Annotated in this window: 85 protein-coding genes and 1 pseudogene (1 of these 86 only partly in view); 51 read left to right on the forward strand and 35 right to left on the reverse strand. The window is 54.8% G+C overall.

Annotated elements, in window-relative coordinates; genetic code table 11:
- Positions 1–101 precede the first annotated feature (101 nt).
- Positions 102–1,115, forward strand: coding sequence for a GntR family transcriptional regulator (locus ABD931_RS01270; protein WP_345263131.1), 1,014 nt, complete (start codon positions 102–104; stop codon positions 1,113–1,115).
- Positions 1,116–1,169: 54 nt separating this feature from the next.
- Here ABD931_RS01270 and ABD931_RS01275 read toward each other — a convergent pair whose 3' ends face one another.
- The 6 genes from ABD931_RS01275 to ABD931_RS01300 all read right to left on the reverse strand — a co-directional run bounded on the left by ABD931_RS01275 (position 1,170) and on the right by ABD931_RS01300 (position 8,302).
- Entirely contained in the window at positions 1,170–2,738 is a 1,569-nt protein-coding gene (locus ABD931_RS01275) for an ABC transporter permease/substrate-binding protein (protein ID WP_345263132.1), read from the reverse strand.
- Positions 2,739–2,759: 21 nt separating this feature from the next.
- Positions 2,760–3,713: an ABC transporter ATP-binding protein gene (locus ABD931_RS01280; RefSeq protein ID WP_345263134.1), complete on the reverse strand. Its 954-nt coding sequence runs from the start codon at positions 3,711–3,713 to the stop codon at positions 2,760–2,762.
- Positions 3,714–3,716: 3 nt separating this feature from the next.
- A complete protein-coding gene (locus ABD931_RS01285) occupies positions 3,717–3,860 on the reverse strand; it encodes a DUF427 domain-containing protein (RefSeq protein ID WP_345263136.1) in 144 nt (47 codons plus the stop codon).
- A gap of 61 nt (positions 3,861–3,921) precedes the next feature.
- Positions 3,922–4,788, reverse strand: a complete 867-nt coding sequence (locus ABD931_RS01290; RefSeq protein WP_345263138.1) for an N-acetylmuramoyl-L-alanine amidase-like domain-containing protein — start codon at positions 4,786–4,788, stop codon at positions 3,922–3,924.
- A 120-nt stretch (positions 4,789–4,908) separates the two neighbouring features.
- Positions 4,909–6,483 carry an MFS transporter gene (locus ABD931_RS01295; protein ID WP_345263140.1) on the reverse strand — a complete coding sequence of 525 codons (1,575 nt, stop codon included), beginning with the start codon at positions 6,481–6,483 and terminating at the stop codon, positions 4,909–4,911.
- Positions 6,484–6,577: 94 nt separating this feature from the next.
- Positions 6,578–8,302 (reverse strand): alpha-amylase family protein, encoded by a 1,725-nt coding sequence (locus ABD931_RS01300; RefSeq protein ID WP_345263142.1) that lies wholly within the window; start codon positions 8,300–8,302, stop codon positions 6,578–6,580.
- Positions 8,303–8,598: 296 nt separating this feature from the next.
- On the opposite strand from ABD931_RS01300, the gene ABD931_RS01305 reads away from it, so the two are divergent.
- The 11 genes from ABD931_RS01305 to ABD931_RS01355 all read left to right on the forward strand — a co-directional run bounded on the left by ABD931_RS01305 (position 8,599) and on the right by ABD931_RS01355 (position 23,654).
- Positions 8,599–10,473, forward strand: a complete 1,875-nt coding sequence (locus ABD931_RS01305; protein WP_345263144.1) for a glycoside hydrolase family 13 protein — start codon at positions 8,599–8,601, stop codon at positions 10,471–10,473.
- Positions 10,474–10,561: 88 nt separating this feature from the next.
- Positions 10,562–11,428 carry a PIG-L family deacetylase gene (locus ABD931_RS01310; protein ID WP_345263146.1) on the forward strand — a complete coding sequence of 289 codons (867 nt, stop codon included), beginning with the start codon at positions 10,562–10,564 and terminating at the stop codon, positions 11,426–11,428.
- Between the two features lie 80 nt (positions 11,429–11,508).
- The gene (gene pgmB, locus ABD931_RS01315; RefSeq protein WP_345263148.1) at positions 11,509–12,186 is read left to right on the forward strand and encodes a beta-phosphoglucomutase; all 678 of its coding nucleotides are present in this window, start codon (positions 11,509–11,511) and stop codon (positions 12,184–12,186) included.
- Positions 12,187–12,281: 95 nt separating this feature from the next.
- Positions 12,282–12,857 carry a DinB family protein gene (locus tag ABD931_RS01320; RefSeq protein WP_345263150.1) on the forward strand — a complete coding sequence of 192 codons (576 nt, stop codon included), beginning with the start codon at positions 12,282–12,284 and terminating at the stop codon, positions 12,855–12,857.
- 74 nt (positions 12,858–12,931) lie between these two features.
- Positions 12,932–15,253, forward strand: a complete 2,322-nt coding sequence (locus ABD931_RS01325; RefSeq protein WP_345263152.1) for a glycoside hydrolase family 65 protein — start codon at positions 12,932–12,934, stop codon at positions 15,251–15,253.
- A 188-nt stretch (positions 15,254–15,441) separates the two neighbouring features.
- Positions 15,442–15,885, forward strand: a complete 444-nt coding sequence (locus ABD931_RS01330) for a hypothetical protein (RefSeq protein ID WP_345263154.1) — start codon at positions 15,442–15,444, stop codon at positions 15,883–15,885.
- A gap of 87 nt (positions 15,886–15,972) precedes the next feature.
- Complete coding sequence (locus ABD931_RS01335) at positions 15,973–18,075, forward strand: BACON domain-containing protein (RefSeq protein WP_345263156.1); 2,103 nt, start codon at positions 15,973–15,975, stop codon at positions 18,073–18,075.
- 71 nt (positions 18,076–18,146) lie between these two features.
- Positions 18,147–18,542, forward strand: coding sequence for a YybH family protein (locus ABD931_RS01340; protein WP_345263158.1), 396 nt, complete (start codon positions 18,147–18,149; stop codon positions 18,540–18,542).
- Positions 18,543–18,658: 116 nt separating this feature from the next.
- Complete coding sequence (locus ABD931_RS01345; protein WP_345263160.1) at positions 18,659–19,303, forward strand: class I SAM-dependent methyltransferase; 645 nt, start codon at positions 18,659–18,661, stop codon at positions 19,301–19,303.
- A gap of 114 nt (positions 19,304–19,417) precedes the next feature.
- Entirely contained in the window at positions 19,418–20,524 is a 1,107-nt protein-coding gene (locus ABD931_RS01350; protein ID WP_345263162.1) for an efflux RND transporter periplasmic adaptor subunit, read from the forward strand.
- A 1-nt stretch (position 20,525) separates the two neighbouring features.
- Complete coding sequence (locus ABD931_RS01355; RefSeq protein ID WP_345263164.1) at positions 20,526–23,654, forward strand: efflux RND transporter permease subunit; 3,129 nt, start codon at positions 20,526–20,528, stop codon at positions 23,652–23,654.
- A gap of 14 nt (positions 23,655–23,668) precedes the next feature.
- On the opposite strand, the gene ABD931_RS01360 is transcribed toward ABD931_RS01355, so the two are convergent.
- From ABD931_RS01360 to ABD931_RS01375, 4 genes are all read right to left on the reverse strand, one after another.
- Positions 23,669–25,213 carry a glucuronyl esterase domain-containing protein gene (locus ABD931_RS01360; protein ID WP_345263166.1) on the reverse strand — a complete coding sequence of 515 codons (1,545 nt, stop codon included), beginning with the start codon at positions 25,211–25,213 and terminating at the stop codon, positions 23,669–23,671.
- A gap of 14 nt (positions 25,214–25,227) precedes the next feature.
- A complete protein-coding gene (locus tag ABD931_RS01365) occupies positions 25,228–27,744 on the reverse strand; it encodes a glycosyl hydrolase 115 family protein (RefSeq protein WP_345263168.1) in 2,517 nt (838 codons plus the stop codon).
- 184 nt (positions 27,745–27,928) lie between these two features.
- Positions 27,929–29,743, reverse strand: coding sequence for a RagB/SusD family nutrient uptake outer membrane protein (locus ABD931_RS01370; protein WP_345263170.1), 1,815 nt, complete (start codon positions 29,741–29,743; stop codon positions 27,929–27,931).
- A 14-nt stretch (positions 29,744–29,757) separates the two neighbouring features.
- Complete coding sequence (locus ABD931_RS01375) at positions 29,758–32,865, reverse strand: SusC/RagA family TonB-linked outer membrane protein (RefSeq protein WP_345263172.1); 3,108 nt, start codon at positions 32,863–32,865, stop codon at positions 29,758–29,760.
- A 529-nt stretch (positions 32,866–33,394) separates the two neighbouring features.
- Between ABD931_RS01375 and ABD931_RS01380 the strand changes: the two genes are divergently transcribed.
- Entirely contained in the window at positions 33,395–34,435 is a 1,041-nt protein-coding gene (locus ABD931_RS01380; RefSeq protein ID WP_345263174.1) for a LacI family DNA-binding transcriptional regulator, read from the forward strand.
- Positions 34,436–34,511: 76 nt separating this feature from the next.
- Here ABD931_RS01380 and ABD931_RS01385 read toward each other — a convergent pair whose 3' ends face one another.
- Entirely contained in the window at positions 34,512–37,238 is a 2,727-nt protein-coding gene (locus ABD931_RS01385) for an ABC transporter permease (protein WP_345263176.1), read from the reverse strand.
- Position 37,239: 1 nt separating this feature from the next.
- Positions 37,240–37,572 carry a PadR family transcriptional regulator gene (locus tag ABD931_RS01390; protein ID WP_345263178.1) on the reverse strand — a complete coding sequence of 111 codons (333 nt, stop codon included), beginning with the start codon at positions 37,570–37,572 and terminating at the stop codon, positions 37,240–37,242.
- Positions 37,573–37,855: 283 nt separating this feature from the next.
- Here ABD931_RS01390 and ABD931_RS01395 point away from each other — a divergent pair, with 283 nt between their 5' ends.
- Entirely contained in the window at positions 37,856–39,136 is a 1,281-nt protein-coding gene (locus tag ABD931_RS01395; protein WP_345263180.1) for a sugar isomerase, read from the forward strand.
- Between the two features lie 91 nt (positions 39,137–39,227).
- Positions 39,228–40,601 carry an FGGY-family carbohydrate kinase gene (locus ABD931_RS01400; protein ID WP_345263182.1) on the forward strand — a complete coding sequence of 458 codons (1,374 nt, stop codon included), beginning with the start codon at positions 39,228–39,230 and terminating at the stop codon, positions 40,599–40,601.
- On the opposite strand, the gene ABD931_RS01405 is transcribed toward ABD931_RS01400, so the two are convergent.
- Together ABD931_RS01405 and ABD931_RS01410 are read right to left on the reverse strand one after the other, a co-directional pair.
- On the reverse strand, positions 40,585–41,325 hold the full coding sequence (locus ABD931_RS01405; RefSeq protein ID WP_345263184.1) for a hypothetical protein: 741 nt from the start codon (positions 41,323–41,325) through the stop codon (positions 40,585–40,587). The two genes, ABD931_RS01400 and ABD931_RS01405, sit on opposite strands and share 17 nt — an antisense overlap.
- Complete coding sequence (locus ABD931_RS01410) at positions 41,325–42,359, reverse strand: AMP-binding protein (RefSeq protein ID WP_345263186.1); 1,035 nt, start codon at positions 42,357–42,359, stop codon at positions 41,325–41,327. Before ABD931_RS01410 ends, ABD931_RS01405 begins: the two co-directional genes overlap by 1 nt.
- A gap of 231 nt (positions 42,360–42,590) precedes the next feature.
- On the opposite strand from ABD931_RS01410, the gene ABD931_RS01415 reads away from it, so the two are divergent.
- Positions 42,591–43,073, forward strand: coding sequence for a DUF2452 domain-containing protein (locus ABD931_RS01415; protein ID WP_345263188.1), 483 nt, complete (start codon positions 42,591–42,593; stop codon positions 43,071–43,073).
- A gap of 62 nt (positions 43,074–43,135) precedes the next feature.
- On the forward strand, positions 43,136–43,960 hold the full coding sequence (gene menB, locus ABD931_RS01420; RefSeq protein WP_345263190.1) for a 1,4-dihydroxy-2-naphthoyl-CoA synthase: 825 nt from the start codon (positions 43,136–43,138) through the stop codon (positions 43,958–43,960).
- A gap of 91 nt (positions 43,961–44,051) precedes the next feature.
- Here the strand turns inward: menB and ABD931_RS01425 are convergent, their stop codons facing one another.
- The 4 genes from ABD931_RS01425 to ABD931_RS01440 form a co-directional block, all read right to left on the reverse strand.
- A complete protein-coding gene (locus tag ABD931_RS01425) occupies positions 44,052–45,116 on the reverse strand; it encodes a peptidoglycan DD-metalloendopeptidase family protein (protein ID WP_345263192.1) in 1,065 nt (354 codons plus the stop codon).
- A gap of 112 nt (positions 45,117–45,228) precedes the next feature.
- The gene (gene trxB, locus ABD931_RS01430) at positions 45,229–46,206 is read right to left on the reverse strand and encodes a thioredoxin-disulfide reductase (protein WP_345263194.1); all 978 of its coding nucleotides are present in this window, start codon (positions 46,204–46,206) and stop codon (positions 45,229–45,231) included.
- A gap of 190 nt (positions 46,207–46,396) precedes the next feature.
- Positions 46,397–48,301, reverse strand: coding sequence for an OmpA family protein (locus tag ABD931_RS01435; protein ID WP_440590437.1), 1,905 nt, complete (start codon positions 48,299–48,301; stop codon positions 46,397–46,399).
- A gap of 23 nt (positions 48,302–48,324) precedes the next feature.
- Positions 48,325–48,957 (reverse strand): 7-carboxy-7-deazaguanine synthase QueE, encoded by a 633-nt coding sequence (locus tag ABD931_RS01440; protein ID WP_345263198.1) that lies wholly within the window; start codon positions 48,955–48,957, stop codon positions 48,325–48,327.
- A 171-nt stretch (positions 48,958–49,128) separates the two neighbouring features.
- On the opposite strand from ABD931_RS01440, the gene ABD931_RS01445 reads away from it, so the two are divergent.
- From ABD931_RS01445 to ABD931_RS01470, 6 genes are all read left to right on the forward strand, one after another.
- Positions 49,129–49,506: a hypothetical protein gene (locus tag ABD931_RS01445; protein WP_345263200.1), complete on the forward strand. Its 378-nt coding sequence runs from the start codon at positions 49,129–49,131 to the stop codon at positions 49,504–49,506.
- 35 nt (positions 49,507–49,541) lie between these two features.
- Positions 49,542–51,170, forward strand: a complete 1,629-nt coding sequence (locus ABD931_RS01450) for an FAD-binding protein (protein WP_345263202.1) — start codon at positions 49,542–49,544, stop codon at positions 51,168–51,170.
- Positions 51,171–51,268: 98 nt separating this feature from the next.
- A complete protein-coding gene (locus ABD931_RS01455; RefSeq protein ID WP_345263204.1) occupies positions 51,269–51,844 on the forward strand; it encodes an RNA polymerase sigma factor in 576 nt (191 codons plus the stop codon).
- A gap of 84 nt (positions 51,845–51,928) precedes the next feature.
- The gene (locus ABD931_RS01460; protein WP_345263206.1) at positions 51,929–52,966 is read left to right on the forward strand and encodes a FecR family protein; all 1,038 of its coding nucleotides are present in this window, start codon (positions 51,929–51,931) and stop codon (positions 52,964–52,966) included.
- A gap of 240 nt (positions 52,967–53,206) precedes the next feature.
- Positions 53,207–56,719 carry a TonB-dependent receptor gene (locus ABD931_RS01465; RefSeq protein WP_345263208.1) on the forward strand — a complete coding sequence of 1,171 codons (3,513 nt, stop codon included), beginning with the start codon at positions 53,207–53,209 and terminating at the stop codon, positions 56,717–56,719.
- A gap of 19 nt (positions 56,720–56,738) precedes the next feature.
- Positions 56,739–58,487 (forward strand): RagB/SusD family nutrient uptake outer membrane protein, encoded by a 1,749-nt coding sequence (locus ABD931_RS01470; RefSeq protein WP_345263210.1) that lies wholly within the window; start codon positions 56,739–56,741, stop codon positions 58,485–58,487.
- A 173-nt stretch (positions 58,488–58,660) separates the two neighbouring features.
- Here the strand turns inward: ABD931_RS01470 and ABD931_RS01475 are convergent, their stop codons facing one another.
- On the reverse strand, positions 58,661–60,490 hold the full coding sequence (locus tag ABD931_RS01475) for an alpha-amylase family protein (protein WP_345263212.1): 1,830 nt from the start codon (positions 60,488–60,490) through the stop codon (positions 58,661–58,663).
- Between the two features lie 107 nt (positions 60,491–60,597).
- The gene (locus tag ABD931_RS01480) at positions 60,598–61,857 is read right to left on the reverse strand and encodes an MFS transporter (protein ID WP_345263214.1); all 1,260 of its coding nucleotides are present in this window, start codon (positions 61,855–61,857) and stop codon (positions 60,598–60,600) included.
- Positions 61,858–62,090: 233 nt separating this feature from the next.
- On the opposite strand from ABD931_RS01480, the gene ABD931_RS01485 reads away from it, so the two are divergent.
- The 7 genes from ABD931_RS01485 (at position 62,091) to ABD931_RS01515 (ending at position 70,196) form a co-directional block, all read left to right on the forward strand.
- Positions 62,091–64,181: a TonB-dependent receptor gene (locus ABD931_RS01485; RefSeq protein ID WP_345263216.1), complete on the forward strand. Its 2,091-nt coding sequence runs from the start codon at positions 62,091–62,093 to the stop codon at positions 64,179–64,181.
- 173 nt (positions 64,182–64,354) lie between these two features.
- Positions 64,355–66,004: a DUF4139 domain-containing protein gene (locus ABD931_RS01490; protein ID WP_345263218.1), complete on the forward strand. Its 1,650-nt coding sequence runs from the start codon at positions 64,355–64,357 to the stop codon at positions 66,002–66,004.
- Between the two features lie 21 nt (positions 66,005–66,025).
- Positions 66,026–66,586, forward strand: coding sequence for a DUF502 domain-containing protein (locus tag ABD931_RS01495; protein ID WP_345263220.1), 561 nt, complete (start codon positions 66,026–66,028; stop codon positions 66,584–66,586).
- 93 nt (positions 66,587–66,679) lie between these two features.
- On the forward strand, positions 66,680–67,282 hold the full coding sequence (locus ABD931_RS01500; protein WP_345263222.1) for a hypothetical protein: 603 nt from the start codon (positions 66,680–66,682) through the stop codon (positions 67,280–67,282).
- 103 nt (positions 67,283–67,385) lie between these two features.
- Positions 67,386–68,633: a 3-phosphoshikimate 1-carboxyvinyltransferase gene (locus tag ABD931_RS01505; protein ID WP_345263224.1), complete on the forward strand. Its 1,248-nt coding sequence runs from the start codon at positions 67,386–67,388 to the stop codon at positions 68,631–68,633.
- A gap of 157 nt (positions 68,634–68,790) precedes the next feature.
- Positions 68,791–69,138, forward strand: coding sequence for a DUF4260 domain-containing protein (locus ABD931_RS01510; RefSeq protein ID WP_345263226.1), 348 nt, complete (start codon positions 68,791–68,793; stop codon positions 69,136–69,138).
- Positions 69,139–69,152: 14 nt separating this feature from the next.
- On the forward strand, positions 69,153–70,196 hold the full coding sequence (locus ABD931_RS01515; RefSeq protein ID WP_345263228.1) for an NAD-dependent epimerase/dehydratase family protein: 1,044 nt from the start codon (positions 69,153–69,155) through the stop codon (positions 70,194–70,196).
- On the opposite strand, the gene ABD931_RS01520 is transcribed toward ABD931_RS01515, so the two are convergent.
- Together ABD931_RS01520 and ABD931_RS01525 are read right to left on the reverse strand one after the other, a co-directional pair.
- Positions 70,132–71,154, reverse strand: coding sequence for an AraC family transcriptional regulator (locus ABD931_RS01520; RefSeq protein ID WP_345263230.1), 1,023 nt, complete (start codon positions 71,152–71,154; stop codon positions 70,132–70,134). The genes ABD931_RS01515 and ABD931_RS01520 overlap by 65 nt on opposite strands.
- 21 nt (positions 71,155–71,175) lie before the next feature.
- Positions 71,176–71,934, reverse strand: coding sequence for an ABC transporter substrate-binding protein (locus ABD931_RS01525; RefSeq protein WP_345263232.1), 759 nt, complete (start codon positions 71,932–71,934; stop codon positions 71,176–71,178).
- 57 nt (positions 71,935–71,991) lie between these two features.
- On the opposite strand from ABD931_RS01525, the gene ABD931_RS01530 reads away from it, so the two are divergent.
- Together ABD931_RS01530 and ABD931_RS01535 are read left to right on the forward strand one after the other, a co-directional pair.
- Complete coding sequence (locus ABD931_RS01530) at positions 71,992–72,699, forward strand: hypothetical protein (RefSeq protein ID WP_345263234.1); 708 nt, start codon at positions 71,992–71,994, stop codon at positions 72,697–72,699.
- A gap of 412 nt (positions 72,700–73,111) precedes the next feature.
- Complete coding sequence (locus ABD931_RS01535; RefSeq protein WP_345263236.1) at positions 73,112–73,717, forward strand: hypothetical protein; 606 nt, start codon at positions 73,112–73,114, stop codon at positions 73,715–73,717.
- Positions 73,718–73,765: 48 nt separating this feature from the next.
- Here ABD931_RS01535 and ABD931_RS01540 read toward each other — a convergent pair whose 3' ends face one another.
- The 3 genes from ABD931_RS01540 to ABD931_RS01550 form a co-directional block, all read right to left on the reverse strand.
- Positions 73,766–74,017, reverse strand: a complete 252-nt coding sequence (locus ABD931_RS01540) for a hypothetical protein (RefSeq protein ID WP_345263238.1) — start codon at positions 74,015–74,017, stop codon at positions 73,766–73,768.
- A 134-nt stretch (positions 74,018–74,151) separates the two neighbouring features.
- A complete protein-coding gene (locus ABD931_RS01545; protein WP_345263240.1) occupies positions 74,152–74,829 on the reverse strand; it encodes a response regulator transcription factor in 678 nt (225 codons plus the stop codon).
- A gap of 4 nt (positions 74,830–74,833) precedes the next feature.
- Positions 74,834–76,381, reverse strand: coding sequence for a sensor histidine kinase (locus ABD931_RS01550; RefSeq protein WP_345263242.1), 1,548 nt, complete (start codon positions 76,379–76,381; stop codon positions 74,834–74,836).
- A 152-nt stretch (positions 76,382–76,533) separates the two neighbouring features.
- On the opposite strand from ABD931_RS01550, the gene ABD931_RS01555 reads away from it, so the two are divergent.
- From ABD931_RS01555 to ABD931_RS01565, 3 genes are all read left to right on the forward strand, one after another.
- Positions 76,534–77,328: a GLPGLI family protein gene (locus ABD931_RS01555; RefSeq protein WP_345263244.1), complete on the forward strand. Its 795-nt coding sequence runs from the start codon at positions 76,534–76,536 to the stop codon at positions 77,326–77,328.
- A gap of 42 nt (positions 77,329–77,370) precedes the next feature.
- Positions 77,371–80,190, forward strand: a complete 2,820-nt coding sequence (locus ABD931_RS01560) for an outer membrane beta-barrel protein (protein WP_345263246.1) — start codon at positions 77,371–77,373, stop codon at positions 80,188–80,190.
- A 159-nt stretch (positions 80,191–80,349) separates the two neighbouring features.
- The gene (locus ABD931_RS01565; protein WP_345263248.1) at positions 80,350–80,850 is read left to right on the forward strand and encodes a hypothetical protein; all 501 of its coding nucleotides are present in this window, start codon (positions 80,350–80,352) and stop codon (positions 80,848–80,850) included.
- 60 nt (positions 80,851–80,910) lie between these two features.
- Here the strand turns inward: ABD931_RS01565 and ABD931_RS01570 are convergent, their stop codons facing one another.
- The 7 genes from ABD931_RS01570 to ABD931_RS01600 form a co-directional block, all read right to left on the reverse strand.
- Positions 80,911–81,981 (reverse strand): M20/M25/M40 family metallo-hydrolase, encoded by a 1,071-nt coding sequence (locus ABD931_RS01570; RefSeq protein WP_345263250.1) that lies wholly within the window; start codon positions 81,979–81,981, stop codon positions 80,911–80,913.
- Positions 81,982–82,195: 214 nt separating this feature from the next.
- Positions 82,196–84,559: a carboxypeptidase regulatory-like domain-containing protein gene (locus ABD931_RS01575; RefSeq protein WP_345263252.1), complete on the reverse strand. Its 2,364-nt coding sequence runs from the start codon at positions 84,557–84,559 to the stop codon at positions 82,196–82,198.
- A gap of 144 nt (positions 84,560–84,703) precedes the next feature.
- Positions 84,704–86,662: an STN and carboxypeptidase regulatory-like domain-containing protein gene (locus ABD931_RS01580; RefSeq protein WP_345263254.1), complete on the reverse strand. Its 1,959-nt coding sequence runs from the start codon at positions 86,660–86,662 to the stop codon at positions 84,704–84,706.
- 67 nt (positions 86,663–86,729) lie between these two features.
- On the reverse strand, positions 86,730–87,848 hold the full coding sequence (locus tag ABD931_RS01585; RefSeq protein WP_345263256.1) for a FecR domain-containing protein: 1,119 nt from the start codon (positions 87,846–87,848) through the stop codon (positions 86,730–86,732).
- 159 nt (positions 87,849–88,007) lie between these two features.
- Complete coding sequence (locus ABD931_RS01590; RefSeq protein ID WP_345263258.1) at positions 88,008–88,592, reverse strand: RNA polymerase sigma-70 factor; 585 nt, start codon at positions 88,590–88,592, stop codon at positions 88,008–88,010.
- A 157-nt stretch (positions 88,593–88,749) separates the two neighbouring features.
- Positions 88,750–89,082 carry a CPBP family glutamic-type intramembrane protease gene (locus ABD931_RS01595; protein ID WP_345263260.1) on the reverse strand — a complete coding sequence of 111 codons (333 nt, stop codon included), beginning with the start codon at positions 89,080–89,082 and terminating at the stop codon, positions 88,750–88,752.
- Between the two features lie 380 nt (positions 89,083–89,462).
- Positions 89,463–91,019, reverse strand: a complete 1,557-nt coding sequence (locus tag ABD931_RS01600; protein ID WP_345263262.1) for an acyl-CoA carboxylase subunit beta — start codon at positions 91,017–91,019, stop codon at positions 89,463–89,465.
- 250 nt (positions 91,020–91,269) lie between these two features.
- Here ABD931_RS01600 and ABD931_RS01605 point away from each other — a divergent pair, with 250 nt between their 5' ends.
- From ABD931_RS01605 to ABD931_RS01620, 4 genes and pseudogenes are all read left to right on the forward strand, one after another.
- On the forward strand, positions 91,270–91,608 hold the full coding sequence (locus ABD931_RS01605) for a PadR family transcriptional regulator (protein ID WP_345263264.1): 339 nt from the start codon (positions 91,270–91,272) through the stop codon (positions 91,606–91,608).
- Entirely contained in the window at positions 91,605–91,874 is a 270-nt protein-coding gene (locus ABD931_RS01610) for a permease prefix domain 2-containing transporter (protein ID WP_345263266.1), read from the forward strand. Before ABD931_RS01605 ends, ABD931_RS01610 begins: the two co-directional genes overlap by 4 nt.
- A pseudogene (locus ABD931_RS01615) lies at positions 91,850–92,080 on the forward strand (ABC transporter permease); the annotation flags it as partial. The gene ABD931_RS01610 and the pseudogene ABD931_RS01615, both read left to right, overlap by 25 nt.
- A gap of 138 nt (positions 92,081–92,218) precedes the next feature.
- Positions 92,219–92,614: a VOC family protein gene (locus ABD931_RS01620; protein ID WP_345263268.1), complete on the forward strand. Its 396-nt coding sequence runs from the start codon at positions 92,219–92,221 to the stop codon at positions 92,612–92,614.
- A 55-nt stretch (positions 92,615–92,669) separates the two neighbouring features.
- Here the strand turns inward: ABD931_RS01620 and ABD931_RS01625 are convergent, their stop codons facing one another.
- Positions 92,670–93,302, reverse strand: a complete 633-nt coding sequence (locus ABD931_RS01625; protein WP_345263270.1) for a dioxygenase family protein — start codon at positions 93,300–93,302, stop codon at positions 92,670–92,672.
- 201 nt (positions 93,303–93,503) lie between these two features.
- On the opposite strand from ABD931_RS01625, the gene ABD931_RS01630 reads away from it, so the two are divergent.
- The 6 genes from ABD931_RS01630 (at position 93,504) to ABD931_RS01655 (ending at position 102,106) form a co-directional block, all read left to right on the forward strand.
- Positions 93,504–94,571: a sensor histidine kinase gene (locus ABD931_RS01630; RefSeq protein WP_345263272.1), complete on the forward strand. Its 1,068-nt coding sequence runs from the start codon at positions 93,504–93,506 to the stop codon at positions 94,569–94,571.
- Between the two features lie 30 nt (positions 94,572–94,601).
- A complete protein-coding gene (locus ABD931_RS01635) occupies positions 94,602–95,075 on the forward strand; it encodes a hypothetical protein (protein ID WP_345263274.1) in 474 nt (157 codons plus the stop codon).
- Between the two features lie 338 nt (positions 95,076–95,413).
- Positions 95,414–95,917, forward strand: a complete 504-nt coding sequence (locus ABD931_RS01640) for a hypothetical protein (protein ID WP_345263275.1) — start codon at positions 95,414–95,416, stop codon at positions 95,915–95,917.
- A gap of 24 nt (positions 95,918–95,941) precedes the next feature.
- Positions 95,942–96,694, forward strand: coding sequence for a LytR/AlgR family response regulator transcription factor (locus ABD931_RS01645; protein WP_345263277.1), 753 nt, complete (start codon positions 95,942–95,944; stop codon positions 96,692–96,694).
- A gap of 137 nt (positions 96,695–96,831) precedes the next feature.
- On the forward strand, positions 96,832–99,360 hold the full coding sequence (locus ABD931_RS01650) for a phosphocholine-specific phospholipase C (RefSeq protein ID WP_345263279.1): 2,529 nt from the start codon (positions 96,832–96,834) through the stop codon (positions 99,358–99,360).
- Between the two features lie 58 nt (positions 99,361–99,418).
- Positions 99,419–102,106, forward strand: coding sequence for a PQQ-dependent sugar dehydrogenase (locus ABD931_RS01655; protein WP_345263281.1), 2,688 nt, complete (start codon positions 99,419–99,421; stop codon positions 102,104–102,106).
- A gap of 259 nt (positions 102,107–102,365) precedes the next feature.
- On the opposite strand, the gene ABD931_RS01660 is transcribed toward ABD931_RS01655, so the two are convergent.
- Complete coding sequence (locus ABD931_RS01660; RefSeq protein ID WP_345263283.1) at positions 102,366–104,441, reverse strand: glycoside hydrolase family 97 protein; 2,076 nt, start codon at positions 104,439–104,441, stop codon at positions 102,366–102,368.
- A gap of 312 nt (positions 104,442–104,753) precedes the next feature.
- Between ABD931_RS01660 and ABD931_RS01665 the strand changes: the two genes are divergently transcribed.
- From ABD931_RS01665 to hslU, 4 genes are all read left to right on the forward strand, one after another.
- Complete coding sequence (locus tag ABD931_RS01665; protein WP_345263285.1) at positions 104,754–105,299, forward strand: LVIVD repeat-containing protein; 546 nt, start codon at positions 104,754–104,756, stop codon at positions 105,297–105,299.
- A gap of 14 nt (positions 105,300–105,313) precedes the next feature.
- Positions 105,314–106,063, forward strand: coding sequence for an LVIVD repeat-containing protein (locus ABD931_RS01670; protein WP_345263287.1), 750 nt, complete (start codon positions 105,314–105,316; stop codon positions 106,061–106,063).
- A 10-nt stretch (positions 106,064–106,073) separates the two neighbouring features.
- Entirely contained in the window at positions 106,074–106,814 is a 741-nt protein-coding gene (locus ABD931_RS01675; protein ID WP_345263289.1) for a hypothetical protein, read from the forward strand.
- Between the two features lie 225 nt (positions 106,815–107,039).
- Complete coding sequence (gene hslU / locus ABD931_RS01680) at positions 107,040–108,437, forward strand: ATP-dependent protease ATPase subunit HslU (RefSeq protein ID WP_345263291.1); 1,398 nt, start codon at positions 107,040–107,042, stop codon at positions 108,435–108,437.
- Between the two features lie 69 nt (positions 108,438–108,506).
- Here hslU and ABD931_RS01685 read toward each other — a convergent pair whose 3' ends face one another.
- Positions 108,507–110,852 carry a glycoside hydrolase family 20 protein gene (locus ABD931_RS01685; RefSeq protein ID WP_345263293.1) on the reverse strand — a complete coding sequence of 782 codons (2,346 nt, stop codon included), beginning with the start codon at positions 110,850–110,852 and terminating at the stop codon, positions 108,507–108,509.
- 128 nt (positions 110,853–110,980) lie between these two features.
- On the opposite strand from ABD931_RS01685, the gene ABD931_RS01690 reads away from it, so the two are divergent.
- Positions 110,981–112,255, forward strand: a complete 1,275-nt coding sequence (locus ABD931_RS01690) for a Gfo/Idh/MocA family oxidoreductase (RefSeq protein WP_345263295.1) — start codon at positions 110,981–110,983, stop codon at positions 112,253–112,255.
- 348 nt (positions 112,256–112,603) lie between these two features.
- A protein-coding gene (locus tag ABD931_RS01695) for a DUF1080 domain-containing protein (protein WP_345263297.1) crosses the window boundary here: on the forward strand, positions 112,604–115,343 show its 5' portion. It continues 638 nt past the right edge of the window; 2,740 of the gene's 3,378 nt are visible here — the first part of the coding sequence; it begins with the start codon at positions 112,604–112,606; its stop codon lies off the right edge, out of view.

Below are 115,343 nucleotides of genomic sequence, written 5' to 3' on the forward strand. Positions count from 1 at the left end.
AACTTAAAGCGCTGTTTTTCTTTTGTGGTTGTAAAGTTTCCAATTAAAATGGAAACAAGTAAATAGCAGCCCGTAAAACTGCGTAATTAATTCGGAAAACCATGCTATTCACAATTGACGAAAAATCGAGCGTGCCCAAGTACCGGCAAATTGTGGAGGCAGTTATCAAGGGCATTGAGCAGGGCACCCTGAAACGGAATGAGCAATTACCGTCCATAAACGAATTTAGCGAGGAGTATTACCTGGCCAGAGATACCGTAGAGAAGGCCTATAATGTGCTGAAAAAAGAAGGCATAATTCAGGCGGTACGGGGTAAAGGCTTTTTTATACGACTCGACAGGCCGGGGCAGATTCGGGTGCTGTTGCTGATGAACAAACTGAGTGCGTATAAAAAAATGGTGTATTACGCCCTGCTGAATACGCTCGGCCCCAATGCCATTGTCGACCTGCGCCTGCATCACCATAGTGCCCAGCGCTTTAAAACGCTGCTCGAAGAAAATCTGGGGCAGTATAACTACTACGTTATTATGCCGCATTTCTACGAAGATACCGAACAGGTGAATGCGCTGCGGCTGCTGGAGCAGATTCCGGCTCACCAACTGGTGCTGCTGGACAAAGATCTGCCCAATCTGAAAACACCGCATTCGGCCGTTTATCAGGAGTTCGACCGCGATGCCTACACCGCGCTGGAGTCGGGCCGGGATCTGCTGGCCAAGTACCGGAACATGGTGCTGGTGTTTCCGAAAGATGTGTATTACCCCCGGGAGATTATCCGGGGCTTTCGCAACTACTGCGTTCACAACCACATGGAGTACCGGCAACTCGATACGCTTACCGGTGCTACACTGGCAACCAACACCGTATATGTAGTACTGGAAGATTCCGATCTGGCCGAACTGGTGCGGCAGGCCAAACAGCGTAAGCTACAGTTAGGGCGTGATGTAGGTGTGCTGGCTTTCAACGATACTCCACTGAAAGAAGTTTTAGCGGACGGCATCACCGTAATCTCCACCGATCATGAGCAGATGGGCATTACGGCGGCTCTGTTGATAAAAGAAAACCGCCAGGAAAGAATAAAAAATCCGTTTCAGTTGATCCGGCGGAATTCGCTGTAAAGAGTGAAAGAGTGGGGCGCGTAGCCTGAACGAGCGTTAAATCGGCGGAGCTTATCACTCTTTCGCATGACTTAGATAGCGCTTCAATTCCGAAATCGTCCGGATGCCTAACGCCTTCGCCTGCTCGTCCCGCATTACCAGCGCGTAGGCGTTGTTAAAACCCAGCGGCCGCAGCCAATCCAGACCATACTGGTGCCGAAACTGATGGGCTACGTACTGGTAAACAGCCTCTTTGTTGCCCTGCAGCGAGTCGAGTGTGATCTGACTGGGTTGCAAAATCACCAGCAGGCCGGTGCCGGTATATTCCGGATAGAGATCGATGGCCCCGGTGCGGAGGGCATCAAAACAGAGTTTGGTGCCGCCCAGGCCTGTTTTGGTTACGACCTGTAAATGCGTATGCCCTTCTACCAGATAACGGATGATCTCGGCCAGAATGTACTGTTCCGAGAATATTTTCGATCCCACAACGAGCTGACCAGACCGGGTGCCGGGTGCCTTGTTCCGCCATAAACCAGTGTCTTTCAGAAAGCGGGTGGCTACCTGCTCCGGCGATTGGTGGAGGTAATCGACGCGGTAGTTTAGCTCCGTCATAACAGAATCGGTCAGCCGGCCGGCGAGGAGTTCGAGTACCGACTGTAGCGCCGGGTATTTTTGTAGCGTCGCCTGTCGCACCACCGGGGCGGCATAATAGGGCGGAAACGAGTTTTTGTCATCGTCCAGCACCCGCAGGTTGTAAGCCTTCAAACGGCCATCGGTGGAGTAACCGCTGATGATGTCGACCTGATTGCGGTGAATAGCCTCATACATCAGGTTCTGATCCAGCAGCCGCGTGGAGACGTTCAGTCCGTAGGTTTTGACCAACCCCGGATACCCGTCGGCCCTCCCGATAAATTCATGGGCAAAGCCGGCCAGCAGCCTGGTTTGTCCGGCTCCGGGAATCAGGTAAAACGCCGACAATACCGGCAGAAGCAGGATAAAGGTAAAGGCGGCCTGGCGAAAGCGCGCTAATCGGAGCCGTTGCAGCCGCGCCAGTCCCGCATCTACCAGCACAGCCAGCAGAGCCGCCGGGATAGCTCCCGCCAGAATCATATTGACGTTGTTGAGCGCAATACCGCCGAAGATGAATTCGCCCAAACCACCGGCTGCTATGTAAGCCGCCAGCGTGGCAACGCCGACATTGATAACGGCGGCCGTTCGTACCCCTGCAAAAATGACCGGCAACGCCAGCGGCAATTCTACCCTGGTCAGTACCTGCCAGTCGGTCATGCCCATTCCCAAAGCTGCTTCTTTCAGCGTGGGGCTAACCTCCCGGATACCCACGAACGTATTGCGGATAATCGGCAGCAGGGCGTAGAGAAACAGGGCAACAATGGCGGGCCACACCCCAATACCCAGCACCGGAATCAGAAAACCCAGCAGGGCAATACTCGGTACGGTCTGGAGCACTCCGGCAATACCCAGCACCAGCGTAGCGGCCCGGCTGTAGCGGCTGATGACAATCCCGAGCGGAAGCCCCATGAGCAGCGCAATCAGCAGCGATAACCCGGTCAGGCCCAGGTGGGTCAGGGTTTGTTCAGCTAGTTTACCCGATTGTTCGGAAATAAAAGTTATGAATTCATTCACGGTCGGTGGGGAAATAGAGGCTCAGAAAGAAGGCTGTTGCAGCCATTGTCCAAAGGCGTTCAGCAGCTTCCGGCCGGATAGCGAAACAACGCCATTTGCCGACTGAACAAAAGCGGGCGGGCCTTCGGTTGTTGCCCGTAGGGCATCAGCCAGGGTCGTTTCAATCGGCAGTAGATGCGTAGGGGGGGGCTTTGTATCGTCGGTAGCTAGTAAGGGCAGCAGGTCCTGTAACGTGACGGTCTGGAGTTGCAGCGTCAGCCGCTGGTCGTCGAAAAAGCGCCGGACAAAGTTGTTGGCCGGGCGGAGCAGCAACTCTTTTGGCGTGCCGATTTGCTGAATTCGACCCTGGTCCATCAGGCAAATGCGGTCGCCGAGCTCAAAGGCTTCCTGCACATCGTGGGTGACCATCACGATGGTTTTGCGCCGGAGCGCATCCAATTGTCGGAACTCCCGCCGGATGCCGGCACGGGTAACGGGATCGAGCGCTCCCAACGGCTCGTCCATCAGCACCACGGGCGGGTCGGCTGCCAGCGCCCTGGCCAGCCCGACCCGCTGCCGCTGACCACCGCTCAACTGATCGGGGTACTGGCGCAGACTGGTTTCCGGCAGGTGCAGCATCGCCAGCAATTCGTCGGTGCGCCGGCGAATTCGGACGGCCTCCCAGCCGAGCAGTTGGGGCACTACGGCAATATTCTGCGCAATGGTATAATGCGGAAACAGGCCCGTTTCCTGAATAACATAGCCAATGCTGCGCCGGAGTTCATGGGCGGGTTGCCGGCGAATGTCGGTGCCGTTCAGTTCAATCAGGCCGGAAGTAGGCTCAATGAGCCGGTTTATCATCTTCAGCGTGGTGGTTTTGCCGCAGCCGCTGGTACCTAGCAACACCAGGGTCTCGCCCTCCTGCACCAGAAAAGAGACATCATCGACGGCGGTATGGTGGGGATACCACTTCGTCAGGTTCCGGACAGCGAGCATGAGCTACTCCTCCACCCGAATGCCTTTCCGGAAGGCTACCCGGTCTTTAATCTCGTTGGCCGCTTTTTTGGGGAAATAGTGATTGCGTTCGACCACAACGGTATTGTCGCTTTCGGCAATGACCGTTCCGTTACAGATGACTTTCATGGCAGGCAGTTGGTTACATTCAATACCTGAACGGAAGAGAGCAAAAAAGGTTTATTTCTGGTTACTGCGCCCGCGCCGACATAATGGGTGCCTGTTCGTTCAGCCGGGCCACGCGAATGCCGGAAAACGATTTGTTCCCCTGCACGTAATCGGCAAGCGGCTGCTTTGTAATCATCACTGCGCCGTATTCCGAGGACGCATGGAGAAGGTAAGGCCGGCCGTTTTGCCAGACCACCAAGCCAACGTGCTTCATGTCCAGACCCGTCCGGGCAGCGGTCAGCATCACAATATCCCCTTCTTTCAATCGGCTTTCAACGGCCGGAATCTGCTTCTTTGGGATAAACCAGAACGCCTGCCGGCTGATGGTTGCTTCGCATTCGGCAATCTGCCGGTACACGGTTGAGTCGCTCAGTTTGGGGTACTTCCAGGTGCAGGCCGTCATGTACGAGACCGGCTTGGACACCTGAATACCGCCGATTTCGCCGGTAACATCGCGAATCAGGCCCTGCCGTTCGTTATCGATCAGCCATTCCGAAAAATAGTGCAGGCGGCTGGCATAGCCGTTTATAATGCCGTTGCGGTACCGGATGTTGGTCAGGTATTTCTGAAAAAGCTGATTGTATTGGGTGAGGTTCTGTTTGTCGCCTAACTCGTGCCAGCCCAGGGCCAGCGCCATAGCAATTTCCACAAACGTAGTACAGTCGAACTCCCGGAAGTTGACGACCAGTTTTTCTTCCGGATTACGGTCCAGGGTATGCGCTACGTAGGGTCGGCCCAGAAAGGTTTTACCGATGGCAACGGCTGTTTCTGCCGGGGTTTTCCCGGCCCCAACGGTCACCTGCCGAATGTCGGAGACGACGGGTTCCTGCGCTAAAGCAGAAAAAGGTATGCTGAAAAGAAGGAAAAGCGTAATAAACGTTCTGGTCATTCTTCTTAGTCAGGGTTAAGTTACGATGCACACGAAAATACAAAAGCAGCGCGAAATTGCAGCCGCTTTTGCGCATATGCTTGTATTTTAACCTGTTCTTAAGGAAAACTGTTCAGAAATTCAGGCGGCTTTACTTCCGGGCGTTTCCGACGCCACATCATCCACGTCTTTGACCCGCAGCGAGAGCAAACCCGCCAGCATCATAGAGGCTCCACCCAGCAGCAGGGCATAAATCGGCTGTCCGTTGAAGAAGGTTGTCACCAGAAAGCCCAGCAGGGCAGCCGCTACAATCTGCGGAATGACGATAAAGAAGTTGAACACGCCCATGAAGTAGCCCATTTTGGTGGCCGGCAGGGCTCCTGCCAGCATAGCGTAGGGCATTGACAGGATACTGGCCCAGGCAATACCTACACCCACCATCGACAGCAGCAGATAATCCGGATTGCTGATGACAAAGAACGACAGCAGCCCCAGCCCCCCGCAGAACAGACAGATCATGTGGGTAAACCGCCGGCTGGTGCGCCGGGCCAGCACCGGTATGCCGAACGCCACAAGGGCCGAGACGGCACTGTAGGCGGCAAAGCAGACGCCTACCCAGTCGGCCCCGTCGTTGTAGGCTCTGGAGGTGGTGTCGGTGGTGCCGTAGATATAGCTGGTCACGGCCGCCGTGGTGTAGATCCACATGGCAAACAGAGCGAACCAGGAGAAGAACTGCACCACCGCCAACTGTTTCATGGTGGTGGGCATATTGCCCAGGTCGTTGATGATGGTGACGAAGCTGTTCTGGTAGTTGCCGCCCCGTTGAAGCATACCGGCTATGGCAAACAGCAGCCCGATGATAATCATTCCGGCCGAGAAAATATACAGTTCCTTGTTGAGCGACTGCGTCAGGAGCCAATAGGTGAGCGTGGCCCCGAGCACAACCGCAACCAGACCGTACCGAAGCTGACGCCCACCGGTGGTGGCATACACGGCCGGGTCTCCGTAGGCAACCAGGTCCGAATGCTCCTCGGCATGGTCACCAAAAGCTTCCAGCTCTTCCGGTGAATACTCGTGCGACCGGAATACCGTCCAGAGCACCGCCAGCAGAAACACACCTCCGCCGATATAAAATGACCATTTCACCGAATTAGGAATGATACCGGCCGGGGCTTCGTTGGCTACACCGAACCAGTTGGTGAGCATATAGGGCAGGGCCGAAGCAACTACGGCTCCGGTGCCGATAAAGAAGCTCTGCATGGCAAAACCGGTTGTACGCTGCTCCGACGGCAGGTTATCGCCTACAAACGCCCGGAACGGCTCCATCGAAATGTTAATGGAGGCATCCATAATCCAGAGCGTTAGGGCCGCTACCCACAGCACCGGCGAGTTGGGCATAAAGAACAGCGCGGCCGTCGCCAGAATCGCCCCGGCCAGAAAATAGGGCCGCCGTCGACCCAGCCGTGTCCAGGTGCGGTCGCTGAAATAGCCGATAATGGGCTGCACAATCAGGCCGGTGAGCGGGGCGGCTACCCACAGAATAGGGATATCGTCGATGTTGGCACCGAGGGTTTCGAAGATGCGGCTGACGTTGGCGTTCTGTAGCGCAAAGCCGAACTGGATGCCCAGAAAACCGAAACTCATGTTCCAGATCTGCCGGAAGCTGAGCAGCGGCTTCCGGCGCGTTCCGGCGCGGGGTGAGGTAGGGGAGGCCATAGAGGTTTAGTCAATAGTCGATAGTCGTTGGGCGAAAGTCTTTGGAGCTGGCAAGGAGTCAGTCCAACGTCTAACATCCAGTATCCAATGTCTGTTACTGTATCTCCAGCACCAGCACACCGAGGGGGGGCAGCTCTACCGGAATGGCGTTGGCGGCTTTCGCCCGAACTTTCGTTTTGGTCTGAAATATATCGTTGAACTGATATGTTTTGGAACCGTCCAATTTCATAGCCTGCCAGGCTTCGGCGGGAATCCGGATGCTGGTTTTGGCCGCCTGGTCCCGGTCGAAGTTGCAGATGATGAGCAGCTTCTGCCTGTCGGAATGCCGCAGGTAGCTGTACAGCGTAGTGGCGTTGTAGCCGGGACTCTGGTTGTTGTTATTGGTGTACTGCAAATCGTAGAAGGCGCCGGTTCGGATAGCGTCGCTGGTGTTGACAAGCTGGAGCAGTTGCTGGTAAAACGCCCGTAACTGCTTTTGGTCTTTACTCAGCTTGCCGCCGTCAAACTTACCGCCGTTGACCCAGGCCTGAAACTCCGGAATACCCCAGTAGTCGAAGATGGTAGTACGGCCGTCGTCGCCCTGAAAACCTTCCGCTTTGGTGGGGTTTACGCCCACTTCCTGCCCGAAGTAGATCATAACGGGTCCGGTGTGCAGGGTGGCCGAGAGCGTCATGGCCGGTACGGCTACCCACGGACTGCCGGCAAACTCGTTGGACGCAATACGCTGCTCGTCGTGGTTTTCCAGAAAGCGGAGCATGTGCTGCGAAAAGTCGCCTGATTCGTTTTGCCAAACCCGCGTAATCTCTTTGGCATTGCCTTTGCCTTCCATCAGCCGGCGAACCGAGTCGTACAGTCCAACCTTATCGTACAGGTAGTCGAACTTGCCGTTGAAAATATAATTGCGGTACTGCTGCGGGTTGTAAATTTCGGCAATGAAGATGATACCCGGTTTGGCAGCCTTGACCTGCGGAATGGCCCAGCCCCAGAATTCTACCGGCACCATTTCGGCCATATCGCAGCGGAAGCCGTCGACGCCTTTTTTCGCCCAGAAGACCAGAATATCCCGCATTTTGGTCCAGGTATCGGGCACCGGGCTAAAATGCATCTGGCGGTTGTTCTGGTAATCGACGCCGTAGTTCAGTTTGATGGTTTCGTACCAGTCGTTGATGTTGGGCTGAGCGGAGAACACATCGTTGCCGGTGGCTTTGGCGGGTTGCTCTACATACTGCTTTTCGGTCTGAACGGGTGGATTAACTCCTTCCGGCACCTGAAACGCCACGCCCGGAATGTAGTAGAAGTTGTTGCCGGGGCTGAATGCCTTCGTTTTATCATCTTTGGCTCCCAGGTCGACCACCCCTTTCGGTTTGGCGTCGGAATGATACTGACGGGCTACGTGGTTCGGCACAAAGTCAATGAGCACTTTCAAACCGTTGTCGTGCGACCGTTTCAGTAGCGCCTGAAACTCCTTCATCCGGTTTTTGACATCCACCGCCAGATCCGGATTCACATCGTAGTAATCCTTGATGGCGTAGGGCGAACCGGCCCGGCCTTTTACCACGGCCGGATGGTCCTGTCGGATGCCGTAGGCCGAATAGTCGGTCATGAGCGCGTGTTCGATCACGCCCGTGTACCAGACATGCGAGATACCGAAGGTTTTGAGTTCCTTCAGGGCTATGTCGGTAATGTCGTTGAATTTACCGACCCCGTTTTCGTCGCGGGAGCCCCAGGGTTTGTTGGTGGTTTTCTGATTGCCGAACAGGCGGGTAAAAATCTGGTAAACGACTAATTTGTCGGAGGGAGTTGCTACAGTTGGATGCATAAGCGGTCGGGGCCTGGGTCCGGCATTAGCCGGCAGGCCGGCCAGAACAAGGCTCGTAAGAAGTAAATAGCAATAGCGTAAAAAGATTCCGGAGGGCATATCGTTCATAGGTTTGGTGCTAATTTACTTATTCGGCGAAAAAATAGAACCAGGCAGCCCGAAAAGCAGTGCCTGAATGGCCTGAATAAGGTGCCGGTCATCGGCGAAAATTCTCCGGAATTGGTCAAAACTACGACCGGTTTGGTTTATTTTGGCAACTTTACCTCCGTAAATCCTATGATGACCTATAATAATCTATGAAAAAACGCTTTCTGCTCCGTTTTATCGGTCTGGCAGTCCTGCTGCCGCAGCTTTTAGTCGCCCAGGCACCCGCCATCCAGCGGGTGGAGCCGACCAACTGGTGGGTCGGCATGAAAAACCAGAGCCTGCAACTGCTGGTCTACGGCAAAAACATTGGCTCATCTACGGTGAGTCTCAACTATCCGGGCGTCCAGCTCAAAAAGGTCAATAAAGTAGAGAATCCGAATTACCTTTTTGTCGATCTGGCAATCACCCCGGCGGCCAAACCCGGCACAATGGCGCTGACTTTTGCCAACGGCAGCAACCGGACCACCTGGCGGTATGAACTGCGCCGGAAATCGTACCAGCCACTGGGCGTGACCTCGGCCGACCTGATCTATCTGATTATGCCCGACCGGTTTGCCAACGGCAACCCCGACAATGACAAATTCGCCGATATGCTCGACCCGAGCGCCGACCGGAGCAGTCCGTATCTGCGGCATGGGGGCGATATTCAGGGCATCATCAGCCACCTCGATTACCTGCAGGACCTGGGCGTAACAGCCTTGTGGATGACCCCGGTGATTGAGAATGACGAGCTCCTGAAAAAAGAAGGCCCCGACCGGATGCAGGCCGGCTACCACGGCTATCATTTCACGGATCACTACAAAATTGACCGGCGGTTTGGCGGCAACGAAGCTTACCTGCAGTTGAGTAAGGCCCTGCATCAGCGCGGCATGAAACTGGTGCAGGATGCCGTGTACAACCACGTCAGCGACGACCACTGGTTCTACAAAGACCAGCCGATGAAAGACTGGTTCAACACCTGGTCGGGCTATACCAACACCTCACATAAGGAACAATCCCTGTATGATCCGCACGGAGCTCCTGCCGACCGGAAAGTGTTGCTCGATGGTTGGTTTACCCCGTTCCTGCCCGACCTGAACCAGCGGAATCCGTATCTGGCCAATTACCTGATTCAGCACGCCATCTGGTCGACGGAGATGTTCAATCTGGATGCCTGGCGGATTGACACCTACAAATACAATGACGTGGCGTTTATGAACCGCTGCAACCAGGCCCTGCTGACCGAATACCCGAAGATTCACCTCTTTGGGGAATCGTTGGTCAGTACGCCGGCGGGCTTATCTTACTTTGTCCGGAACACAGTTGGTTTTCCGTTCAAAAGCAATCTGCCCGGTACACTTGATTTTCCCTTATTCAATGCCATCAACGGGGGGCTACAACAGAACTTCGGTTGGGACACGGGGGTCAGCCGGGTGCATCAGACCCTGGCGCAGGATGCCGTGTATGCTGAGCCGATGAAGCTGGTGACGTACCTGGATAACCACGACGAAAACCGCTACCTATCCGTAATTGGTGATGATCTGGACAAGTACAAAATGGGCGTGACGTGGCTGCTGACCACGCGGGGCATACCGTCGTTGTACTACGGCACCGAAATCCTGATGAAGAATGTTAAGGACCCCACCGACGCCGAGGTGCGCCGGGACTTTCCGGGCGGTTTTCCCGGCGACCGGGAGAATAAGTTTACCGCAGCCGGCCGCTCCAAGCGGGAGAACGAAGCCTTTGACTTTGTGCGGAAACTAGCTACTTACCGCCGGAACACCCCCGCCCTGCATTCCGGCAGGTTGATGCAGTATGTGCCGCAGGATGGCATCTATACGTACTTCCGGTACGATAACCGTAAAACGGTGATGGTTTCCACCAACACCACCGATAAAGAAATCAGCCTTGATACCAGCCGCTTTGCCGATAATATGAAAGGGTTTACCAAAGCCCGCAATGTGCTGACCGATGAGCTGGTCAATGATCTGGGCCTGGTCAGGCTGCCAGCCAAAACCGCCCTGGTGCTGGAGCTGATAAAATAGAGGAGGAATCGTTTGAGAAGTTAGTGCAGTTTGAATAGTTTGGGGGAGCAAACACTTAACCAACAACCTGCGCTAACTTCTCAGACTCATGATGAAAGCATTGCTCCTTCAACTGCTTTTCTGTTTGCCCATTCTGGCCCAGACCGGGCCTAAAGTTCTGATCGTAACGGCTCACCCGGACGATGAAACCATGTTTCCGGTCACGGTTTTCAAGATTACAAGGGAACTGAAGGGCTCGGCAGACCTGGCCCTGGTGACCGATGCCTCCGGCGGCTTTAACGGAATGCTCGCCTCTAAATATTACGGCATGAACATGCTCGATTCCGTGATTGGCCGCAAACATCTGCCGCTGATCCGGAAGAAAGAGATGATGCGGGCGGGGGAAGTGATGGGCATCGGCAACTTTTTCTTTCTCGACCAGCGCGACGATTTCTACAACCGCGACCCTAAACCGTACCTGAGCGGGCAACGCTGGGATGCGACTATGGTGTCGAAGCGCCTGGATGAGCTATTAGCGAAGGGGAATTACGATTACGTATTTTGCCTGGTGCCGCACGATGGACAACACGCCCACCACAAAGCGGCCTCTATTCTGGCCTTGCGGGCGGTGCAACGGATGAGGGGCCGCAAGCCCATTGTACTCGGCGGACAGGCCATGAACAAAGGCTATACCTTCCGATTTTCGGAACTGGAGGGCTTCCCCGAAACCCGGCTGCTGGCAGCGGCTCCGGTGTTTGAGTACGACCGCTCCCGCACCTTTGGCGAAGACAATAAGCACAGTTACATGATTGTGGCCGACTGGGTAAAAGCCGAACATAAATCGCAGAGTGGCGACATGAACACCGCTATGCACCGGGGCGATTTGGAAACATTCTGGTACTTCGCCCTCAACGGTGAGGCTGGTATTCCTCAGGTGCGGCAATTGTTCGACGCGCTGAAATCAAGTGGCTATTGAGCCTGTTTTTGGTACATTTGGTCCTGGCTTACCTTTCCGGCAAAGGAATAGCGGTTTAGTAGCACATTATTCACAACCTGATGACGATAAAAGCATTTCTGTTTGACCTCGACGGTGTCATTGTTGACACCGCTATTTTTCATTATCAGGCCTGGCGCCGGATGGCCAACGAACTGGGCTTTGATATTTCCGAAGAATTTAACGAACAACTTAAAGGTATCAGCCGCGTCGAATCGCTGGAGATCATTCTGCAGCACGGTAATCTGGTGCTGCCGGAGGAACGAAAAGCTGAACTGGCCGCGCAGAAAAATCAATGGTACCTGGAGCTGGTCAGTCGCATGACACCAGACGATATTCTGCCCGGAGTACCGGCTTTTTTCAGCCAGGTGCACGATGCCGGTATTAAAACCGCCCTGGGTTCCGTCAGCAAAAATGCCCGGCTGATCCTGGAGCGTATCGGCATGAGCAACGTCTTTGGTACGGTAATTGACGGAAACAAAATAGCCAGGGGTAAACCCGACCCGGAAGTGTTTCTGAAAGGAGCCGAAGAACTGGGTGTTTCGCCTGCCGACTGTGTCGTTTTTGAAGATGCCGTAGCCGGTATCGAAGCGGCCAAACGCGGAGGCATGCTGGCGGTGGGTATTGGTTCTCCGAATGTGTTGACGCAGGCGGACATCGTATGGCCTTCTCTGGAGCACGTGACGGTTACCCAACTGCTCAAAAGCCTCGACCGGTCGGCGGGGTTGGATGTGTACTGATTCGTTTGAAGTTTGAGGTTTGAGCCGGGTGGCCGGTGCCGTTTGACGTTGAAAAGCGAAGCACCCTCAAACGTTAAACGTTAAACAATAAAAAAATGCAAAAGCTGGAAACCGCATATCAATTGCAGGAGCGTTTGCGGACCGTACTGACTACGGTGGAAACGGAGTTTCGGCCGCTTAGTGATGAGCAGCTAAACTGGAGACCTGCCCCGGACCGCTGGAGTATTATTCAATGTCTCCAGCACCTGAATCTGGCGGAGCGGTTTTACATCCGGAATCTGCAAAAGAAAATAGATGACCTGGGCCTGATTCAGACTATACCAACCGACCAGCCAATTGAGTCGGACTGGGTGGGTCGGACGTTGCGCTATTCGGTCGACCCGAATACGAATCTGAAACTACCCGCACCCAGTATGATCCGGCCCCGCGCCGAACTGGATACGTACTCGGTGCTGGATCAGTTTGTAGAGCTACAGCAGTTGCTGCACGACCTGCTCGATAAGGCTATATACCTCGACTGGAACCGCACCCGAATGATGTCTTTGTTTGGCAACTGGATAAAAATACGCGTGGGCGATGCCCTGATTATGTTAGTTTTACATACCGAACGCCATATTCGGCAAGCCCTTCGCGTAAAAGAAGAAATGACTACCTTTGCCAGAACAGCTTAATCTGTTAACGTGTATTAATGAGCATGCGAGAACCGAAAGGTTCTCGTTATGTATATACTATAACCTGTGATGAAATGAAGCATTACCTGAAGCATGACCCGTGGTGCATTGTCGAAGAAGGCTTTCACCGCGAGAATAATGAAATTACTGAGAGTGTAATGAGCCTCGGCAACGGGCGAATGGGCCAGCGGGGCAATTTTGAAGAAAAGTTCTCCGGCAAAACCCTCCAGGGTAATTACGTGGCGGGCGTGTACTATCCCGACAAAACCCGTGTTGGCTGGTGGAAAAACGGTTACCCCGAATACTTTGCCAAAGTCTTGAATGCCGCTAACTGGATCGGCATCGACATCGATATTGAATACGAGTCGCTCGACCTTAATACCTGCGAAGTACGCGACTTCCGCCGGCTGCTGAACATGCAGGAAGGCTACCTGGAACGGTCGTTTGTGGCCGTGCTGAAAAGCGGTAAAGAGCTTCAGGTGAACGCCCGGCGCTTTTGCAGCATCGTCGACGATGAGGCCGGCGCAATTCGTTACAGCATCACCCCGCTCAATTTCGACGCTAAGATCACCGTTACGCCGTACATCGACGGCGATATCCGCAACCGTGATGCCAACTACGACGAAAAGTTCTGGGACGAGGTCCGGAAGGAAACCGGCTATGGGGAGGCTTTTATCGAAATGCGCACCCGTAAGACCGGCTTCCACGTATGTACGGGCATGGCCGTGGAGATCGAGCAGGACGGCAAACGGGTCGATTTTCAGTCGCAGCCCATCAAATACGAAAAGTATGTTGCCAACCGCATGACGCTCGACTGCCAGCGCGGTCAGGAAACCGTCATCTTCAAGTACGCCGTCAATCTTTCGTCAATAAACTACAATTCGGACCATTTGATGCGGGAAACCCGCCAGTACCTGCAACAGGTGATGCGCAAGGGTTTTGAGAAAATGGAGTTTGAGCAGAAGCAGGCCTGGGCGGATAAGTGGAAAATGAATGACATCACCATCGACGGTGATATTGCTGCCCAGCAAGGTATCCGGTTCAATATCTTCCAGCTGAATCAGACCTATACCGGCGAAGACGAGCGGCTCAACATCGGCCCCAAGGGCTTCACCGGCGAGAAATACGGCGGCAGCACCTACTGGGATACCGAAGCCTACTGTTTTCCGTTCTACCTCGCCACCGCCGACCAGAAAGTGGCCCGCAACCTGCTGCTGTACCGCTACCGGCATTTGGGCAAAGCCATCGAGAACGCGCAGAAACTGGGCTTCCGGGCCGGTGCCGCGTTGTACCCAATGGTAACCATGAATGGGGAAGAAAGTCACAACGAATGGGAAATTACCTTCGAGGAAATTCACCGGAACGGGGCCATTGCCCACGCCATTTACGATTACGTACGCTATACCGGCGATGAGCAGTACCTGGTCGACTACGGTCTGGAAGTACTGATTGCCATCAGCCGGTTCTGGAGCCAGCGGGTCAACTGGTCGGAGCCGAAGCAGCAGTACGTGATGCTGGGTGTAACGGGACCGAACGAGTACGAAAACAACGTCAACAACAACTGGTATACCAACTACATCGCCGTCTGGACGCTGCGCTACACGCTCGAAGCTATCGACATTGTAAAGCGACTGGATACCGAGAAGTTCAACGCCCTCTGCGACCGGATTCACTTCCGGGAAGACAAGGAAGTGGCAACGGCCCGGCAGATCATCGACAATATGTATTTCCCCTATGACGAAAACCGCCAGGTATTCCTGCAACAGGAAGGTTTTCTGGACAAAGAACTGATGCCGGTGAGCGAGATCCCCAAAGGCCAGCGCCCGCTGAACCAGAACTGGTCGTGGGACCGGATTCTGCGTTCGTGCTTCATCAAGCAGGCGGATGTGTTACAGGGACTGTATTTCTTTGAAGACGAATTTGAGGAGGAGACCATCCGGCGCAATTTTGAATTCTACGAGCCGATGACGGTGCATGAATCGTCCCTGTCACCCTGCGTTCATGCGGTATTGGCCGCCAAACTGGGCATGAAGGACAAAGCCTACGAAATGTACCTCCGCACCGCCCGGCTGGACCTGGATGATTACAACAACGATACCGAAGACGGTTGCCATATTACTTCCATGGCTGGTGCCTGGATGGCCGTGGTGCAGGGCTTTGGCGGTATGCGCGTCGAAAACGATCAGTTGCGGCTGAATCCGTACTGTCCGGATAACTGGGATCGCCTGGCCTTTAAGATTCGGTTCCGGGGCGCGTTGCTTCAGGTCAGCGTCACGCAATCAAGTGTATCCATCCAGAACTTCTCCAGCCACCCCGTTACCATCTTGCTCTACAACGAGCCAGTAAACATTGAAGCCGAAAGCCGGAAGAAGGCAGACCGAAAGGTATTGGCGTAAAGCGGATTTAAAGATTTTATGAGAAAGCCCGGCTCAAACAGTCGGGTTTTCTCGTATATAATTAGCTCAGTTCTTCTCTTTGCCTTATTTGCCGGCTTAACCGTTCACGAAAATACTCCTTTTGGGGTATTGCTTCATGACCGGAATCGTAGCAGCTTTACCCAAATCAACCAAACGCTTACTGTCTTATGTACCAGCGATTCGTGTTACTGCTTCTCCTCTTTATTACTTTTTGTCCTACGATTGTCCGTAGTCAGTCAGCCTCGCGGCTGATGGCCAGGTCGGGCGAAGAAGTTCATGTGTGGGCGTACCCGGTCAAGGCCGGTAAACAAAAACAATACGAGCACTTTGTACATGACATTTTCTGGCCTGGTGCCAAAAAACTGTCGGCGTCAGGCCAGCGCGTTTTCAAACAAACAAGGGTGATGCACCCCGTCAAAGCCAATCCGGACGGTACCTATACCTATCTGTTTATCATGGACCCGTACATCAAAGGGGAAGATTACGATATTGAATCGCTGGTGAAGAAGATGTACGGTGCCCAGAAAGGGGCCGAGTATTACAAGCTATTTGCCGAGGCCATTGTGCCAGGGAAGGATGTCGGGTACAGGGTGACGCAATCGAAGGACTAACCGGGTAGAAACTGCCGGCAGTTCCGTTCGTGCGGGTTGCCCTGCCGGCCAACCAACTTTGTTTTACGGGTTTGACTGGATAAAAGCATGCTGAACATCACTACATCCGCTATACGGCTCCTCGGCTGGTTACTGGCCGCTTCGCTTCCGGCAGTTGCCCAACCAGAAATCTTCAACTATAAACAGGCCCTGGCGGGCACCGTCAAAAACAGCACGCTCAACGTCAATATCACCTCTCTCAACCGGACTACCGGTGAAGTGGTGTTTGGGGGTGGCGACTCCCGTGGGCCAACCACGCCCGGCTTGTTTTTTACCTGGATTTGGGGAGACGGTACCAGCACCAACGGCTTTTTCCCCCAGACCAGGCGCTATGCCGACGTAACCCGCAACTACCTGGTGAAGGTGATTGCCAACTATTCGGCGACGGAAAAAGATACCGCCGAGGTGCTGGTTATATTTGGGAAAGGGAAAATCACGCCCGTTGCCCTGGACCCGAAACTAAAGGTGTACATACCCGCGCAACCCGTAAGTTTAGTCAGTTCCAACGGCTATGGTATTCCGCCAGTACGCCCTTTTTCCGACGCATTCTTTACAGACGTGTCCCGCGCCGACTTTGAATACCTCTTCCATATAGGGGCAACCATCGAGTATGACTTTGTGAATGAAAATGTAGTGCTGCATAATGGCAGGTTTGAGCAATATGCGCTGCGGGATTCGACGTTTCCCGGAGCGTATGCGCTATGGTACACCCGGCCGGTAAGCTTTGGTGTAGGCAATGGCTTTCTGAAAGGCGCTGAGAGTGATTTTTCGTCTATGTACCACGAAATGGCCCATAATATTACCCTGAACTTCCCGGCTAATTATCAATATGGCGGGAAAATAGACGGGCCGGCTAACGCCATTTTTTCGGAAGCCATTGCGCAGATTTTTCAGCATGCGGCCGGCTATGAACTCATTAATAGCTACCAGAAGTACGGATTAGATGAAACCTGGCTGGTCAAACTGAAAGAGAACTTTACCAGTAATGTCCGTTTTCAGCGAAGTATGTTCAATGAATACATGAATACGGGCATGGCCTTCCGGACTTATTATGACGCTTCGAAAAACGATGCCCAGCGGAGTCGTGAGGTGTTGCGTACGTTCCTGACCGTTCCCTATATGTTCTTTCGCTATGTAGAGGAGCAAAACAAAGGCTACAGGCAGCCGGTAAAGCGACTTATGCAATACCTGAGTCGGTTCAATGCGGACTGGCTTAAACGTTTTGATCCTCAGGCCGATACGCCGGCTGCTAATGCGTTTCGCGCTACTTTGTGGGTGGCGGCCATCTCGTACACATTCCAGCGCGATTTGAGGGCCGATTTCCGGGCCATTGGGTATCCCGTCAGCGACAGTGACTGGGCTTTTCTGAATCCCTCGTTTTTTAGCGTGTCGGCCAACACCGTGAATCTGCCGGCTACGGCGGGTAGTGTGTCGTCGCTGACGGTGAATACGTCGTCGGCTGATACCTGGACCGTGACCAGCTCTCAGCCCTGGCTGACGCCAAATCTTACGCGTGGATCGGGCAGCCAGGCGATTACGCTGACGGCGGAGGCTAATACATCGGTTGCCTCGCGTACCGCCACGGTTACGTTTTCGGCCGCCGGGTTCGATAACCAGACCGTAACGGTGGTGCAGGCCGGTACGGCTCCCTCCTTAACGACCTCGGTCAACAGCCTGACCGTCGACGCAGCCGGGGGCACCGGCACATTTGTCGTGTCTTCCAATACCAACTGGACCGTAGCCAGTTCGCAACCCTGGGTTACGGCTACGCCGGCAGCGGGTTCGGGCAACGCGACCGTTACGCTTACGGCGACGGGTAATGCGCAGCCGAATATACGAACGGCTACCGTTACGGTTTCCGCCGGTGGCGCATCCCCTCAGACCGTGACGGTTACGCAACGGGGCATACTGGTGCTGGCCGTACCGCTCGAACCAACCCCGACGCTCTATCCGAACCCAGTAACGACCGACCTGTACCTGACCGATTTACCTGCCGGGAGCACACTGCGGGTATACGACCTGCAGGGCAGACTGTACCAGAGCGGGGCGGCCACGCAAAGCCTGCCGGTTAGGAACCTGCCGGCCGGTACCTATCTGTTGCATATTGATGGACAGGGGCAGCAGGCCGTCCGCCGGTTTCAAAAACAATAAGGCAACAGCCAGGCTCAGCCTTTGAATAAGGCCGGAATCTTCCTTCTTCTAACCAATAACCGTTTATTCCTATGCAAGCTCAGACAACAGAATCCATTAAAGACCAGATCCGCCGGGGCAACGATGCCTTTGAGGCTGCTTTTGCCCGGCAGGACAGCAAAGGCCTGTCCGAACTGTACACGAGTGATGCCGTCCTGCTGCCACCCGGTGCTACCGGGCAGAATGGTCCTCAAACTATTGGGCAATTCTGGCAGGGCGCTATGGATATGGGCGTTGCCGGCGTGAAGCTCACGAGCATAGAGGTTGAAAACCACGGTGACACCGCCATAGAAATGGGTCAGTATGAACTGAGGAGTGCCGCCGGCGACCAACTGGACCATGGCAAGTATATCGTCATCTGGAAACGCCAGGGCGGTCAGTGGCGGCTGCACCGCGACATCTGGAACACCAGCCAGACGGCGGGGTAAGGTAACAACTAGCTATTATTGGGATGGGGTATCAATTAGCAGGGTGAATGCTGGCTAATCGATACCCCACCATTTTTGTTTTGCATGTGTTCCTACCTGTAAACCACACTTCAGCAATGGCACAAGGGCACTCTGCATCGTCAGATACCGGTTTCGATAGGGTGTCCGGGGTATACGATATCCTGACCTGGCTGGTATTTGGCAATAAATTGCATGATGCGCAGATAATCTACCTTCACCGTATTCCGCCCTATGCGATAATACTTATGATTGGTGGCGGCTCCGGCTGGTTGCTGCGTGAGGTACTGCGCCGGTGCAAGCCCCGGCAAATTATCTACATCGAGGCTTCTGCCCGGATGCTGGCAAAAGCTAGAAAAGCTGTTCAGGAAGACGGTCGGGTGGTTTTTCGGCTGGGCAATGAAACGGTTATAAATCCGTCCGAACGGGTTGATGTAGTTATTACGCCGTTTTTCTTGGACCTGTTTACCGAGGAGCGTCTGGCTACCAGTATTGTGCTCCGCCTGCGCCAGACGCTGAAAGCCGGTGGACTGTGGCTGGTCAGCGATTTTGTCCAAACTAACAGTTGGTGGCAGCGACTGCTGCTCAAGGTCATGTACGTTTTTTTTGGGCTGACGGCCGGCATTGAGGCCCGGCGCTGGCCCAATTGGCCCCGGTTACTGCAACAAAGTGGCTTACAATCAGGCGAGCAGCAGGAGAGGGTGTCCGGACAGGTGATTACCGGCTGGTGGGCAGCAAGCTGATTGGTTTTTTAATAGGCTCAGGCCAGTACCTGCCTGATTTACTAAATTCAGGTAGTAAATTCTTCCAATCTGCTTTAGTTTTAAACCAGTCAACGCTTAACCAGCTCTTGTTGCATGCGTGCCTTTTTACTTTTTCTTTTCCTGGGCGCTGCCCTGGCCGTCGGTAAAGTGTTCCTCCTCCCCAAGGCCACCGGCGAGTCCAAAACGAAACTCATCCGACCGGCCGGTGAAACCAGCAAGGAAACCAAAGCGGCCGATAAACCCCCCGTCCGTGTCGAGGTGCTGCTGGCGCACACCCAGGCCGTCGAGAATGTCATCACCCTGCCCGGTACCGTGTTACCCAACGAAAGCGTCGATCTCAAAGCCGAATTGGCCGGCCGGCTCAATTACCTGCTTACTAAAGAAGGTCAGTTTGTTGCCAAAGGCGAGCTGATCGCCAAAATCAACGACAAAGAACTTCGCGCCCAGCTCCTCAAGATCGATCTTCAGGAGCAGCGGGCCAAAGAAGTTCAGATGCGCCAGCAAAAGCTACTGGCCATTGAGGGCGTCAGCAAGGAAGAATACGCCATTGCTGCCAACAACACCCTGACCCTCGGGGCCGATAAGGACCTGCTGCGGGCCCAACTCGAAAAAACCGAAATCCGCGCCCCCTTCAGCGGCAAAATCGGTCTGCGCCAGGTCAGCGAAGGCGCTTTTCTGATGCCCGGCACCCTGGTGGCTACCCTGGTGCAGACCAACCCCGTTAAAGTCGACTTTGCCCTGCCCGAGAAATACGCCCACCACCTGCGGGTGGGTTCTGCTATCCACCTCAGTACCGAAGGCGACCAATCGCCCGTACCGGCCCGCATTGCGGCCATCAGTCCGCTGGTTGATCCCAGCCTGCGCACGCTCACCATCCGGGCGGTGGCCTCCAACGGGGCCGGCCGGCTGGTGCCGGGCATGTTTGTGCGGGTTCAGCTGCGGCTGGGCGGCAATACGGCCTCTATTCTGGTGCCCTCCCAGGCCATCATCCCGGAGCTGAAGGGCAAGAAAGTCTTTGTGGTCAGAGCCGGCAAGGCCCAGGAGCAGTTTATTCAGACCGGCCTGCGACAGGAGCAGCAGGTACAGGTCACGCAGGGGCTGACCCCCGGTGATTCGGTCATCGTCTCCAGCATCATGGCCCTGCGCAACGGCTCACCCGTTGCGGTAAAAAAAGCCGCTTCATCCCCTCACCTTCGCTAACATGAGTCTGTCTACCCTCTCCATCCGACGCCCCGTGCTGGCCATCGTCATGAACCTGCTCATTCTGCTGTTCGGCTATCTGGGCTTCCGATTCCTGGGCGTGCGTGAGTTTCCCTCCATCGATCCGCCGGTGATCTCCATCCGCACCAACTATGCCGGAGCCAACGCCGACATCATTGAGTCGCAGATTACCGAGCCCCTGGAAAAGCAGCTCAACAGCATCGAAGGCATCAAATCCATCAGCTCCCAGAGTAGCCAGGGCCGCAGCGAAATCACCGTCGAGTTCGGCCTGGAGGTGGATATGGAGCGGGCCGCCAACGATGTGCGGGATAAGGTCTCGGGTGCCGGGCGCACCCTGCCGCCCGACCTGGATGGTCCGCCCATCGTCAGCAAGGCCGATGCCAACTCCGACCAGATCATGATCCTGATGCTGCAAAGCACCAGCCACTCCCACCTGGATGTCAACGAATACGCCGAGAACGTGGTGGCCCAGCGGCTGCAGACTATCGAGGGCGTCAGCGAGGTCTCCATCATGGGCCAGAAGAAATACGCCATGCGGCTGTGGATGGACCCCGGCCGGATGGCCGCCTACGGCATTACCGCCCAGGATGTGAAAACGGCCCTGGACCGCGAAAGCGTGGAACTGCCCAGCGGCAAGCTCACCGGCAGCACCACCGAACTGACAGTCAAGACTCAGGGCCGCTTCGAGTCCGAAGCCGACTTCAACGCTATGATCATCAAACAGGTCGGCAACAATCAGGTTCTCTTCAGCGACATCGGCCGGGCCGAACTGGGACCGGAAAACGAAGAGACCGTGCTGCGGCTGAACGGTATTCCGCTCATCGGTCTGGGCATTGTGCCCCAGCCCGGTGCCAATCACCTCGACATTGCCCGCGAAATCAATCAGCGGCTGCTGGACATCCGGCGGGATCTGCCGGCGGGCTACACCCTGGATGTGTTATTCGATGCTACCGTCTTTGTCAAGCGCTCGGTAGAAGAAGTGGCCGAAACGCTGCTGATCGCCATCGGCCTGGTGGTCATCATCATCTTTATCTTCTTCCGCGACTGGATTGTTGCCGTCCGGCCGCTGATCGATATTCCCGTTTCGCTGGTGGGCACCTTTTTTATCATGTACGCCCTGGGCTATTCCATCAATGTGCTCACGCTGCTGGCCATTGTCATGGCCACGGGGCTGGTGGTCGACGACGGCATTGTGGTCACCGAGAACATATTTAAGAAGATTGAGCAGGGCATGCGGCCCGTGGAAGCGGCCATTCAGGGGGCCAACGAGATTATCTTTGCCGTGCTGTCGACCTCCATTACGCTGGCCGCAGTCTTTCTGCCGGTAATCTTCATGGAGGGCTTCGTGGGCAAGCTGTTCCGGGAGTTCGGGGTGGTGATCTCGGTGGCGGTGCTGATTTCGGCCTTTGTGTCGCTGACGCTCACACCCATGCTGAATGCCTATTTGAACCGCAAAACCCACCACCACGGCTGGCTGTACCAGAAAACCGAGCCTTACTTTGAAGGGCTCACGGCGGCCTATCACCACAGCCTGGCCGGGTTTCTGCGCCGGCGCTGGCTGGCCCTGCCGCTGATCGGGCTGACGGGCGGCATGATCTGGCTGTTCGGCAGCGGTTTGCCCGCCGAGCTGGCTCCGCTGGACGACCGCAACTGGTTCCGGCTGAATATGACCGCCCCGGAGGGTACCTCCTTTGAGGCTATGGATGGCTACATGCTGAAGGTGGGACAGTTACTGAACGACTCGCTGCCCGACACACGGGGTATTATGCTGGTGACAGCTCCCAACCGCACCGGGTCGGGTAGCCCCAATACCGGCTCGGGCAGGGTGTTCCTGAAAGACAAAACCGAACGACTCAACGACCAGCAGACGCTGGCCGACTATACCACCAAACTGCTGAAGCAACTGCCCGATGCCAAATCGGTGGCCATTCAGCAGCAGACCATCTCGGTTGACACCCGGGGGGGGCTGCCGGTGCAGTACGTGCTGCAGGCCCCCGACTTCAACAGGCTGCGGGCGTATCTGCCCCGGTTTCTGGAGGAGGCCCAGCAGGATCCTGCCTTTGCTTCGGTAGATGCCAATCTGAAGTTCAACAAGCCGGAGCTGAACGTGCGCATCGACCGGCAGAAAGCCAAAGCCCTGGGTGTCTCGCTGGGAGACGTGGCCCAGACGGTGCAACTGGCCCTGGCCGGCCAGCGCTTCGGGTACTTCACCCGCACGGGCCGGCAGTATCAGGTGATCGGGCAGGTGGACCGCCCGGACCGCAACGAGCCGCTGGACCTGACGGGCCTGTACGTTAAAAACAACCGGGGGGAGGCTGTGCAACTGGACAACATTGTCAGCCTGGAGGAGCAGAGCAGCCCTCCGCAGCTATTCCATTACAACCGCTACATGAGCGGGACAATCATGGCGGCCCTGGCTCCGGGCAAGACCATGGGCGACGGCATTGCGGCTATGGACCGGATCCGGGAGCGATTGAAGGATGACACCATTCAGACGGCCTTGAGCGGAGCCTCGCGGGACTTTGCCGAGAGTCAGTCCAACACGCTGTTCTCCTTTTTGCTGGCGCTGGTGCTGGTGTATTTCATTCTGGCGGCTCAGTTCGAGAGCTTCATCGACCCGCTGATTATCATGATGACCGTGCCGCTGGCCATCGGCGGAGCGGTGTTTGCCTTGTGGTATTTCAATCAGACCCTCAATATCTTCTCGCAAATCGGTATCATCATGCTCATTGGGCTGGTGACCAAGAACGGGATTCTGATTGTGGAGTTTGCCAACCAGTTGCGGGAAGAAGGGGCAGGGCTGCGGGCGGCTGCGCTGGAAGCGGCCCGGCTGCGGCTGCGGCCGATCTTGATGACGAGTCTGGCAACGATTCTGGGGGCGTTGCCGATTGCGCTGGCGCTGGGATCGGCGGGCCGGAGCCGGATGTCGATGGGGATCGTCATCATCGGGGGGCTGTTGTTTTCGCTGCTGCTGACCCTGTACGTGATCCCGGCCATGTACACGTTTATGTCCCGTCGCCGGGTGGTGGTGTCCACCCCCCCGACCGTAACTGCGGAACCGCCGGGGGTGGACACCACCTATGTGCCTGAACGTAATCTTTCGCTGTAAATAGAAACCGGAGGCTATTTGGCCGTCCGCTCGTACTTCAGCAGCTTACTGGCCCAGGGAATAAAATACTGAAAATTAGGCGCATCCGTATGGCCGCCATTATGCTGGCGCCAGGCCAGTTCGCCATCCAGCAAACCAGTCAAAACCGGAGGCATTCTTTCCTGGTTATACGCTGCGTTCACTCCCAGGTCTCGGGCACCCAGTAACCTGAACACTGGACCGGCCGCTACCGTCGCCTTATAACTACCCTGTTGGTCGAGCCATTTGGCGTCGCCTTTTTCGGGGATGCCGTAGCTGACAAAGGTGGGTCGGGGCGCACACAGGGCCAGCAGTTCATGGGAATCGACGGGTAGGTCGCAACCGGTTTTCTGGCCAAACGATGATTCGGCGGCTGCATACTTCAGATAATTGCCGGCCATCCAGTGGTATTCTCCGCTGCCGGCCAGACTTTCAACGGCTTCCCCGAACACCCGGCGCTGCAGGGTGGTGCCGCCTTTGCCCGATGAACCAATCAGAACCATGGCAAACCGCTGGTCAAACGCCATAGTGACCAGGGCCGCTTTGCCATACCGCGAAACGCCTTCAATACCGACCTGTTTGGCATTTACCTGAGGCTCTGTTTCCAGATAGTCCAGGGCGCGGGAGGCTCCCCAGGCCCAGGCCCGCAACGCACCCCAGTCGTCGGGTTTGCGGGCCTGACCGTTGTTGGCCAGGCCAATGATGCCCCGGGTCAGCCCGGCACCGTTATCGGCCTGAATGCTGTTGGGTTCAATGGTGCAGTACCCCCAGCCGGCGGCCAGCAGTTGCTCGGTCGGTGGCGAATCACCCGTCGGGGCCGGAGCGAAGAAATTAGGGCCGGGCAACCTGCTGATGGGCTGATACGCCGGATACTTGTCAAAAATGGCTTTCATCTCCGGATTTTGGGCGATCATCAGTTCCTTAAAGGTCGTATTCATCTTTTCCAGATCGGCGGGCGAGGGCTGAGCGGGGGCCGGCAGCGCGGGGAAACCGAACATCATCATGACCGGAACCGGGCCTTTCACGTTCTGCGGCAGCACCAGCACCATGTTGATGTTGACGTTGATCAGGGGGTACTGGCTGTTGTCTACCCGGCCAATCAGCTGCTTAGCCACGACCGGAATACGTCCTACAAATTCGTTGTCGGTAACTTTGGTTATCCAGGTTACTTTGGGTACATGTTTGGGTACGCGGCCGTACATTTCCCGCTCAAAATCGTCGATGAGCTCGGGACGGCGTACGTTCCACCACTGCTCGGGAGTGGTTACTTTTTTTCCGTTGCGGGTGGTCAGCACATCGGGCAGTTGGGGGCAAGGGTCCGCCAGAGCCTCGTCGTAATTGGCATGGTTGGGGTCGGCTTCGTTGCCGCTCGGGCCGGGCCGTAGTTTTTTGATGCCCAGTTGCTGCATCATGTTGGCCTGGTCCTGGAGGGCCGTCCAGGTTTTGAGGGGCGGGTATTTGCTGCTGTCGATGGCCGGTTGCTGGGCCAGGCTCCAGCAGGAGCAGCACATACATAAGGCGAAAATGAGGTGTTTCTGCATAAGGTTCAGGGGTGTTAGTTCTCAAGTGTTTCAGACGGACCAAGGTAGGTTGGCTCCAGACCACCGAAGTCCAGAACCAGTTTTTGCAGCACAACACCGGGGTTTACCAGCCAGAATTTGACCGTGTGTTTGCCCGGACTGGTGATAGTATGTTTGCTGAATTTGATGATAATATTTTCGGCCGCCCATTTGTTCCAGATGCCCCGGTCGCTGGTTTTATCTTCTTTGTTGAGGCTGATGAGCTGAGGCCGTTCATCGTCTACCGAAATGGCGTATTGCAGCCCGTTTTCAGATCCTGGAAAATTCAAGGTGGGCGAAAAATAGGCATAGATTGAAAACGCACCTTCGCTATAGGTGTAAACATCATATTGCAGACGGGGGGCGTTTTCTCCCGGCGTTTGCTCGCCGGCGGTAACAGGAAATACCGTAATGGCTGAGCCGGTGCGGCCATGATCGGGCAGGATTTTCCAGCTTATCCCATTGGCGTTTATGGCTTTGGTGTAATGATCGGCTTCAATGGAAACACCCCGTTTTTCGTCCTGGTAAAAGCGATTGCCGGTAAGACCGGCCGGTATTTTTGCCCGCCTGACGGCCTGGAACACTCCCTCTTTCTTCGCTACGGCAGAATCAGCCGGCAGGTAAGACACTGCCGGCATTTTCTGCCGCTCAGGCTGTTGCCAGTAGGTGTAGCCGATATGCGTCTGGCTCATAAGGTGGTTCCATTTGCCGTTGTTTAGTTGGTGGTACTGCTGCGTGATCAGCGAATCGTTTTTGTACAGTGCCTTTACCCGGTCGGCGTAGGCGTTGGCCTCCTGCCATTTGTGCGCGTAGGCATTTTTGTTTAGGGCAACATAGTAGTACATCTCGTTCAGATTGGCGCAGGCTTTTACCGGATGGAGCACCAGTTGGAAATAGGCATCTTTATAGTGGGTGGGCAAGGCTTTGTTGATCGCTTCCGCCTTCTCTAAGAGCATATTCCACTCGGTAACTACTGTTTTCCACTCCTCCAGACCGGGGTATGTGTTGGCGTCGAGTAATTCAGGCTTACGGCGGGCATTGTATTTCGCGTACCGGGCCAGCATAGTCGCAATATCAGCGGCATACTGTTGCCCAAACTGCGCGGCTGCCCATTGTTCGCTGTAGCGGGTGAGGTCGTCAGCGTCGATTTTTTCCGGGTTCCAGGCAAAGTCCAGAAAGAAGGAGATAGGAAACTCCATGGGCTTGATGTCGCCCACGTTCACAATCCAGATATCCTTTACATTATGCTGATACGCCAGGTTCATTTGCTCCCAGATCCGGGGCAGGGGGTTAGTATTAAGCCATTTGTAGTTGCGGGGGCCACCCACGTAGTCGAAATGGTAATAGATGCCGTACCCGCCTTTTCGGGGCTTTTCGCCTGGGCGGGGCAGCTTGCGGAGATTACCCCAGTTATCGTCGCACAGCAGCAGGGTGACATCATCGGGCACCCGCATCCCCTTGTCGTAGTAATCCTGAACCTCTTTGTATAAGGCCCACAACTGCGGGGTTTCGGCCGCCGGTTTGCCCGTTACCTCGCTAATGATGCCGCGCTGATCGGCAACAATGCGTTCCAGCAGGGCCGTAGCCGTTTCCCGCGACATGGGGGCATCGCCATCCCCCCGCATCCCGATGCTCACTATTTTTTCGTTACTCGCCCGTTTCATTCCATCCCGCCAGAACTGCCGCAGCTTTTCGGGGTTGGTTTCGTAATTCCAGGGGCCGCCACCCGCTCGTCGCCATTCGTCGTGCGCCCGCATCAGGGGTTCGTGGTGTGAGGTGCCGATGACAATTCCGTAAGCATCGGCTGCTTTTATGTTCAGCGAATCGTCGGCGTAAAAGGCATTGCCCCACATGGCCGGCCAGATGTAGTTGCCTTTCAGACGGAGAATCAATTCGAATACTTTTTCGTAAAACTTGTGATTGAAGCCGCCGAATTTTTCCCGGCTCCAACTCGAGAGCGCCGGAGCTTCGTCGTTGATGAAAATACCCCGGTATTTTACCTTAGGCGCATCGGTTACTGTGACACCGCTCCTGATGTAAATCTCGTTCCGCTTTTCGACGGGTACATCGGCCCACCAGTACCAGGGAGAGACGCCAAATTGCCGGGATAATTCAAAGACGCCGTAGGCTGCTCCCCGCCGGTCACTACCCGCGACAACCAGGGCGTTGGTTATGCCTTTGGCCGGGTTGCTGATGGTTTGGATCAGCGAGGCTTCCCATTGGCCCTCAATCGCTTTAAGGTTAATTTTACGCCCGGAAACGAGCTGTTTCAGAAAAGCCGACTGCTGAATGGTCCCTACGGCGATGACGTTTTTGTGAAATTGGTCGACCGTGGCGACAATAGGCAGCTTTCGGCCCGTGACCTGCTCAATGTCCCGCTGGAGCAGGGTAGCTGCGGTTTTTACGAGTTCGGCTTCGGCAGGATCGATATAAATCACGGCCGTAGTCATCGCAAAGGCAGATTTATCGGTAGTGATGCGCTGTGCCCGGCCGGCGGTGGAGCAAGCGAGCAAAAACGCTAAAAGCAGGCTTGTATACCTGTGGGGCTGTTTGGTCCTGATCACGTTCGGTGTAGGTTTTATTGATTCGCGTTGACTGCGCTCAGAAATGCAGCCGGGATAGATGGGGCTCATGGAACAGAAATGGAAGAGGGGGGTACCCTCTTCCATCGCAGCATTTATTAGTTCGTTAAAAAAGTTAATACCCCGGATTTTGCGGAAACTTAGGTCCTTCGACCACCCGGTCGATCTGCGTCTGCGGAATGGGCCGTAGCATATGAAAATCCTGTATATAGGGAGCGGCCTCCGGATTCCAGGCTTTTACCCGGCGTACCAGCGAGCGCGTGCGGACCAGATCATGCCACCGTTGCCACTCACCGAAGAACTCCCGGCTGCGTTCATCCAGGATAAAGTCCAGGGTAACATCACTGGCCGAAATGGTCATGGCGGTGGCGGCTGCGGCATTCTGGGCGGCCGTGTTGGTTTTCCGGAAAGCGGCCCGGCGCCGGACCACGTTGATCAGGTCGGCGGCTTTGGTGGGGTTACCGGCTTTGAAATAGGCTTCGGCACCCGTCAGATACACATCCGAAAAGCGGTATAATACGCAGGGGCGAGTCGATGGATCGTTGAAGTTAGCCCCCCGGCTGGGGTCCATAAATTTCTTAAGCGACGGGAAAATACCACTGTTCCATAAGCTGGGCGGCACCACAATGCCTTTAAAGGGGCGGTTGCCGATTAACTGCGGAGCGCCGGCCACTTCAAAATCGGGTAGCCAAACGGCGGTATCGGCCCCTACCACGGTGGTATACGTAATACCTCGGGTGTTGTTGGCGGCTGTTGCCGGGTTGGTAATGGAGGTATTGGCGATGTACACCGTGTAGAACGAGTTGATGTAGCGTGAGTCGACATCCCGGTTTGCAAAAGCCTGATCCAGGAAATAATTCTTACCCGCATTCGGCCCGGTGGTCCATCTGAAGCTGTTGGGCCGCATCCGGATATAGGGCCGGCCGTAATACGAATCCCGGATCATGCCCGATGTGCCACTGTTTACCAGAACGCCCGCAGCATTTTTAAACGAGTTCACCCCGCTGTTGTTTGGATAATTCCAGGTGGTAAACCAGGGCGTCAGGTTTTGGGCGGCCCCTCCGCTGGCGGCCCCCCCCACCGAATAGTAGCCAAATTTGGCGTCGAGCACGTGATCGCTCACAAACATAGTTTCCTTGCCGTAGTCGTTCGCCGGTACAAATGCATCGCCGTAATCCTGCCAGAGATCCAGGCCATAGGCTGATTTGTTCGCAATAATTTCGTCGCAAATGGCCGCAGCCTGAATAAAATCGGCCTGCGTATTGTTGAGCCAGCCCCGGGTCAGATACGCTTTGGCCAGCAGCAACTGCGCCACAGGTTTAGTGGCCGCTTTTCCCAGAAACGGCGCGGTTGGCTGATTGGGCAAATCGGCCGCAGCTTCTGTAAGGTCCTTAATGACTTGTTCGTACACCTGAGCGGCAGGCTGGCGGGAAGCCGCCTGAGAAGGAACCGTGATAAACTCGGTGTTCAGCGGTACATCGCCCCAGGTCTGCACCAGGTAAAAATACCAGAAGCCACGCAGAAATTTGGCCTGGGCCAGGTATTGTTTCCGGGTAGTCTCCGGCAAATCAATGGTTTGCCCATATTTCAATACCCCATTCAGTGTATTGATGTCCTGAAAGGCGGTACTCCAGGCTGAGCCAAAGTTGCTGCTGTTCAGGCCGTTGTAGGTATACGGAATACCACTGCCGGCGCTGGCTCCCTGCAAAAACTCGTCGGTACCAGCCTGCATCTCAACGGTAAATCCTTCGGTACCCCACTGAGACCGGATGTCGTTATAAACTCCCGCAATACCTCCCAGTACGCCGGCCGGGCTGTTGAAAAAAGAAGGGACAATCTGGGCCTGCGGATTTTCCACCAGTATTTTTTCGCAGCTGGCGCTGAAGATGGCCGTTAGGCCAAGGATGCACCAAAACTTTATATTTTTCATGGTTATGTCAACGGTTAGAATTTCAGATTTACGCCAAGGGTAAATTGACGCACGGGTGGGTTGTTCATGTTTACGGCAATCTGACGCTCCGGCGTACCGCGCTCATTGGCGCCCTGTGGATTCAGTGTTGATGTGCCCGATGCATAGCTGTTCCCCTCCGGGTCAATGGCCAGATTGGTTCTCACCAGGGGCGAATACAGGATGAACGGATTGGTGGTGTTGAGGTACACCCTGGCCGAACTCATGCCAATTTTCCGGATCAGCTTACTGTTGAAGCTGTAGCCCAAATTGATGCTTCGCGCTTTGATAAACGAGCCGTCGTAGTACCCCAGCGTAGAGCCGAAATAAGCAACCGCATTCCCCGCATCCGGTGCCGGGAAGGCATTGGTCGGGTTTTCGTTGGTCCAGTAATCGACTTTCACCTGGTTCACCCTGCTCTGATTGAAGAACGCAAAGCCACCCGAACCCGTTGAGTTACCCGTCAGGTAGGGCACAATTACCTTCATACCCATGCGGGCAAACATGACGATGGACGCATCAAAGTTTTTGTAGCTGAACCGGTTTGTAAGGCCACCTTCCCATTGCGGCTGAAAATTACCCAGAATCTGGCGGTCGTTAGCGTCGATTTTTCCGTCTTTGTTCAGGTCTTCTACCCGAATCTGGCCGGGGAACTGCACCGGCGAGGTTTGTGCTTTCAAGGTGCCACTTTCCGCATCGGCCAACTGCCAGATGCCGAGCTTTTTGTAGTCGTAAATTACGCTCAGCGGCTGACCTACAAACCAGCCGGCCCCAATATTGGCGAGTTCGGTGGGGGTGGTAAGCTGGGTGATTTTTTCCCGGTTAAAGAAATACATCACATCGGCGCTCCAGTTGAAGCCCTGAGGGTTTCTGAACACCTCGAACGTCAGCGCCGTTTCCAGTCCTTTTCCTTCCGTTCGGCCCAGGTTTTTCAGGGTTGAGCCGGCCCCGTTGCTTGGGGGCAGCGGCACCGACAGCAGGATGTCTTTCGTTTTCTGGTGATAGACGTCTACCGAACCGGTGATTCGGTTGTTCAGGAAGCCGAATTCCAGTCCGATATCAACCTGCGAGGTAGATTGCCAGCCTAAATTGGTGGCCGGCAGACTGGTTACGGTATAGCCCAATTGCTGACCCAGGGTACTGGTGCCAAAGTTGTAATAGCCCGTCGATAAAGCACCCAGCGTTGCGTAGGCTCCCACGTTCCGGTTGCCGGAGATCCCCCAGCCGCCCCGCAGTTTCAGATTCGACAGGAATTTTACGGGCTTCATAAACTCTTCGTCAATAATGTTCCAGCCGACGCCAACCGCCGGATAGTTAAAGTATTGATTACCTGGCGATAAGGTAGACGAACCGTCTCTCCGCAAGGTTAGGGTTAGCAAATAACGGTTATCGTAGCTATAATTAATCCGGCCCATGTACGACAGCAGCCCCGTTTCGGAGAACGTGCCGCTACCCGTCGGCTGGCCAGATGCCAGGGCAAAATTGGACGTTTTGATGTAGTCGGCCGGAACCCCCTTTACGTTGAAACTACTACCCAAAGAATGGTTCTGGGTAATTTCGTACAGTCCCGTTAAGCCTACTTTGTGCTTGCCGGCAATTACTTTGTCGTAATACAACAGATGCTGGAGGTTTATATCCCAGAACTCGGTATTACTAATGTCGGCGTTGGACGATGATTGTACGGTTGCATTGTTATAATAGGTATCCGGTCCGGCATACCCGTTGTAATTTGACTGGCTGAAGTTCAAACCCGCGTTGAAGCGATACTTTAATCCGGGCAGGATATTCACTTCGCCGTACAAACTATTAAAGGTGCGCAGCGATCGGGTACGACCTAAAACGGAACCGGCCTTTGTGATCATTGTTAAGGGACTTACCAGGGCAGCATCAATCGAGCCGACTGCCGGGTTTAAGTTGACCGTACCATCGGGATTGTAAGGGGCAGCCAGTGGCGTAAGCCGAACCAGGTTAGACGGCACACCACCACCGCCGGGGTTATTTTGGTAAGTGAGAGTATTGATGGTATTCAGCCCAATTTTAACGTGCTTACCCAGTTTCTGATCAATGGTAGCCCGTATTGTATAGCGTTCAAAATTCTGGTTAGGAATAATACCCGTCTCGTTAAAGTACCCCGCACCGATTGAATACTGCGTGTTTTCCACCCCACCCTGCAACCCCAGTTGGTGGTTGGTCATAAAGGCGGGCTTGTAAATCAAACTCTGCCAGTCAGTTGAAATGCCCGCAGCCAGCGCATCTTTTTCGGCCTGAGTCAGCGGGTAAGCGGTTGTGCCGGGGTTTGTGCGGTTGTAGGTAGTAGCATCAGCTTTGAATTGGGCGTACTCCTGGCCGTTCATCACGTTGTATTTTCCCATGATGCTGGTTACCCCATGATAGCCGTCGTAGCTTAATATTGGTTTGCCCACTTTGCCGCGTTTGGTCGTAATCAGGATAACTCCGCCAGCCCCGCGTGACCCGTAAATAGCCGTGGCAGAGGCATCTTTTAGGATTTCCATATTACTGATGTCATCCGGGTTAATATCGTTTAGACCGCCGAACGGAATTCCATCGACCACGACCAGCGGACCATCCAACGCATCACTCGACCCCTGGCTGGTGGTTAGGGTGCGGTTCCCTCTGATCCGGATTTGGCCCTGTGAACCGGGTGTTGAGCCGTTGCTGACGATAGACACCCCGGCGGCCCGGCCTTTCAACTGAGAGATTAGGTTGGGGGCGGGCACTTCTTTCAGCGTAGCTTCATTGATGGACACTACAGCGCCAGTCACATCCCGTTTGCGCTGGGTTCCGTACCCGACCACTACCACCTCATCCAGCGATTTAACGTCTGTCGTCAGCTTAATATCAATAGTCGAACGGCCGGCTACCGGTACTTCCTGGGAGGCATAGCCGATGAATGAGTAGACAAGTACACTGTTGCCGGTCGGTATGTTGATGGTATACCGGCCAGTTACATCCGTTATGGTCCCGGTCTGCGTACCTTTCAGGACCACGCTGACACCAGGTAGGTTTTCGCCTTTTTCATCGGTCACCTGGCCGCGTACGGCGGTTGTTTGCTGAGCCTGGGCGTAGCTACTTAGCAGGAGCACGAGTAAAAAGATCAATTTTTTTACAAATAAGGCGGTTTGGGCCCGGAGCTGCCAAACCGGTCTGTCTGTCAGGGGTAGAGGATTCATACAATAGTCGATAGATTAACTTGTTGGTTGGTTATTCGATAGGCTGGCAATGGTTAATGTAGTTGCAAGGCTGATTCAGGTAATTTGGGTATAAATATCCCGATTATTTTTATTATTTCAACCGATTGCATAAAAAATTGTCCAACTATTTTTATGTATATTGCATTGATTAGCCTCCTTAGTAATTTTATAGGGTAACTGGCCAGGAAAATGCGTGCCTTAAGGAGCCTCACAGGGTGCTATTATGGCTTGGCTGAGAGCTGATTTACAAAAAAATACGTTCTACTTATTCTGTAGATTGTTTTCAGGTAATCAGCCATTGCATGGCAGCTTTGAGAAAGACATTCTGTTATAGTTTATTTTAAACCGATTGCATAATTACCTTGGAATTGGTTTAACAAATCGTTTCTTGCCATATTTGTAGCTATTGGCAGCATTTACCATGGAAAAGGAGATAACCATATACGATATTGCCCGGGAGTTAAATCTTTCACCGGCAACAGTCAGCAGAGCCTTAAACGACCACCCTGCCATTAACAGCAATACCAAAATCCTGATTACCGGAAAAGCCCAGGAAATGGGCTACCAGTCGAACCGATTTGCCAGTAACCTGCGACGCCAGCGGACCAACACTATTGGTGTCATTGTGCCCCGGTTGGATAGCTATTTTATGTCGACCGTTCTGGCGGGTATGGAGAAAGTGGCCAACCAGGCCAATTACAATCTCCTGATCAGTCAGTCTTTCGAGTCGGTCCGCAAGGAGATGGCCAACGCCAAAACGATGTTCAACAGCCGGGTCGATGGCCTGCTGGTGTCGCTGGCCTCGGATACCGAAAACCTGGAACATTTCAATACGTTCTTTCGCAAAGGACTTCCCATTATCCTCTTTGACCGGGTCATGCCTCAGAAAAACTGCACCAATGTAGTGATTGACAATGTGAAGGCGGGCTACGAAGCAACTGCGCATTTACTGGAGCAGGGTTGCCGGCGGGTTATGCACGTAACGGGCGATATTCGGCGCAATGTGTACGCCGACCGCCTGCGGGGTTATAAACTGGCGCTGCTTGATCAGGGCCTGACCCAAACCGACGATCTGTTGCGGTTTACAAACCTGACCCGCCAGGATGGTATCGAAGTAGCCGCCGACATCAGCCGGATGGCCTTGCCTCCCGACGGACTGTTTGTAGCGAATGATTTGTGCGCGGTCAGTTGCATCAGCGCCTTAAAGAAACACGGCTTTGCGGTTCCCGGCGACATGGCCGTGGTGGGCTTTAATAACGATCCATATTCACTGGTGATTGAGCCGAACCTGACCACCATTGATTATCCAGGGCAGGAAATGGGAGAGATAGCTACTCAGAGCTTGATTAACTACCTCAATGGCCTGTTACGCATCGGTACTACTAACACCATTGTGTTACACCACGAACTGATTGTCCGCGAGTCGACCCAAAAGCTGGTCGGGGCCGAAGAAGGCAATTGAATTCTCCTGACAGGCCGTTTATCCTTTTACGGCCAAAGAGTTAATGACCACACATCAACGTGAACTGCCTTTGCTGCTATTGGCTTTTCAGGACTTCCGCCGGATTACGCCTGGCTGCTTTTATCGTTTGAGACCCGATCATTCCGCATGCAATCAGCAGCACCGCCAGCAAGCCGGCAAACAGCTCAGGTATTTGCACGGGTGTATGATAGGGGAAATGCGTGAGCACCACGTTTCTGAAGAAGAAGTACGTGGCCGGCAGGGCAATAAGCGCAGAGATCGACAGCAGCACCAGAAAACCGCGACTCAGTAAAAAGATAAGGTCGCTGGTGCGGGCACCCATTATCTTTCGGATGCTGATCTCTTTTAATCGGGTCTCGGTGGTAAATACCACCATGCCGAACAAGCCCATTGATGCGATGGAGATGGCGAGGAAGGACAAAAAGCCAATGATCTTGATCATGGCCGAAAACTCGCTGTAAGCCTCTTCTATTTCCTGGTCGTAGAATTTAGCCTGGAAAGGGTGAACACGGTCGATCTTCTTCCAGACAGCCTCAATCTTCGCCAGGGTCGCCGGCAGATCTGCGCTTCGGATTTTGGCATTGATGATAGCCCGGTCGTCGGGTGTCCAGTGCATGAAGGCTACCGGCTCGATGAGGTTGTCGACCTTGCCGTAGTGAAAGTCTTTTATGACACCAACAATGGTCATCCGGCGGCCATTGCCTCTGATATTACTAAAGGTAATGGCTTCCCCAATTGCTTTCTCAGGATCGCCGTTGCCGATGTTAAATCGTTTCAAGACCTGCTGATTAACGATCACTTCGGTGGCGGCTGCGGTGGTAGTGGGCCGTGCTCTGAAATTGCTTCCGGCAATGAGCTTGTATTCATGCAAATCCAGGTAATTTTCGTCGACGTTGTTGGTCAGAACCAAAGCAGAATCGCGCGAATCCCGGTATTTCATGTAGCCGCCCCAGGCATTTCCTACACTGGTGATGATTAACGACCGCGACAGGGCGGTTACTTCTGGTATTTCGCTCAGTTCTTTTAGAAGCGCATCGGGTTTATTACCCTGCGTATTGATGTTCAGGATATTTTCCGTCTTATAGCCCAGGTCGAAGGTCAGGATGTTTTTATACTGCACATAGCCGATGGCCGTTGTGGTGATAAAGATTAGGGTGAATGTATACTGAACCACCACCAACGCCCGCCGAAGGGTGACGTGTTTATACACCTTCACCGTCGATACATTCCGGAAGGCACTGATGGCGCTGATTTTCGAAAAGAACAGAGCAGGCATAAACCCGGCCATGACGCCTACGCTCACCGAAAACGCGATAAACGCAACGACCAGCGACGGGCTGAGTTCAAGCTTGACCGTGCGCTGCATTTCCGGGGCCAGGTTTATCAGCTGCGGTCGCAGGACAAGAAAGATGACGAACGAAAGCAGCAGGGCTATCAGCGAGATCATGATTGCCTCCGCCAGGAACTGCTGCCTGATTTGATTGTTGCCCGCCCCGATTGCTTTGCGAAGGCCTACTTCTTTGAAGCGACGCATGGCACGGGCTATAGAGAGGTTGGTGTAGTTGAAACAGGCAGACAGGATCACAACCAGGGCCAGCCCGCCGAGTATCCAAAGCACAACCGGAGGCATATACCGGCGCTCCGAGCCACGCATATCCTGGAGGTTCTCGCCGACTACAATCTTGTATAAGGGCAGAAGCTCAAGCTGGATCGCCGTGTTTTCTTCGGTGCGGTTTTCTTCCCGGGCAATGGCATCGAGCTGCGCCTGAACAGAAGCCACATTGGCCGTTGGCGGCAGCAGCAGGTAGACGTAGTTTAAGGAGATGTTGGTCCATTTCCCGAAATTCCTGTCGTTCCGGCTGAGTTGCTCGGCCGTAGACAGCGATACCAGTGCTTCGAAGCTGATATGCGAAAAAAAGGGAACGTCTTTCATGATTCCTGTCACCTGGTAGTCGAGGGTATCAAATTTGACCGTTTTGCCCAGTGCCGATTCGTTGCCGAAGAGCTTTCTGGCGGCCGTCTCTGTAAGAACAATCGAGTAAGGATCATTCAGGGCCGCGTCGGGATTGCCTGCCAGCATGGGAAAGGTAAAAATCCGGAACAGCGACGACTCCGCCCAGTAGCCCTTGATAGGCAGAACCTGATCGCCAACCCTCGCATCCTGCGAAAAGTCGCGCATAATGGCCACTTCCGCACCGGCAGACCGGTCAGCGCCGGTCACTTTCTCCCGGATCAGCTTTCCGGCCTTTATGGATGTGGAGGCAACCTTGCTGCCGGGCCGCGACCGCTCCGACCCATCGCGGCCTTCCGTGGCCCGGCCATTCGTGGCCCGGCCTTGTTCCGGATTGTCGGTCAGAACGCTGGTGATGCGATAGATTTGTTCCCCATGCTTGTTGAACCTGTCGTACGCATGCAGGTCGAGCAGGAACGCAATCAGCAATAGCCCCACAGACATACTGATGGCAAGGCCGGCAATATTGATAAACGAGAACAGCTTATTGCGCATGAAGTTGCGTCCCGATGTTTTGACGTAGTTTCTGATCATGATCCGGTTGATAAAAAGGTTGTCAACTGTTGGGATTCGTACTGTGTAACTTCTGAAAAACTTGACCGCATCGATCATGTAGATCAACTTTGCGCGACGTGGCCCAACGGATTGTACATTCCGTTCAAAGTATTCGTTAAGGTCTCCGAGAAGGTCTTCCGCAAGCTCGGGCTTACAATACCACTCCACAAATTGCTGTGCCCAGGCGGGCGGCTGGTGTTGGCGCTGCTCGTTCATGCTACCCGATTTTCCAGCCAAGCGATGGTATTCGGTCCCAGAGCTGATCGCGTACTGACTTGGCCTGGACCAGGGCGGCTTTTCCCGGTATGGTAAGTTGGTAGAATCGTTTTCGTTTACCGCCACGGGTCTTGGTAGCTTCACCCAGTTGGCTTTTTACCAGTCCTTTCTCTTCGAGCCGGTTGAGCACCGCATGAACCACGCCAAGTTTTACGGAACGGCCTGTGTGCGTCGATAGCTCGTCACATATCGCTACGCTGTATGCGTCATCTATCAGCGCTGCTACGGTGAGCAGCACCAGTTCTTCAAATTCGCCGAGGTTTGTACCCTTCATAGTAAAAGGTTAGGTTAATTGCGTAAATGTATGTAAAATGAATTCATTTTACATACAAAACCAGATTAAATTATCGACTGCGGATCGAGGTCAAGTTAAAACCCGCGTATACCCTGGCGAGCCCTAATAGTCGAGAGGCTTCCGGGGCTCGCTTTGGGTCTGACTATCGACAAAACCAGGCGGATGGCGGGTGGGGAGCGGATGATTGCGGCCAGACAGGTAACTACAGGTTGGTAGATAACCGGATAATCCGTAATATTCGGTTTTATTCCAAATCGCTGGTATGTTAACCGACTCACGTATTCAGGAGCATAACGAAAAACTGGCCGACGACCACGCTTTTCGCTGGGGCTATATGCAGGAATGGCTGCATCGGAAAGGCCTTGACGCTGAACAGATCCTTCAACAGATACAGGCCTTTCAGGTAGCTATTCCAAGCTGGGCGCTCGGCACAGGCGGTACCCGCTTCGGGCGGTACCCGGGTGGGGGAGAACCTCGCTCGCTGGAGGAAAAGATCGAGGATGTAGGCCTGCTGAACGCCCTTAACCGCGCTTCCGGCTCTATTTCGCTGCACATTCCCTGGGATATTCCGCAGGATGTGCAGGCGATCCATACCCTGCTGGATGAGCATCACCTGGTGATCGACTCCGTCAATTCCAATACCTTTCAGGATCAGAAAGATCAGCAGGATTCCTATAAGTTTGGCTCCTTGTGTCATACCCAGGCCCATGTCCGGCAGCAGGCCATCGACCACAATATTGAGGTAATCGAATACGGCAAACAACTGGGTTGCCGGACGCTGACGGTCTGGCTGGCCGACGGCTCCAACTTCCCCGGTCAGCACCACTTCCGCCGGGCATACCAGCGTACCGCCGACTCGCTGAAGGCGATCTGCAACGCCATGCCCGAGGACTGGACCATGCTGGTGGAATACAAGCCCTACGAGCCTCATTTCTATTCCATGATTATTCCGGACTGGGGCACCTCGCTACGCCTGTCGGAGTACTGCGGACCAAATGCACAGGTACTGGTTGATCTGGGGCATCACCTGCCCAATACCAATATCGAACAGATTGTGGCCCGGCTGCTGCATTTCGGCCGGTTGGGTGGGTTCCACTTCAACGGCTCCATGTACGGCGACGATGACCTGACCACGGGCAGCATCAAGCCCTTTCAACTGTTTCTGATCTTTTGCGAGCTGGTGCAGGCCGCTCAGGATACGGCGGTGCAGAACCCGCCGGTGGCCTACATGATCGATGCCAGCCATAATACCAAAGATCCGCTGGAAGATCTGCTGCAATCGGTGCAGAACATCCTGACCGCCTACGCCAAAGCCTTGCTGGTAAACACCAAAGGCTTGTTTACCGCCCAGGAGGCCAATGATGTAGTGCGGGCCGAAGAAGTGCTGAAAGATGCTTTCCTGGCCGATGTCCGGCCGCTGGTGGCCGAAGCCATCCGGCGCAACGGCGGAGCGCTCAACCCGCTCGGCCTCTACCGCCAGCTCGATATTCGTCGTCAACTTATCGATAAGCGCGGCAGACTCGCCGTAGCCACGGGACTTTAAAAACCGTTTGAGGTTTGAGGTTTACCGTTTAAGGTTAGAACAAGCGAAGCAACCTTAAACGGTAAACCTCAAACCTCAAACGACTCAGACTATGAACGTCACTGCTATATTTGACATTGGCCGGACCAATAAAAAGCTGTTGCTGTTCGACGACCAATATCGGGCCGTGGAAGAGATCAGCGAGACCCTGCCCGAAATTACGGACGAAGACGGGGTGCCCTGCGATGACCTGGCGCTGCTGAGCCGTTGGGTGCGCGACCAATGGGACGTGTTATCCCGCCGGACGGATATTCAGATCCGGGCCGTCAACGTAGCGGCCTACGGGGCCAGTCTGGTCCATGTCGATGCGCAGGGTGATCCGGTGGCTCCCCTCTATTCGTACCTGAAGCCCTTCCCGGCAGCATTGGCCGACCAGTTCTACGGTACCTACGGCGATGTAATGACCGTTGCCCGCCAGACAAACTCGCCCCCCCTGGGCATGTTGAATTCCGGATTGCAAATCTATTGGCTGAAGTACGCCCGGCCCGAAGTGTACCAGCGAACCCGCTGGTCGCTGCACCTGCCCCAATACATTGCTTATCTGCTCTGTGGGGAATTTACCAGCGATTTTACCTCCATTGGTTGCCATACCGCGCTCTGGGATTTTGAGAAAAATCGCTACCACGACTGGGTCATGGCCGAGGGAATCGACCAGAAACTGGCGCCCATTGTGGGGCAGCCGGTAGCGGGTTATGCGAAAACGACTAGCCGTGCAACCGTACCGGTCGGTGGGGGATTGCACGACAGCTCCTCGGTGATTATGGCGTATCTGGCGCGGTGCCAGGGGCCGTTTATGGTGCTGTCGACCGGCACCTGGTGTATATCGCTGAATCCGTTCCAGACCGAATCTTTAACAGAAGAGCAGCTTCAGCGCGATTGTCTGTCATTCCTGACCGTTGGCGGTATCACCATCCGTTCGGCGCGACTACTGATGGGGAAGGAACACGACCATCAGGTAGCCCGCATGGCTGGGCATTTTCAGCTAAAACCGGCGTATTTCCGCCAGGTGGCCTACCAGCCTGACCTGCTCCCAGCCGGCAAAAGCAGTTTTGTGCCGGCCTGTATGACCGGTACCGGGCCATTCCCCGATCAAGCTGCCGGGGAGTGGGATCTGACCGTATACGCTTCTCCGGAGGAGGCCTACCATCACCTGCTGGCCGGTTTGGCAGATATGCTGACCGTGTCCATTCAGCTAATTGATAACGGGGTGCCGGTTCTGTACGTCGACGGTGGTTTTGCCCGTAACCCTATTTTTATGCAACTGCTGGCCGACCGGTTCCCTAACAAGCAGGTTTTTCGTTCCCAGTTGCCGCAGGCGACGGCCATCGGCGCGGCTCTGTATATCCGGCAGGACGACGAGCCCGTCAGCGGCTGGACGTTTGAACCCGTCGAGCGCCGGCAGCCAACCGTTATCCCAGGCGAGTAAATAACTGCTGGAGGCTGGGCTGGTTACCAATATCGTACCATTCATCTCCGCCCAGGTTCAGGTAATGACCATTTCGGTCGGGGCGTTCGTAGAGAGCTTCTTCCGGATCATACTCCACTTCATAAATTGCACCCATAATCGATTGTAACTCGCTCCAGGGAATGGACCTGGAGCGGGTACGCCGGTTCTGCATCGATTCGGTTTTAAGGGTCCGTTCGGCAAACGAAGCGGTGAGTTTCAGTTCGGTTTCTTCGTTTCTCTGCCGGTTGAGGTACGTCAGCTCAAACGCCCGTTCTTTTCCACCGGCTTCGTATATGGCCTGGATGAGTTCCTGCACCAGATACGTCCAGGCATCGCGGTCGGCGGGAGTGCCTTTGCGGGTCTGACCGTCGGCAGTCTCCAGGCTTACTTCAAAAAAGTCTTCGTTGTCCGGGAGTTCTTCCTCATCAAACGGCTCCAGGGCTGTTTTGCTAACCAGCCCTTCGACCGTCTGCAGCCATGCTTTCGATAACCGCCCCGACCAGGTAAAATCATCCTCCAGGGTGAAACCCTCGCCGGTAATATCGTCTTCGTCCAGGTCGTCGCGGTCGGGATAGGTAATGGAAAAATCAGTATGCAGGTACTCTTTAAATGCCGAGCGGGCACTTAGGGTATAGAAATGGGCAAACGGGGCCGGGGTAATCAGGGCCGTCTGGTAGCGGATTTGTAACTTCTGTATAGACATTACGACTGCATGGACAGTTGACGGATGGTTGAAAGCCGGTCGATCTTGCCGGTTGGTGTTTCTCTAAACGCCGGAACGGTGATAAATTGTTTCGGTACGGAATAAGGGCCCAAGTGTTTGGTAATATGTTCTTTTACCGATTGTTGCTGAGCGGCAGTAATTTCTTCCTTTTCAAGAAAAGCTACCAGCCGCAGCCCGAGCCGCTCATCTGGTAGGCCTGCCACAAATAACCGGGGGGTAAGTCTCCATTGGCTAAGTAAGGCCTGTAATGCCCGTTCTACCGGCTCCGGCTGAATTTTTACGCCCCCGCTGTTGATGATACTGTCGGCCCGGCCCAGCAACCGAAACCGGCGGTTGTCCAGCATCTCCACTACATCATTCGTCTGCACGAGATGGTTGTTGCCGGCGGCAGCGGTAATGTGCAGGCAGCCGCGCTCATCGGAGCCAATCTGTACCCCCTCAAGGGCTGTGAAGTAATCGGTTGCTTCGGGCCCGTTCAGCCGCCGGAGCGCGATATGCGACACGGTCTCAGTCATGCCGTAGGTGGCGTAAACCGGCGCTGAGATTTGCTGTAAGGCTTGCTCCAGCGCCGGGCTGGTAGCGGCTCCCCCCACCAGAATCGCCTTCATTCGGTTCAGGATGGGTAACTTCTCTGGTGCCTGCTCCAGCATGGTTTGCAGTTGCAGCGGCACCAGCGCGGTAAAGGCAAATTGGGTTTGCTCCAAATCAAAATCGGCGAGCGGGTTGGCCGACGGCTCCACAATTGTCATTGATAGTTCCAGTTCCAGGCCACGCACCAGCATCATGACGCCGGCGATATAGCGCACATTCAGGCAAACCAGAGCCGCATCGCCCGGTACCAGGCCGAGCGTTTGCCCCGTCAGCCGGGCGCTGGCAATCATCTGCTGCCGGCTCAACTGAATCGGCTTTGGCGTACCGGTTGAGCCCGATGTCTGCAGCGTAAACAGGTCCTGCCCACTCCGCCATGCCTGGCAAAACGCCAGCGCTGCCTCGTGGTTGGTTGTTTGGTTCATTGGTTCATTGGTTCATTGGTTTATTGGTTCATTGGATAAATGGGGTTAAGCAGGCGGGATAGTCCTTTCTGAACCAGTTAACCAGCGAACCAATTAACCAATGAACTACTCAACCACTTAACCAGGAAGCCAACGAACCTGTCAGCTAATTAACCAATGAACCAAACTACTAGTTAACTTTGCCCGACAGGTGACAGAACAAAGCCCTTTGACTGTCTGTTATGCAAACGTATGGAAGAATCTGAGTTTTATAATCCGATTGCGGCCGATAAAGTTACCGATGCGCCTGGGCTGTTAGCGTACGCCCACTCGGTAGGCGGGGCAATCATCAAGCCGGAAGACAAAGGTAAAATAAAAGGCCGGGCTGTAACGGCCATGCGGGAGCAAACCGACCTGCAACTCGCCCAGCTCTACCGGCAGATGCAACTGCTGGCGGAGCAGGCTACCGCCATCCGTAACCGCGTTGAGGTGTCGGAGCGTATTTACAGTGCTCAAATGAACTTTGAACCGATCGTTGGCCATACCTACCACCTCTACCAGCGCAAAAACGGTACCGATGTGCTATCGATAATCGGTCCCAGCGAGTGGGGTCGCGTTTTCCCGTTCGAGCGCTGCGTCGCCACCGTCCGCATGATGGCCGATCACACCTGGGATGTTACGTATCACGAAACCAATTATTCAGAGTTTAACAATGGTGAAAAAGCGAACGAGTGAACGAGTGTTTGGCACGGCCACGTAACACTCGTTCACTCGTTCACTCTTTCGCTTTTACACTTATGCAAACCAAATACCCCTGGGAAACCATTAAGGAATACCGCGAGATTCTGTTTCAGTACTACGACGGTATCGCAAAAATCAGTATTAACCGCCCCGAGAAGCATAATGCATTTACGCCGTTGACGGTCAAGGAAATGAGCGAGGCTATGGAACTGGCCCGGCAGGATCAGCGCGTGGGCGTGGTGATCCTCACCGGCGAAGGTGGCCGGGCGTTCTGTAGCGGGGGCGATCAGTCGGTGCGGGGCCACGGCGGCTACGTGGGCGAAGACCAGGTGCCGCGGCTGAACGTACTCGACCTGCAGATGCAGATCCGGCGAATTTCCAAGCCGGTAGTGGCGATGGTGGCGGGCTGGGCTATCGGTGGCGGCCACGTGCTGCACGTTGTCTGTGACCTGACCATTGCCGCCGATAATGCCCGTTTCGGACAGACCGGCCCGAAGGTAGGCAGCTTCGACGGTGGCTTTGGAGCCTCATACCTGGCCCGAATCGTGGGACAGAAAAAGGCCCGCGAAATCTGGTTCCTTTGCGATCAGTACGATGCTAAAGAAGCCCTGGATATGGGACTGGTGAACAAAGTTGTTCCGCTCGATCAGTTGGAGGACACCACCATTGAGTGGTGCCGGAAGATGCTGGAGAAAAGCCCTATTGCGCTGCGGATGCTCAAAGCCGCCTTCAACGCCGAACTCGACGGGCAGGCCGGCATTCAGCAACTCGCCGGTGATGCTACCCTTCTGTACTACCTGTCTGAAGAAGCTAAGGAAGGCAAAAACGCATTCCTGGAAAAGCGCAAACCCGATTTCCAACAGTTCCCGAAATTTCCTTGATCGTTTGACGTTTGAGGTTTAAAGTTTAAGGTTTAACGTGAAATTAGGCGAAGCCAACCTTAAACTTTAAACCTCAAACGTTAAACGAATTTCAATTCACCCTCAACTTCTGCCCCGGCCGGATCTTCGAGCGGGTGCTGATGTGATTTTTGTGGGCCAGGGAGCTCACCGATAACCCGTACCGGCTGGCAATGCTGGAGAGTGTTTCGCCGGAGCGAACTTTGTGCAGCACCGTTCTTTTGAAGCGCGGCTTAATGCTGGCCGCATCCGACGGCCGGCCGTTGCGCAGGTAATCCCAGACCTGGGCTGTCAGCAGGAATTGATCGGAATTAATGGTATTGGCCGGGAAAGTATAGATATTTAGTGGGCTGAAGGGGTTGCCTTCGTAGCGCACTTCGTAGTGCAGGTGAGGGCCCGTGCTGCGGCCGGTGCTGCCGCCCAGGCCAATCTGGTCACCGGCTTTCACCAATTGTCCGGTCTCTACCAGCTGCTTCGATAAGTGGGCGTACAGCGTTTCCAGACCGTTGTAGTGCCGCACCAGCACGTAGCGGCCGTAACCACCACCGTCGAAGCCGACTACCCGCACCAAGCCGTCGAAAGCCGCGTACACCGGGTCGCCGGTATCCAGATCAAGATCGGCACCGGTATGCCATCGGCCCCAGCGGAAACCGAAGCCCGACGTGAGTTCGCCCTTGTTGAGCGGGGCCGACCAGAACCGGTTAGCGGGGGGATCATACAGTTTGATGTTGATCACCTCGTCGAAATCGAGTGGGTCGATATTGTAGGGGTCAATGTGGCGGGAATCCCAGATCGCGTAATAGCCGGCGATCTTCACCCATTCTGAGCCGACCAGCACCGAGTCAATAACCTCGACAACGCTGGTTTCACCCTGATCGATCATGCTGGTGTCTTCGCTGACGACCGGGTTCAGCTCTTTTTTGGGCTCGAACTGGTTATTGAAACGCAGATTAGTGGTTTCCGTTTCAAATACTTCCTCCTGTTGGGAAACCGCCGGTCTGGAGGGCTCAGACTTTGGCGTGTTTTTGGGGGTAATGCGCAGGTCTTTTTTAAATTTCCCACGCTCCTGAGCCTGTACAGTTACGGTAAAGCACAGGCAGCAAATGGCCAGTAGCCATTTTACAGCCGATTTTCTCATCTTACACTAAAAACCGGAGCACAGCAAACAAAGAGCAACAGGCAACTGGCAGCGCATAATGGGTTGCCAACTGCTTATCGCTGGTTGCTCACTGAACCCCGGGGTGGTTTGGTTAGTGAACGTACTGTTCCTGCATATGTGCCACTTCGAGCACGGCCAAGTAACGTTCAGCGTCAAGGGCTGCCATACAGCCGGTACCGGCTGCCGTGACGGCCTGACGATAAACATTATCCTGGGCGTCTCCGCAGGCAAAGACGCCGGGTATATTGGTGCGGGTACTTCCTTTTTCGGTCAGGATATAGCCACTCTCATCCATGTCGAGGTAGCTTTTAAATATATCGGTATTCGGCTTGTGCCCGATGGCTACAAAAAAGCCGGTTACGTCGAGTATTTGTTCGGTGCCCGCTTCGGTATTGCGAACCCGTACGCCGGTTACTTCCTCTTCACCCAATACCTCAAGGGTCTCGGTATGCCAGAGAATCTCTACATTCGGTAAGGATTTTACCCGTTGCTGCATAATCTTGGAAGCCCGCATTTCGCCCCGCCGAACCAGCATATACACTTTACGGCAAAGGTTGGCCAGGTAGCTCGCTTCTTCGGCGGCCGTATCACCGGCACCGACAATGGCTACATCCTGACCCCGGAAGAAGAAACCATCACACACGGCGCAGGCAGATACGCCCCGGCCGTTGAGCCGCATTTCCGACGGCAGGCCGAGCCATTTGGCCGCAGCACCTGTTGAGATAATCACCGTATCGGCCGTGATTTCGTGCTGCTCATCAACAATGGCTTTGTGCGGTTTTTCCAGGCTGGGATTCTCTGAGAACGTTACATCGGTTACTACCCCGTAACGAACGTCGGTACCAAACCGGCGGGCCTGCGTTTCCAGGTCCTGCATCATCTGCGGACCCTGCACCCCTTGCGGGTAACCGGGAAAATTATCAACTTCGGTGGTAATGGTTAACTGACCACCGGGTTGTGCACCCTGATACAGGACGGGCTTCAGGCCAGCCCGTGAAGCATATATAGCTGCCGTGTAGCCGGCAGGACCAGAGCCGATAATCAGGCACTTAACGTGTTCGGATGTCATTGCTGTTCGGTGAGGTTGTCGTCTGAAAAACTTCCACCTGGTTAAAGCAGTAACTGCTGATTCAAGTGAAAAGTTGGCCGCTGTGGCCTGTATCAGGACAACAATTGCAAAGTTGAAAAAAATTCCCCAACGAACCAAGCCGAATTACCCCATTCAGCATAGAGATTTTAAGGAATTCTGAATAGAAACCTTACAACACCCGCCACTCGATCCGGCGGTTCAGCCGGCGATTTTCGTCGCTGGTGTTGGGCACGAGCGGGCGCGTTTCGCCGTAGCCGGTTGCCTGGATACGGGCGGGTTCGATACCGGCTCTGGTCAGGAAGTCGACTACCGACTGGGCGCGTTTTTTGGATAGCTCCAGGTTGGTGGCGGCACTACCCTGGTCATCGGTATGTCCGGAAATTTCAACCTTTACCGTGGGGTTGGTTTTCAGAAAAGCCGCCAGCCGGTCAAGCTCCGTTTTCGACTTGCTCTCCAGTTCAAATCGGCCGGATTCAAAGAAGATATTATTCAATGTTTCTTTCGCCGTTGAGCCTTTACCTGACGCAATCGGCTCCAGCGGTACGCTCAGCGACATGCCCTCACCTTTGGTTCGCTGGGTAAAGTCGAACGACAGGCTTTTGAACAGGTAGCCGGGCACGGTCACATATAGCGCATACTCGCCCCCGCTTGGCAGCACAGCGGTGTATTGGCCCGTCTGCTCATCAGATGATACCCGCGTTACTACCTGATTGGTGCTGAGATCGATCAGTTCGATGGTGGCCGTTAACGGCTTTTTCGTACGGGCGTCGGCGATGATACCTTTTAGGTAACTGACGGGTTTGACCCGTTCCCGCAGCGATTCGGGCAGATCGAATACATACAACCGGGACTTTTGGGAGCCCCCTTCTTTCTGCTCTTCAAACGAGTAATAGGCACGGGTGCCACTGGCAGCTACAAAGAGTGCAGCCTGGTCGTCGGCATTGTTGATGGGGTAACCCAGATTTGTCGGCGTCGACCAGCCTCTGGCCAGACTATCAGCCACAAACAGATCGTAGCCCCCCAGGCCGACATGCCCGTCGGAGGCAAAGAACAGCGTCCGGCCGTTGGCGTGAATGAAGGGTGACGCTTCGTTATAGGGCGTGTTTACCGGCGCTCCCAGGTTGACGGGTTCCTGCCAGTTGCCGCTTGCATCCAGATCGCTCCGCCAGATGTCGCGCCGGCCCTGCCCACCCGGGCGGTCAGACACAAAGTAAAGCCGCCGGCCATCGGCCGATAAAGAGGGCTGCGACTCCCAATAGCGGGTATTGATGGCCGGCCCCAGGTTCTGCGGCTCCGACCAGGTATCACCGGTTTTCCGGCTGATGTACAGATCGCAGCTACCAAAGCCCCGGCGTCCCTGGCAGGCGGTAAAGACCAGCATCCGGCCATCTGCCGACAGGCTGGGCGTACCTTCATTTTCGGGCGTATTGATCTGGTCCGAGAGCGAAACCGGTGGGCTCCAGACTTCACCTTTCATGCCGGCGATCATCAGGTCTTCATCGCCTTCCGGTTTCAGGGCCGTATAAACCAGCGTCTGCTCATCGGCGGTCAGCACCGGAAAGTACTGCGAAGGCGTTGTTTGCAGAGATTCCGACAAAGGTCGGGGCGTTACAGGCTGCGGATTACGAACGGCCTCCTGCCCGAAGCGGGCGCTCTCCAGTTGCCGTTGAATGCGCTGCCCCTGCGCCGACTGCGGAGCAAAAAACGTAGCGAATCGTTCAAGGTACGGAATGGCGTCGGCATAGTGCCCCTGACGCAGCAGGATACTACTGGCCGACTGATACGCGGCTGCCGTAGCGGGCTTATCGGGTTGCTGCCGGATTGCCTCCCGGTAGGCGGCCAGGGCCATTTCGGGCCGGCGGGTAAACTCGTATAGCTGCCCCAGTTTCAGGTGGGCATCGGTGAAGGTTGGGTCTGCTTTGATGGCCTCCTGCATAAACGGAATAGCCTCGTTGGCCCTCCGTTCACCAAAAAGCCTGATGGCCTGGTTGTATAAGTCCTGCGCCTTTTTGGTTTGGGCGTAGGCGGGGGAAAGCAGGGAGAACGCAAAGCAGATGAGAAATAGCCGGATCAATCGCCACTTCCTGTTCCCCTTCGCTACGGAATATCCATGTATTTGTGCGTTTGCAACGAAATCTGCCATTGCGGATTACCTTTTACGTATTCAACGATGAGCGGTAACATTTCGTTTGAGCGGCTCCATTCGGGTTGCAGAAAAAGCCGGCAATCGGGACGCAGGTAGGGCGCAAATGATTCGGCAAAGGCAAAATCGCTTTTGTTGTAGATAATCACCTTCAGTTCATCGGCTTTGCCGAAAATGTCGGGGTTGGGCTGTTTGAACTTCTTGGGCGAGAAACAGATCCAGTCCCAGGCACCGGTAACCGGGTACACGCCGGATGTTTCGATATTAGTCCGGAAACCGGCGGTTTGCAGCGCAGATGTCAGCCTGGTGAGGTCGTGCATGAGGGGCTCCCCACCGGTAATCACAGCCATACGACCAGGGTATTGCAGGGCACCGTCGACAATGGTATCGAGGGTATACTTTGGGTGGGCGTCGGCATCCCAGGATTCTTTCACATCGCACCAGTGGCAGCCCACATCGCAGCCCCCCAGCCGGATAAAGTAGGCTGCTTTGCCGGTATGCGCCCCTTCACCCTGGAGGGTATAAAAGGCCTCCATCACAGGAAGCAGTTGTGTATCGGTCGTTTGTTGTTTCGGTTCGGTAATCATGCCGCAAAGATACGGAGAAAAATTGGGGTAGTGCTGTTTAATCACCCTGATACGGGTCGGATGCGTACCCCTGGTTCAAGTGGTAGAATCGGTATTGCCGTTGGCTAAATTGCCGGTGGATGTACTCGGTTTTTATGCATAAATTCACTGAGAAACAAACCCTTACCACCCATGTATCCCGCCACTGCTCCGTTCCGGCAGCACCGTTTACCAATCCCTCAGCGGGGGCTGCCCTTATTCGCCTTAGCCGGCTGGCTGCTGACCGGCTGCATGACGACCCGGATTGTCTCAACGGCCGATTGTGATACGCCTGCCAATGACCCCACCTCCCACCGGGTAGTTACCTCGTACTTCTGGGGCCTGAAGCAGCCGGTCGATCTGACGCCCGCCTGCGATCCGCGATCGAACCACCTCAACAGCGTGACGGTAAAAGCTACCCTGGGCTATTTTCTGTTGTCGGCCGTTACGCTGGGTATTGTCAACAAACAGCGGGTGGAGTGGTGCTGTACGCCCTATACGCCCCGGCCCGATACCCTGGTCACCCGATAACCGCTTTTTTCCGTACTCTTTTTCTTCCTACAGCTATGACACTCCCCAACGGACTCGAACAGAAGCCCATGCCGAGCTGGACCAACGGCCACGAGAATTTTACCAGGCCGCTGAAACCAAACGCTTCCTTTAAGCTGCGGATTCCTAACCTGTCGAGCCCGCAGGCACAGTACCGGCAGACGACCGCTAATTTCCAGTGGCTGATCCAGTACGCCATCGACAACAACCTCCGGATGCGCGCCCTGGGCAAAGGCTGGTCATTTTCTGAGGTGGCCGTTGCCGATGGGGGCCTGGTGGATACGCTGTCGCTGCGGCAGTCGTTTGCGTTGCGGGACTCGTTTGTCGCCCCGGCTTACCGGGCGGCCGGCAAATCGTCCGGTAATCTGTATTTTACCGAGTGCGGCATGAGCATTATTGGCCTCGAAGGCATTCTGGAGCCGGCCGGCAAGTCGATTCGGGCGTCGGGGGCCAGCAATGCGCAGACCATGGCGGGAGCCCTGTCGACGGGTACGCACGGGGGAGCGTACCGGTTCGGAGCCGTACACGACGCGGTAGTCGGGCTGCATCTCGTTACCGGACCCGACCGGCACCTGTGGCTGGAGCGGGCATCGTATCCGGTAGCCGCGCCCGAGTTTACCGACTGGCTGGGCGTGACGGAGGTGCACCGCAGCGATGATCTGTTTAACTCGGCGCTGGTCAGTTTCGGCAGCTTCGGCTTTATTCACGGCGTCATGATTGAGATCGAAAACCTGTTTTTGCTGGAGGACTACAGCACGCAGCATGTACCGTATACTGATGCGCTCCGAAGCGTGATGACCGACCAGGACCTGACAGGTTTGCTGCCGTGGCTGCCGCTGCCGATCAACGATCCTACTAAAGAGCCTTACCACCTGGGCGTTATTGTTAATCCCCACCAGTTTGATCCGACCGGTGCCGATGCCGGCCGGGGAGCTTATGTGCAGGTGCGCTACAAAATCCCGTACCGGTCCAATTACCCCCGACCACAGCCAAAACCGGAGGGCTTTACGTATGGCGACGATACTTTGGGTTTAGTTCAGACGGTGCTGGACAAGATGGGACGCTTAGCACTGAAGCATATTCCCAAACTGGTCAATCAGCTTTACCCGCTGGCCTTTGAGGATACCAACGGCACGGCCGGTACCATTAGTGAGGTTTTTGGGAGCACCAACATTCGGGGTAAAGCGTTTAGTGCGGCTATTGGCGTAGATAGCCATGACTCGCCGAGGGTGCTGGAGGAGATTGTGAAGCTGAATCAGCAGATTGCCTTTCCGGGGGTACTTGGGACGCGGTTTGTGAAAGGCACGCCCGCAACGCTGGGCTTTACCCGCTTCCCTGTAACCTGCGTGATGGAACTGGACGGCGTACAGGCTAAGGTGACCAACGAGTTTCTGCAACGGCTCTGGAACCGGCTCGAAGCCCTCCGGATACCGTATACGCTGCACTGGGGTAAGATCAACTTCAACCTGACGGAGTCGCTGGTGCTGGATATGTACGGGAAGGACAAGGTTGAAACCTGGCTGCGCAGCCGGCAGAAACTGCTCGATGCGCCGGCGCGGGCGGTATTTACCAATGCCTTTATGGAGCGTTGCGGTTTAACCAAGGAACTGATGCCTGCTGCGCCGGTAACGCCGATTTTTGTCTGATACAAACTATTCAGGCGAACGGTGACATAAAATTTTGGCAAGAATATTTTGACATATTTTAGGTTTTAATGCACTTTTGTGGTTAAACCCAACGCCAAATGTCGCTCCAGTCGCTCAGCGATAACGATCTGTTAAGCCTGCTCCGCCAAGACGATGAGCAGGCTTTCCGGGAATTATACGACCGCTACTGGTACAAAATGTACGTTATCGTCCACCGTAAACTCCGGCGGAAGGAAGTAGCCGAGGAATTGGCGCAGGAGCTTTTTGTCATGCTCTGGCAAAAGCGGAACTCGCTGCGGGTGATCAATTTGCCGGCGTTTCTGGGCGTTTCGCTCCGAAACCTGATGATCGACTACATCCGTCGTCATATCCAGGAAGAACATTACCTCGACCAACTCCGCCGTTTCTTCCCAACCGCCGTAATGGCTACCAGTGAAGCGGTGCAGCTGAACGAGTTGACGGAAGCTCTTCAGCACGCGCTGGCCCAATTACCTGAGAAAACGCGTGACATATTCATCCTGAATCGCTTTGAAAACCTCACCATCCGCGAAATAGCCCAGCGGCTGAATCTCTCCGAAAAAGCGATTGAATATCATCTGTCCCGCTCAACCCTATTCCTGCGTCGGCACCTCCGCGATTTTGCCACAGCCTGGATATTATTTTACCTGATCTGAACATTTTCTAAAAAAACTTTCCGAAAGCTTTAGGGATTTTTTCCGGTTGTCCGTCTATGCCTTCTGTACGCAGAACGCAGCCCGATGGATAGCCGCAAATACGAGGAGCTATTAGCCCGATACCTCAAAGGGGATTGTACCGACGAAGAGCGAGCCTTGCTGGAGCAGTGGTTCGATTCGCTGGACACGGAAGTGCCCCTGCCCGCTACCGGGGAAGAGAAGAAACGACTTCTGGCTAAAAACTGGGAGACACTGGCCACCCGAACTACCGGCCCTGTTCCGGCTCACCGACCGATCATGAACTGGTACGGAACGGTAGCTGCGGCTGCGCTGGTGGTATTAGCTGTAAGCCTCGGCTGGTATCTTTTACGGAAGCCGACCTCAGTATTGGTAGCCTACACCAAACGCATTCCTTCCGGGCAATCGTCAGTAGTCGAGCGGGTAAATACGTCCACCAGACCGCTCCGGCTGGTGTTGGGTGATTCAAGCGTGGTGACACTGCAACCTGGGAGTTTTTTGCGGTATGCGGCTGCCTTTGCCCAAGATAAGCGGGAAGTAACGCTGGTGGGTGACGCCTTCTTTGAGGTAGAGAAAGATCCGAACCGGCCTTTTCTGGTGTACGCCAACGACCTGGTGACAAAGGTGTTAGGGACTAGTTTTTACGTGCATGCATCCGCGTCGGGCAAAAACGTGACGGTGACCGTCCGGACCGGAAAAGTATCCGTGTACTCGCCCAAACTGGTCACAACCGCCAAAACCAACGCTGATCCCGAGACGATCGGTGTGGTACTGACCCCCAACCAGCAGGTGACCTACCTGGGTGAAGAACTGCGCTTTGTTAAAACGCTCGTGCAAAAGCCGGCCATCCTGACGCCACCGGGTGAGCAAACCGCCTTTACGTTTCAGAACGCGCCGGTATCCCAAATTTTTGCCGCCCTCGAAACCATGTACGGTGTAGATGTTGTCTACGACGAAGAGTTGATGCGCAACTGCTTTATTACCACCTCGCTGGAAAGCGAAGACGTGTACGATAACCTGTCGATTCTGTGTAAGCTATTGGGAGCCAGTTATAAAGTAATTGACGCGCAGATCGTCATTACCAGTACCGGCTGTCCGCAGTGAAAATGTTCCAACTTTTAACCCTAACCGTATGACGCTACGTTGAGGTTCGCCTTAGTCTTTTACTGTGAAGAAGCCGGTGATGGTACCAGCATCACCGGCTCAAAAGTGCCCCCTTCCGGGTTTTACCGCTGCATCCTGTTCGATGCAGGGAGCTACATGTCTTTGCCTTAATCCTTTAAAACAAAAACAGTCAAATGTATGAACTTTACCCGACACTGTAACGCATACGTGCTGGTTCTCATGCGTGTATCCCTCGTTCAACTCCTGTGTGCGGTCCTGTTTGCCGGTATGACCTACGCCCGGACCGCTACTGCCCAGACCATTCTGGAACAGCCGATCAGCCTGTCTGTTGAGGACAAGGAAATCAGTGCTGTTTTATCGAAAATTGAAAAAGTCGCTAACGTAACATTCTCTTATATTCCCCGGCAAATACAGGCTGACCGGCGCATCTCGCTAACCATTAGCAACCAGCCTTTATCGGCGGTGCTGGACCAGATCTTCCGGAACGCGCAGGTAGGCTATGAGGTGGTCGGAAAGAAGCAAATTCTGCTTAGCAAGCAGCGCATGGGGCAGCCGGCCATTCAAAGCATGGCTCCCAAGACCACCCAGACCGAAAGCGTGGCACCGGCTGATCAGAATGTGAGCGGCAAGGTAACCGACGAAACCGGCGGGGGCCTGCCCGGTGTGAGTGTAGCGCTGAAAGGAACGCTGAAGGGAACCGTCACCGATGCCAACGGCAATTACACGATTTCCGTACCGGACCGGAATGCGGTGCTGGTGTTCAGCTTCGTTGGATACGAGCCGCAGGAGGTGATTGTGGGTGACCGGTCGAGCATCAACGTGCGGATGAACACGGATGTAAAATCGCTGAATGAAGTCGTTGTAGTTGGTTATGGGACCCAGAAGAAGGCTGATTTGACAGGCTCGGTTGCGTCAGTTGATGTGGAGCAGATGCTGACCAAACCGGCCGCTGACGTGAGTAATATGCTGCAGGGCCGGGTAGCGGGTGTGGTGGCTTCCGGTTCCAACCAGCCGGGGGGGGAAGGCTATATCCGAATCCGGGGTCTTAACTCTTTCGGCAGCAACAATCCGCTGATCATCATCGACGGTGTGCAAACGACCAGCACCAACTCACTGAACCCGAACGATATCGAAAGTATGAACATCCTGAAAGATGCATCATCGGCGGCTATCTACGGAGCAAGGGGTGCGGGTGGCGTTATCATTATAACCACCAAGAAGGGTAAAGCCAACAAGACCCGGATTGCCTATGACGGCTTCTATGGCGTATCGAAAGTTGCCCGTGTGCCCGAGATGCTGAACACGGCCGAACTGGGCGAGCTGATCTGGAAGCAGCAGCTGGGCGCGGGCATTACGCCAAACCACTCGCAATACGGTAAGGGAACAACACCGGTGATTCCGGATTACGTGCTGGCCGGCTCCAGCGGAGGGCTGATGGAAGGGAATGCGGCCGTGGACCCCAGCCGATACAATTACGACCAGAACGGGTTTTACCAGATCGTCCGGGCCAACAAAGCAGGTACCGACTGGTTCCGGGAAATGACGCAGGCGGCTCCGGTGCAAAGCCACAACATCAGTGCCTCGGGCGGAACCGACCGCTCGGTGTACAGCCTGAGCCTGGGGTATTATGATGAGGCTGGGCTGCAAAAATACACGTATTACAACCGGTACAGTGCGCGGGTCAACTCGGAGTTTAAACTTACCAACCGCATCCGGTTCGGCGAAACCCTCTTTGGTTCTTTCCGCAAGCGGAGAGGCTCCGGCGATAATGATGAGGGGTCTCCCTGGTCGCAGGCCTACCGGATGCCGTCTATCATTCCGGTGTATGACATCATGGGCAATTTTGCCGGTTCTAAAGCACCCGGTACCGGTAATGGGCAAAACCCGGTGGCGGTTTTATACCGGAACCGCAATAACGCAGAAACGGATGTTCGCCTGCTGGGAAGTGTCTATGCGGAAGTGGATATTCTGAAAGACCTGCGGTTTCGCAGCAGTTTCGGCATCGACTATAACAACAACTACAGCATGGCGTTCCGGCACGTAAACCCTGAGCATTCGGAAGGGAACTTTCAAACCAACTTCCAGGTGCGCAGTGGCTACCAATACCGCTGGACATTTACCAATACCCTGAACTATGATAAAAGCTTTGGCGTCCACAACGTAAAACTGCTGGCCGGAACCGAGTCTGTCGAATTCAAGCGGGAGCAGTTGGGCGGTGACCGGTCGGGCTACTATCCGTTTACGGATGAGTCTTTCTGGGTACTCGACCGGGGAAATCCGATCGGGCAGAATAACTTTTCGCAGATTGGTACCGAAGCGCTTTATTCGCTGTTCGGCCGGGTCGATTATTCCTACAATGGCAAGTACCTGCTGAATGCCACGCTCCGGCGCGATGGTTCCAGCAAGTTTGCCCGTGATGTCCGGTACGGTAATTTCCCGTCGCTGAGTGTGGGCTGGCGTATCTCGCAGGAACCGTTTATGCAGAATGTCAAGCTTATCTCTGATCTCAAACTCCGGGCCGGCTACGGCGTAGTGGGGAACGATCAGATCGACGGAAACAACCAGTTCAGCTTCTACCGGTCCGACCCGAGCCGCTCGTTCTACGACATCAGCGGGACCAACACGTCCACGGCACCGGGTTATGACCTCGACCGCAAAGGTAATCCGGCGTCAAAATGGGAGGAGACGTCAACGCTCAATGGTGGGCTGGACCTGGTCATCCTGAACGGCGCACTGGAAATGAACCTTGATGTGTATTCCAAGAAAACGTCGGACCTGCTGGTGCAACTGCCCCGGCCTGGTACGGAGGGTGATTTCAGTGCCCCGTTTGTCAATATCGGCAATACCCAGAACAAAGGCGTTGACCTGATGCTGACCTATAGAGGGAGGGCATTGGCGAATGATCTCCAGTACTCGGCTTCGGCTAACTTCTCGGCCTACCGCAATAAGGTGGTAAGCCAGGGCGTCGATTTCTTCACCAACAGTGTACGCTATGGTCAGGTATCCCGCACCTTGTCGGGCGAAGCTATCGGGCAGTTTTACGGTTACGTCATCGACGGCTTCTTCAACAGTACGGCCGAGGTGATGGCGGCTCCGACCCAACCGGGTATCAACAAAACCACGGAGGCTAACGCCCAGCGTTCGGTAGGTCGCTGGCGCTATAAAGACCTGAACGGCGACGGCAAGATCGATGCCAATGACCGGACATTCATCGGCAGCCCGCATCCTAAATTCCAGATGGGCTATACGCTGGATGCTGCTTACCGGAACTTCGACATCAACATGTTCTTTTTCTGGAACTACGGCAACCAGATTTACAACAACACCAAATGGTGGACAGACATGAACGGCTCGTTTGCGGGTAACCGCTCGAAGCGGATGCTTTACGATAGCTGGACACCCGAGAACATGAACGCCAGCCTGCCCAAACTGGATGCCAACGACAACGTGACCAGTACCGTGCCCAACACCTACTATGTGGAGTCGGGCTCTTACTTCCGGGCCAAGACCGTTCAGCTTGGGTATACCATTCCGGCCTCGCTGCTGAGCTGGCTGAGTGTGAGCCGGTGCCGGATCTACGTACAGGCCCAGAACCTGTTTACCATTACCAAATACACCGGCCCGGACCCGGACCTGCTGGATGTTGGCCGGGGTGATATTGGCCTGGGGGTAGATCATGGCCGCGTACCAAACCCCCGGCAGATTTTGGGTGGAATCAATCTTGTCTTTTAATCTGAAGCCTTAAACCACTATGAAAAATATCAGCAAATACAGTCTGCTTCTGACGCTGGGCCTCGTGGGGCTGTTCAGTAATGCCTGTAAGGATGAGTTTCTGGACCGGCCACCTATTGGGGTGTTCAGTGAAGAGGCCCTGCGGACCAAAGCCGGTGTTCAGGGCATGCTGATCGCGGCCTACACCGGCCTGAACGGGGCCATGTACGGGAGCGGCTCCAGTGCCGGGGCCGATGTCAGTACGTTCTCCAACTGGGTGTTTGGCAGCCTGACCTCCGACGATGCCCAGAAAGGGGCCGATGTGGGAGGGAGCCGAAGCAATATCGAACGCTACGAAATTGCTGCCGACAACACCAAACTCGACGATCGGTGGCGGTTTGTCTACGATGGCATAGCCCGCTGCAACGACGTGCTCCGGGTGGCACCCACGGTGAAGGATTTTACAGACACCGAACTGAAAAACATCCTGGGTCAGGCTCGTACCCTGCGGGCCGTTTACTACTTCCATGGCACGGTCGTTTTTGGTCGGATGCCGTGGATTGATGAAAAAACAACCGATTACCTGCAGCCAAACGAGCGGGTCTTGTGGAAAGAAATGGAGGAAGATGCCAAATTCGGCTATGATAATCTGCCGGAGACTTTCCCGGAGTTAGGCCGCGTGAACAAGTGGATGGCCGGGGTCATGCTGGCCAAACTGTATGTTTTCCAGAAAAAGTGGGCGGAAGCAAAACCCCTGCTGGATGTCATTATCGCCAACGGCCGGACCACGCGGGGCGTCAAATACGCGCTGCTGCCCAGATACCACGATAACTTCCGCATTGTAACGCAGGGAACCAATACGGATTCAGAAAGTGTACTGGATGCGCAGTATTCGGTCAATGATAACGGACGGGGCTACAATGGGGGTCTGGGCGATAATCTGAACTTCCCGCATGGTGGCCTTCCCTCTCAGCCGGGCGGTTGCTGCGGCTACCACCAGCCTTCGCAGGACCTGGTAAACGCCTACCAGACGGATGCCAACGGGTTGCCGCTGCTCGACAACCACAACAAAACGGAAGTAAAGAGCGATGAGGGCATTGAAAGCAACCAGCCGTTTACCCCGCATCAGGGACCGCTGGACCCCCGGTTAGACTGGACGGTTGGCCGTCGGGGAATACCGTATCTGGACTGGGGTCCACATCCCGGCAAAGCCTGGATTCGGGACCAGAACTATGCCGGACCATTCTCCCCCAAGAAAAATGTGTATTATAAAGCAGACGAAGGCGTGTTTACGGAAGGAACAAGCCGGCAGATCTCGGCCAATAACGTGCGGATCATCCGGTTTGCGGAAGTACTTCTGATGGCGGCCGAGACGGAAGCCGAATTGGGCAATCTGGAGAAGGCCCGCGAATACATCAACCAGATTCGTCGCCGGGCGGCCAACCCGGATGGGTTTGTTAAAATGCCGGATGGCAAAGCCGCTGCCAATTACGTGATTCAGGAGTACAAAGAGCCGTGGGCCGACAAAGCGTTTGCGCTGAAAGCCATCCGGTTTGAGCGCCGGCTGGAGTTGGGTATGGAGGGTCAGCGGTTCTTCGACCTGGTGCGCTGGGGCATTGCCAAAGAGGTGCTGAACAACTACCTGACCTACGAAACCACCAAGCGGGCCAACCTGAAAGGAGCGGTGTTCAGAGACCATAACGTATTGTTCCCCGTACCGCAGCGACAAATAGACGCTACCAAACGCCCGGATGGTACGCCAACACTGACGCAAAATCCGGGATATTAAGTTTAACGGAGTAGGGGATAAAGCCTGTTGCAGCGGGAACAGATTTTTAATCTGCCGCTGCAACAGGCTTTATTACGTATAAAGGACATCCCTCCGCAATGAGCAGGTTATAGATCATTCGCGAAGGCCGCCGGTAGCAAAATGGTTTTATGTCGGTATTTTACCAGCCAGGGTTAGTCAGTTTTCGGCCGGATGGCGAGTTCGATACACACTACCGTAACCGGGTTTTTACCCGCATTCTCCACCAGGACTTCGTTCCAGCCATCCCGCACCAGCGAAACCGGGAAGCGGAAAATATGGCCAACGTGGTCTTTGGTGAAATGGGTAAGGGGACCGCAGGGAAACAGCAGGCTTTCGACGCACTCACGTTTGGTGTTTGGCCAGGAGCTATTGACCGATACGGGCAGGAACGTTACATCGTCATCGGCCTTGACAATGATCTGAACCACCAGCTCCATTCCGGCCTGGATAGGCTCCGCACACATCGCCAGTTTGAAGGCATGATGGGCGTTGTTGTATAATATGGCCGGCAATTGGGCAGGCAGTTCATACGGCAGGTAGTTGTTAAGCTGCCCGCCGATACCGAACGAATAATGTTTGGGCCGACCCCGTAAGGAGTCCAGTTGATGAATGTCCTTTATTACAGAATAATCAGCCTTTTGCCCAGGTAGCCGGGGCTGATCCGTACAGGCAAAATTGTACCATTCGATCCCATCAGCGCCCATGGCCAGTTTGCCGGCAGCATTGGCCCGCATCAACTCAGGACTAGCCGAAAGGTAGCGCATGGCCTGAGTATAATCTCGCGCCCGATCGGTCGTAGCCAGGGTGTTGGGTGCGTCTTCGATCACCCCGTAAATCGCGACCCGATCGCCAACCTGTTTTCTCAGCGTATCGTAGGGCATATCCCAGGTAGTACACCAGAATCCCGATGGGGCGATAAAATCAAGGGTACCTTCCTGACAAAGCGTCACCACATCCAGGCCGATCTCTTTTAAGATCTCCAGCCGGCCTGGAATACGCATCCCTAACGGAAAGGGACGTCCTGTTTTCCGGGCCTGCCTTTCCGTTAGGGCGCGAATCTGGCGAAACCAGTCGGTCATCATCGCCACCGTCTGGGGCGACGCGTTGGGCTCGCAACAGAGCGGTAGCCGCCACCAGTCCAGTTCGAGTCCTTCAAAGTCGTAGTCTTCTACCACTTCCCGAATCTGAGCGAACATAAAATCCCGCACTTCCTGTCTTTCATAATTCAGTCCCTGCCGCGTCGGCGAGTTATAATAGCCATACCAATTGTTTTTCAGCCGCATCTCCTTCTGGGTGAGCAGGGGAGTGTTGAAGAAACTTCCCTCAAAATTTCGGGCACCATGCATGTCGTTCATGCGAATACTGACCCAGGGAGAGATCTTCCGCCGTCGGCAGGCTTTGGGCGTTTCGGCCAGCCAGTCTACGCCGGCATCCAGCAGATCCTGATACAGATTCATAAACGAAACGAGCCAGTCCAGATACGCTTCCATTGCCTCCTGGTCTTTAAAACCCTGACTCGTGGCGTGCGCCCGAAAAAAATCCCGGTCTCCCCGCTTGTAGCCGTCCAGCAGGCTCGGCATCGTTTTACTGGGATACCAGGCTCGGGAGGCATTCGCGTTGATGATGAAGGTATCAATGCCGCTGTCGGCCAGCAGATCAACATACCAGTGGATAGATTTGACGGAAAAGGGGCCACCTACCAGCGTAGGCGTATTATTTAGTTTACCCGTTCGGGGGTTAATTACCCGTTTCAGGGTAAAATCCTCCGGTTGCGAATATTCCGGATTGTAGAAATAAATGCAGGTATCGCCGTTGAACAGATTGCGGTGCTTTTGAGCAACCGGATTAGGGGAAACTGAGGGTATGGTGTTGGTAATAGCACCAGGCGTACTGGTCGGGGTGGCCCGCAGCCAGGTCGGCAGCACTGGGGTGCTGCTGAGGCCCAGCAATGTCTTACGCAAAAAATTTCGGCGAGTTTTCATTCGTTTCACTTACACGAGTAATAATCAGTATAGACTGGCTTCCTACCTCTTAACGTAACACCAATCATCAGGAAGTAATCTTAAACACTGCGCCTGCAGCAAGGTGGTTACGCCGGCGTTTCCGGCCTGACCCGAATGCTAAACAGGATCCCGGCGCAGAGCAGCATGAAGCCGGCCGCTACCCGAAACAGCACACTTATGTCGATGTGACTATCCCGCAATATCCCGCCCGCGTAAATGCCAAGTCCGCCAACAATACAGCTGAACAGATTAAGGACCCCGTAACCTGTTGCCCGGTACCGGGCATCTGTAATCAGGCAAAGAATGGGCATCATGTTGGCGTCGCTGAAGGCACGGGTGAGCGCATAGATTACAAATCCCCCAACGGCTACCGGCAGTGCGTCTGTCAGACTGGCCGTAAAAACGCCCGGTGCCGCCAGCAACAGGCCAAGGGCGGGCAAGAGTACTCTGGCCCGTGGGTTGGTGCGGTTCCAGCGGTCGGCCAGCGCACCGCCCAGCAAGACCCCAACCAGCGACGCCGTATGCACATAGCCCGTTGCGTATAAACCGGCCTCGGCCTGCGATAGCCGGAAATGCTCCTGGTAATACGTAGGCAACCAGCCAATAATGAGCCAGCCCACCATGCCCAGAAATCCCCAAAAAGCCAGCGCCAGCCCAAACGACCCATGACTAAATAAATTTCGGAGCGCCGGTGCGAAATGAACCGTATTAAGGGAATCAGTCGGTTTGCCGACGGCAGGCGGGGCCGACGGAGCATCGCGCAGCAGGAAGAGCAGCAAAATCGCGTATGCCATGCCGAAAACACCAAAAAGCAGGAAGGCCGTGCTCCAGCTATTATCCTGCGCCAGCCAGCCCCCCATAAACCCCAGGCTTTGGCCAATTATCATGGCACCGACATGGATGCCGGTGGCCAGCGAGCGGGTCGAACCACGGTGATAATCGACAATCAGGGCCAGGGCGGCCGGAATGTAACAGGCTTCGCTGGCACCCATCAGCACGCGGGTGGCGAGTAATGCTCCGAAGGTGGTCGAATACGCCGTCAGGAATGTTACCGCCGACCAGATAAACAGACTGCCAATAATGACCCGGCTCCGGCTGAAGCGATCGGCCAGAAAGCCGGCCATGGGGCTCAGCAGGCCATACGTCCATAAAAACACGGCCGTTAGCAATCCGAACTGGGTGTCGGTCATGGGTATGGCATCCACTATCGAGCCCCGCATGGTTGTAATCATCACCCGGTCGAGGTAGTTCAGCGCGCCCACTACACAGAGTAACGCCAGGATCAGCCAGGCACGGGCGGGTAATCTGGATTCTGTAACAGTGGTAGGGGTTTGGGTTACCAACATGCCAACGGTTTTATTCGATTGTGGATGTACACGCTGAGCGACCGCTGCAGGCGGTATCAGTCTGGCGCATTGGCCTGACAGATTAGCGCGTACTGGTATAAAAATAGGTAAAATTTGCCGAACGATGGCATTCAGCGGACTCGACGATCGATTAGCCGATCAGTATCCCAAATTTTCTTTGTAACAATAGTTTTGGCTCGCATGCCTATCTTTGTGCGCTAAGACAACCCTCCATGCATCGCTTTTTACTCTGCTTCCCGCTCTTTTGTTCTTCCTATTGGCTGACCGCGCAAACGCCACGCCCAACCCTCGAAGAAGATACCATCCGGCTCAACGAGGTAGTCGTGACCGGCTTTGCCTCCAACCGGCGGCTAATCGAAACGGCGGCTTCTGTGAATCTGCTCACCCGCCGGGATTTGCAGCAACGCTTCGGTACGCCAACGCTGGTGCCGGCGCTGAATACGCTTCCGGGGGTGCGCATCGATGAGCGGTCGCCGGGCAGCTACCGGCTGTCGATTCGGGGTAGTCTGATCCGGTCGCCGTTTGGGGTGCGGAACGTGAAAGTCTACTATAACGAATTACCGCTGACGGATGCGGCCGGTAATACTCCGCTCAACGCCCTCGACGTGCGCAGTATAGGTCGGGTGGAGGTCATCAAAGGGCCATCGGGCAGTTTGTACGGTGCCGGTACGGGAGGCACGGTCCTGTTCAGCGGGCTGGCCGTACCGGCCGGGCAGTCGTCGGCGGAAGTGTCGGCGCTGACAGGTTCGTATGGTTTGTTTGGTAACAGCGTGACGGTGCAGACCGGCAACGATAATTCCGCGATTTCGCTCAGCTACAACCACCTGCAGGGCGATGGCTACCGGCAGCATAGTGCCCTGGTGCGCGATGTGCTCAACCTGACCGGTTCGTTTGTCGTTAGCCCTAAGCGCACTGTTTCTATTCTGGGCTTTTATTCGGACCATAACTACCAGACGCCCGGCGGTCTGAATCCGGCGCAATACCTGGCAAACCCCCGGCAGTCGCGCCCGGCCACGCCGACCATTCCCGGCAGCGCCGAGCAGCAGGCGGGTATCTACCAGAAAATCGGCTACCTGGGCTTCTCGCACGAGTACCGCTGGAGCGAGCGGGTGCAGAATACCACGGTCATCTACGGCTCCCTTACCGACTTTGCCAACCCGTTTATCACCAACTACGAGAAGCGCCCCGACCAGGGCCTCGGTGGCCGGACCGTGACCCAGGTGCGGCTACTGGACCAGGTCCTGCCGACAACGCTGACGGTTGGGGCCGAGTGGCAGCGTAACTTCACCATCAGCCGGAACTACGGCAACCGGCGCGGGCAGCCGGATACACTCCAGAATGAAGACGAACTGCGGGCACGGCAGTCGGTGCTGTTCCTGCAAACAGAAACGGCCTTACCAGCTGCTTTCAGGCTGACACTTGGTCTGAGCCGCAATGATGTTCGCTACGGCTTTACCCGGTTCTCCCGTCGGCCCATTATCCCGCAGGAGCGGACGTTTACCCCGGTATGGCTTCCGCGAGTGGCCTTGCTGCGCACCTTTGGGCCGAATGTGTCCGTATTTGCCAGCGTAAGTACGGGCTACTCAGCCCCATCGGGGCAGGAGGTGCGTCCCTCGGAGGCCACGTTTAACACCACACTGGAACCTGAGCGCGGCATTAATTACGAAGCCGGTCTGCGCGGACATATCCTGAACAGCCACTTACAGTTCGATATCGCTGTTTACCAGTTTCAACTGCGGCAAACGATTGTGCGCCGGTCTACGCCCGCCGGAGCGGAGTTTTTTGTCAATGCCGGCCGCACCGACCAGAAAGGTCTTGAGGCCATGCTCGCCTACGACCTGGCACCCCGACCGGCATCCGGGCAGGCCGGCTTCTGGCGAGTGGCTCGGCTGTGGCACAGCCTGACGCTGGCCGATTACCGCTTCCGCGAATCGCAGCGGGCCGGTGCCGATGTATCGGGTAATCGGATTCCAGGCGTGCCTTCGACGGTAGCGGTGGCCGGGGTGGATGCCGAAACGCGGCTGGGTTTCTATGGCCACGTGACCTACCAGTTCCTCAATACCTTTCCTCTAACTGATGCCAACACCTTCCAGTCAGACCCCGCCCGTATCCTGACCGCGACGGTCGGTTTCCGGCGGACCCTCGGCCAGCGCTGGACGCTGGATGCCTACGTCAGCGGAGACAATCTGCTGGACCAGCAGTACAGCCTGGGCTACGACCTCAATGCCGTCGCCAACCGCTTCTACAATGCCTCGGCACGAAGGAATTATGTGGCAGGGCTACGAGTAGGAGTGAAGTGGTAGGGAAGAGCCATTCTTCGAATGTAATGCTTGGATGTTTTATGGAAATTTCCTCTGCCGTTACTCTTACTGTATAGCCTGTGTTCCGGGAAGCTGTCCCGGAGATTAAAGATTCTGGTCTATTTAAACGAATGACATTTTATTGGAATCTATAGGGCTATACAAGCAGACTAGCCATGAAACGTATCCTCTTTTTAACCCTCATTAGCCTGTATGGTTTACAGGTATTCGCCCAGTCTGACCATGAGCAGCGCATGCAGGCTTCGCTCCAGCAGGCCACCGTCTTCCTGAACCGGGCTCAACTCACCGCCCAGGCGCGGGCCACCATCGAGCCGGGTACCACCCGCCTGATTATCGACAATGCCTCCGCCCAGACCGATCCGCAGAGCATTCAGGTGAGCGGCAAAGGCGATGCCGTGATTCAGGGTGTACAGTTCCGGACCAACTTTCTGACGAAGGTAACTAAACCGGCTGCGCTGCAGCGGCTGGAAGACTCCCTGCGCACCGTGCGCCAGGAGTATGAAGGGATTACCCTGGAACTGGAGGTGCTGGACAACGAAAAACGGCTGCTGCTGGCCAACCAGAAAGTTGGCGGAGATAAGGGCGCTACCGTGAAGGAGGTGGCCGATATGGCTGATTTTAATCGCAGACGGCTGACCGAAATTGGGCAGAAAATGCTGGTTGTGCAGCGCCGGCTTAAAGAGCAGAAACAAATTGTAGACCGGCTGGAAGGGCAGGTGAATGAGCAGAACGCCCGTCGGAACCGACCGGTTGGCGAAATTGAGGTAACGCTGACGGCCCGAACCCGGACTACCGTCGATCTTAACCTGAGCTATGTGGTGGCCGGAGCCGGCTGGACGCCCGTGTATGATATTCGGGTAAAGGACACCAAAAGTCCGGCCTCGATAGCCTACCGGGCTTATGTGTACCAGAATACCGGCTTTGACTGGCAGAACGTCCGGCTGTCGCTCTCTACGGCAAACCCCGCGATCTCAGGTACGCAGCCAGATCTGAATACGCAATACATCAGCTTCTACGAACCACGTCCAATGCCCATGCAGCGATCGTTGTCGAAAACCACGGATGCCGGAGCTGCCGAAACAGCGACCGCTTATGCTACCGCTCCGGCACCAGGCGCTGCGGCTCCGGTGGCCGATCTGGCTAACACGGCGCAGTTTACGCAGGTGGAAGACCAGCCCCTCAACGTCAGTTTCAACATCGCTATACCATACACCATTCTGACCAATAGCCGTCCGCAACTGGTCGACATTCAAACGAGCGATGTACCGGCCAAATACCGATACTCGGCCGTTCCTAAACTGGAGAATGATGCGTTTCTGGTGGCTGTGCTGTCGGGTTGGGAGAAACTTAATTTATTAAACGGTGTGGCGCGGGTGTATTTTGAAGGAACCTACGTGGGCGAATCTCAGTTAAACCTGCGTCAGGCCGACGCGGCAACCAACCAGGGCGACTCGCTGGTGCTGTCGCTGGGTCGGGATAAGCGCATTCTGGTGCAGCGCGAAAAGATCACCGACTTCAGCAGCCGTAAAACCCTGGGCAGCAACGTTCGCGAAAGTAACGGCTACCGCATTACGGTGCGCAACACCAAAAACGAACCGGTGCTGTTGACGCTCTACGATCAGATACCGGTGTCGACCGACAGCCGCATTGAGGTGTCGCTGGAGGATGCGGGCGGGGCCGTTCATCACGCGGAGACAGGTCGGCTGACCTGGAATCTGTCGTTGCGGCCCAACGAAAGCCGGACGCTGACGTTCCGCTACGAGGTGAAATACCCTAAAGGCCGGACGCTGGCTAATGCCGAATAACCACCGTACCCAACTATACTCGTGTTCACTACATTCGTTAACCGCACCATCACCTACTTTGGACGCGGACTGCTTTTTGTGGCGCCTATCGGGCTAACCATCTATGTGTTCTATGGTATTTTCGAGTGGGCCGACAGCCTGAATCCGTCGGAGATCCCCGGCATCGGCCTGCTCATTATGCTGGGCATTATCATGGGTGTGGGCGTACTCGTGTCGACCATTATCCCGAACTCGTTCCTGACGCTGTTTGAAGGCTCCATTAAACACCTGCCGCTGGTCCGGCTGATCTATTTCTCCTTAAAAGACCTGATCTCCTCTTTTGTGGGCGACAAGAAAAAGTTTAATCAACCGGTGCTGGTGCTGGTGAATCCGCAGGCACAACTGAGCAAACTGGGCTTCATTACGCAGACTGACCTGAGTCACCTGCACATTTCAGATGCGGTGGCGGTGTATATGCCTCATTCTTACGCCTTCTCGGGCGAATTGTTTATTGTGCCTGTGTCCAACGTAAAACTGCTGAATGCCTCCAGCACCGATGTGATGAAAATGATAGTTTCGGGTGGCGTTTCAACAAAAAGTTAACGAATATGGTATTGTATTTGAGAGAATGCGGATAATGTGCCACTGAGTTGGTACGATCATCGGCATCTTTAGGCCATTTAACCATTCGTTACTATGAAACCATGGCTTTTATCTTTGCTGTTGACTGGCCTGACCCTGGCCGTACAGGCACAAAACTTACCAGCCGATCCGGCCGGCTCACGTTCGCTTAGCCAGAACCCTAAGTATGCCGTGTTGATGCGACCGGGTCGTTACCTGGCGCTCGATGCCAATAATCTGTTCCGCTTTCGACGGTACCGGTTTTTTCAGGGAGATGAGTTTCGCTTCAAATCCCGCACCGACGGCACCAGATACAACGACCCGCTGTACGCTGTTGGCGATTCAACGTTTAGCATTGCTGTGCTAAATGAAATCATGAACCGTCAGGAGCAGCTCTCGTTCCGGCTCAATGACGTACAGAAAGTGTATATTGACCGTCGGATTCCCTGGGTAACGGCTGGTTCGTTTATACTCCCGTTAGCGGGTGTGGTCTTTGTTATTGCCGACTTTGTGAACCCTAGAGCGCTCGACGGCCGCACCGGCCGCTTTATTTTCGATAATCGCTCACTGGTGCCCGCCGGAGCGCTGGTCGGAGCCGGGGCCGTCTGCTACAAACTCAGCTTCCCCCGCTACCGCATCAACAAGAACAACCGCCTGCGCGTGCTGCGCACTCTTTGAGAGTTAAGAGTGAAGAGTGAAGAGTTATTAAGCTCCGCATCAGCAACTCATAATTCTTAACGCATAATTCTTAACTCTTAACTGCAAAGCTTAGTTTTGTGGCATGAACGCAGTCTACGTTACCCCGCCGAATGGCCCTGTCCGGGCTACGATACCCTTAGCTTCGTCCAAGAGTGAAAGCAACCGGGCCCTGATTATTGATGCCCTGACCGATTTTCGCTGCGAACTCCACAACCTGTCGACCGCCCGTGATACCCAGACCATGATTCGGCTGCTGCGATCTGACGATCCGGTTGCCGATGTTATCGATGCCGGCACGACCATGCGCTTTCTGACGGCTTACTTTGCCGTGACGGGCAGGCATAAAACACTGACCGGCACGCCCCGCATGTGCGAGCGACCCATTGGTATTCTGGTTGATGCACTGCATTTGCTGGGGGCTGATATCGAGTATCTGCAAAATGAAGGCTATCCGCCCCTTGTTACGAAAGGCTTTGGTTACAGCGGCACTAATCACGTGTTGGTTCGCGGGGATGTGAGCAGTCAGTACATCTCGGCGCTGCTGATGGTTGGCCCTGTGTTGCCGCACGGCATTGTTCTCGAGCTAACCGGCGATATTGGTTCGCGGCCATATATCGAGATGACGTTACAGCAAATGGCGTATTTTGGGGTTGAGGCTCAGGCCGACTGGAACAACAAAACCATTACCGTACCCGCCAAAGCCTACGAGCCGAAGAAGTATAGTGTAGAATCGGACTGGTCCGGCGCCAGCTATTGGTATAGTGTGGTGGCCCTGGCCGAAGATGCCGAGGTGGAACTGCTGGGCCTGAAAGAAAGGTCATTGCAGGGCGATAGTGCCATTGCGCACATCATGCGGCCGTTGGGCGTCGACAGTACCTTTACCGACTCCGGCGTACGCCTGACAAAAATACCGGCTCAGGAGTCGCTGGCGGTCGATTTTACCGACTGCCCGGATCTGGCGCAGACGGTAGCCGTTTGCTGCGCCATGAACGGCATCAGCCTGACGCTGACGGGTATCGAAAGCCTTAAAATAAAAGAAACAGACCGCGTAGCCGCCCTGCAGGCTGAGCTACAGAAACTTGGTGCCGTGCTGATTGAAGCCGAAGCCAACCACCGCTATGAAGTCCACCCGATGGTTATTCCGGCGTCGGCTACGGGAGCGGCCCGGATTCACACCTACGACGATCACCGCATGGCTATGGCGTTTGCCCCAGCGGCCATGAAGCGGGGCCTGATCATAGAAGACCCCAATGTGGTCGCCAAATCATACCCTTCGTTCTGGGATGATTTTGGTCGGGTAGCGGGGGTTCGGTTGTCAACGGAAATTTAGTTTCAGGCTTCAAGTTCCAGGTTTCAGGTTCCCGAACTTGAAACCTGAAACCTGGAACATTTTCGCATTTCGTCACTCCATTTTCATTTTCCATCATCTCCCCACCGGCGGTTTCGGCTGACCTTTGTTGTGGTCAATCAGTAACACAACATTGGTCATGAAAACGATTTTAAGCCTCGAAGAACTCGTCCAGTTTATTGTCTCCCTTGTACTGTTCGGTCAATTGCCGTTTGCCTGGTGGTGGTTTCCGGCGCTGATTCTGCTGCCGGATATCGGGATGCTTGGCTACCTGGTCAACCCGCGTTTGGGTGCGTATCTGTACAACATCTTTCATCATAAAGGTATTGCGCTGCTGAGTGGGGTTACGGGCCTGCTGATGCATCAACCAGTGCTGATGCTGACCGGCGTTATCCTGTTTGGGCACGCAGCTATGGACCGGACTATGGGCTACGGCCTCAAATACACAGCTGGCTTCAAACAAACCCACCTCGGTACACTAAACTAAAACAATAAACAGATATGTCTACGCAACCAACTACACTCGTCCTGGGTGCTACCGGCAGCATTGGGTATGCCGTAACGCAAAATCTGCTGACTCGCGGGCTACCCGTTACCATTCTTGTTCGCAATCGGGCTAAAGCCGACGCGCTCTTTTCCGGCGCGCCCACGCTGACTATTTTGGAAGGCGATGTGCAGGATGCCGATACGCTGAAACAGGTGGCGGCCGGTAAGCAGTGTATCGTCCACGGCATCAACTACCCCTACGATGAGTGGTTGAGCCAGATGGAACCCGCTACCCGTAACGTTGTTGAAGCGGCCAGCCAGAACCAGGCGACCATCGTATTCCCCGGCAATGTCTACACCTACGGCAATTGCAAAGACCCCATTCGCGAAGACAGCCGCCCTGCGCCGAATACCCGGAAAGGTGCTTTGCGGGTAGCCCTGGAAGACTTGCTGGAGAAAGCTGCGCAGGCGGGGAAATGCCGGGTCCTTACCGTCCGGTTGCCGGATTTCTGGGGCCCCAATGTCCTGAACGCGGGCGTAAAGCCGGTGTTTGAAGGCGCTTTGCAGGGAAAAGCCCTGCCGTGGCTGCTGAACGCCGACATTCCGCACCAGTTTGTGTACACGCCCGACGCTGCCGAAATTATGGTGCGGCTGATGCTGCGGGGCAGCCGGCAGCCTTATGAGGTCTGGAATTATGGGGGGGAGGTGGTGCCTTCGGTGCGGTGGCTCTTTGGCCGGATCGCGGCTATAACCGGGCAGTCGCTGAAAATTAAGGTCTATCCGAAATGGCTGTTCTCTGTGCTGGGGCTTTTTGTGCCGATGATGCGCGAACTGAAAGAGATGTTCTACCTCTACGAAAACAGCGTTGTTTTAGACGATGCGAAAGTCCGGGCCGAGTTTCCCGACGTCAACGAAACTTCGCTGGATATTGCCATCACCGATACCCTGACCTGGTTTGCCAGACACCAGCTACAGCAGGAATTTGCCCCCGCTATCAGGCAGACTGTAGGAACGTCTGCTGCCGGAAAGCACCAGGTGTTGAGCCGGTCCATTTCTTAAAGGAACGGAAAAATACGCTGGGTTCGGAGTAGCCAAGTAGGTAAGCAATATCGGTGGTGCTGAGGTACGGTTCGCGCAGGTGCTTCACGGCCAGGTCGCGCCGTACCTCGTCCAGCAATTGCTGGTAGGTCACACCCTCGTCTTTCAGGTGCAGTTGCAGAGTCCGCACGCCCATAGCCAGGCGGTCGGCCACTACGCCCAGGGTCGGTTCTTCGCCTTTTAGCAGGGCCACAATCTCCTGCTTCACGCGGGCTGTCAGCGTGGGGGTGCGGAGTTTTTCCAGCAGTTCGTCGGCGTGCCGTTCAAAAAGCGGGAAGAGGTTGGGATTGGCATTCAGCACCGGCGTGTCAAGCCATTTGGGGTCGAGTACCAGCACCGTTTCGGGGGCATCGAACGTAAGTTTGGCCGGTGACAGCACCTTCTCATGCTCGGCGGTATCGATGGGACGGGGGTAGGCAAAACGAATTTCGCGGGCGGTAACGGTCTGCCCCGTCAGTGCCCGCATTGCCGAGAGATAGATGGAAACTTCTGAATTGAGGGCGTGTTCGGGAAAGATAATGTCTTGGCTGGTGATACGGAGGCTCAACTGAAACGCATCGCCCACTCGCCGGCCGGTTGTAATAATGCCTTCGCAGACAATATCCTGGTACTGACACAACTTCTCAAAGGCTTTCTCCAGCGTGGGGCAGTGCATCATAACATACGCCAGTATGCCCACCGATACTGGATTAATGATGGTGCCCATGTGCAGCGACAGGTAAGAGTCGCCGGTGGCCGCGATGGCTTCACGCCAAAGCGCCTGAATCTGCCGGATGGGAATACGTCCGTCGGGGTTTTTAAGCTGCGCCGGGTCGACCCCAACCGCCTGCATCAGGGCTTCCGGATTGGCTCCGCACTGCTGCGCCGTATACAGCAGCAGGTTAAATGAGCCGGCCGCCAGGGTATCATTGGTTGTCATAGTGGATCGGTAAAAATAAGACTATTCGGCGGAAAGGGTTTGGTGTACTTGCCGAAAATATGCAGCCGAACGCAATAACCGGCTGCCGTACCAACTGAACAACTCCCCATCCACCAGCATTACCCGCGCCGACGGGCAGACCTGCTGCAACTCAGCTATATGGTTTTGCTTAAATGGGTAGGGTTCCGACGATAGAAAAATCAGGTCAGGGTCAGTAGCCCGGAGATCGGCCTCGCTTATCTGCGGGTAGCGGCTCAGGTGCCCAAAGGCGTTTCGGAAGCCGGCGGCCGTTAGCATAGAGTCGATAAAGGTATTACCGGCCGCCACCATCCAGGGATTGCGCCAGATGAAATAGGCGGCTGTGTCTTTCCCGTGTCCCCCCCGGTCCGACGGAGTAATCTCAGCAAAGCTTCGTTCAATCTCATCGGCCATCTGGTCAGCTGCCTGCGCCCGGCCTACCAGGTTGCCTACTTCCGTAATCATGTGCAGGGCATCGGCAAGGGTAATTACATCGGTCACGTGAACAGGGTAGTGGCGCTGCAGCTCTTCGATCTGCTCGCGGGTGTTTTCTTCTTTGTTGGCGATGATGAAGTCGGGGCGGAGGGCATGAATGCGATCGAGGTGAAGCGTTTTGGTGCCACCGATTATGGTTTTTCTGCCGATTTTGTCACTGGGGTGAATACAGAATTTGGTCAGACCGACAATTTCGGCATCCAGACCCAGGTCGAACAGCAGTTCCGTCTGAGAGGGGACGAGCGAGACAATGCGCTGGGGGGGCATAGATTAGGTATTTTACGAAATTAACGCTACTTTTCTCCTGATTGAGCAAACCTCTTTATGAAATTGTTTTCCACATTGGTCTGGCTGCTTAGCCTGGTTGCGCTGAGCGTACAGGCTCAGAATGCCAAAGTGATTCGTATAAAAGCCGGAGCCGATGCCAGAAAGGTGATTCCGGTCCTGGAGCAATACCGTTACAGTACGTTCCGGCTCGGTTCCATTGCTTTTTACAACGGCACTACCGCCAATGCCTTGTTAAACTATAGTATTCTTCTCGGAGAGATGCACTTCATCGACCCTAAGGGAGATACGCTTTCGCTGGCTAACGAACAAACAACCAAACGGATCGACATTGGCAGTGATGCGTTCTTCTACGATGCAAAAGTTGGTTTTCTGGAGGCCCTGGCCGATTATGGTTCTATAAAACTGGCTATCCGGCGGGAAATGAAAATTGTAGCCGGCGAACGGGAGGGAGGGTATAACCAGTCGACGGGCGCATCGGCTATCCGGACGTATAAATCGCTGGCTACAGCCAACGGACAGGTACAGCACCTGGAGGTCAAAGGCGATATACTGTTGACCAAAGAGGAAGGGTACTATCTGATAAATGTCAACAATCAGGCGTTCAAAGCTGACCGGGCCGGTATAATGAAGGCGTTTCCCAAATACAAAAAAGAAATTGAGGCATACCTGAAAGAACATGCACTAAATCTTCGGCTGGAGCAGGATCTGCGGCAGTTGCTGCAATTCTGTCAACAGTTCGTGTAAAAAAAGGAAAGGGTAGCATCACCGGATGCTACCCTTTCCTTTTTGGGTCACAGAATATACGTCATCTGTGAAAGTTCGTTGAGGTTATTGAACCGTAACGTGCGATGCCGCCGGCCGGGCCGGCTTTTGCTGATAGCCGGTACAGTTTTGGGTACAGTGCTTTTGCCCCGGCAAAAAAATAGTCGTTTCAATGCAGCTTTCATAGTTCGGATGTGGATTGATGTTCTATAGGGTCAAACTTTATAGGACGGCTTAAGTTCCCGATGCTGGGCATTTTGTGGGTAAATGGGCCTAAATTGAGTGAACGGTACCTGGTTTGCGTATACCTGCCCGCAGATTCCCTTCGTCCCATGTACCTGGTGTTGGATTAGTGGGTTTGACCACTTACCTTTTCGGTAAAAATCATATGCTTATGAAAACCCTGATGTCTGTACTAACCTTTTCCCTTCTTTCGTTTATCGCGCCGGCTCAGTCTACTGTTCCGTCGCCCGACGCCCAGATCAAAGCAGCCGTGCTGGCGGCTCCGGCCGACAAACGGGACGGTGCTATGGTTTATGGCTATAACACCAACAAAGAATTGGTGGTGTTGCGGAAAGGAACCAACGAACTGGTTTGCCTGGCCGATGATCCGGACAAGAAAGGGTTGAACGTCTCGTGTTATCACCGCGATCTGGAGCCGTTTATGAAGCGGGGCCGTGAGCTGCAGAAGCAAGGCAAAACGGCACAGGAGATTCTGGACACGCGCGAAAAAGAAGTGAAGGCCGGTACGCTGAAAATGCCGAAGCAACCCTCTTCATTATTTGCCTACTCGGCTAAGGACGGCGACTTCGACGCGGCTACGGGTGAGGTGAAGGATGGATACCTGCGTTATGTGGTATACATTCCCTACGCTACTGCCGAAAGCACCGGCCTGCCCCTGAAGCCCGAAGCCCCCGGCATGCCCTGGATCATGGACCCCGGCACCCATCGGGCGCATATTATGATTAACCCGCCCCAACCCAGTAAAAATGGGCAGTAAAACACAGAACCCCGACTCAGCATCGGGGTTCTGTGTTTAGGACTTTTCTTAGGCTGCATGCTTGCTTAGCGAATCTATCTCATTGCGAATCAGGTAGTCACCATCTTCAAACATAAACCAGACACTGGTCTGAATCAGGTAGGCTTCCACGTCAATTTGCTTCAGGCTGCCCGAGCGATCCAGTTCCCCATAGTAATCATATTTAAAGGGAGTAGCGTCCCGGCCAAAGTAATCTTCCAGTTCACCAACAGTCTCTATCCGGAGAGCGCTTTGATTTGGTTTAAACCATCTAATCTTCATGTTACGGTCAGTAAAAGTACTACAATTCTATAACGACAAAGATACTTGTTATGTTTGCATACTTTTAACTTTCGCAACAAAAAATATAATTATTTCCGTAAAATGCTGATTAACTGATGTTTATACACGAATTGTCAGGCAATTAACTTATAGCCTACTCCCCGTATGTTCAAAATCTGCACATTGGGGTCGTCTTTTAGGTGGCGACGCAGGCGGGTAATGAATACATCCAGGCTGCGGCCGTTGAAAAAACTATCGTCACCCCAAAGATCCAGTAATACCGTGCTGCGTTCCAGCACCTGGTTGCGGTGATCGTACAGCCGCCTGAGTAATTCTGCTTCCCTATGAGATAAGAGTTCTTCGTGGTCGTTCAGCGCGAGTTTCTGCCTGGTGTAGTCGAAGTGGTATTTGCCGATAGTTAGCTTTTCAGGATCAGCGGGTCGGGTTGGCTGGTTACGGTTCAGCAGGGCTTTGATGCGCACGATGAGCTCATCCATGCTGAAGGGCTTTTTCAGGTAGTCGTTGCCACCCAGGTCAAAGCCTTTGACCACATCTACGGTCTGGGAGCGGGCCGTCAGGAAAATAATCGGCACGTACGGGTCATCGGCGCGAATGCGCTCGGCGAGCGAAAAACCGTCCAGTTTCGGCATCATCACATCGGTAACTACCACATCCGGTTTTTTCGACCGGAACAGAGCCAGTCCTTCTTCGCCGTCAATCGCGTAGTCGACGGTAAAGCCGCGTACTTCCAGACTGTCGCGGACAATCATGCCCAGTGCTATTTCATCTTCAATCAGTAATACGGTTGCCATGGCTTTATACAGAGGAAGAGGGGTGGAGCGGATTCAGGTTAATACGTAGTTTCTTTATGCCGACAACGCCGTCACCGCCCTGCTCCGGTATCATCAGGATAAACTCACTACCCACCCCCGGTTCACTGGCAACCTCAATCTGGCCACCATGTTTCTCGACTACCTGCCGCACATACGATAATCCCAGGCCGAAGCCTTTTACCGGATGAAGGTTGCCGGTGGGAACCCGGAAAAAACGGTCGAAAATCGCTTCCTGGTATCCTTTCGGTATGCCTATGCCGTTGTCTTTGACTGACAACCGCCAGATCTTTTCCTGTTGGCGGCTTTGGATGCAAATGGTAACGGTTTCCCGGGAGTATTTAATGGCATTGTCGATCAGGTTATTAATGGCGTTGGTCGTGTGGAAGCGGTCAAGCCGTACGGGGTTCTCATTATTCGGTAGGTCAACGTCAAACTGAACCGGCTTGGGGGCTTTCAACTGCTGGTTGCTGATGATATCATTAATCAGCTCCGACGGCTTTACCCATTCTGGGTTCAGCACCATTTCTTTCTTTTCTTCCACCGCCATGTTCAGCACCTTTTCGACCAGATCAGACAATCGCTGGAGTTCATTGCGGGAAATTGACAGGTATGTTGAGGTTTTCTGCGGATCGTTAAGCGCCCCGAAATGCTGCATGGCTTCTACGGCGGCCGAGACAGTAGCAATGGGTGTTTTCAGCTCATGCGTCATGTTATTGATGAAGTCGTTTTTGATCTCCGACAGCTTTTTTTGCCGGAGGATGGTCGAGAGCATAAACAGAAAGCAGCCGGTAGTCAGCACCAGCAGCAGCACCGAACTGCCCAGCAGCCAGCCCATTTTCCCTAAAATGTAGGATGTTGGCGTTTTGAACCACGCCTGCACAAACTGACCATGCACCGGATTGACCGGCACCGGGGGCGTGTTGATCGCGAATCCGTTTCGTGTCTGGCCGGTAAACAGAACACGTTGGGGGGAGGCCTGCTGAGCTGCAATGTGTAGAGTGTCGAGTACAAAATCGGCATCTACGTCCCGAAGCCGTAACTCAGCGCGGTAGGTAGAGTCCATCCGGCGCAGGTTAAACGGCCGGTTCTCCGACCAGTTATAAATGAGCATTTTTGATATTTTGCGGGCCAGGGTATCTGCCGGCAGTGCTTCGGTTGCTTTTTCGCCGGGTTTCCGCCGGAAAGAGTAAACCATGACATTCGACTGATCTTCTTCCGTGCGGATGCGCATAGGCAGGGTGTCGCGGCTTTCGGAAACAAAGATGCGGTCGGGATCGCCGGTTTCGGACTCAAAGCGCCGGTAGATGATACGCTGCGGAGCCTCACCATTGGGGGCTTTGGTGCGGAAAAGCTGCTGGGCATCGGCCAGTTGCCGCTTCTGCAGGGCATCGAACAGCGCATCGCGCACCGTCCGGCTGAACTGCTGAATGGTAAGCTGATACGTTGTATAGAGCCAGTATCCCTGAAACAGATTGATGCCCAGGATACACAGACTCATCAGCAGGAAAATGGAACGAATGCGCTGTTTCATGATTTAACCCCTTCCGTAGCGGCCTTTGTACAAATTTAACGATAGCGTATTGGCTTTGGATAGGCTGTTAACACTGTTTAACACAAAATAACAGTGCTTTACACCGGACCTGCCGTACTTTGACCCATCAAAATCAAATACGTTCTATACGCATGAAACTACTAAAAATTTTTTCAGTCGGTATTGCCACGCTGGCAGCCGCTCCGGTATTAGCACAGCCCGCTTCCGGGAACATCAACTACGAAGTGATGCAGAAGATTGATATGTCGCAGATGCGCATTGTCATCAATGGGCAGGAGGTAAAACCCGGCAGTCCCGATGCGCCGGCTGATATTCCGGATGTCCGGTCGTTTTCGATGAAACTATCGTTTGCCGGTAACTACGGGAAGGAAGAACGGGAAGGCGGCAATATGATGATCCGTCGGTTTGTTGGGGGCGATGGTCCTGGCGCAGGAGGTCCTTCGCAGGTGACCAACCTCGGTCGGCCGTTCGACGAAACGGTGTACGTGGATATGGCCGATAAAAAGTATGTAACGGTGCTATCGGTTAAAAAAGAAAAGGATATAAAAACCTACCGCGCCGAACGCGAATACAAAAAAACACCGGGCTGGCAGGATACCGACCAGACAAAGAAAATAGCCGGGTTTACCTGCCGGAAGGCGACGGTACCCTTCCGCAACGAAACCTACACGGTCTGGTACACCACCGACCTGCCGTTTACTTACTCGCCCGTAAACGGACTGGCACCGGAGAAGGGTGTGGTGCTGCAAATCGAAAGCAACCGCGAGACCTTCAAGGCGACTAAAATCGATCAGAAATCGGTCAGCGCCAAAGAGGTGCAGCCCAGCGAGCAGGCCCAAACCGTATCGGCGGATCAACTGGATGACATCCGGCAAAAAGCCCTGGCCGATTTCCGCCAGCGCATGATGGCCGAAGAACCCCGCTAAACGCTTTCCTATTCTATCCACACCACACTATTGCCAGTAACCATGCGTATCCTGCTTGTTACCACTTGTTTACTGCTGCTGACGCTCACCGGGGCCGTTGCCCAGCGAACCGGCAAAGGCTCCATCCGGGGAACGGTGGTCGATTCGACGACCGGCAAAGTCCTCCGCGAAGCTACGGTATCCTTGCTGACCGCCCGCGACTCGGCCTACGTTACCTTCCTGATTACCGATGGCGATGGGGCCTTTACCCTGAAAAACATTCAGGAGGGTGAGTACCGGCTGCTGATTACCTTTGTGGGTTACCAGAATTTCTCCAAACATGTAACCATCACCCCGGCTCAGCTTATTGTTGATTTGGGTACGGTGCAGATGGTAGTCGCAGCTCTTACGCTCAACGAGGTGACCATAAAGCAGGAGCGGGCACCCATTGCGGTAAAGCAGGATACGCTGGAATTTAACGCGGGCTCGTTTAAAACGCAGCCCAACGCGCAGGTGGAGGAACTGCTGAAAAAACTGCCGGGCGTAGAAGTGAGCCGCGACGGCACCATCAAAGCGCAGGGGCAACAGGTGAACCGCGTGCTGGTCGATGGCAAACCGTTCTTCGGCGACGATCCCAAAATGGCGACCCGCAACCTGCCCGCCGACATCATCGACAAGGTGCAGCTCTACGACCAGCAATCGGACCAGGCCGCGTTTTCGGGCATCGACGATGGGAACCGAGAAAAGACCATCAACCTGACCACCAAACGCGACAAGCGGAAAGGCTATTTCGGTCAGAACAGCGCGGGCGTGGGTACGGATGGCCGGTATTTGGGTCGCCTGAACGTAAACCGGTTTAACAACGGCCGGCAGATTTCGGTCATTGGCCTCGGAAACAACCTGAACCAGCAGGGCTTCACCATGCAGGATATGTTCAACTTCGGCGGGGGCGGTTTGGGTAATCAGAGCGGAGGTTTCGGTGGACCGGGCAACGGCAATGGACCGGGCGGTGCTGGTGGGCAGGTAATTATGGGGCCGGGCGGACGAGGAGGTGGCAGTGGTGGTTTCGGGAATAACACGCCTAACAATATTGTGGAGTCGCTGGGCGGAGGGATCAACTACCGCGATGCCTGGGGAAAACGCGCCGAGGTGGCCATGAGCTACTTTGCCAACCAGACCACAACCACCACCGAGCAGCAAAGCCGGCGCGAGAATATTCTGCCTGAAGCCTCGTTCACTAACGACCAGAGCAATACTTCCCGCAACCGGAACCGCAACCACCGCTTCAATATGCGGCTGGATTACAAACTCGATTCACTGACGACGCTGCGGTTTACCCCCAATCTGTCGTGGCAGACCTCCAAGTACAACAGCCTGAGCAGCCAGCGGGCCATGACGATGGCGGGCCGGCCGCTCAACAGCAACGAAACCGATTACCGCTCCAACGGCGACGGCGTGAGCGGCTTCAGTAACCTGCTGCTGATGCGGAAGTTCCGTCGGGAGGGTCGTACGTTCTCCGCCAATCTGAATACGATCTTGAACGACCAGAGCATACTGGGCCTGAACCAGGCGACTAACCGGTTCTTTGGTCCGGATTCGGTAAACGCCCGCGTCAATCGCCTGAACCAGCAGAGCCGCCAGCAAACTGACCTGATGAACAACACACTGACGTTATCCTATACGGAACCGCTGTCGCTCAGCCGCAAACTGGAGTTCCGCTATACCTATGCGGCCAACAGCAACCAGGCCGACCGGTCGGTGACGGATTACAACGAGGTAACGCGTCAGTACGACCGTTTCAACCCGTTGCTGAGTAACCAGTTTGCCAGTGCGTTTGCCGCGCACCGGGGTGGTGTCACATTCCAGAATCGCCGGCTTCGCTACTCCTACGGTATTGGGGTAGAGGTACAAGAGGCCGACCTGCGGGTCGACAACCGGAGCATCGACAGTTTGCTGAACCGGCAGTTTGTGAATGTGCTGCCCAACGCCATGTTCACCTATAACTTTGGCCGGAACCGCAATTTGCGCATCAACTACCGGAGCCGCATCAATGCCCCTTCGGTGAGTCAGTTGCAGCCGGTGCCCGACAATACCAATCCGCTGAACATCCGGCTCGGCAACCCCAGTCTGAAGCCGGAATACATTAACACGGTGATGATGATGTTTAATAGCTTCAGCACCAGCGGAAGCCGCAGCCTGTTTGCCGCCCTGAACGTGAATCAGATCGACAACCGGATTGTGAATGCCACCACATTTACCAATGTAGGTGCCCAGACAACGAAACCGGTTAATGCCGATGGCTTCTATGCCGTAAACGGCTTCATGGCGGTGGGCCGCCGGCTGAATAATTTGAAAGTAAATATCAACTGGAATACCAACGTGGGCCTGAACCGGGGTGTCAGCTTTGTGAACAACCAGTCCAACTACTCCCGCAACTGGATCCTGGGGCAGGGACTGAGCGCCAATTCCAGCTTCAACGGCAAATTTGAATTTAACGTATCGGGCAACATCAACTACCAGACAGCCGCCTATTCCCTGCAAAGCAGCCAGAACACCGAGTTCTTTACCAAAACCCTGGAGGCCGACATATACTATCAGTTGCCGTTCCGCCTGGTGCTGATCACCGACGTCACGTACCTGAACAACAGCGGCCGGTCGGCAGGCTATAACCAGAATTTTGCCTTGTGGAATGTAGCCCTGGCCCGGCAGTTTTTTAAAGGCAAACAGGGCGAGTTGCGGCTTCAGGTATATGACCTGCTGAATCAGAACCGGAGCCTTGTCCGGAACGTCACCGAGACCTACATCGAAGATGTGCAGAGCCGCGTGCTGAAGCGGTATTTCCTGCTGAGCTTCACCTACAACCTGCGGAAATTTGGTATTTAATGCTACCTGCGGCATGCAGAAAAGTGAGTAATTCATGCAAGGGCATATATTAGTTTGCTGGTTTTTAGGGAGGCCATTCAATAAATACCGCTGATTTATAGGGGGTTAATTTGGTTTAGATAAGAACAAGTTTATGTTTCATCTAATAAATTACCCCTTATGGCCACTGTTCGTCGGGAAGTGATGAGTTATAAAGTGGGTAGCGCGATCCGACGGGTGGTCACTCCGGAAGGGACGGTTACTCATATTGAGCGGACGATTCAACTAAATACCGCTTCGGGTTATCATAATTTGACTATTACGGCTTTACTGGCTTTTTCCAGCGCATTCGACAACTTCAAAACGCCGGTTGTCGGCTATTTTGAGGGCCGTACGGTAGCGCGGGAGCGCATTACCATCTGGCTGCCGCTGAGTGAGTTTGACTTTTATTACAGCATTCTGCGGCACGAAAAGCCGGTTTATTTTGAATTTGAGTTTGCACCTACCGGTGAGATGGAAAGTTACGGCCACCGTTTTACGCTGACCTCAGAAAGCAAACCCACCCGCGAAGAGCCACAGGAGAATACGGCGATTTCGCAGTTGGCGATCCCGGAAAGAAATACCATTCAGACCTTCTTTGCTGGTAACCGCATCTCCCAATGGCATACCGAAGCGAACTAACGCAAAAGCCGTCCTGGAAAGGAGATCCTGGACGGCTTTTACGTTAGCATTGCCCGCTGCTTACCGGATATACCGGAAGTCTTCGTTGCCTTTCAGCGCCAGCAGCGTTTCGTACATGAGCTCGATTACGCAGCTTACATCGTCCATGTGCACGGTCTCAACCGTAGTGTGCATATACTTCAGCGGCAGCGATATCAGAGCCGAGGCTACGCCTTCGGCCGCGTAGGCGAAGGAATCGGTATCCGTACCGGTCGAGCGGCTGACGGCCTGCCGCTGGAAGGCGATTTCGCGCTGCTCGGCCACGTTGATGATAAAGTCCAGAAAATTGTTTTGCACGGCCGGACCATAGCACAGCACCGGACCGGCCCCGGCTTTCAGGTCGCCCTGCTCTTTTTTGTCATACTTCGGCGATTGGGTATCGTGCGTAACATCGGTAATAATGGCCAGGTCCGGGCGCAGCCGCCGGGCAATCATTTCGGCTCCACGCAGGCCGATTTCCTCCTGCACCGCGTTCACCACATAGAGTGTAAACGGCAGCGTGACGTTGTTTTCTTTCAGCATCCGGGCCACTTCGGCAATCATAAAGCCGCCCATGCGGTTATCGAGCGCCCGCCCGACATAGTAGCGGCTGTTCATCTCAAACAACCCGTCGGCGAAGGTGCAGACCGTTCCGACATGGATACCCATATCGAGGACTTCCTGTTTGGTGGCGGCTCCCACGTCGATGAACAGGTCGGTTACTTTGGGGGCCGTGTCTTTGGTCAGGTCGCGGACGTGAATGGCCGGCCAGCCGAATACGCCATTTACCGGCCCGCTTTTCGTGTGCAGGTTGACCCGCATGGAGGGCGCAATGAGGGAGTCGGAGCCGCCGTTGCGCCGGACATAAATGTAGCCGTCGTCGGAGATGTAGTTGACGAACCACGATATTTCGTCGGAGTGCGCTTCGATGACTACCTTATAGTCTTTGCCGGGGTTGATGACGCCCACGGCCGTGCCGTACGTATCTACGATATGTTCGTCGATGTAGGGTTTCAGGTAGTTGAGCCAGATTTGCTGGCCAGATGACTCAAAGCCGGTGGGGGAGGCATTATTGAGGTATTCGTACAGGAATGCTCTGCTATGATCGTTCATGAAAGTTGAGAACAGACGTTTTGTGGGTTAATGAAAGCATGGTGCCGGATCTTTCCGACGGTTTTATGGGAAAGGGTAAGCGGCCGTAGCCCTACCGATTATGGTGGTATGAAATTATGGATTGTTTGATTCACAGAAAAATCAAGAGCCGCCGGAACACTTTCCGGCGGCTCGTCAAAGCAACAAAAAATTGGCAGATTACACAAGCGTTCCGTTAGAACGCAACGCGGTAGCTTAACACCGGAATCAGCGGGGTAGCGTAGCTGGTGCGGACCTCACCGGAGCGGGGATCGAAGTACTGGCCGAAGACATTCTTGCGGTTGGTGACGTTCTGGATGTCCAGCGACAGCGTGCGGGTAGAGTTCAGCCGGTTTTTCTTCCAGCTCAGCCGGATGTCGGTGCGGAAATAATCGGGTAACTGCTTCGAAAAGGCTGCCTGTTCCACATAAACGGCATCGCCTTGTTGCCGGGACGCGGTCAGGTCAATCGGGGTGTACCGGTAGCCGCCGTAGTAGCTGACCTTTACGTTCAGGCCGATTATGCTCTTGCGAAAAGGCCCTCTATCGCCGGTGATGATCTCTTTACCGGCCAGGAAACTGCCGGCATAATTGCCGTTGAAACGGGTGTCGCGCCAGATGTTGTCCGACCCTTTGTACATCGACTCGTACAGTGACGATGACCACAGAAAGTAAAAATTGTTGTGCAGAAACTGCTCTACCGTTAGCTCCAGACCATAGTTTCGGCCGATTCCTTTATTCGTCAGCCGGTCCGTTGTCAGCCCGTCGAAGCTGTTGACCAGTGCAAAGGCATCTTGCCTGGTGGCACTGATCGGAATATTAAACAGCGACTGGTAGTAGGTTTCGGCTTTTACACGCAGGTGGTCGTTGAGCGACCAGTCGTAGCCCAGCACCAGGTGGTGTGAGCGGGTGAACCCCAGGTTCCGGTTTGGCTGGGTGGCTTCGCTGCCAGTGCCCGTGGTGACAAAATAGGCCCCCAGGTTTTGCAACTGGCTGTGCAGGCCGTAGCCGAAACTGAGGGATTTATTCGACGCAAACGCCCACTTAATGGAGCCACGCGGTTCCAGGGCGTCGGTGTTGTTGAGCATCAGGCGCAAGTAATGCAGGCCGGCGTTGGCCGTCAACTGCTCCGTCAGGCGGTAGTTCCACTGGGCGTAGGTTTGCAGCGTATGCGTCGAATTTCGGGCCTGAATCTGCGTCTTCATCTGTTCAGTTTCCGAATCCCAGCGTTGCCGTGACAGGTCGTAGATCAGTTCCGCGCCGATGAGGCCGGCCCGCACCGTATGCCGGGCGTTGAATTTATAGGTCAGCGTTGTGGAGGCAATCCGTTTCTGAATGGTGTACCCTTCCCGCCAGCGGGGGGAGGTGGTATAGTCTTCGGCTAGCCGCTCGTTGCGAAATTCGTTCTGAAAGCCCGATGCCAGCAACACGGTTTTCAGGAACGCTTTTCGGCCGAGGTTGATGGAATGGGTTATCCCGACCGCGCCGGTATTGGCCCGGAAGATTTCGTTGTAGCGGTCGTATTCCGACTGCCATTTGGTAGAATCTCTGGACGCATCAATGGTGCTGCTGCTCAGACCTCCAAACCCGAATACGGTGAAATTGCCGAGCTTATTGGTCGGCAGATACAGATTGAATGACAAATCCTGAAAAATGTTGACCGCCGGACCAATCGACACGCCGAGCTTCGACAGGATGCCCAGCGTGGAGTAGCGGTAGTTGAATAGGTACGACCCCCGGTAATTCTTGGAAAAAGGCCCTTCGCTGGCTACATCGATTCCCAGCAGACCCACCTGCACCGTATGTTCCCGTTTGGCATTGTTGCCCTTGCGCAGCCGCAGATCAAACACGCCGGACAGGGCATTACCGTATTCAGCCGGGAACGCGCCCGTCAGAAAATCGGAGTTGGTCAGCAATTGAGCACTCAGGATAGAGATACCACCTCCGGCAGCCCCCAGGCTGGAGAAGTGGTTGGGGTTAGGAATCTCAACGCCCTCCATGCGCCAGAGCAGCCCGTTGGGAGAATTGCCCCGGATGGTGATCTGGTTACCACCATCGTCGGCACCGACAACCCCGGCATAGGCGGTAGCCATCCGGGCGGGATCGTTCACGGCTGCGGCAAACTTCTGCGTTTCTTCGACCGAAAAGGTGCGGGCGCTCACGGTGGCCATGTCGTTCAGCGGCTTATCTTTTTCAATCTGCGGCCGGACTACGACCTCAGCTACCTGCTGAACCGATTCTTCGAGATCGACCGAAAGCACCAGTTCTTTACCGGCATCGACTACGATATTGGAAATAATCCGGTCTTTGTAGCCGACGTACGAAATCTTGAGACTTTGCCGGCCGACGGGCACCTGGCTGAGCCGGAAATGGCCGTCGGGACCGGTGGTTGTTCCCTGTAATGGTGTGGAATTAAGCAGGACGATGGTGGCTCCCGGAATGGGCATCTGAAGGCTCTGGTCGACCACCGTTCCCCGGATGGTCTGCGTGAGTGACTGGGCGTTCAGGTGGAATACTAACAGGCTGATAAAGACTGTGGATAGGAAAGTTTTGAACAACATGATGGTGTGTGGTAAGATACACGCCTATGACAGTTCAAAACTCGTTTACCCCTATAGGGATAGAACGCGGATGACGCAGATTGAGCAGATTAGCGCGAATTTTTTAAATTTTATCTGCGTTAATCAGCGTCATCCGCGTTCTATTTACCGATTACAAAAACGTATCCCCGCATGAAAGCCAACCCAGGCAGTAGAGGCAAAGCCATCGGTATTGTAGCGGTAGCTGAACAGGGGGATATTGGCTCTTGTAGCCGGCATACGGGCCTCATTGCCGCTCATAAACCAGTTCACCGATGGACCAATAGCCAGCGCCAGTTGGGGAGTTAGTTTTTTCTCGATACCCATATTCACCCGGAGCAGCATACTGCCCTCGTCGAAATAATTCCAGTTGTCGGGCAGGATGTAGTTGCCTATGGCGTCGAAGTTCATCATCCAGCCGCGCCGGAGGTTAACGGCCGATCCCAGACCATAGCCAACACTCCAGGACGGGCGGTCGATGCGTGTAAAGGTACTGCCGGTGGTAAAGATGTTATAGAAGGCCCGGTGACCGGTTTTGAAGGTGATGTTGGCCAGATTGACCTCATCGGTGGTAAACTCCAGCCGCCGGTAGCCGTTCTGCTGCACCCAGCTAAACAAGCCAATCGGCATTTTCTCGGAGTAGCCGGCAAAATTGAACAGGCCGATCTGATGGCCGCGGGAAATGCGTCTGGCGCTGTTGATGAAGCCGCTGATCTGCCAGCCCTCCAGTTCGCGGGCCGCTACGTTCAGCGCACCGGAAATCTGCAGGCCACGCGCACTGCCGGCGACTACATTGCCAGCCCCCGCCACCTGAACACCGTTGAACGCCCGGCCGGCAATGTTCAGGTATCCGGCGGCCTGTAAGCCGGTCATATCGCCCAGGGTCATGTTCATCAGACCGGCCGCCTGTAGACTCCGATCCATACCGCCCAGGGTAATATTGGCCAAGCCGGCCGCCTGTACGCCATCCATGTTGGCGCGGACGAAGTTGGTGTTTCCGGCAAGCTGAATGCCTTTCATGCCGCCCAGCACCACGTTAGCGGCACCAGCTAGTTGAATACCCGTTACTTCATCGCCCACGACGTTGCCGAACCCGCTGACCTGTACGCCGTCGACATTACCCCGTACGCCGTTGAGAATACCGCCCAGTTCAAGGCCCGTTACGCCCAGCGAATAGCCGGCTAGGATGTTAAACGAAAAGCGGTTAATGACCCGGGCGCTGAGTTTGCCGTTGGTGCCGATAAACGGCAGCAACGATACCTGTACATCGCGGTACAGCGTATCACCGGCCAGGTTGGCATCGTGGATCTCCTGTTTGGTAGTCAGAATCCACTCTTTAAACTCCTGCTTCTGTTGCTCCCAACTCTTGCGGGCCAGCGGCTTGCTCGAATCGGCCGATGCCACCAGAACGGGCTGTACCGGCTGAACCGAGATAGCCGCCTGCATCCGGCTGGTGTCAACCGATTTGCGGATGGGTAGCGGTTGCAGTCCGGAGCCAACCGGTGTTGGGGTCAGCCGAATAGTGAGCGTTTGCGACTGCCGCGAAGAGATTGTTACGGTTTCGCCGAAATAATTCTGCTTTCGAACTTCCAGCCGCAGCGTCGGGATGGCCGTTGGGAGTTTGATGCGGTAATAGCCGTAAGGATTGCTGATGGCCGAGGCCAGTGTTGTTTTCTCGTAAATACTGGCCTGGTTCAGTTTCTGACCCGTTTCGCTGTCGATGATGTAGCCGTCGAGGTAAAAGTGCTTCGGTGTATCGGTTTCGTCAGGCAGATCGGCATGGAGCAGGATGATGTGGTTCCCCCGCGATTTGTAGGTGACCGTACCCCGGAACAACTGGTTCAGCGCTTCACGCACGGTGGCGTTCGATACCCGCAAACTGACCGTGCTGTTCTCGTTAACGACGGTCGGACTGTACGAAAAGTTGAATCGGCCTTCGCGGCTGATGGCGTTGAGGGCATTGCCCAGGCGTTCACCCCGGACGTCGACAGAGACAACGCGTTCGAGGGGAGGAGCTGGTTGCGCGGAGGCAGAAAGCAGGCTCAGCCAACTGATGATTAACAGACAAAAACGGTGTGGATACATGGTGGTAATCGTGACATTTGCGGATAGGACAATCCAGCAGACAGCTACCCCTACACGCCCTCAAAATTTACTGGGCACAGCCGTCGCCTTCCAATACGGTGCGGGTACCTTCCCGGCGGACGCGCAGACCCAGTGTCTCGGCTGTTACGGTCAATACATAATCTAGACTCTGGTTATCGAAGCGGACGGTCAGACGGCAGTTTTGCAAACCTGGATTGCTCAGGTGTATATCAGCCTGGTACACCTCGTTCAGCGTCCGGACAACATCGCTCAGCCGCTCATCCTTGAACACCAGTTGACCGGTTTTGTAGGCGAACAGGTTGGCATCCAGCTTCGGCAGTTTTCGGATAGTGTCGCCGGCGGCATCGAACGCGGCCGTTTCGTTTTTCACCAGGGTGACTTCCTTCTGCTTCGCCGTAAATTTCACTTTACCGGTACGCACGGCTACTTTCACGTTCTCGTCGTAGGCCCGTACGCTGAACGAGGTACCCAGTACCTGCACGGTGGTGCCTTTGGCCCTGATCCGGAACGGTCGGGCCGGATCAGGAGTGACCTCGAAGAAAGCTTCACCGGAGAGGGTTACCTCGCGGCTGTCGCCACTGAACTCCTGTGGGAAGCTAAGCCGGCTACCCCGATTAAGAGTTACTTTGGTACCATCGGGCAGTGTGCGTTCCTGTTTCTGGTTGGTGGTGGTTACGGATTGAATGGCGACCGCAGCCGGTTCCGGCTTATTCAGGTATTTCTGGAAAGCGAGCCACCCTAATGTGCATACCAGCGCAATCATAGCGGCCGCCCGCCAGTAGGTCCGCCAGGGTGTAGCGCCACGGCTTAACAACGGTCGGATGTTAGCCTCCTCCGTCGGATTAGATTCTACCGGAGAGAGTGGCGGGGGAGGAGCAGCTTGCCTGGGTGCCGGTACGGTTGGGTCCTGCGTCGTGGGAGCCGGGCTGCTGGTAGCCGCCATCCGGCTCTTTATCGTCAACCAGGCGGCATCGGTGTCCACCGGAGCCTCCCGGTTAAGCTGTCCGGCGGCCTCCCAGATCTGTTCAAATCGGTCGAACTCCTGCTGGTAAACCTTGTCCTCGCCCAACCATTGCCGTACCCGTTCCGACTCAGCCGCATCGGCCTCCCCGGCCAGGTATTTACCCAGCAGGTCGTCGTTCATGGGGTGTTCGGGTGTGTCCATCAAGAACCAGAATTTACTGGATTTAAAGGATTAAACAGGATACTTCGAGACGTTAGATACCAGACGTTAGACGCTGGACCTCTCTACTGTTTGCATTTAGTACTATTTACTGACAACTATTCACCGCCGGGCGACCCCGTAACAACTAATGACTTTAACCTAATTCCCTTCCAGCCACCGGATACCCAGCCAGAGAAAGATGGCGAGGTATTCAGATAATTCGGTGCGCAGGATGCGGAGGGCTTTTCCGATCTGGTTTTCTACCGTTTTACTGGATATACCCAGTTGGTCGGCAATCTCCTGGTACTTCAGCTCATCGAACCGGCTCATGGTAAATACCAGCCGGCATTGTTCCGGCAAGCGCTGGATGGCGGCTTGTAGTCGCTCCGATAATTCCCCGGCCAGCAATGATTGAACCGGGGCTTCAAATGCCTGTCCTATATCGGTACTAACGTGCTGCTGGTATTCTGTTTGCACGGCCAGGTGCTTGATCCGGTTCAGGCAGCGGTTGTGCACCGCCCGGTACAGGTAGGACTTCAGCGATGAGGTGATTTCCAGCCCCTCGCGTTTCTCCCAGATGGTCAAAAAGACCGACTGGACCACTTCTTCCGTATCATCCCAATCCTTCAGAAAACTGTAGCCATACTGGCATAGCGGCTTATAGTGCTGCCGGAAGACAGCCTCATAAACCCGCTCGTTGCCCTGCTGGATGGCGGTAAGTATTTCCTGGTCAGTTAGTTGCACCAAATTACATAAACGTGTACGGTGCAAAGCTACCATACTTTTGTTCAGGAAGCCACTAATCCACCCATAAGACACCCGAACGGCGGTATCCCCCTATTGAGCGGCAAAAATTTTTTGTGAACGGTTATCCCGGCCAGCAGGGATGCTGGCTTGGACATCACATAGTTTCCAACACCGCCGACAGACAATCAGCCGCCCAATGCGCCACGATAAACAGGAACAGCCGCCGTTTCTTCATGTAGATGGGCAACACCACCAGCGCGATGGGCAGCGACGAGAAAAAGCGATATAGTATGAAATTGGGATTGAATCGCAGCGGCAGAACCACGTGCTGGAACGCCCAGAAGAAAGCAACCGGGGCGTAGGCAATCCAGGTATTTTTGGTAATGATCTGCAACTGGGGAAACGCGTAGCCGGCGTAGGTGATCTCCTCCGTAAAGCCCCAGACCACCGGAAAAACGATGATGCTGAATAAGGCTCCCCAGATCAATCAGCGAGCCGTAGACGGTGAACCACTGACCGGACTTTTTCGATGGCATTCGGCTGGTTGCGATAGAGCAACTGACTGACGACCAGTTGAATCAGCAGCGCCAGCAGGAAGCGAACCGGCAGAATCAGGTACGGCCCCAGGTATGCAGGTTCCCGGTCCGGAGCCGTTTTGTGATGGCCGGCTGTTCGGGTTTGGGTCAGGTGGCGTTTGGTTTACTGATTCGGTGGGTTGCATGCAATGCTTGAACAAAGGTTACAGACCTAAAAGGTAGTCGATAACCAGCCGACCAGCAAGGCCAGAATAACAATGATTAAAAAGCCCACCAGAAACGTTTTCATAATTCCGGTAGGCTTATTCGGTTTATTTGGATTCATCCTCGTTTACAAGGGAATATTCCCGTGCTTTTTCTTGGGCAGCGACGCTACTTTATTTTCCAGCATCTGGAAGGCCCGGATCAGCTTATGGCGGGTCTGTTCGGGATAGATCACCTCGTCGATGTAACCCCGGTGGGCGGCCCGGTAGGGGTTGGCAAACTTCTCGGTGTATTCCTGCACTTTCTCCTGAAGCTTGGCCTGCGGGTCGTCGGCCTCGGCAATCTCGCGCTTGAAGATGATCTCGGCGGCTCCGCCGGCACCCATCACGGCGATTTCGGCGGTGGGCCAGGCGTAGTTCATGTCGGCCCCGATATGCTTGGAGTTCATCACGTCGTAGGCCCCGCCGTAGGCTTTGCGGGTAATTACGGTCACGCGGGGTACGGTGGCTTCGCAGAAGGCGTAGAGCAGTTTGGCTCCGTTGGTAATGATGCCGTGCCACTCCTGGTCGGTGCCGGGCAGGAAGCCGGGTACGTCTTCCAGCACCAGCAAGGGAATGTTGAAACTGTCGCAGAAGCGCACAAACCGGGCGGCTTTGGTGCTGGCGTTGATGTCGAGTACGCCCGCCAGCACGGCCGGCTGGTTGCCTACCACGCCGATGCTCCGACCCGCCAGCCGGGCAAAGCCGACCACGATATTCTCGGCAAAGTTCTTGTGTACTTCAAAGAAGCTGCCTCTGTCGACCAACTCCTCAATAATCTCCCGCATGTCGTACGGCTGGTTCGGGTTGTCGGGAATCAGCGTGTTGAGGTTGGGCCGGGTTTCGTCGGTGGGCTCATAGGGTAGCCGCAGCGGTTCGTCTTCGCAGTTTTGGGGGATGTAGCTCAGCAGACGCTTAATGTACTGGATACATTCCAGCTCGTTGGCGCAGGCAAAATGCGTTACGCCCGATTTGGTGCTGTGCGTAGAGGCCCCACCCAGTTCTTCGGAGGTTACCTCTTCGTGCGTTACCGTCTTAACCACGTTCGGCCCGGTCACAAACATATAGGAGGTATTCTCCACCATCATGATAAAGTCCGTGATGGCCGGCGAATACACGGCCCCCCCCGCGCACGGCCCCATAATGGCCGAAATCTGCGGGATGACACCGGAAGCCAGCGTATTGCGGTAAAAGATATCAGCATAACCGGCCAGCGACAGAACACCCTCCTGGATCCGGGCACCACCCGAATCGTTCAGGCCGATCACAGGTGCGCCGTTCTGCATGGCCAGGTCCATGATCTTGCAAATCTTCTCGGCATGGGTCTCCGACAGGGCACCGCCGAATACGGTAAAGTCCTGCGCAAAGACGTACACCAGCCGCCCGTCGATGGTACCGTAACCGGTCACCACGCCATCGCCGAGGTAATACTCTTTGTCCAGACCAAAATCTTTGGTGCGGTGCATCACAAACTTACCGATCTCTTCAAACGAACCTTCGTCCATAAGCAGGGCGACGCGTTCGCGGGCGGTGAGTTTTCCTTTTTTATGTTGGGCATCAATGCGCTTCTGGCCCCCACCAAGGAGGGCCTCCGCGTTCTTGCGGTCGAGGGTTTCGGTCTTTGACGGTTTCGTTATAGATTCCATGCAGTGGTTTATAGAATGTCGTGCGATGACGGCAAAGTTAAATTTTCTTTACAAATACCACCCTTCCAACAGCATAAACCCTTTTTATAGGGCAGACGATTCAGTGTCCATGGCAGGACAAGCCCTGTCCATTTGCGGACATAAACACCAGCTATCGAATACGTAATCGGCCGCTTTGGTGCTGTTTTGCTGGTTTAAAAAGCCTGGCAAACTATTTGTACGATAAAATAGAGACTAATCCTGAACCGGTATGCGTCGCACGTATTTAGGTGAATTTGAAGAAATGGTGTTGCTCATGGTGGCTATTCTGAACAGCGAAGCTTATGGGGTCACTGTCAGCCAGGCGCTGGAAGAACATACGGGGCGGCTGGTCACCTTTGGCACCGTCCACAATACGCTCATCCGTCTGGAAGAGAAAGGCTTTGTGACTTCGGAGCTGGGCGGAGCCACCACCGAGCGGGGCGGACGGCGCAAAAGATTGTTTCGGATAACCGCGTTGGGTAGCCGGGCGCTGAAAGAGATTCAACAGCTTCGGCAGGAGCTTTGGCAACTGATTCCACCCCATGCTCTTCGACTCAGCGGCCTATGAATCCGATAAAGTCAAAACCACAGCCCGACGGACCACCCCGCTGGGTCCGGTGGCTCCTTACTACGCTTCACCCCCAGGAAACCCTGGAGGAGGTTGAAGGAGATCTGGATGAATTATATGCCCATTGGTACAAGCGAAGCGGAAAACCACAGGCAACCCTGCGGTACTTGCTCAATGTGGTATCCGTACTGCCGCCGTTTGTGCGCCGACGCCATCGTAAACCAGACTATTACAAACAACGCTTTCCAAAGACTTTGTTTTGTTAGTTATTATTGCCTGCCTGCTATCCAGCCCGATTGCCTACTATTTCCTGAACAACTGGATTCAGAAATACGACTACCGCACCGACATTCCCTGGTGGGTATTTATCGCGGCCGGTGCCGGGGCGTTGCTGATTACCTTGCTGACGGTCAGTTATCAGGCCCTCAAAGCCGCGTTGATCAATCCGGTCAAAAGCTTACACAGTGAATAGGCTGTGCTTGCCTGCGGATAATTTCAGAACAGCCCTGGTTTAGCTTCTTTAAAATAAGACGGCACACCGTAAAAAGATTACGTTGTGCCGTTTTTAGCATTGTGTTGTATGTAGTAAAGAACTAAAACAACAATACGAATGGAAACCGCAAAAGGAAGTATCAAACAGGCCTGGCCATACCAAAAAGACAAAATGAATTTACCCGTAGCAGACGTGGAAGCCGCTTTGCCCTTCTACGAGACCAGGATGGGCTTTCGGGTGGTTACCCGCCATGACATACCATATCAATCAGCCATACTCGACCGCGACGGTATACAGATTGGCCTGGCCGAAAACGGTGGTGAGCCAACGCAGGACGGCTGCTTCTTCGAGGTAGATGATGTCGAAACGGCGTTTGCTGAACTGAAAGCCAATGGCCTGACCAAAGAGTTGTCTGATTTTAGCCGGCAAAAGTACGGTGAGACCGAATGGAACGTATTTTTCGTCGTGGCACCCGACGGACTTTGCTACTGCTATGGGCAGCGGCCAAACTGAGCCGAAGGTCTCGACAATTGGTAAACGATAGTCGTCGGAGAGGATACGATAACCTTTACTGGTTCGTCGGATAATTCGGAATGTTCCGGCCGAGGTAGATGTGCCGTTCAGCTTTGTACATATTGCCGACATCTTTGAGCGTTAATATGCCGCTGCCGCCCCGGTTCTCCAGGTGCTGTTTTTGCGCGACCGTAAGCAGGGGATCATCGGCAAACAGATACTCATCAATGTAGTATTCATTCAGGCCCGGCTCTTTTACGATGATGTGGATGTGGGCCGGGTCGGAGTGGCCGGGGTAGGCGACGGGCCGGAGTGTTACAAATTTGTATTCGCCTTTTTCGTTGGTGCGCATCCAGCCGCGCAGGGAGCCGTGTCGTTTTTCCCAGCCTTTGGCATCGGCTTTGGCGGTGTACTTACCTGTCTGATCGGTATGGTAAATATACAGAATCACCCCCGAAGCCGGTGTTTTGCCGTCGGCCTTGTACACAATGCCGTTGATACCGATGGGCTTTTTCCCTTCCCAGGCAGCGTCGGGCAGTTTCGCAAACATATCCAGCTTCTCAGCCGGAACCGGACTCTCATAAATCGCTTCGCACCCTTCGCAGGGCCCACCAACTCTGGCCGTCTGGCTCAGTGCCGGCAGTGTAATCGTTATCGCGGCAAGCAGAACAAAAGATTTCGTTTTCATGGTATGACCTGGTTTGATGAATGTCTGAACAAAGCAAGCATACGCTGCGCTCCTCGCCAAAGAAAGTAGACCAACGGTCAGAAAAGTAGACAAGCGCGGAGTTAATTTCGTTCCTCTACTTTTTGGGGCGTTGGTCGATATTATTTCTCCTGTACAAATCTTTTGTGTTCATTTACATGAGTTTACAGCAGGCCTGAGGGTATGGATTTTCTGGATAAACGCATCGCAATACCGCTTTCGAACCGCACTACCACCGTTAAATACGCGCTGGTGCATACAGCCTATTGGGTATTTATTACCGGCTTCTTCCTGTACGAAAGGCGCTACCTGATCTATAAGGCCGGGCTGCCGTATTTTGCGGCCTGCGTGATTATCCGGGTTTTGCTGCTGATCGCAATAGCGTATATCAATATCCATTATCTGTTACCCCGCTACCTGCTGCCGGGGCGTTATCTCCGTTATTTCTCGCTGGTGCTTTTGTCCATTCTGGGTTACCTGCTGGTACAGGTATTGTACGATTATTTCATGTACGGATTCATCATTGCCCCTACCCGCAGCCGGAACTGGGTCGAAACGCTGTCGTACAATTTCTTCAGCACGCTATGGTATCTGGGCCTGATGGTGCCCCTGAAGCTGAGCATCGACTGGTACGAACAGCAGCGTATCCTACAGAAAATAGCCGTTGAAAAGCTACAGGCCGAAGTGAATTTTCTGCGCTCGCAGGTAAACCCGCATTTTTTATTCAACATACTGAATAATCTGTATGCCCTGACGCTGAAGAAATCCGATCTGGCTCCGGACATGGTGCTGAAGCTCTCGGAGATGATGGAGTATATGCTGTATGATAGTGACGATGCCCGCGTACCGCTCGACAAGGAAATCAGCTACCTGCAGAACTACATCGAACTGGAGAAAATACGCTGCGGAGATCATTCCGAGATTGATCTGCACATCAACGGTCATCCGAACGGTCAGGAAATTGCCCCGCTCCTGCTGCTGCCGCTGGTGGAGAATGCCTTTAAGCACGGAGTGGGTAAGCAGGCCGAAAATGCCTGGCTGCACGGCACGCTGAACCTAAACCCAACCGCCGTGGAAATGACGGTGGAGAACAACAAACCAAAGGCCCGGCCGAAGAACCACAAAGAAGGCATCGGCCTGACCAATCTGCGTAAACGACTGGAACTACTCTATCCGGGCCGCTATACCCTGCAAACCGAAGACCGGCCGGATACCTACCGGGCGGCCCTGTATATCTCATTAACCGAGTAAAACGCTCTCCCATTAAAATACGTACTACGTATGAAAGCAATCAGAATTGGCTTGTTTTTCCTGATAGCAACTTGTTTGATACAGGCCGGCCCGGCATCGCCGGAACCGGTTGTCTTTGTAGCCAGCAGCCCTTGCGATATAATCCCACGGGGGATGTTATCCATTCCGGCAGAGATCTCGTGCGAGTTTATCAAATGGCGTTTAGCTCTTCAACGCGATCCGCGCAATCAGTTACCCACTACATATACACTCAAGTATACCTACGGCATGACCAAACCGAGCACCATGGACTTTCTCAATGGGGGAACCAGCCTGGAGAAAACAGGGAAATGGGTGATTCGTAAAGAGGCCGGCAACCGGGAGGTATTCGTATTAAATCCGGATACGCCGGAAGCCGCTATTTCCTTCGTCAGGCTGGATGACAAGCTGCTGCACCTGCTGGATCGGGAAGGCAGGCTGATGATTGGCCACGCAGGCTGGAGTTATACGTTGAACCGGAAATGAAAATCTCAATTCTGGACATTGAACATTAGACATTAGAGGTATCAAGTGATGAGGTTATGGTTGGGAGCCTGCTCTGTAGGAGCCAGCGGTTTATAGAACCAGAAAAGTCTGCTATTACCCCTCTGCCCTGTAGGGGCAAGCCTCAACTATTGGCTTGCCCCTACAGGGCAGAGGGAGATGCCGCAACAGGGCTAATGCTACAAACCGCTGGCTCCTACGGAGCAATAGAGAAAACAACCTTATTAACCAATACAATTAGACATTAGACATCGCTACTTGTTTTATTGAGTCTAGTATTCAGTGTCTAACGTCTGGAATCAAAAATAAACATTCTGGCGATGAGAACTATAGTTAATTTGTTAATTGGTTTATTGGTTGGCTGGCAGCCGGTTTGGGCGCAGGAAGCCAGGCTGACGAATGTGCCGTCGAAAACTACCTCGCGGACGCCCGTACCGGGTGGCATTGCGGTGGTGGGGGAGTTTCACGGGCGCTTTCCCTGTTCCGAGATTGCCAGAGACTGGAAGGTTGCCGTGGGGCCGGAGTGTATCAAAGTGAAATGGGCGCTAACCCTCTACCTGAACCCCAATACCCATGAACCCACGACCTACCGCCTGCGCGGTACCCTGAACCGCTCGGCTGCCCGCGAAGGTAAATGGGCCATTGTCCGGGGCACAAAATCCGACCCGAACGCCGTTGTATACCAGTTGGACTCCGACAAACCAGATGTATCGGTTTACCTGCTGAAAGGCGATGATAATGTGCTGTTCATGCTGGATCAGCAGCGTAATTTCAGGGTGGGCAACGAGAACCTGAGTTATACGCTGAACCGCGTTGTCAATTGAACAGGAGGGGCCTGACTGGAATCGATGATGCTGAACTGTGTGGTGGTCGACGATGAGTCACTGGCGTGTGATGTGTTGGATAGTTATCTCCGCCGGCTGGATTTTGTCCAATCGATACGGCTGTTTGGCAGCGCCAGCGAAGCACTGGTCTACCTCGAAAATCATTCGGCCGATGTGCTGTTTCTGGACATTGAGATGCCCGGTCTGAACGGCATCGAGTTTCTGAAAGCACTCACCCATCCACCCATCACCGTCTTTACGACCGCCTACCGCAACTATGCTTTTGAAGGGTTTGAACTGGGCGTCATCGACTTTTTACTGAAACCCATTGCATACCCTCGCTTTTTGCAGGCCGTCGAAAAAATACGCGACTTCCTGGCCCTAAAAGAACAGAATTCCCGATTTGACGAAGGCCGGGTCAGGAGTGACCGGGTCAGAAGTGACCCGGCCGAAACTCCGCCTGAATGGATTTTTGTCAAAAGTGGTGTTCAGCGGATCAAACTCAACTTTGAGGATGTAACCTATATCCAAGGGCTGAAAGATTACGCGATCATCTACACCAATTTGGGCAAGATCGTCATTAAAGGGTCCATCAAAGCCATGCTGGATATTTTCCCGCCAGGCCGTTTCCTGCGCGTGCATAAATCCTTCATAGTTGCCCTATCGCGCATTACCCGCATTGAGCGCAACCGGCTATTGCTGGGCAGTAATCAGATTCCTATTGGCCGCAACTACAAAGAGGAGGTAGAGAAGGCTCTGGTCAACCGCCGGCAGTAACCGTTACCTCATTGCCTCCGGTTCAGGTAACCCCTCTGTAAAGGGTTTATTAACTTTTGCCCAGCGAGCCATTCTGGTAAATCAGCTTTTTTTACCTTTGAAGCACTACACACCGAAACGCTTCACTGGTTTAACGGATGGATTCAAGACGAGAATTTTTAAAGAAAGCGGCCCTGTTGTCGACCGGCCTGTCGGGCCTTCTGCCGGAATCGGTGCAGAAGGCGTTTGCCATTGATCCGCAGCCCGGCACTACCTACCTGGATGCCGGGCATGTGGTGATTCTGATGCAGGAGAACCGCTCCTTTGATCATGCCTACGGAACGTTGCAGGGTGTTCGGGGCTTCAACGATCCACGGGCTATTGATCTGCCGAACAAAAATAAAGTCTGGCTGCAAACCAACGCGGTTGGGCAGACCTTTACCCCGTTCCGGCTGAATATCAGGGATACCAAAGCGACCTGGATGAGTGCCCTGCCGCATTCCTGGGAAAACCAGGTGGATGCCCGCAACGGCGGCAAGTACGATAAATGGCTCGACTCGAAACGCTCCGGCAATAAAGAGTATGCCGATATGCCTCTGACGCTGGGGTACTACGACCGGGAGGACCTGTCGTTTTACTACGCCCTGGCCGATGCTTTTACCATCTGCGACCAGAACTTCTGCTCCTCGCTGACCGGTACCACGCCCAACCGCCTGTACCTCTGGACCGGCACCGTGCGCGACCCACGAGACCCGAAGGCCATGGCCAATGTCCGCAACGAAAACGTATCGTACGATTCGGAGGTGAATTGGACCACGTTTCCCGAGCGGCTAGAGGACCACGGCATTAGCTGGAAAATCTACCAGAACGAAATCAGCCTGCCGACAGGCCTGACGGGCGATGAAGATGCCTGGCTCAGCAACTTCACCGACAACCCCATCGAGTGGTTTTCGCAGTACCAGGTGCGATTCCATCCGGCCTATTATCCGTTCATCCGGCAACAGCAGCAGGTGCTGCCCGACAGGATAAAAGCGTTGGAAGCGAAGCTGCAAAGTCTGCCGGAGAGCGACAAAGACTATCCAAAGACAAAACGGGAGCTAGAGAACCAGCGGAGATTCCTGTCCATTGTGGAGCATGATCTGGTAGCCTACGCTCCCGACAAATACAAAGCCGTACCGCAGCGCAGCAAACACCTCCACGAAAAAGCCTTTACTACCAATACCGGCGATCCGGATTACCGGAAGCTATCCACCCTAACGTACCAGGATGGCGATACCAAACGGCAGATGACCGTGCCCAAAGGTGATGTGCTGCACCAGTTCCGCGCCGATGTGCAGAGCCGCAACCTGCCGACCGTCTCCTGGATCGTGGCCCCCGAAAACTTCTCCGATCACCCCGGCGCGCCCTGGTACGGTGCCTGGTACATCTCGGAGGTCATGGATATTCTGACGAAGGACCCGGAGGTCTGGAAAAAGACCATCTTTATTCTGTGCTACGACGAAAACGACGGCTATTTCGATCACGTGCCCCCTTTCGTACCGGCGCACCCGGACCGGCCGGAAACCGGACTGTCCAGCAAAAGCATTGATGCCCGGCTGGAATTCGTCGGGCAGGAGCAGGAGGAAGCTCGTAGTAAGAGCGGACGACAGGGGCGTACCGGGCCCATTGGCCTGGGTTTCCGGGTGCCGCTGGTGATTGCGTCGCCGTGGAGCCGGGGCGGGTATGTGTGTTCGGAGGTGTTCGACCATACCTCGGTGCTGCAGTTTCTGGAGCGCTTTCTGAGCCACAAACAAGGAAAACCCGTTCAGGAGAGCAACATTAGTAGCTGGCGCCGGACGGTATGCGGAGACCTGACATCGGTATTCCGGCCTTATCAGGGAGAAAAGATCAATCGGCCCGCTTCGGTAGCGAAAACTCCCTTTATCGAAAGCATTCATAAGGCCCAGTTCAAACAAGTACCGGCCAGCTACAAAGCTTTATCCAACGAGGAGATCGCGCAGTTCAACGCCAATTCCCCCTATATGCCACGGCAGGAGAAGGGCGTGCGACCCTCCTGTGCGCTGGCGTATGAACTATACGCCGATGGCCGGATGAACAATGGCAAGTTTGAGCTGACACTGTCGGCCGGCATTAAAATGTTTGGTGCTAAAGCGCTGGGTGCGCCGTTCCACGTTTACGAAATCCTGGAGAACGATGTCAACGTCCGTTCCTATACCGTAGCGGCAGGCGATACCCTGACCGATAGCTGGACGGGGGCGCATCCGCTGCGGGTGTACGGTCCCAACGGCTTTTACCGGGAGTTTGCGGGCGGACGTCAGCAACCGGCCATTGAAGTGGCCTGTGTTTACCCGAAGAATGCTCGAACTCAGTTCACCGGCGATGTGTCTATTCAATTGAAAAATACCGATCCCGGTCGTTCATACCAGGTACAGATTCTCGACAATGCCTATCAGGCGAAGCCGCAAATGGTTACGCTGGCAAAAGCCGGCAGCAAGGGAGCCAGTCTGGTGCTTGATCTTGACCTGAAGAACAGCTACAACTGGTATGATGTCAGCGTAAAAGTAGTTGGTTTGGAGATGTACGAGCAGCGATACGCCGGGCGGGTAGAAACAGGAAAGGCTGGTTTCAGTGATCCGTTGATGGGACGAGTTAATAAAGTCGTAAATTTAGGTGAACTTTCCAAGTAGCAGCACTCAAGCTAAGTAGCGGTCAGGCTGTCGCTTTTCTAAATCCTGTATTACACCCATGAAGTTGATTAATGCCTTTTTGCTGCTGGCTACGCTGTGTTTTGCCTTTACCTCGCAGCGGATGAAACTGGAGAACTCCTTACCCTTCGCTGGCACGGAGGCCCCGGACAGCAGCCGGTTTACGGCCATGCCGCTGGTGCAGGGGATGGATGAGCCCATGGGGATGGGCCTGCTGCCTAACAATAATGTGCTGATTATTGAGCGGAAAGGCGCGGTTAAACTGTACGATGCGGGGCAGAAGCAGCTAAAGACCATTGCTCACCTCAACGTGTTCAGCGGTATTGAAGATGGCCTGCTGGGCGTGGCCGTTGACCCGGATTACGAAAAGAACAACTGGATATACCTGTACTATGGCGTAGGCGGAGAGAAGTGGATCAGCCATCTGGCCCGGTTCGAACTACGGGGTGATCAACTGGTGCAGGCGTCTAAAAAAGTCCTGCTGGAAGTGCCTACCCAGCGTAAATACTGCTGCCACTCGGCGGGGTACATGACCCTCATGGACGGACTGCTGTACCTCTCTACGGGCGACAATACGAATGCCGAGGAAATTGAAGGCCATAACCCCACCGACGAACGGCCGGGCCGGGAACTGTCCGACGACCAGGCCTCTACCGCCAACAGCAACGATCTGCGGGGTAAAATCCTGCGCATCAAACCGGAATCGGATGGTTCGTACTCGATTCCTGACGGTAATCTGTTCCCGAAAGACGGCTCAAAAGGTCGGCCAGAGATTTATGTGATGGGCTGCCGGAATCCCTTCCGCATATCGGTCGATCCCAAAACCAAATACGTGTACTGGGGCGATGTGGGACCCGATTCGGAGGTGGCGGCCGAAGAAGGTAAACTGAGTTACGACGAAATCAACCAGGCCCGCAAGCCCGGCTTTTTTGGGTACCCGTATTTTCTGGGCAACAATGAGGCTTTTCCGAAATACGACTTTGCCACCAAGCAGGAAGGGCCTAAGCAGGACCCGATGCATCCGGTCAACAACTCCCCCCACAATACCGGCATCAAAGAGCTGCCTCCGGCTCAGCCCGCGCTGATCTGGTACGGCAAGGGACCGTCCAAACGCTTCCCGCTGGTAGGCAAGGGCGCGGCCAGCGCTATGGCGGGGCCGGTGTATTACCGCGATCAGTTTCCGAATGCCAGATACCGTCTGCCGGCCTATTACGACGGTAAATTGCTGATCTACGACTGGGTTCGGCGGTGGGTCATGGCCGTTACGCTCGACAAAGCCGGTAACTACGTGAGCATGGAGCCGTTTCTGAGCCACCTGAAGCTGGTGGCGCCCATCGATATCCAGTTCAGCAAAGACGGTGCGCTCTACATCCTGAACTACGGCACCAACTGGTTTGCCAGCAACACCGACGCCAGCCTGGTTCGCGTAGAATACGCCGAAGGCAACCGCAACCCCGTAGCCGACATTCGGGTCGACAAACGTTACGGCGCTGCGCCGATGAAAGTAAGCCTGTCGGCGGCCGGTTCAAAGGACTACGATCCGGGCGATCAGCTTACCTTTACCTGGCAAATCGGCACCAAAACCCTGAAAGGTAAAGAAGTGGCTACCACGTTCGACAAACCGGGCAAATACTCCATTGCGCTGACGATAACCGATCAGCATGGCGGTCAGGGCTCGGCGACTACCTCGGTAAACGTAGGCAATACACCCCCGCAGGTACAAATCAGCTCCAACGCCAATCAGACCTTCTATTGGGATAACTCGGCGCTTGACTACCGCATCAGCATCCGGGATGCCGAAGACAAAACGATTGACCCGTCGAAAACAACGGTTGCCTTCAACTACCTGTCTTATGGCAAAGACCTGGCCAGTGTGCTGTCGGGTAGTCAAGCGGCCCACCTGCAGGGCGAAAAATTGATGGCGGCTTCGGATTGTAAAACCTGTCATGCCACCGATCAAACGTCCATCGGTCCCAGCCTGAAAGCCATTTCGACCCGGTATAAAGGCAAGACCGAAGTAGTGGATCAATTAGCGGATAAGGTTATTAAAGGCGGCAGCGGCAACTGGGGCAAGTATGCCATGTCGGCGCATCCGCATCTGTCCAAACAGGACGCCGAAGAGATGGTGCGTTACATCCTGGCGGTAAGCGAACAGCCCACCCGTTTGCCGCTCCAGGGGCAGCTCGCCTTAAAGGATCATCAGGGCAAAGGTACCGAAGGCGCGTACGTGCTGCTGGCCGGCTATACCGATAAAGGAGCCAACGGCATCGAACCGCTGACCACCCGAAAGCATCTGGTCCTGCGCCATCCGCAGATTCAGATGGAAGAAAACGATCAGGGGAATGTGGGCGTAGTTATTGCTACGGAGAATACCGGCTTTATTTCGTACATCACCAACATCCGGCACAACAGTTATGTAATGTTCCGGCAACTGGACCTGGCCCAGGTCGATCAGATCAAATACCGGCTGCAGGCGCATGGTGCAGGAGGTCGCATTGAGCTGCATCTGGACAGCCTGCGCGGCCCAGTGGTCAGTACGGTTACCGTGCCGGCCGGCAACGTTCAGGATCTGAAAACAGAGTGGAAAGATGTATCGGCGCCGGTTCAGCCCACCAAAGGGCTGCACGACCTGTACTTTGTGTTCACCAATCCGGATGCGCAACGTAAATCCCTGTTTCACATCGACTGGCTGTACTTCGATCAGGGCGTCAAGAACAAAAAGCTGTAACCGCCATCATCATCCGCTTTGGCCGGACAACACTGGCCAAAGCGGATGTTAATCGTGTGGAGCGGTCAAACACTACACATTCACCTGTCGGGTCACCTGATCGGGACGTTTTTCACGTCAACCGAACCCGCCGAACGAACAAAAGCGTAACCTCGGCGGCCTGCAACCTGTCCGTCCGCAGATTGAATAATCGGTAGAGTAGCCTCCTCGCCTATGGAAAATGCACAACTACAGGCTGGTCGTTTTGATAACCTAAACCTTACTGCCTGATAAACTGAATGGCGCAGCCGCCCCCTTTGGCCAGGTGCAGCGTCAGTTTGGTTTTGGCATTGACGGTTTTCTTCTCGATTACATAGGCTTCCGGGTTGGTATCCCAGTCGGCGGTGGGGGCGTCGCGGTAAAGGGTGGCTTCGTAGGTTTTGCCGGGTTCCAGAAAGTCGAGCGGCAGGGGCAGGTCGCGGCTGTTTTCGTCGGTGATGGCTCCTACGTACCAGTTAGGCGTGCCTTTTTCTTTGCGGGCCGTCAGAATGTAATCGCCGGGTTCGGCGGCAATCACGCGGGTATCGTCCCAGTCGACGGGTACGTCGCGGATGAACTGAAACGCATCCAAATGCCGCTCGTAATTTTCGGGCAGGTCGGCGGCCATCTGCAACGGGCTGTACATAGTCACGTACAGCGCCAACTGCTTGGCCAGGGTGGTGCGTACCCGCGTGATGCGGGTGCTGTCGAACTGATTTAGCCGGAAGCGGAACAGACCGGGCGTAAAATCCATGGGTCCACCCAGCATCCGGGTGAAGGGCAAAAGCGTGGTATGCTCGGGGGTGATACCCAGCGTGGGCGCGTTGTTGAACTCGCTGCCCCTGGCGGCTTCAGAGGCCATCCAGTTGGGGTAGGTGCGGTGCAGCCCCGTTGGGTGCGCCGACTCGTGCGAGTCGATCATGATCTTGTACTGCGCAGCTTTCTCGGCGACCCGCTGGTAGTGGTTCACCATCCACTGACTGTCGTGGTGTTCCCCTCTCGGTATAATGCGGCCGACGTAGCCGGTCTTCACCGTATTCATGCCGTGCTGCTGCATGTACCGAAAGGCAGCATCCATCCGCCGTTCGTAGTTGGTGACGGAGCCGGAAGTTTCGTGGTGCATAATGAGCCGGACACCTTTCTGCCGGGCGTAGGCAGTCAGCGCGTCAATGTCATAATCGGGGTAGGGCGTTACAAAGTCAAAGACATCTTCTTTCCAGTTGCCGAACCAGTCCTCCCAACCCTCGTTCCAGCCTTCTACCAGCACGCCATCGAAGCCGTATTTGGCGGCAAAGTCGATGTACTTCTTTACGTTCTGCGTATTGGCCCCGTGCTTGCCGCCGGCCCGCTCCCAGGTGGCTTTACCCACGTGCATCTCCCACCACATGCCCACAAATTTCTGCGGCTTGAGCCACGACGGGTCGGCGATGGTGGATGGCGCATTCAGATTCAGAATCAGCCTGGAAGTCAGCAGGTCGGGGGCTTTGTCGCTCACCAGAATGGTGCGCCAGGGCGTTTGCGCGGGGGTTTGCAAATACGCTTTGTTGCCTACGGCATCGGGCGTCAGGTGAGAGGTCAGCGTCAGTTTGGCCTTATCCAGTTGCAGGTGCATGACCGGGTAGTTGAGCAGGGCCGCTTCGTACAGGCTGATGTACAGCCCGTCGGCGGTTTTCAGCAGCAGGGGTGTCTGAATTGCGTTTGGGCCGATCAGCGATTGCAACGCAATATCTTTCTCGCGGGCGGCTGCGGCTGTGGCGTCTACCTGGGTCAGTCGGGTGGTGTTGTAAAGGTATTCGTTGGAGTCATAATCGCCGGGTTGCCAGAAGGTGGTATGGTCGGCAGCCAGGGCAAATTGCGTCTGTTCATCGGCGACTACAAAGTGCATGAGAGCGGTCTGCTGCGGAAACTCGTAGCGGAAGCCGACCCCATCGTTGAACACCCGGAACCGCACCACCATAGCAATGCCGGAGCCGGATTTATCCAGCAGCCGCAGGGCCAGTTCATGGTAGTTATTGCGAATCTGGCTGACTTCGCCCCAGACGGGTTTCCATGATTCGTTGGTGCGCGACGAATCCGCAGCTGCAACGGTAAACCGGTTTAGCGTTACGGCTGGACGTTGCAGGACAAAACCCAGACCGGAGGGTTGAATGACGGGCTTGCCCTTGTACCGGACCTGGTAGGTAACTTCGCCGGCTGGTGTGTTTTGCACCGTGACCCGAATGGCCTGATCCGGTGAGTTTACATGAAATCGCGTTTGGGCCAGCGAGTTGGTCCAGAGGAGAGATAGCAGCAAAAAGGAAAATAGCGCGTAATGCATCGTTTAGGTTTAGTTAAGCCGGACAGAAGCAAGGCAGGCAGGTAAGCTTTTGATGGTCAGACTACGCAGCAAGCTACAACTTTTACTGTATTCATACCAGTCGGGAGAAAAGCAGGTACAGTAGCCGAAATTCTGCAAAAAGTGTTTTCGGCTTCCAACGCTTTGGGGCTAAAAGCGGTCTTTAGACCGACCGGTATTGCCTGCTCTGAAACTTATTGACAGGCCTGTTTTTGATCGGTACTCGTTTTATGTCTTATTTGCTTTTTTGTAACATTGTTGAAAGCCGTCTGCTGAGCCACAACTCAATTCCATATGCTGTATACATTACGTTTTCCCGCCCTTAGCCGGGTATGGTGCCTGTTGGGCCTGGTAGCGTTTACCGGCTGCTATCCGGAGAACAACAAACCGACCGGCCCGGTACAGGGCCTGCGGCCGGTATATGCCTCTCTGGAGTCGGTGCGGAAGGTGGAGATATTGCCCCCGCAGCCGATGAAGACCCCCGGCAAGATCTACGTGAAAGATGCGTTCCTGTTCATCAACGAGCCGGATAAAGGGCTGCACGTCGTCAATAACCTCAATCCGGAAAAACCCGTGAAGGTGGCGTTTATCGCCATTCCGGGCAACACCGATATGGCCGTGAAAGGGACTATTCTGTACGCCAACAACATTACCGATCTGGTAGCGCTGGACATTTCGAACCTCCAGCAGATCCGGGTGACAAAGCGGCTGGAGAATATGTTTCCGTACACAGCCTACCCGGCCGAGCGCGGTGTTCGCTTCGAATGTGCCGACCCGGCTAAGGGCGTGGTAGTCCGCTGGGAATCGGCGGAGCTGATGAATCCAAAGTGCTACCGTTAACCGATACCCCTCCCATGAAAAAGCAACTGTTGTATTGGCTGATCGGTGGCAGCCTGCTGACCGGATGCAGTGCCGACACGGCCAAAGACAGCGTAAGCCCCGGAACGGGCACGGGCACCGGCGGTTCGATGGCGCGGTTTACCATCACCGGCAATCACCTCTACGTGGTCAATAATTCCAGCCTGGTGGTGTACGACATTGCGCAGCTCAACGCTCCGGTCAACGTCAACAAAATAAGCCTGAATCCGGGCGTCGAAACCATTTTCCCGTTCGGCAATCACCTGCTGATCGGCACACAGCAGGGTATGTACATCTATAACCTGAACGATCCGGCCAAACCGACCATGACTTCGCGGTACGACCATATTGTGAGCTGCGACCCGGTGGTGGCGCAGGGCAACTACGCCTATGTGACGCTGCGGAGTGGTACCAACTGCCGCAACGGCCTAAATTCGCTGGATGTGGTCGATATCTCCAATATGGCGGCTCCCCGTTTGGTAAAGAGCTATCCCATGTCGAACCCACACGGCCTGGGTATTGAGGGTAACCTGTTGTTTGTGACCGAGGGCGACTTTGGCCTGAAAGTTTTCGATGCCGTTAACCCCCTGGACCTGAAGCTGATGGAGACGTTCAAAGACATCCGTTCGTTCGATGTGATTCCTATTAATAAAGTATTGATCGTGACCGGCAAAGACGGTATTTACCAATACAGCTACAGCGACCCGGCCAAACTGAAGCTGCTCAGCAAAATGCCGGTCGAATAACCACACCTGCATGAAAAAAAGTATAGTAGGAATTTGTTTGCTGCTTTCGTTCGGCGTTCAGGCCCAGCGGATGCAGCTTGATACTACGTTGCGGCCGGTAATGACCCAGCCTCCCCGGTGGGTGATCAAATTTTCTCCGCTGCACCTGTTTGACCCCGATAATACCGTACAATTTGGTCTGGAGCGTATCCTGAGCCCGCGTCAGTCGGTACAGGGTGAGTTTGGGTTTGGTCTCGGTACCTTCAATGTCTGGCAGGGGAGCGGCTCGGGCCGGTATACCCATTGGGAGCACTGGCGTGGCCGGGCCGAATGGCGTTTTTACACCAACCGCTACCGTTCCAACCGCAACGTCGGTATCAATGTCCGGTCGCCGGCACCCCTGGGTAATTACCTGGCCGTGGAGTTATTTTATAAGCAGGTCAACGCCGTGGAGAACTATACCGTAGGCCGGGAGTGTACGGGTGGCCCCTGCGCTTTCTTCGAACTACGCGAATCGCCCGTGACGAAATACGTCGGGGGTAGTCATTTTAAACTCGGCCGTCAGTTTGCATTTGGTATTGATAACAACCGGTTGATGATGGATCTATACATGGGTTTGGGCCTGCGGATCAGGAGTGTGGAGCGCCCGCCGATTGCAGCGGAGGATCAGGCCTTCCGGTCGGGTGGATTTCTGGTGTTCGATCCCTTTTATCAGGGGGCCTCGGTCATTCCCAGCCTGACCGCCGGGCTGAAGCTGGGGTATATTTTGTAAGCAGGCAGCAGCGCTCTCGTGTAAAAAAACGCCATTTGTTCAACTCAATTCCTTTTTCATTCGTTTCTTTGGGAAAGGTTTAGAACGAATGATGAACTATGAATGATAAATGATGAGTGAAAGATCGGCGTAGTCCCTTTTATCATTCATTATTCCGCTCGGTGGATCGTTCCCCGGCCCGGATCACTCATCATTCATCATTCATCATTCATCATTATCCTATAGATGGCTCAATCCCTCAAAGACCTCACCCCCCGGCAGATTGTTGCCGAATTAGACCAATACATCATCGGGCAGCACGATGCCAAGCGTAACGTGGCCATTGCGTTGCGGAACCGCTGGCGCCGGATGAATGCGCCCGCGGATATGCAACGCGAGATTACCCCTAACAATATTCTGATGATCGGGGCAACGGGCGTCGGCAAGACCGAAATTGCCCGTCGGCTGGCCAAACTCGCCGATGCACCGTTTACCAAAGTAGAAGCTTCTAAATTTACGGAGGTCGGTTACGTCGGCCGCGATGTCGAAAGCATGGTGCGCGACCTGGTGGAGCAATCTGTCAGCCTGGTCAAATCAGCCAAGAAAGAGCAGGTGCAGACCCGGGCGCAGCAACTCGTTGAAGACGCGATCCTGGACATCCTGATTCCGCCTGTGAAGTCGGCCCAATCGACGGGTTTTGTGATGGACGATCGTAATGCCGACCGCATCCCCGACAGCGATGCGGAACTGAACGAGCGCACCCGTGAACGGTTCCGCGAGAAAATTCGCGCCGGTGAGATGGACGACCGCAAGATCGAGATAGAAGTGCAGCAAACGCAGATGCCTAATATCGGCATGATCGGTGGCACGGTAGACGACTTGTCGATGATGAACATTCAGGAAATGATTGGAGGCATGATGCCGCGCCGGGGCCGCAAACGGAAAGTGACTATTGCCGAAGCTAAAACGATTCTGCTGGAAGAAGAAGCTGCCAAGCTCATCGACATGGACGAGGTGAAGGAAGAAGCCATCCGCCGGGCCGAAAACTCGGGGATCATTTTTATCGACGAAATCGACAAAGTGGCCTCCAACCGGGGCGGTGGTTCAGGCGGACCGGACGTGAGCCGCGAGGGTGTACAGCGCGACCTGCTGCCGATTGTGGAAGGTAGTGCCGTAAATACCAAATACGGCGTTATCAACACCGACCATATTCTGTTCATTGCCGCCGGAGCCTTCCATGTGTCCAAGCCCTCCGACCTGATTCCGGAGCTACAGGGCCGTTTCCCGATCCGGGTGGAGCTGCAAAGCCTGTCGGAGGATGATTTCTTCCAGATCCTGAAAGCACCCAAAAATGCCCTTACCAAGCAATATGAGGCTATGATGCAGGCCGAAGGGGTAGATCTGACGTTTCAGGATGAGGCCCTTCGGGAGATTGCCCGCATTGCCTTCCAGGTCAACTCAGAAATTGAGAACATCGGTGCCCGGCGGTTGCAGACCGTCATGAGCCAGTTGCTGAACGATTTCATGTTCGACATTCCGGACGTGATCGGGGCCAATGCTCACGTGGTGGTAACCAGAGAGATGGTGCAGCAGAAATTAACGGTGCTGGTGAAAGACCACGACCTGAGCCAATATATTCTGTAAAAGCTGAACGTAAACTACGAAAACAGCCCCATCAGAAGTGGGGCTGTTTTCGTAGGATAGTACCTTCTTTTATTCTACAATTACCTCATCCAGCGCAATGCCCGTCGGGCGGTTGGGCCGGGGGGGGTCGGTAGCTGTTTGCCCGGTGTTTTTAGCCTTTAGCCGGACGTACCGGGCGCGGGCGGTCCGGAAGTCGGCGGTAACCGGCAGAATGCTCCATTCGCCTTCCAGCGGGTAACTCACGGGCTGGTTAATGGCGTCTTTGAACGTGGTGCCATCCTGCGACAGCGCAATTTCTACCGATGTAGGCGGAAACAAAGCACGAGGAATCTGCTTCAGGAAATGCGTGCTGACTTTGGTGACGGATCGCACTTCGCCGAGGTCTATGGTGACGTCCAGGTCTTTGCCCCAGAGCGTTACCCACTCCTGCTGATTTCGGGGTGAGGGCGCTACCTGACCGTCGGTCAGCTTTTTGCCGGTAGGGTCAATGCTTTGCGCCAGCGAGGGGCCGTTGGCTTCGGTAGCCCCGGCTACGTCGTTGTAGGTGTACGGCTTTCCCTTGGCGCGGTGGATGTAAAAGGTCTCGGTCAGTTTGCCGCCGGAGGTAGTAATGGCTTTAATGGTCGTTGTTTTATTCAGCGTAATGGGGGCGGTATATTCAGTGGCATTCCTGCCGGGTTCACGGCCGTTGGTGGTATAGTAGATTTTACTGTCGGAGTCGAGTTTGTCGAGTCGCACCTGCAGCTGGCCTTCGCTGGTGAACTGGGTGGTAGCCCGCACATCGAGTAGCGTTTTGGCATAGTTGACGTTCAGGTAATCCAGGCGTTTCTGGTGTTCTTTCAGCCGCATGGCAAAGTCTTCAAAGTTGCGCGGACCTTTGGGCATCCAGCCGATTTCGGCTACGGCAGCCGCGCGCGGATAGGTCATGTACTCGACCTGGTCGGGCGTAGGAATGTATTCGGTCCAGACGTTGGCCTGCACCCCCTGGATGTATTTCTGCTCGTCGGGCGTTAGCTCACTGGGTGTGGGTTCATAGGCATACACGGTTTCAATGGGCAGGTAACCGCCGATGGCTAGTGGCTCATTAGCCGGATTGGCCTGGTAATAGTCGAGGTAGACGAAGGTGGAGGGCGTCATGATTACGTTATGCTTCTGTTTAGCCGCTTCAATGCCGCCTTTGGTGCCCCGCCAGCTCATCACGGTGGCGTTGGGAGCCAGACCCCCCTCCAGAATTTCGTCCCAGCCGATGATAGCCCGGCCTTTCGAATTGACAAACTTCTCGATGCGCCGGATAAAATAGCTCTGTAGCTCGTGCTCATCTTTAAGCTTCAGCTTTTTGATCAGGTCCTGGCAGAAAGCACTCTGCTGCCAGGCATCCTTGGGGCACTCGTCCCCGCCGATATGGATGTATTTGTTCGGGAACAGGGCCATCACCTCCGTGAGTACATCCTGCAAAAAGGTAAACGTCTTCTCCGATGGGCAGTATACGTCTTTCTTGACGCCCCAGCGCGTAGCTACCTCGTAGGTCTTGCCGGGCTCGCACGAAAGCTCCGGATAAGCCGCCAGCGCAGCGGTGGAGTGGCCCGGCATTTCGATTTCCGGAATGATGGTGATGTGCCGGGCGGCCGCGTAGCGCACCACGTCCTTGATCTGTTCCTGGGTGTAGTAGCCACCATGCTCTTTACCATCAAATTTGGCCGGGTAATACTGCCCGTCGTGGCCGATAATGGTTTCTTTCCGTTTGGAGGCAATCTGGGTGAGTTTCGGGTATTTTTTGATTTCAATCCGCCAGCCCTGGTCTTCGGTCAGGTGCCAGTGGAAGGTGTTGAACTTGTGCATGGCCATCAGGTCGATGAAGCGCTTCACGGCCGGCACGGGCATAAAATACCGCCCTACGTCGAGCATCAGGCCCCGGTAGCCGTAGCGCGGCCGGTCCAGAATCTGACAGGCGGGTATGGTCCAGGCCATATTCTCCAGCTTCGCCGGACTGAATACCTGCACCGGCAGCAGTTGCAGCAACGACTGCACGGCGTAAAAGTAACCCTTCGGCGTTTCGGCCTCAACCGTTACCCGGTCCGGCGTCACGTTCAGTATATAGCCCTCCGGCCCGCACCGGCCGGCGGTATGCCGGGTAAAGAAAATATGCTTACCCCTGGTCAGTGCCGGCGTAGCGGTGGCTACCGCTACGGGCAGGCCGCTGGCGGTACGGAGTTGATTCACCAGCGTCTGCGCAGCCGCCTGCTGCCCGGCGTCTTTTGGCGTTACCACGATGCGGGTAGTGCCGCTGACGGTAAACTGACCGTCTTTGCCGGCAAACTGCGCGGGGAAGGGGAGGAGGTTATAGGTATTTTCGGTCTGGGCAAAGAGAGAAATCGATACAGAAAGGCAAAGTAACAGGGCAAGCAGGTGTTTCATGAAAGCATTTGGCTGAGTTCAGAATAACAAAGGTAAGGAGAAGCTGTGGTTCTAAATAGTAGACTGATGTTCATAATAGCCTTTTTAAGACAGATTGGGTATATGCCTGTAAGATATTCCGGAACTACATGAAATCAGCACAGAATCCGTCGCGCCGACAATTTATAAAAAGTTCGATGGGGACGCTGGCGGCCTTTACCATTGTGCCCCGGCACGTATTAGGCAAAGGCTACCTGCCGCCCAGCGATATGCTCACCAAAGCCATTGTTGGGGTGGGCGGTATGGGTAGAGGGCATATTCCCTACGCGGGTACCCGCGTAGGGGCTATCTGCGACGTCGATACCCGACACCTGCAACTTGCCCTGAACGCCCTCAACGGGGGCGAGGGGGTAAAAACCTTCCGCGATTACCGGGAAGTACTGGCCCTGCCGGAAATCGACATTGTTCATATTGCTACTCCACCCCACTGGCATGGCCTTATTGCTGCCGATGCCGCCCGCGCCGGGAAAGACATCTGGTGCGAAAAACCCATGACCCGGACCATAGGGGAGGGCAAGCGACTGGTCGAAGCCGTCCAGCAGCACGGCCGTATTTTCCGGCTGAACACCTGGTTCCGGTTCTCCGAAAACTTTTACGGCATGAACACGCCCGTCAAGCCCATCAAAAAGCTGGTGGAGAGCGGTATGCTGGGCTGGCCGCTGAAAGTGACCGTGAGCCGGCATACGGGCTTCGACTGGAAGTTTTACTGGGTAGGCAAAACCGATCTGGAGCCCCAGCCCGTACCGGTTGAGCTGGATTACGACCGCTGGCTGGGTCCTGCTCCGTTCAAGCCGTACCATCCGCACCGGGTACACACCACGTTCCGCGGCTATTGGGACTACGACGGGGGCGGTCTGGGCGATATGGGGCAGCATTACCTCGACCCCATCCAGTATTTTCTGGGGAAAGATGATACCAGCCCCGTAACGGTCGAGATCGACGCGCCCCAGCAGCATACCGATGCCGTGGGTACCTGGCGCAAGATAACCTACACCTACGCCGACGGCTGCCAGATTGTGCTGGACGGCGCCGGTACGGAGACCAAAGCGGCTTATATCGAAGGTCCCGGCGGCAAACTGTACAGCGGCTTCCGGTGTACCATTCCCGATATTGAACGGAAGCTGGCGGCTCTGCCCGACCCTGAACCGCAGGTGACGGATTTTGTAGAAGCCGTAAAGAACCGGCAGAAATTTGCCCTGAACGAAGCCAACGGGCACCGCTCCTGCACCCTCGTAAACATCGGCAAAATCGCCCTGGAACTGGGTCGGAATTTAAAGTTTGATCCGGTCAGACAGGAGTTTGTGAACGACGAAGCGGCCAACCGGCTGCTCGACCCTCCCATGCGAGAGCCGTGGTCGTTTTGAGGTTTGACGCTGGATTTAGCCACTGGTTTCCGTTATTCGCTCGGCTGTGCGGAGCGAATAACAGAGGCTAAGCCGAGCCACAATGGACTTCGTGTCTATTGCTCCGTAGGAGCCAGCGGTTTATAGCTTAGTGGTTCATCGCCCCAGTATCTGCTCCGTAGGAGCCAGCCATTCCGGACAGATGGCTGATGCCTACGGCATAGCGGGAAACATCAATGTTTATGGCATACTATAAACCGCTGGCTCCTTCGGAGCATCCATCGTCTTAAATCTCCGTTGTCGCCCAGCACAGACGCGCAACGTTCAACACCCCAAATCACCCATTCTTCCCTAATTCCCAACAACCCCATGCGATCTTACTTTGTCTTAATCCTTTTTCTAATCGGTAGCCTTCAGATCAGTCAGGCTCAAACCGCGGCCGGCCAGCCTGCGAACGTAAAAATTACGGAACTGCTGGCTAAAATGCCGGCCGGCAATGCTACCGAACTCCAGGCCAGTGCCGCTGCGGTGGCGGATTTGGGCGAGGAGGGTATTATGGCGCTGGTGAAAAAGCTAGACGATACCGGGGCCATCAGCCCCGTGCAGTTTGCCCTGTCGGCTTTTTCGTACGCGGCCGCTTCGTCCGGCAAGGAAAATCTGCGGGCGCTGGCCAGCCGGGCCTACGCTGTGGCCCTGCCCCGGTTGAGCAACCCCGAGTCCAAGCTATTTATCATTACCCAACTGGAGCGGGTCGGTAAAAACGATGCCGTGGCGGCCCTGGTTCCATTTCTGACCGACGCCCGGCTGGCCGATCCGGCTGCGAGGGCGCTGGCTACCATTGGTACCCCGGCCGCCGGTAACGCCCTGCTGACTGCCCTGAACGGGGCACCCGAACAGACCCGATTGTTCATCATGGGGGCCTTAGGAAAAGCTCGGTTCAGACCGGCGGCTACGGCGATCGGTGCGCTGGCCAATACCAGCGACGCCAGACTGGCGAAGGTGGCGTTACAGGCGCTGGCGCAGATCGGAGATCCCGCTTCGTATGCTGTACTTGCCAAAGCCGCCGAGAAGGCTGGATATCAAGCTGAGGCTAGTCAGGCGACGGAGGCCTACCTGAGCTACCTGCATCAACTGCTGACCGACGGTCGCCGGAAAGAAGTCAACAAAGCGGTTAAGACCGTACAGAAAATAACGCAGTCGGGCAGCGCCGTGGCCACCCGTATTGCCGCCCTGAAACTGCTGACCGACCTCAAAGGGGCTCAAAGCCTGCCTACGCTGACGGCGGCTATGAAAGACGCTGACCCGGCTTTCCGGGCGGCTGCCTTACAATTCGGTCAGCCGTATCTGAACGAAGCCACCGTTGCCCAGTGGCTGAAGACCTTCGGCCGGTCGGAGGCACCGGCTCAGGCCGATATGCTCCGGATGTTTGGTACTATGAGCGTAAAAGCAGCCCTGCCAGTAGCCCTGCAAGCGGTGCAAAGCGAACAGCCGGCGGTAAAAATAGCGGCTATTGCGGCTGCGGCTAAGCTTGGGCAGGCCGAGGCCCTATCGGCTTTACTGCCCGTCCTGAAAACCTCTGATGCCGGGGCCATTGCTGCCGTAAAATCGGCTCTGCTGTCCATGAAGGGCGCGGGTGTGTTGCCGGCGGTGGGTCAGGCCCTGGCTGATGCCTCTCCGGCCGGTAAAGTGGCCATTCTGGAAATACTCGGTGCCCGAGCCGATGTCGCTCGGTTTGTAGAGGTGCTGCAACTGGCAAAGAGCGCCGACGAACCAGTGAATCAGGCTGCCCGGCTAACCTTGAAACAAACGGCTACCGGCAGCCACATCGATCCGCTGCTAACGGCCCTGCTGGCCTCGACGGGCGAAAAAGACAGCCGTGCCTTGCAGGAAGCGCTGGTAGCGGCTATCCAGACTAATGCCGATGCCTCTGCCCAACAGGCTACGGCCCGGACGCTGCTCAACCGGGTGCCCGGTGATAAAAAGACACTGCTGTACCCCGTACTGGCCGGCATCGGCGGTCGCGACAACCTAAGCGAGGTAGCCAGAGCCTACGGTACGGCGGGCCCGGCGGTTATTAATGCGCTTTCCGGCTGGAAAGGCGGTCTGGCGGCCCATACTGTACAACAGTTGTTACCCGAAGCCGCAAAGGTGGGGAATGCCGCCGAAGGGGTGAATGCCCTGCTCCGGCAACTCAGTTTGGGCTCGTATACCGCCGACGAAAAGCTGTTGATGCTCCGCGCGGCCATGGCGTACGCGACTACCCCGGAGCAGAAAAAGACCCTGCTGAAACAGGTGCAGGCCTGTAAAACCTTCCCGGCCCTGATGTATGCCGCCCGGTATCTCGACCAGCCCGACCTGCAGGCCGACGCTGCGGCTGCGGTAGCGCAGATTACCCTGGGTACTCCTTCCATTCAGGGTGATGGGGTGCGCGAGATCCTGCAAAAAGCCATGCCCCTGCTGAGCGGTCCCGAGGCCGGCAAGCAGTCCGACGCCCTCCGCAAACTCCTGGCGGGAATGCCCGCGGGCAAAGGCTTTTTGCCCCTGTTCAACGGCAAAGACCTGACCGGCTGGAAGGGACTGGTGGGTGATCCCATCAAGCGGGCGAAAATGGACAGGAAAACGCTGGCGGCTGCGCAGGCCAAAGCCGATGCGGCCATGCGTACCGGCTGGCAGGTGAACGATGGTCTGCTGGTGTTTACAGGTCATGGCGATAACCTGTGTACCGATAAAAAATACGGCGACTTTGAGATGTACGTCGACTGGCAGATCACGCCCAAAGGCGATGCGGGTATCTACCTCCGGGGTACGCCCCAGGTGCAGATCTGGGATACCTCGCGCACCGACGTAGGGGCGCAGGTGGGCTCGGGCGGGCTGTACAACAACCAGATTCACGCCAGCAAACCGCTGCTGGTGGCCGATAACCCCGTCGGCACCTGGAATACCTTCCGCATCCGGATGGTGGGCGATCAGGTGACGGTGTACCTCAACGGCAAATTGGTGGTCAACAACGTGCCGCTCGAAAATTACTGGGACAAAAGCCTACCCATTTTTCCGGAAGAGCAGATCGAGCTACAGGCGCATGGTACGTATGTAGCCTACCGGGATATCT

Source organism: Nibrella viscosa, assembly GCF_039541875.1.
GTDB lineage: Bacteria > Bacteroidota > Bacteroidia > Cytophagales > Spirosomataceae > Nibrella > Nibrella viscosa.

Coding starts and splice junctions, on each gene's coding strand:
- ABD931_RS01270 (WP_345263131.1), top strand. CDS start 102: ATGCTATTCACAATTGACGAAAAATCGAGCGTGCCCAAGTACCGGCAA.
- ABD931_RS01280 (WP_345263134.1), bottom strand. CDS start 3,713: ATGCTCGCTGTCCGGAACCTGACGAAGTGGTATCCCCACCATACCGCC.
- ABD931_RS01285 (WP_345263136.1), bottom strand. CDS start 3,860: ATGAAAGTCATCTGTAACGGAACGGTCATTGCCGAAAGCGACAATACC.
- ABD931_RS01290 (WP_345263138.1), bottom strand. CDS start 4,788: ATGACCAGAACGTTTATTACGCTTTTCCTTCTTTTCAGCATACCTTTT.
- ABD931_RS01295 (WP_345263140.1), bottom strand. CDS start 6,483: ATGGCCTCCCCTACCTCACCCCGCGCCGGAACGCGCCGGAAGCCGCTG.
- ABD931_RS01300 (WP_345263142.1), bottom strand. CDS start 8,302: ATGCATCCAACTGTAGCAACTCCCTCCGACAAATTAGTCGTTTACCAG.
- ABD931_RS01305 (WP_345263144.1), top strand. CDS start 8,599: ATGAAAAAACGCTTTCTGCTCCGTTTTATCGGTCTGGCAGTCCTGCTG.
- ABD931_RS01310 (WP_345263146.1), top strand. CDS start 10,562: ATGATGAAAGCATTGCTCCTTCAACTGCTTTTCTGTTTGCCCATTCTG.
- pgmB (WP_345263148.1), top strand. CDS start 11,509: ATGACGATAAAAGCATTTCTGTTTGACCTCGACGGTGTCATTGTTGAC.
- ABD931_RS01320 (WP_345263150.1), top strand. CDS start 12,282: ATGCAAAAGCTGGAAACCGCATATCAATTGCAGGAGCGTTTGCGGACC.
- ABD931_RS01325 (WP_345263152.1), top strand. CDS start 12,932: ATGAAGCATTACCTGAAGCATGACCCGTGGTGCATTGTCGAAGAAGGC.
- ABD931_RS01330 (WP_345263154.1), top strand. CDS start 15,442: ATGTACCAGCGATTCGTGTTACTGCTTCTCCTCTTTATTACTTTTTGT.
- ABD931_RS01335 (WP_345263156.1), top strand. CDS start 15,973: ATGCTGAACATCACTACATCCGCTATACGGCTCCTCGGCTGGTTACTG.
- ABD931_RS01340 (WP_345263158.1), top strand. CDS start 18,147: ATGCAAGCTCAGACAACAGAATCCATTAAAGACCAGATCCGCCGGGGC.
- ABD931_RS01345 (WP_345263160.1), top strand. CDS start 18,659: ATGGCACAAGGGCACTCTGCATCGTCAGATACCGGTTTCGATAGGGTG.
- ABD931_RS01350 (WP_345263162.1), top strand. CDS start 19,418: ATGCGTGCCTTTTTACTTTTTCTTTTCCTGGGCGCTGCCCTGGCCGTC.
- ABD931_RS01355 (WP_345263164.1), top strand. CDS start 20,526: ATGAGTCTGTCTACCCTCTCCATCCGACGCCCCGTGCTGGCCATCGTC.
- ABD931_RS01360 (WP_345263166.1), bottom strand. CDS start 25,213: ATGCAGAAACACCTCATTTTCGCCTTATGTATGTGCTGCTCCTGCTGG.
- ABD931_RS01370 (WP_345263170.1), bottom strand. CDS start 29,743: ATGAAAAATATAAAGTTTTGGTGCATCCTTGGCCTAACGGCCATCTTC.
- ABD931_RS01380 (WP_345263174.1), top strand. CDS start 33,395: ATGGAAAAGGAGATAACCATATACGATATTGCCCGGGAGTTAAATCTT.
- ABD931_RS01385 (WP_345263176.1), bottom strand. CDS start 37,238: ATGAACGAGCAGCGCCAACACCAGCCGCCCGCCTGGGCACAGCAATTT.
- ABD931_RS01390 (WP_345263178.1), bottom strand. CDS start 37,572: ATGAAGGGTACAAACCTCGGCGAATTTGAAGAACTGGTGCTGCTCACC.
- ABD931_RS01395 (WP_345263180.1), top strand. CDS start 37,856: ATGTTAACCGACTCACGTATTCAGGAGCATAACGAAAAACTGGCCGAC.
- ABD931_RS01400 (WP_345263182.1), top strand. CDS start 39,228: ATGAACGTCACTGCTATATTTGACATTGGCCGGACCAATAAAAAGCTG.
- ABD931_RS01405 (WP_345263184.1), bottom strand. CDS start 41,325: ATGTCTATACAGAAGTTACAAATCCGCTACCAGACGGCCCTGATTACC.
- ABD931_RS01410 (WP_345263186.1), bottom strand. CDS start 42,359: ATGAACCAAACAACCAACCACGAGGCAGCGCTGGCGTTTTGCCAGGCA.
- ABD931_RS01415 (WP_345263188.1), top strand. CDS start 42,591: ATGGAAGAATCTGAGTTTTATAATCCGATTGCGGCCGATAAAGTTACC.
- menB (WP_345263190.1), top strand. CDS start 43,136: ATGCAAACCAAATACCCCTGGGAAACCATTAAGGAATACCGCGAGATT.
- ABD931_RS01425 (WP_345263192.1), bottom strand. CDS start 45,116: ATGAGAAAATCGGCTGTAAAATGGCTACTGGCCATTTGCTGCCTGTGC.
- trxB (WP_345263194.1), bottom strand. CDS start 46,206: ATGACATCCGAACACGTTAAGTGCCTGATTATCGGCTCTGGTCCTGCC.
- ABD931_RS01440 (WP_345263198.1), bottom strand. CDS start 48,957: ATGATTACCGAACCGAAACAACAAACGACCGATACACAACTGCTTCCT.
- ABD931_RS01445 (WP_345263200.1), top strand. CDS start 49,129: ATGTATCCCGCCACTGCTCCGTTCCGGCAGCACCGTTTACCAATCCCT.
- ABD931_RS01450 (WP_345263202.1), top strand. CDS start 49,542: ATGACACTCCCCAACGGACTCGAACAGAAGCCCATGCCGAGCTGGACC.
- ABD931_RS01455 (WP_345263204.1), top strand. CDS start 51,269: ATGTCGCTCCAGTCGCTCAGCGATAACGATCTGTTAAGCCTGCTCCGC.
- ABD931_RS01460 (WP_345263206.1), top strand. CDS start 51,929: ATGGATAGCCGCAAATACGAGGAGCTATTAGCCCGATACCTCAAAGGG.
- ABD931_RS01465 (WP_345263208.1), top strand. CDS start 53,207: ATGCGTGTATCCCTCGTTCAACTCCTGTGTGCGGTCCTGTTTGCCGGT.
- ABD931_RS01470 (WP_345263210.1), top strand. CDS start 56,739: ATGAAAAATATCAGCAAATACAGTCTGCTTCTGACGCTGGGCCTCGTG.
- ABD931_RS01475 (WP_345263212.1), bottom strand. CDS start 60,490: ATGAAAACTCGCCGAAATTTTTTGCGTAAGACATTGCTGGGCCTCAGC.
- ABD931_RS01480 (WP_345263214.1), bottom strand. CDS start 61,857: ATGTTGGTAACCCAAACCCCTACCACTGTTACAGAATCCAGATTACCC.
- ABD931_RS01485 (WP_345263216.1), top strand. CDS start 62,091: ATGCATCGCTTTTTACTCTGCTTCCCGCTCTTTTGTTCTTCCTATTGG.
- ABD931_RS01490 (WP_345263218.1), top strand. CDS start 64,355: ATGAAACGTATCCTCTTTTTAACCCTCATTAGCCTGTATGGTTTACAG.
- ABD931_RS01500 (WP_345263222.1), top strand. CDS start 66,680: ATGAAACCATGGCTTTTATCTTTGCTGTTGACTGGCCTGACCCTGGCC.
- ABD931_RS01505 (WP_345263224.1), top strand. CDS start 67,386: ATGAACGCAGTCTACGTTACCCCGCCGAATGGCCCTGTCCGGGCTACG.
- ABD931_RS01510 (WP_345263226.1), top strand. CDS start 68,791: ATGAAAACGATTTTAAGCCTCGAAGAACTCGTCCAGTTTATTGTCTCC.
- ABD931_RS01515 (WP_345263228.1), top strand. CDS start 69,153: ATGTCTACGCAACCAACTACACTCGTCCTGGGTGCTACCGGCAGCATT.
- ABD931_RS01520 (WP_345263230.1), bottom strand. CDS start 71,154: ATGACAACCAATGATACCCTGGCGGCCGGCTCATTTAACCTGCTGCTG.
- ABD931_RS01525 (WP_345263232.1), bottom strand. CDS start 71,934: ATGCCCCCCCAGCGCATTGTCTCGCTCGTCCCCTCTCAGACGGAACTG.
- ABD931_RS01530 (WP_345263234.1), top strand. CDS start 71,992: ATGAAATTGTTTTCCACATTGGTCTGGCTGCTTAGCCTGGTTGCGCTG.
- ABD931_RS01535 (WP_345263236.1), top strand. CDS start 73,112: ATGAAAACCCTGATGTCTGTACTAACCTTTTCCCTTCTTTCGTTTATC.
- ABD931_RS01540 (WP_345263238.1), bottom strand. CDS start 74,017: ATGAAGATTAGATGGTTTAAACCAAATCAAAGCGCTCTCCGGATAGAG.
- ABD931_RS01545 (WP_345263240.1), bottom strand. CDS start 74,829: ATGGCAACCGTATTACTGATTGAAGATGAAATAGCACTGGGCATGATT.
- ABD931_RS01550 (WP_345263242.1), bottom strand. CDS start 76,381: ATGAAACAGCGCATTCGTTCCATTTTCCTGCTGATGAGTCTGTGTATC.
- ABD931_RS01555 (WP_345263244.1), top strand. CDS start 76,534: ATGAAACTACTAAAAATTTTTTCAGTCGGTATTGCCACGCTGGCAGCC.
- ABD931_RS01560 (WP_345263246.1), top strand. CDS start 77,371: ATGCGTATCCTGCTTGTTACCACTTGTTTACTGCTGCTGACGCTCACC.
- ABD931_RS01565 (WP_345263248.1), top strand. CDS start 80,350: ATGGCCACTGTTCGTCGGGAAGTGATGAGTTATAAAGTGGGTAGCGCG.
- ABD931_RS01570 (WP_345263250.1), bottom strand. CDS start 81,981: ATGAACGATCATAGCAGAGCATTCCTGTACGAATACCTCAATAATGCC.
- ABD931_RS01575 (WP_345263252.1), bottom strand. CDS start 84,559: ATGTTGTTCAAAACTTTCCTATCCACAGTCTTTATCAGCCTGTTAGTA.
- ABD931_RS01580 (WP_345263254.1), bottom strand. CDS start 86,662: ATGTATCCACACCGTTTTTGTCTGTTAATCATCAGTTGGCTGAGCCTG.
- ABD931_RS01585 (WP_345263256.1), bottom strand. CDS start 87,848: ATGGACACACCCGAACACCCCATGAACGACGACCTGCTGGGTAAATAC.
- ABD931_RS01600 (WP_345263262.1), bottom strand. CDS start 91,019: ATGGAATCTATAACGAAACCGTCAAAGACCGAAACCCTCGACCGCAAG.
- ABD931_RS01605 (WP_345263264.1), top strand. CDS start 91,270: ATGCGTCGCACGTATTTAGGTGAATTTGAAGAAATGGTGTTGCTCATG.
- ABD931_RS01610 (WP_345263266.1), top strand. CDS start 91,605: ATGAATCCGATAAAGTCAAAACCACAGCCCGACGGACCACCCCGCTGG.
- ABD931_RS01620 (WP_345263268.1), top strand. CDS start 92,219: ATGGAAACCGCAAAAGGAAGTATCAAACAGGCCTGGCCATACCAAAAA.
- ABD931_RS01625 (WP_345263270.1), bottom strand. CDS start 93,302: ATGAAAACGAAATCTTTTGTTCTGCTTGCCGCGATAACGATTACACTG.
- ABD931_RS01630 (WP_345263272.1), top strand. CDS start 93,504: ATGGATTTTCTGGATAAACGCATCGCAATACCGCTTTCGAACCGCACT.
- ABD931_RS01635 (WP_345263274.1), top strand. CDS start 94,602: ATGAAAGCAATCAGAATTGGCTTGTTTTTCCTGATAGCAACTTGTTTG.
- ABD931_RS01640 (WP_345263275.1), top strand. CDS start 95,414: ATGAGAACTATAGTTAATTTGTTAATTGGTTTATTGGTTGGCTGGCAG.
- ABD931_RS01645 (WP_345263277.1), top strand. CDS start 95,942: ATGATGCTGAACTGTGTGGTGGTCGACGATGAGTCACTGGCGTGTGAT.
- ABD931_RS01650 (WP_345263279.1), top strand. CDS start 96,832: ATGGATTCAAGACGAGAATTTTTAAAGAAAGCGGCCCTGTTGTCGACC.
- ABD931_RS01655 (WP_345263281.1), top strand. CDS start 99,419: ATGAAGTTGATTAATGCCTTTTTGCTGCTGGCTACGCTGTGTTTTGCC.
- ABD931_RS01660 (WP_345263283.1), bottom strand. CDS start 104,441: ATGCATTACGCGCTATTTTCCTTTTTGCTGCTATCTCTCCTCTGGACC.
- ABD931_RS01665 (WP_345263285.1), top strand. CDS start 104,754: ATGCTGTATACATTACGTTTTCCCGCCCTTAGCCGGGTATGGTGCCTG.
- ABD931_RS01670 (WP_345263287.1), top strand. CDS start 105,314: ATGAAAAAGCAACTGTTGTATTGGCTGATCGGTGGCAGCCTGCTGACC.
- ABD931_RS01675 (WP_345263289.1), top strand. CDS start 106,074: ATGAAAAAAAGTATAGTAGGAATTTGTTTGCTGCTTTCGTTCGGCGTT.
- hslU (WP_345263291.1), top strand. CDS start 107,040: ATGGCTCAATCCCTCAAAGACCTCACCCCCCGGCAGATTGTTGCCGAA.
- ABD931_RS01685 (WP_345263293.1), bottom strand. CDS start 110,852: ATGAAACACCTGCTTGCCCTGTTACTTTGCCTTTCTGTATCGATTTCT.
- ABD931_RS01690 (WP_345263295.1), top strand. CDS start 110,981: ATGAAATCAGCACAGAATCCGTCGCGCCGACAATTTATAAAAAGTTCG.